This window comes from Vreelandella gomseomensis (assembly GCF_031451645.1).
Lineage (GTDB): Bacteria > Pseudomonadota > Gammaproteobacteria > Pseudomonadales > Halomonadaceae > Vreelandella > Vreelandella gomseomensis.
Genome location: NZ_JARWAI010000013.1, coordinates 1 through 115,343, shown reverse-complemented (window position 1 = coordinate 115,343; position 115,343 = coordinate 1). Strand labels below are relative to the sequence as shown.

The following is a 115,343-nucleotide window of genomic DNA, read 5'->3' as shown; positions in this document are numbered from 1 at the left end:
CTCGACCAGGCGCATATCGCCGCTGGCCAGGGTGCTGATCGGCGCGCACTGGGTATAGCAGGTCACGCCGGGCAGGACGGCCAGGCGCTGCCAGAGCGCATACTGCAGCGTGCGGTTTTCGACAAAGACGCCGAAGTCGTCCATGTCGCTGTCGGCGGCAGAAAACAGCGAGTGGCCGGTGCCATCTTGATTGGCCACATCGATGTGGCGGAAAGGGCAGCTGCGTTCCTCGGGCAGCTGCGTGCCGCTGGCATTGATAAAGGCCAGCGAACGCGCGTTGAGCGATGAAATGCGCAGGTCGTAGTCACCCTCGGGCGGGGCGGGCGCATCGCCTTGCTCGATCAGCCCGACTGACTTGCCGGCGTTGCCCAGGCGGGCCGCCAGTGCCGCGCCGACCATGCCGCCGCCGACAATAATGACATCATGCTGCTGCGACTGTTGATGAGACCCTTGCATAGCACGCTCCTTGGATGAAATGCCCGACACACAGTAGGCGTCGTCGTTGTCATACAGTATCGTCGACAGAGTGCAGGATTGCCTAGAGGTGAACATTTGACGCAGGCCGTGGAAATGACTCAAAGCGTCGCCCAAGCGGGCGCTGAGCTGGCGGACTTCATTGCCCGCCACCCCAAGCTGTGGATACTCACCGGTGCGGGCGTGAGTACCGACAGCGGCATCCCCGACTATCGCGATGCGCAAGGCCAGTGGAAACGCTCGCCGCCGGTTCAGCACGGTGACTTCATGGGCTCGCATGCGGTGCGCCAGCGCTACTGGGCGCGCGCCCTGGTGGGCTTCAAGGCACTGCGCGAAGCGCAGGTCAGCGGGGCGCATCGGGCGCTGGCGGCGCTCGAGCACATGGGCTTTGTGGAGCTGTTGGTCACCCAGAACGTGGACCGCCTGCATCAGCGGGCGGGGTCCAAAAAGGTTATCGACCTGCACGGCCGGGCCGATACGGTTAGCTGTATGACCTGCGGCTACCATATGATGCGCCACGCCATGCACAGCGAAATGGCACACCTCAACCCGCGTTTTGCCGCGCTTGATGCGGGCCATGCCCCGGATGGCGACGCCGATCTGGAAACCGACTTCTCCGGGTTTACGGTGTTCGACTGCCCCCGCTGCGGCGGCATCCTCAAGCCGGACGTGGTGTATTACGGCGACGTGGTCCCGCCGGCAAGACGGCTCGCTGCCCAGACAGGCTTGCAAAGCGCGCAGGCGGTGCTGGCCGTGGGGACGTCACTGATGGTCTATTCCGGCTACCGCTTCTGCCGCGAGGCCCATGCCATGGGGCTGCCGGTGGCCTCACTGTCGTTGGGCGTCACCCGCGCCGATGCGCTGTTGACCCGCCAGTGGCGTGCGCCGCTAACGCCGGTGCTGGAGCAGGCGGTACGTTGCCTTCAAGACCACTAGCGGGCCTTCGATACCCACGGATTATCCTTCAGCCAAAGCCGCCAGGGGGCGTCGCGGTGCTCCGGCTTGGCATAATCAATCCCCACCCGTGGGCCCGTGGCAATCGGCCCGGTGGTAAGCCCTTCATCCGTTGCGGAGTGGCTTATCCACAGCCGGTTGCCCTGAGTCATGTCATGCCCGTATAGCGCTTTGTCGATGCCCAGGGCGCGGGTAAGCTTGCCCGGGCCGTTGCTTAGCTGTTTACCCGTTGCCTGGCGGGTGGCGCGCATTGCCGCTTCGTTGATCGTCGGCTCCACGGCGCGAATCAATACCGCGCAGGGCGAATCCTCCGGTTCGGTGACCACGTTCAACAGCCAGTGCATGCCATACACCAGGTACACGTAGGCGTGGCCTGGCGGCCCGAACATGGCTTCGGTGCGTGGCGAGCGGCGCCGGTGGGCGTGGCAGGCGGAATCCTCGGCGCCGCAGTAGGCCTCGGTTTCCACGATCCGCGCGGCGATCCGCTCGCCGTTATGCTCGCGCACCAGCCAGCAGCCCAGCATGTCGTGGGCGACTTCAAGGGTGTCGCGGTTATAAAACGCCCGCGCAAGCGGGGCGGGGTAATGGTCTGAGACAATCGGCATGATGAAGAGGCTTCGCTTCGGCGTTTACTTGAGTAAAATGCTAGGGTATTAGCCAACGAAAGCCAATAGACGCGGAGTCAATCGTGCTGTCATTTGAACATCGCTATGCCACCTTGCCTGAACCGCTGTCGGTGGAATGCGCGGCCACTCCCGTGGCGACCCCTGAACTGGTCGCGTTCAATGCGCCCCTGGCCGCCGAGCTGGGCGCTGACGAAATACCCGATGAGGCGACCCTGGCCGCGTGGTTCAGCGGCAATCAGACGATGCCCAGCGCCAAGCCACGCGCGCTTGGCTACGCGGGCCACCAGTTCGGCAACTTCGTGCCGCAGCTGGGTGACGGCCGTGCGCTGCTGCTCGGTGAAGTCGTCGACCAGCACGGCAAGCGCCGCGACGTGCAGCTGAAAGGCAGCGGGCGCACGCCGTTTTCCCGTGGCGGCGATGGCCGTTCACCGCTGGGGCCGGTGTTGCGCGAATACCTGGTCAGCGAATTCATGGCCGCCATGGGCATCCCCACCACGCGTGCGCTGGCCGCGGTGACCAGCGGCGAGCGGGTGGTGCGCCAACTGCCCGAGCCGGGCGCGGTCTTTACCCGTGTCGCCAGCAGCCACATCCGGGTAGGCACCTTCCAGTTTGCCGCCGTGCGCCGGGATGAAGCGGCGCTCAAGGCGCTGGCGGATCATGCGATCGAGCGCCACTACCCCGAGGCAGCCAATGCACAAGACCCTTACCTGGCGCTGCTGGAGGCCGTCGTCGCCCGCCAGGCCGAGCTGGTGGCGCGCTGGATGAGTATCGGCTTCATTCATGGCGTGATGAACACCGATAACTGCAGCATTGCCGGGGAAACCATCGATTACGGCCCCTGCGCCTTCATGGAGCAGTTTGACCCGCAAAAGGCGTATAGCTCGGTTGACCAGGGCAAGCGCTACGCCTTTGCCAGTCAGCCGGGGATTGCCCAGTGGAATCTGGCCCGCTTTGCCGAGACCCTGCTGCCGCTGCTGAACGAGCAGGGCGATGCGGGTGTCGCCCAGGCCACCGACGCCATTCGCCGCTTTGATGGCGTGTTCAGCGCCGAACAGCGCCGTCTGCATGCCGATAAGCTGGGCCTTGCGGCGGAAAGCAACGACGCGGATGCGCTGATGGAAGGCCTGGAAAGCCAGATGCACCAGGGCCGGATGGACATGACCGCCACCTTTGATGCGCTTACCCACTACGCCGCCTCGCCAAGTGATGAACGCCGCGACGCGCTGCTGGCGCTGACGACCCAGCCCCAGGCGCTAACCGCGTGGCTGGAGGCGTGGCAGGCAGCGCAGGTGGCCGGGCAGGACGATGAGCGCTTTGCGGCCATGCGCCGTGGCAATCCGGTCATCATCCCCCGCAACCACCGCGTTCAAGAGGCCATCGATGCCGCCTACGACGGCGATTTTGCGCCGTTCTACACGCTGCTGGGCGTGGTCACCCAGCCGTTTGATGACTCAACGGAAGCGCGCCGTCTGGCAGCGCCGGCGATCGATAGTGAGCAGGTGCTGCGGACGTTTTGCGGCACATGAAGGGCTAGGGCTTGTGATAAACTGTGGTTTTTTACAGGTAGAAGGCTAGTCAGTGCGCAAAATCATTCATTGCGACTGTGACTGTTTTTACGCGGCGGTGGAGATGCGCGACAATCCGGCGCTGCGCGATATACCGATTGCCATTGGCGGTAGCGTCGAGCAGCGCGGGGTGGTCGCCACGTGCAATTACCCCGCCCGCGAATTCGGCATTCATTCGGCGATGCCCATGGCCCAGGCGCTCAAGCGCTGCCCGCATTTGACCATCATTCGCGGCGACATGGCCAAATACAAGGCCGTCGCCCGGCAGGTATTTGCCATCTACCGCGATGTCACCGAGCTTATCGAGCCGCTGTCGCTGGATGAGGCGTTTCTGGATGTCTCCGAGGTCACCCTGCACCACGGCAGCGCTACGCTCATGGCGGAAGCCATCCGCGAGCGGGTCAGCCGCGAAGTGGGGATTACCGTCTCGGCCGGTGTGGCGCCCAACAAGTTTCTGGCCAAGATTGCCAGCGACTGGAAAAAGCCCGACGGCCTGTGCGTGATCACCCCGGATGAGGTGGATGGCTTCGTACAGCAGCTGCCGGTGAAGAAAATTCACGGTGTCGGCCCGCGTACGGCGGAAAAGCTGGCCGGGCTCGATATCCACACCTGCACCGATTTGCGCGCCCGCAGGCTTACAGATCTGGTCGAACACTTTGGCCGTTTCGGGCGGCGGCTGCATGAACTGAGCTGGGGGCGCGATGAGCGCCCGGTGAAAACCCACCGCGAGCGCAAATCGATCAGCACCGAGCAAACCTACGCCCAGGATTTACCCAGCCTCGACGCCTGCCGCCGCGAGCTGCCTACGCTGCTTGAGGATCTGGAACGTCGCTACGCCCGGCTTGACCCGCCGCTGGCGGTGCGCGGGCTGATCGTGAAGGTCAAGTTCAACGACTTTACCCAGACCACCGTGGAACACGCCGACCCCGCGCCGGATCTCGTCCAGTTCGAAACCCTGCTTAACGTCGGCTGGGCCCGGGGCGAGCGGCCGGTGCGTCTGCTGGGAGTGGGTTACCGGCTGGCCGAGAATACGCAAGCGCAACAGCTGGCGCTGTTTTAATTCGCTCCTGACCCCGCAGGGAAGATTGACGCTGGTCAGGGGGCGAGTTAAAACAGGTGTATGATAGATAGCCCGTTAACCGCTTGATCAAGAATCTGACCACGAGCCTCGCCATGCCTGCCGATACCGCGCCACGCCCCCGCTTAGTGTTTGCCCATGCCAACGGCTTTCCCGGGTTGAGCTATCGCAGCCTGCTGGCGCCGCTGGCCGAGCACTTTGATCCGCATCCCATCGAGCGCCTGGGCCACCATCCGGATTACCCGGTCAATCACAATTGGGCCAATCTGGTCGACGAGCTGCTGACCCGCCTGCCCGAGAGTGACACGCCGCTGCTTGGCGTCGGCCATTCGCTGGGTGGCACGCTCATGGCCATGGCCGCTGACAAGCAGCCCGAGCGCTTCAGCGGTGTGATCATGCTGGACCCGCCGCTGATGCTAGGCACCGATGCCTGGGCGATGAAGGCCGCCAAGCGCTTTGGCTTCATCGACCGCATTACCCCGGCCGGCAAGACCCTGGGGCGACGGGCGGTCTGGCCGAGCCGGGAGGCCATGGCGAATTCTTTGAGGCGCCGGGGGCTGTTCCGGCGCTTTACCCCGGAAGCGCTCAACGACTACATTGAAGCAGGTACCCAGGTATTGGCGGACGGCAGCGCCGAGCTCACGTTCGATCCGCGTATCGAGGTGGAGATATTCCGCCATTTGCCGGATCACCTGACGCGCCTGCCGCGTCGGCTGAGCGTGCCGCTGGAGGTCGTGGCAGGTGAGGAGTCGCACCTGTTGACCTCGTCGCGCATCAAGCGCTTGAAACGCTATGGGATCGCCGTCAGCGGCGTGCCGGGCACGCACATGTTTCCCATGGAGCACCCCGACGACACCCGTGGCGCTATACTGGCGGCCTGGCAGCGAATGGCGTCACGCCACCGTTCTTCACACACGGCGTAAGGAGGCGTTATGTATCTTTCCGTACAGCTGAGCTATTACCCGCTGGCCGATGACTTCAAGCCGGCGGTCAAAGAAGTGGTCAAGCGCCTTGAGGCATCCGGCCTTGAAGTGCATCCCAACCGCATGAGCACCCAGGTGTTTGGCGAGTTTGATGCGGTCATGGCGGCGCTTGGCGAGGTGATGAAGTGGTCGTTCGAAACCCACGGCAAAGCGGTCTTCACGGTTAACTTTCTCGAAGGTGATCGTCGGCCGCGTTAATGCTTTCTTGCACTCGACCGCCATGTACCTGCCATTCTTTGGCGGTCGTTAATTAGACGTTAGTATAAGGTTTAATGGTGCGCTAGAACGTCATCCCAGGCGATACAGGGTGGGCAGTGTGTCGTTGTCTGGTCCGTTCGCGTCGCTATGGGACATAAATAGTTCCCAAATGGCTGTAGTTTAACCCCTATACCAATCAAAAATAGGGGTTGAAATAATGTTCCATCCTGCTGATTTAAATAATAAATTCCCTCATGTGGGTAAGCAGCTTTCGATAGCATTGGGGGCGCTGCTCGTCAGTGGCTATGCGCATTCCCAGTCGGTCAGTATGGACTTCTCCAACGAGTATAATGCCTCCTCCATTCATGCTCAGGGCGACGCCTATTTCATTGATAAGCTTGCCGAATTAACCGATGGCGATATTGATATCACGCTGCATACGGGTGGCTCGCTGGGCTTTAATTCCGGCGATCATTTTTATGGCGTAGCCGATGGTGCCGTCGAGATAGCGGATACGCTCTCGGGCACCATGAGCGGTATCGATTCGCTGTTCCTACTCTCTTCGCTCCCCTTTATTGTCGACGACGTTGCCGATGCTCGGCGGCTTTATGACATCGCAAAACCCTATTACGAAGAAGTGTTCGCCGATAATAACCAGGTGCTGCTGTATGCCTCGCCCTGGCCGCCGAGCGGCATCTGGTCTGAAGACGAGATCGCAAGCCAGGACGATCTCGAGAACCTGAAGATTCGCACTTTTGACCGTAACGGTACCGAGACATTTAGAAATGTAGGCGCCTCGCCGGTCAGCCTGTCCTGGGCCGATGTTGTCCCTCAGCTGGCCACCGGCGGTATCGAGGCGGTGTTGACATCCGCCGAAGCGGGAGCCAACGCCAGCTTCTGGGAGCACCAGAATTACTTTGCCGGGGTTCAGTACGCCATTCCCCTTAACATGGTGCACATGAATCGCGATGCGTTCGAATCGCTGACCGACGCGCAACAGCAGGCGGTCATGGACGCGGCCAGCCAGACCGACCAGCATAACTGGGCAGCGGTGGAAACGCGTACCGAAGAGAACTACCAGACGCTGGGTGAGCACGACGTGACGATCAGCGATCCCGTTCCAGACGAGCTGCTGACGCCGCTCAAGGACGCCGCCAATGGCGTGGTCGAGAACTGGCTTGCGAAGACCGGCGATGCCGGTGAGTCGATCCTGAGCGAGTTCCGAGGCACTGAATGAGGGCGCTCAACATCATCGAGCGTATCTCTCAACTGCTCAATCGGGTCGGTGCTGTCATTGCCGTGCTGCTCGTTATTTATATGCTCGGCCACATCCTGTTAGAGATTGCGCTGCGGCTGTTTGGCCACTCGACGTTTATCCTCGATGAGTATATCGGCTATGCCGTGGCCACGATGTCGTTTCTGGGCCTGCCCTATGTGCTAGAGAAGGGCGGGCTGATCCGTGTCTCGCTGCTGCTGGAGCGCTTGCCGGAACCCCGGCGCTGGCCGCTGGAACTATTCAGCAGCCTGGTCACGGCAGGCTGCTTTGTGTGGCTATCGACTTTCTGGTTTCAGAACGTTCTGCGTAGCTACAGCCGCGGCACCGTCAGCGAAACCATGGCAGAGACGCCTATCTGGCTGCCGGAAAGCGCCATCCTCGTGGGCATGTGGTTAATTTCCATCACGCTGTTAGTCAGAGCCCTGAAAATAATGGTTCTGCGTTCAGGCTACTCGGCTCGCGTCAATTGAAGCAGCGATTAATAGGAAAGGCGTTATGGATATTTTCTGGTCGGCTGTCGGGGTCGGCGTACTGCTGTTGTTCTTTTTATCGATGGGCACCTGGATTTTTGCGTCCATGCTGGCCGTTTCCATTGGCTCGCTTTGGCTCTTTGGCGACTTCGATGCTGATCGTATTGGCCTGATCTTTTCGCGAGTTCTCTACCGTGCCAGCAACAGCTGGGAGTTATCGGCCATCCCGCTGTTTATATTGATGGGCGAGCTGATTTTTCGCTCCAACATCTCCGAGCGGCTTTTCAAAGGGCTGGTGCCGGTCACCCGCCATTTGCCGGGCGGCATTCTCCACACCAACGTGCTTGGCTGTACGCTGTTTGCGGCGGTGAGCGGCTCCAGCGCGGCGACGACCGCAACGATCGGCAAAATCACTACCCAGGAGCTGAAAACGAGGGGATACGATCGCAACCTGTCGATCGGTTCGCTGGCGGGTGCCGGTAGCCTGGGGCTGTTGATTCCGCCTTCGATCGTGATGATCGTCTATGGCGTTCAGGCGGAAGTCTCCATTAGCCAGCTGTTCATGGCGGGGGTCGTGCCGGGCCTGTTGATCGCGCTGCTGTACAGCGTGTATATCGGTGCGAGGTCCTATTTATCGCCGTCGTTGGCACCCAAACAGGCGGCGACTGGTCAGAGCATAGGACAATCCATTTTGCTGCTGCTGCCCGTGCTGGTGCTGATCAGCATCGTGATTGGCTCTATCTATAGCGGTATTGCCACGCCCTCGGAGGCGGCGGCGGTGGGCGTGGCCGCGACGCTGGTGCTGCTCGGTGTCGAGCGCCAGCTTACCATTCGGCTGTTTATCGAGGCGTTCAGAGGCACCTTGATCACCAGTATCATGGTGTGCAGTCTGTTGATTACCGCCACGCTGCTCTCCACGGCGATGGGCTATCTGCATCTGCCCCGGGAGCTTGCGGAGTGGATCGCCGCGCAAAACTTCAGCCCGATGCTGTTGCTGGTGGCGCTGGCGGTTTTCTATGTGGTGCTGGGGCTTTTCCTGGACGGGATTTCGATCACCGTGATGAGCCTGCCGATTACGCTGCCGATCGTGCTGCTGGCAGGGTTCGATCCCATCTGGTTTGGCATCTTCCTGATCATCATGATCGAGCTTGGCCAGATAACGCCGCCGGTGGGCTTCAACCTGTTTGTGCTGCAAAGTCTGACGGGCGAAAGCATCAGCCGGGTGGCCCTGGCCGCGCTACCTTTCTTCCTGCTGATGTGCGTGGCGGCCTTGATCATCAGCGTCTGGCCGGATATTGCCCTATGGCTGCCACGCTTCATGGCGCAGTAAGCCGGTGGTCAGCTGTCCACGCAATCAAAAACGCCGCCCCATTGGGCGGCGTTTTGGTGCTTGCTGACGAACGTGTCGTTATACCAGCGAGTCCAGGCAGGACTCGATGATGTCCAGCCCTTCGTTGAGCACGTTGTCTTCGATGGTGACCGGCATCAGGAAGCGGATGGTGTTGCCGTACATGCCGCAGGATAGCAGGATCAGCCCTTCTTCGCGGGCCTTGCCGCACAGCTTGGCGGCGAGTTCCGGATTGGGCGTATGGTTGTCTTTGTCGGACACCAGCTCGAACGCGGCCATGGCGCCCATGTTGCGGATGTTGTCGATGCAGTCGAACTTGCCCTGCCAGTCCTTGAAGCGCGTCGCCAGCTTCTCGCCCAGCGCCTGGCTCTTCTCCAGAATGTTCTCTTCTTCGAACACTTCCATGACCGCCAGCGCCGCGGCACAGGCCGTCGGGCTGCCGGTGTAGGTGCCACCCAGCGAGTTGGGGCCGGAGGCGTCCATCACCTTGTCGGTACCCACGATGGCGGAAATCGGCATGCCGTCGCCCATGCTCTTGGCCATGGTCATGATGTCCGGCTCAACGCCGCTGTGCTCGATGGCAAACATCTTGCCGGTACGGCCAAAGCCCGACTGGACTTCGTCGATGATCATCAGAATGCCGTGCTCATCGCAGATGGCGCGGACTTTCTCGAGGAAGCTCTTGGGCGCCGGGTAGAAGCCGCCTTCGCCCAGCACCGGCTCGAGAATGATTGCTGCGGTGTCCTTGGGGTTGGCGTCGGTTTTCAGCGCCATCTTCAGGCCGCGAATGGCTTCGTCTTCGCTGACGCCGTGGTAGGGCACCGGATAGGGCGCGCGGAAGACCGTGCCCGGCATCGGACCGAAGTCGGTCTGATAGGGCGCAACCTTGCCGTTCATCGCCATGGTGTAGAAGGTACGGCCGTGGTAGCCGCCGTCAAAGCAGATGACGTTGGAGCGACCGGTGGCCGCACGGGCGACCTTGACCGCGTTTTCCAGCGCTTCGGCGCCAGAGTTGGCCAGCATGACCTTGGCGTGGCCGCGTACCGGGACGATATGGCTGAGTTTCTCGGCGACTTTGACGTAGCCTTCATAGGGCATCACCGTCTGGCAGGTGTGCATGACCTTGTCGAGCTGGGCTTTCACCGCCGCGACCACTTTCGGGTGGCGGTGGCCGACGTTCAGTACGCCGATGCCGCCGGCAAAATCGATAAAGCGGTTGCCGTCGGCGTCCCACACTTCGGCATTTTCAGCGCGCGCGGCAAAGGCGGTGGCGGGGCTGGCGGCACCGGCGGCGACGTATTTGTGTTTCAGCTCATTTAGCTCGGCATTGCTCATGACTCAACTCCTGAGTTGATGGGGCGGTATGCGTCAGCATAGTGCGCAATAAACAGACTTACATGGGTGAAGCGACCACCACGCGATTGCGACCCGACTGTTTAGCTTGATACATGGCCTTGTCAGCGTGATCAAGCAATCGGGTGGTCGACGTTTCAACGTAACTTGCCACGCCTGCGGAAAGCGTAACCGTCAAGGCCTGCTCGGTAAACGTTGTCTGACCGACAATGCGACGAATGCGTTCCATGGCGAGCCTGGCGTGCTCGGCGTTTACCTCGGGCATGACCACCAGAAATTCTTCACCGCCCAGGCGAATCTGCACGTCGGTCTCGCGCAACGCCTGGTTCACCGTCGCGGTCACTTCTTCAAGAATCTTATCACCTACGCTGTGACCATGCGTGTCATTGATGGCCTTGAAGTTGTCCAGGTCGAACATGGCGACGCTCAACGGGTTGCCGTAGCGTGAACTGCGGCGCAGTTCCTGCTCCAGGCATTGCAGGCCGGCCCGACGGTTCAGCAGGCCGGTGAGCTCGTCATGGTGGGCAATATGGTCAAGGCGTTCGTTGGCCTGCTTGAGGCGCTCTTCCAGCTGTTTTCGCTGGGTAATATCGACGATGAAGGTGACCTTGCGTGGCTGGCCGTCGTCGCCTTCAATGCGTGCGGCTTCGGCAATGATGGTGCGCACTTCACCGTTCTTGCAGCGGACTTCCCACTCCTGGCGCAGCTCCTGATTATCTTCCCCTTCGATAAAAAGGTCGTGCAGATCCGACATGGTAGGGCGGTAGGCCTGGGGCACCACGATCGTGAAATGCTTGCCCAGCAGTTCCTCTTCACGATAGCCGTAAAACTCGCAATAGGACGGGTTGACCAGTTCGAAATGACCCTTTGGGTCGGTGATACAGATACCCAGCGGCGCGGTGTTGATCACGTTCTCTGTATTGCGCTGGGTGCGTTGAAATCGCTGGTAAAGGTCGTGCGTTGTCGCATTATCCATAGGGTTCCTGACGGCTTGAGGGCCACGCTTCAGCGCGCAAGGCAGCGAGTGATTGAGTCAGGTCGTCAGCCAGGGCGTTGACGGCAGGCCGTGCGTAGTAGAATCCCTGTTGGCAATGGATGCCTTCCCGAGCCAGCCACAAGGCTTCGGCGTGGGTCTCGACGCCTTCGGCAATCAGCTTGATGTCCAGTTCGGCAGCCAGCTGGATGATCGAACGCAGCAGCGCCTGGCGACGGGGATGGTGGTCGCAGTCGATGATCAGCTCACGGTCGATCTTGATTTTATCTGGAGCCAGGTCGGTAAGCAGGTCCAGGTTGGCGTATCCATTGCCGAAGTCGTCCAGTGCCGTCTTGAAGCCCATGGAGCGGTAGGCGTCAATGATGTTGAAAAGATGCTGACGGTCGCGGACGCGCTCGGTCTCGGTGATCTCGAAAATCAACTGGTCGGTAGGCCAGCCGACCCGACGGGAGACGTCCAGCGTAGCCTGGATGCACGCCTCGGGCTCGTACACGGCATTGGGCAGGAAATTGATCGACAGTGCCGTCTGCATGCCCACTGCACTGGCCATCTCGATCGCCTTGACCCGGCAGGCCTGGTCGAAGCGGTACATGAGCTCGTCGGTCACCTGAGAAATCACGCTCCAAGCGGATTCACCCTGAGGGCCTCGAACCAGCGCTTCATAAGCGTAGACCTTGGCGAGCGAAACATCCACGATGGGCTGGAATGCCATCGTGAAGTCGAAAGGCAGTTCGCCCTCGCAGCGTTTGCAGCTCCCGTTGACTCGAGCACACTGACTCATCTTGACTCCTGATGCTTTGCGCTCGCCAGCGGCGAGACCAGCATGATGTTATTAAGCGTGGGGCTCATTGAATCGCCCTACGATAAGTCTAGTCATAATTACTCTTCTTGTACATGTCTTGTATAGAGTGTTTGCTTGCGGCGTTTGTCGCCTGAAAGCGCCCCGCTGGGCGCTCGCACGGCTTGCCATGCGCAACGCGACGGCGCACTGGGCGGCTAGATAATCCCGGCATCGCGCAACGCCTGGCGTTGTGCGGCGGTGAGGCCGATGTCGGTGAGCACGGCGTCGGTATGCTCGCCAAGGGTGGGTGGTGCCGTGGAGGCGCTTATCGATTCGCCGTTCATGCGGATGGGGTTGGCCACCAGGTCGACATGGCCCGCCTGCGCATGGGGTAGCGTCTGCTTGAGCCCGCGCGCCTTGACGTGGGGGTCGTCGAACACCCGATCCAGCGTATTGATCGGGCCGTAGGGCACGCCAACGGCTTCAAAGGCGGCCAGCCACTCGTCAGTACCGCGTTGGGCAAGGGCGGCTTCGAGCACCGGCACCAGCTGGTCGCGGTACTGAACGCGCACGCCGTTGGTGGCAAAGCGCGGATCATCGGCCAGTGCGGGTAGCGAAAGCACCTGGCAGAAGCGCCTGAACTGGTCGTCGTTGCCCACCGCCACGATCATATGGCCATCCCGGGTGGCAAACGCCTGGTAAGGCACGATATTGGGATGGGCGTTGCCCAGGCGCTGCGGCACCTTGCCCGAGGTCAGGTAGTTCAGCGCCTGGTTGGCAAGCACCCCCACCTGCACGTCCATCAGCGCCATGTCGATATGGCAGCCGGTGCCGGTGTCGCGGCGCTGGTAGAGCGCGGCGAGCACCGCGTTGGCCGCATACAGGCCGGTAAAAATATCGGTAAACGCCACGCCGCTCTTCACCGGCCCGCCGCCGGGCTCATCGTCGGGCTTGCCGGTCAGGCTCATGATCCCGCCCATGGCCTGGATCATGAAGTCATAGCCGGCACGATGGGCGTAGGGGCTTTCCTGACCAAAGCCGGTGATCGAGCAGTAAATCAGCCGGGGGTTCAACGCTTTCAGGCTTGGGTAATCCAGCCCGTAGCGCTTCAAGCCGCCAACCTTGAAGTTTTCGATCAGCACATCGGATGCTTCGACGAGCTGCTTGATCACCGCCTGACCTTCGGGGGTGGCCATATCGACGGTCACCGAGCGCTTGCCACGGTTGGCGCACAGATAATAAGCCGACTCGGCGCTGCCCGAGAGCCAGGGCGGCCCCCAGTGGCGCGTGTCGTCGCCGCGTTGTGGGCGCTCGATCTTGATCACGTCGGCGCCCATGTCGGCGAGCATTTGCCCGCACCACGGGCCTGCCAGCACCCGGGAAATATCGAGTACTTTAATGCCTGCCAGCGGTTTGGGAGATACGCTCATGAACGTCCTTAGAAAAACGCCTGGATACCGGTCTGGGCACGGCCCAGAATCAGCGCGTGCACGTCGTGGGTGCCTTCGTAGGTGTTGACCGATTCCAGGTTCACCATGTGACGAATGACGCCATACTCGTCAGAAACGCCGTTACCACCATGCATGTCGCGGGACTGACGGGCGATATCCAGCGCCTTGCCGCAGTTGTTGCGCTTGATCAGCGAGACCATTTCCGGCGACCAGTTGCCGCTATCCATCAGCCGGCCGACCTGCAGCGCGGCTTGGAGGCCCAGAGTAATCTCGGTCTGCATGTCGGCGAGCTTTTTCTGGATCAGTTGGTTGGCGGCCAGCGGGCGGCCGAACTGCTTACGGTCCAGGGTGTACTGGCGAGCGGCGTGCCAGCAGAACTCTGAGGTGCCCATCACGCCCCAGGCGATGCCGTAGCGGGCCTTGTTCAAACAGCCAAACGGGCCTTTCAGGCCACTAACATTGGGCAGCAGGTTGTCGTCGGGGACGAAGGCATTCTCCAGCACGATCTCGCCGGTGATCGAGGCGCGCAGGGAAACCTTGCCCTCGATCTTGGGCGTGGAGAAACCCTCGGTGCCGCGCTCGACGATAAAGCCCTTGATCTGGTTGTCGTGGGCCGCCGACTTGGCCCAGACCACGGCGATATCGGCAATCGGGCTGTTGGTGATCCACATCTTGGCGCCGGTCAGGCGGTAGCCGCCGTCGACTTTCTCCGCCCGGGTGATCATCGAGCCGGGGTCCGAACCATGATCCGGCTCGGTCAACCCGAAACAGCCGACCATCTTGCCGCTGGCCAGCTTGGGCAGGAATTTGTGCTTCTGTGCTTCGGAGCCGTAGGCCTCGATGGGGTACATAACCAGCGATGACTGCACGCTCATGGCGGAGCGGTAGCCGGAGTCAACGCGCTCCACCTCGCGGGCAATCAGGCCGTAGGCGACATGATTGACGCCCGCGCCGCCGTACTCGGGGGAAACGGTGGCGCCGAGCAGGCCAAGTTCGCCCATTTCGGTCATGATCTCGCGGTCGAAGCGCTCTTCACGGAAGGCGCTGAGCACGCGGGGTTGCAGATTTTCCTGGCAGTAGTCGTGGGCGGCGTCGCGGATCTGGCGCTCTTCGTCGCTGAGTTGATACTCCAGTAACAGCGGGTCGTCCCAGTTGAAGTGTGTCATGGCTGAACTCCTTGGTGCCGTCCCGCAGACGCCTGCAAGCGACCACGGCAGTAATATGGCGGTCAATGGTATGTTCATGCCAATGTATCGCCGTTTTTTAAAAATATCTACATTTTTTTAAAACGCAGAATTTAATCGATGCTGCGGGCCTGTAATACACGGGTGATGATCGGCACCGGCGTCATCAAATGGTCGCGCATCAGGGCGGAGGCTCGCGCGGCGTCGCGGGCCAGGATAACCTCGACCAGGCCGGCGTGCTCCTGGCGCTTCTGCTCGAGCGCCTGGACGGACATGACGGTCTCCTGAAGCCACAGATGACGGTAGCGCTCCACCTGATTGAACAGGGTGTCGCGCATCTGCAGTAAATGCGGCGAGTTGCAGCCGCTGGCGATGGCGGTATGGAACGCCTTGTGGCGCTGGTCCCAGCCATCGAGCACGTCATCCGGTGAGCTGATATCGGTGACCTTGGCCAGCCGGTGGGCGGCGGCCACCACCGAGGCTTCCCAGTCGTCGTTGCCGCGTTCGATGGCCAGACGCAGGATGAGCCCTTCGAGCTGGGCGCGGGCATCGTAGATGTCGTTGAGTTCAGCGAGCGACATGGCGGCGACGCGGTAGCCGCGCTGGCTGATGGCGACCACCAGATGGTCGGCCACCAGCTGCGACAATGCCTCGCGCAGCGGGCCGGTGCTCACGCCGTAGTAATCTTTCAGGCGGCTCATCAGCAGCTTTTGTCCCGGCGCGTAGCGGCCGCGGATAATATCGTGCTTGAGTTCACGGTAGGCGCGAATGGCGAGATTCTGACGCGGCGCGTCTGGCTCCATGGCGGGGCGGCTCCTGGGTAGCGGCTGACGGATAAATGATGCCCAAAGAATAACGGCTAATATGGGAAAATGTTATCAATTTGGCGTAGAGGACGAGATTGATGTGGGATTTTATCATTATTGGCGGCGGCATCCTTGGCATGTCCACGGCGATGCAACTGCAGCAGGCCTATCCCGACAAACGCCTGTTGGTGCTCGAAAAGGAACAGGGCCCCGCGCAGCACCAGACGGGGCATAACAGCGGCGTGATCCATGCCGGGGTGTATTACACCCCGGGCAGCCTGAAAGCCAGGTTCTGCCTGGAAGGCAACCGCGCCACCCGCGCATTCTGTGACGAGCACGGCATTGCCTACAACATCTGCGGCAAGCTGCTGGTCGCCACCAACGAGGTCGAAAAGCAGCGCATGGAAGCGCTATGGGAGCGCACCGCCGCCAACGGCCTCCAACGCGAATGGCTGGAAGTCGGTGCGCTGCGCGAGCGCGAGCCCAATATTACGGGCGTAGCGGGGATTTTCGTGCCCTCGAGCGGCATTGTCGATTACGCCGAGGTGACCCGCGCAATGGCGGCCACCTTCGAGCGCCTGGGGGGCAGCATCCGCTACGGCGCCGAGGTCACCGCGCTCGAAGAGCGCCGCCAGGAGGTGGTCGTGAGCACCGCTGATGAACGCCTGACGAGCCGCTATCTGGTGTCGTGCTCGGGGCTGATGGCGGATCGGGTGATTCGCATGCTGGGGCAAACACCTGACTTCACTATCTGTCCGTTTCGCGGCGAGTATTACCGGCTGCCCGAGCAGCATAACCAGATCGTGAACCACCTGATCTATCCGATTCCCGACCCGGCCATGCCGTTTCTTGGCGTGCACCTGACCCGCATGATCGATGGCAGCGTGACCGTGGGACCCAACGCGGTGCTGGCGTTAAAGCGCGAAGGCTATCGCAAGCAGGATGTATCGCTTGGCGATATGGGTCGAATGTTGACACATCCAGGCATTCTCAAGGTGCTGGGCCGCCACCTGCGGCCGGGGCTTGTCGAGATGAAGAACTCGCTGTACAAGCGCGGCTACCTGGAGCTGGTGCGCAAGTACTGCCCGAGCCTCACCGCCGATGACCTGCTGCCCTATACGGCGGGGGTGAGGGCGCAGGCGGTATCCAACGACGGCAAGCTGGTGGACGACTTTCTGTTCGTGAATACTCGCCGCACGCTGAACGTGGGCAACGCGCCCTCTCCGGCGGCCACCTCGGCGCTGCCGATTGGCGCGCATATTGTCCAACAGGTGGCCGACCAGCTTATCGAATGACCTTCAGGCGCCTTAACCGAACAGCAGACGCAGCAGGATGGCGGCGATCATGGCAAGCGTCAGGTACTTGATCCACATCGCGCCGCGGGGGCTCATGTTGACCTTTACCGCCAGCCAGGCGCCGGTCATGCTGCCCAGCGCGAGCAGTAGCCCGTAATGCCAGCGAACCTGGTCAAACCACATGAACAGCGCCAGGGCGGGCAGGCTGTAAACCAGGATGATCAGCACCTTGAACACGTTGACCTGGGCCAGGTCGATTTTCAGCAGGCGGTACAGCACGATGATGAACAGCACGCCCACGCCGACCTGAATAAAGCCGCCGTAAATGCCGATCACGAACATGGCAAGGTAAATGACCGGAGTCAGCCGGTCGGCGGTGAGCGGGCGGGTATCCAGCTTGGGCTGGGGCAGCAGCATCAACACCGCCGAACCCGCCATCACAGCGATCAGAATCGCTTCGAACAGCGCATCGCTGACCTGCAGGGCCAGCCAGGCGCCCACCAGCGAGCCGACCACCGCAGGCACCGAGAGCCGCAGGCTCAGGCCCAGGTGCGAGGCCCCCGCCCGGCGAAAATTGCCGATCGCCGAGACGCTCTGCAGCACGATGGCCACGCGGTTGGTGCCGTTGGCCTCCTGGGTGGGCAGGCCGAGAAACATCAGCAGCGGCAGGGCGAGCATCGAGCCGCCCGCCGACAGCACGTTGATAAACCCGGCGATGGTGCCGATGCCCACCAGCGCGGCGGCCTCCCAGATCATCATGGCAGGCCCCCTTTGGGATAGCGGTCTCCATGCTGCATCGTCATCTCCTTGTGGACATGTTAGTGCTTGATCATATAAGTAACGCACGAAAAACGCACCATGACGCGCGGTCAGCCTCATCGGTGGACTGAAGAAAACTGAGCGTCAACGTCATGTTATTGGCATCCCACAGCAAAGGCATGCTAATTTCAGTGTACTGCCTCCAGCGCAACAGACGCTGGAGGCATCTCCTTATCGTCACTCATACCTATAAGTCCAAACGGACGGAGGACATGCTTATGCGAACGCTACCTAAAGCCGCTGCGGCTTCACTCTTGGCCATTGCGCTGCCTGCCAGCGCCCAGCAGCTGTCGATCGCCACCGGCGGTACCGGGGGGGTTTACTACCCCATCGGCGGCGGTTTTGCCGAGATGATCAACGAACACATCGAAGGCGCCAAGGCCACCGCCGAAGTCACCGGTGCTTCGGTCGAGAACATGGGGCTGATCATGCGCGGCGACGTCGACATGGCCCTGGCGCTGGCCGACACGGTCTACCAGGCCTATACCGGAACCGACGACTTTGAAGGCCGCCAGATCGAGAATACCCGTGCCCTTGCGTCGGTTTACCCCAATGCCGTGCAGCTGGTCACGCTGGCCGATTCCGACGTTGAGTCGCTTTCCGACCTGGAAGGCAAGCGGGTTTCCGTGGGGGCGCCGGGCAGCGGTACCGAGCTGAACGTTCGCGCACTGCTGGAAGCCAACGGCATGAGCTATGACGATTTCACGCCCCAGCGGCTGAATTTCAACGAAACCGCCGACGCCATTCGTGACGGCGATATCGATGCCGGTTTCTGGAGCGTCGGGCCGCCCACGAGTTCCATCATGAACCTGGCGACCACACGCGACATCCGCGTTATCGGCCTGTCCGATGAGGAAGTCGCCAACGCGCGTGACGAAGTGGAGGTCTTCGCGCCCTATCAGCTCCAGGAAGGTCTCTACGAAGGCATGGACGAAGCGGTGCAAACCATCGGGATTCCCAACGTGCTGGTGGTCAACTCGGACATGGACGAAGAACTGGCCTATCAGCTGACTCAGTTGCTGTTCGAGAACACCGACGAGCTGATCGCGGTACACCCGGCGGCCAACGATACCACCGTGGAATTCACCATGGCGTCCACTCCGGTGCCGCTGCACCCGGGCGCCATTCGCTACTTCGAAGAAGTGGACGCTGACATTCCTGATCGTCTACGTCCCTGATCCTCACGCAGGCCGTCACCATGGATTATCCACGACGCCTGCCTCGCATCATGACCAGGTGGTTGGCCCCAGCCTTGGCGCTGGGGCTAATCGGCTCACCATTAGCCGGAGCGGAGTCGTACTCCTCTCCGGCTAATGCGTCTGCATTCCTGGTGGTGATCGACGAGCAGGGCGAAACACTCTTTCAAGCGGCCATGCCTGAGGGCGCCCGCTGGTGCCTGCAATGGCATCACTCGGTGGAAAAATTTGCGGTGCTGGACTGCTACCGCAATCACGCGGGGGTGATGGAGCTTGAGCGTAGTCACCAACCCGATTTTGCGGCCGGGCTTGGGCATATTCACGGCCGAGGTGTACAGGTGTCCGACGGTCAGGGAGGCTACTGGATCGAGGACATCGACGAAGCCGTGCCCGGCAATCAGTACGTGTTGCGTGTCGGCGCGCCCGCCGTGGATCATCGTCTGGTGTGGCAGCGCGAGGGGGAGGCGCATAGCGTCAGCCTGAGTCAGCGCGCCGCCGGCGAGCGGGTAACGCTACGCCTGACCCAGGACGCGCCGCCATCCGGCGCCACTAGCCAGTAAGCCAAAAGTGTCTGACGAGGACTTCATGAGCGAATCCAATCAACCCTCGGTGGTCATGCCCGGCGGCAACGTGGTTCAGCCGCGTGCCGTGCTGTGGTGCATTACCATCGTGGCGATGGGGCTTTCCCTGTTTCAGCTTTACTCGGCGGGTATCCAGCCGCTGGGGCTTTTCTATCAGCGCAGTATCCACCTGGCGCTGGTGATGATGCTGGCCTTCCTGATGTTTCCGGTGTTCGGCGGTGCCCGTCCCAGGGGGATGTTGGGCTGGGCAATTGATGCGGTGTTTTTCAGCGGTGCGGTGATCACCGGCGGCTATCTGGTGCTGTTTCTCGACGAGATCATCAACCGGGCAGGCTTCTGGTCACAAACCGATATTCTGGTAGCTTGCATTGCCACCTTCACGGTGCTGGAAGCCAGTCGCAGGGCGGTGGGCTTCAGTATGACGGTGATTGGCCTGGTCGCGATTGCCTATGCCATGGCCGGCCCGCGCGGTGACCTGACCTGGCTGGGGGAGTGGCTGCCGGGGATTCTTGAGCACCGTGGCTACAGCCTCGACCGCATCGCCGGGCAGCTGTATCTCGGCCAGGAAGGCATTTTCGGGCTGCCCTTGGGCGTCGCCGCCACCTATATCTTTATCTTTGTACTGTTTGGCGCCTTTCTGGAAAGCACCGGTGCCGGCCGGTTCTTTATCGACATGGCCTACGCGGCGACCGGCCGCCAGCGCGGGGGGCCCGCCAAGGCGGCGGTGCTGGCATCTGCGGGCATGGGGTCGATTTCCGGCAGTGCGATTGCCAACGTGGTCACCACGGGGGCGTTCACCATTCCGCTGATGAAGCGCCTGGGCTACAAGCCCAAGCAAGCGGGCGGGATCGAGGCGGCGGCTTCCACCGGCGGGCAGATTACCCCGCCGCTGATGGGGGCCGGTGCCTTCCTGATCGCCGAATACACCAACACGCCGTACCTGGATATCGTCAAGGTCAGCATTCTGCCGGCGGTGATGTACTTTGCGACGGTGTACCTGTTCGTGCATATCATCGCGCTCAAGCAGGGCATGCAGGGCATGTCCCGCAGCGAGCTGCCGCAGATGCGCCAGGTGATGAAGGACGGCTGGCACTTCCTGCTGCCGCTGGCCGTTCTGGTGTGGCTGCTGGCCATGAGTATGTCACCCATGCGCGTCGGCTTTTACGCCGTGGTGACCATGGTGGCGGTGGCCGTGCTGCGCTATGTGATCTGGTTCTTCTTTGTGGCGCCCCGCCAGGGCGAGCCGGTATCCGCCTACCGCATCAAGGAAACCGCTTTCGCCGGGCTCAGGAAGCTGGTGGAGGGGCTTGAGCTGGGCGCGCGCAATGCCGTGGCCGTGTCCATGGCCTGCGCCGTGGCGGGCATTATCGTCGGGGTCGTCGGGCTGACCGGCCTGGGACTCAAGTTCTCGTCGATGATGATGGCGTTCTCAGGCGGCAACATCGTGCTCGCGCTGGTCATGGTGCTGTTGGCGAGCCTGGTGCTGGGCATGGGCCTGCCGGTTACGGCGAGCTATATCGTGCTCATTGTGCTGGTCGGCCCGGCACTGACCACGGAGTTCGGCATTCCGCTGCTGGTCGCCCACCTGGTCGTGTTCTGGTATTCCCAGGATTCCAACGTCACGCCGCCTGTGGCCCTGGCGGGGTTTGCCGGGGCGGCCATTGCCGGCAGCAAGCCCATGGAAACCAGCTTCCAGGCCTGGAAGTTCGCCAAGGGGCTGTACCTGATTCCGCTGTTCATGGTCTTCAACCCGGAGATCATCGTCGGTGGGCCGGTGCCGCTGGTGATCTGGAACGCGGTGATTGCCCTGCTGGCGCTGTGTGCCTTTGCCGCCGCCCTGGAAGGCTATCTGTTCACCCGCATGGGGTGGCCGTCGCGCATGGCCATCAGCGTGGCGATCATTGGCGTGTTCTACCCGAACCTGATGGCGGAAGTCGCCGGGGTGGTCGTCATGAGTACGGCGATTGCCGCCAACTGGCTGGCCAACCGGCGGCAATCTGCCGTCGCCGCCTGACAATATCGGCGCATAAAAAAGGGCCTGGCAACTTGCCAGGCCCTTTTGTTATCGCCGTTCAGCGCGTTAGAAGATGGACTCTGCGGTGCCCGAGCCCTGGGAGCCGCTGGCTTCTTCCAACTCACGGCTGATCTGGCGGGCCTGGTAATCGGGCAGGTGATCCTTATGGAACAGCTCGGTGATACCCCCGGACTGGTCGTCGCGCAGGCGGCGGCCGCTATCAGGATCGATACGTGCCGTCACCACGTCGTCAGGACGCTCGGGCATCGCTGATGGGGTGCCCTCCAGCGCATTCCCCATGAAGTCGATCCAAATCGGCAGTGCCGCGTTGGATCCGTACTCGGCGATGGTTTCGTTACTGTCCTTGCCGACCCAGACGGTGGTCACCAGGCGGTCGTTGAAGCCGGCAAACCAGGCGTCGCGCTGGCTGTTGGTGGTGCCGGTCTTGCCGACGATGTCATCGCGTTCCAGGCTCAGCGCGGCACGGCCGGTACCGTTTTCAATCACGTCGCGCATCATGTCGCGCAGAATATACAAGGCGGCTTCGTCGGCCACGCGGGGCGCGACGGGGTACTCGTTGCCGTCGATTTCCACCGTCTCCTGGTCGTCATCGCATTCGCGGCAGGCCACCCGGGGGCTGGCTTCGTCGAGGATTTCCTCGCCGTTTTCACCTTCACGGGTGACGCGCTCGATAAACCACGGCGATACCTGAAAGCCGCCGTTGGCAAGCACCGAATAGGCGTTGGTCATTTCCATTGGCGTCAGCGTGGCGCTGCCTAACGCCAGCGACAGGCCGTGTGGCAGACGTCCTTCGGCGAAGCCGAAGCCTTTCAGATAGTCAAGGGTGTAGTCCAGCCCCAGGCTTTGCAGTACGCGGATGGTCACCAGGTTGCGCGAGCGGGCCAGCGCCGGCCGTAGCCGCATCGGACCATTGAAATCAAGGCTCGAGTTGACCGGGCGCCACAGGGTGTCGCTGCCGTCATCCATGACCACGGGGGCGTCATTGACCACGCTGGCCGCGTTCAGGTCGCCATCTTCCAGCGCGGCCAGGTAGATGAACGGCTTGAAGATGGAGCCTGCCTGACGCTGAGCCTGAACGGCGCGGTTGAACTTGCTGGCGTTGAAATCAAAGCCGCCCTGAAGCGCCAGGATAGCGCCGGTGCGCGGATTCTGGGCCACTAGCGAGCCCTGAGCTTGCGGTAACTGCGACAGGCGTAACTGGCCTTCCTCGTCTTCTACGACACGCACCAGGTCACCCCGGGTGGCGATGTCGCTCGCCGTGTTGGGTTGTGCTCCCCGGCTGCGCGGCGAGCGGTAAGGGCGCGCCCAGCTTAGCCCTTCCCAGGGAATACGGCGTAGCTCGCCCTCATGCAGAACCGCCATTTCCTGGCCGCTGCTCTCGACCACGATGGCCGGCTCGAGCAGGCCGTAGCGTGGTGTGCGCTCCAGTACCTGCAACCAGTTGCTGACGTCGCCCTCGATGCCGTCGATTTTGGTCTGGCTGCGTTCAGCCGCCTGGCGGGCGGTTTCGCGAATTTCCGGCGACTCGGCAAGTTCTTCCTCGAGCCCCTGCGTGGCGGTTTCTTCCTGGGCTTCGACGAGGCTTGCAGCAATGTCGCGCTCTTCCGGACCTCGCCAGCCGTGACGCCGGTCATAGGCAATCAGGCCGTCGGCCAGAGCGCGGCGAGCGGTGGGCTGCAGGTCACTGTCGATGGTGGTGTAAATGCGGTATCCGCCGGTGTAGGCCTTGTCACCAAAGCGGTCGATGGCGTACTGGCGCGCCATTTCCGCCACATAGGAGGCGTCGACTTCGGGCTCGGTGGAGTGACGGCGCGCGGTTACCGGGGCCTGGACGGCCTCGCGGTAGGTGGCTTCGTCGATATGCCCCAGCTCGCGCATGCGGAACAGGATCCAGTTGCGGCGAATCAGCGAACGTTCCGAGTTGGCCAGCGGGTTGAAGGCCGAAGGCGCTTTGGGTAGACCGGCGATCATGGCGGTTTCCGCCAGCGTCAACTCATCAAGCGGTCTGTCGTAGTAGGTGTCGGCGGCAGCGGCGATGCCATACGCTCGGTTACCTAAAAATATTTTATTTACATAAAGTTCGAAAATTTCTTGTTTATTTAACAATTGCTCCATCTGCAAGGCGAGCAGAATTTCGCGGATCTTGCGGGTAAATGTCTGATCCAGCGTGAGCAGGTAATTTCGCGCGACCTGCATGGTAATGGTGGAGCCGCCGGACTGGATCGCTCCGCCGCTTTGCATCAGCTCCAGGGACGCGCGGGCCAGCGAGCTCGGCGCGACGCCATGGTGATCGAAAAAGCTCGCGTCTTCGGCAGCGGTCAGCGCGTCGATCATCTTCTCGGGAATCGCGTCGAAGTCAACTTCGATGCGCCGTTCTTCGCCGAATTCACCGATCATACGTCCGTCGCGGGTCATGATGCGCAGCGGGGAATGCAGTTCGAAGTTCTGCAGCTGGCGCACGTCGGGAAGACCCGGGGCGAAATAGATGGCGGCGCCGACGACCGCGAGGGTAACGGCACCGGCAAGCGAAACCACGATGCCTAACAGCGACACAATAAAGGTGCGGAGGAACGTCATGAATGGAAAGTACCCATGGGATGAATAAAAAAAGAGACGGTATCTAAACGACCGTATCACGCAGCTGGCTGCCATTATAGGAAGCCGAAGCGGCCGCCACCAGTGCTGATATGCCCGGAAGGCGATGTGAGTGTGACTTGGTGGAAAATCATGTAACCTCAGGCAACGCGATAGGCAGGCGATACCGGACCCACAATGCGCTTACTCAAACCCCGTAACGGGTTGATCGGGGTCGATATTACCTCGGCGACCGTCAAGCTGCTCGAACTCAGATATGCTCACCAGAATTTCCAGGTGGAAAGCTACGCTGTGCGCCCGTTACGAGAAGGCGCCGTGGTGGAGCGACGCATTCGCGACATTGATGACGTGGCCAATGTGCTGAGCCGTGCGGTAGAGCACGCGAGCCCTTCAACGCGCAAGGCGGCGGTGGCGGTGCCGGCGAGCGCGGCGATCACCAAGACGTTGAGCTTTCCGCGCTCGCTCAGTGAAGAAGATATCGAAGCCCGCATCGTCGCCGAATCAGACCGGCATATTCCCTTCCCGTTCAATGAAGTGGCGTTCGACTTCGAATGCCTGGGGCCATCGCCGTTTGACGATGATCACCAGCGGGTAGTGCTGGTGGCCTGCCGCCAGCAGGACGTGACTCAACTGACCGACACCCTTGAACGCGCCGGCCTTGAACCCGCGGCCGTCGAGGTAGAGACCTTTGCCATGGAGCGTGCCTTCGAGGTGTTACGCCGCCAACTGCACGTCTCGGACGATCCAGAGGCCTGCGTCGGCCTGGTGGATATCGGCGCCAACATGAACGCTTTTCACGTCGTGCGCGGTGGGCACATCGTCTACAGCCGTGACACCGTATTTGGCGGTCGTCAGCTTACCGACGCGATTCGCGACCGCTACCAGTTGAGTATGGAAGAGGCCGGGTTTGCCAAGAAACGCGGCGGCCTGCCCGATGACTATCATGACAGCGTGCTGAACCCGTTTCTGGAAACCGTGGTTCAGCAGGTGGGGCGTTCGCTGCAGCTTTACTACACGGCGGGGCGCCAGCACGAGGTCAAGCATATTGTCCTGGCGGGCGGGTCGAGCGTGATTCCCGGGCTTGCCGAGCGTATTGCCGAGGACAGCGGCATGACGGTGACCATTGCCAACCCCTTCCAGGCGATGGGGGTCAACAAACGCCTCAACGTCGAAGCGCTGACCAATGACGCCCCGGCCATGCTGACCGCCGGGGGCCTGGCCATGAGGATCGGCCAATGAGCATCACCATCAATCTGCTGCCATGGCGGGAGGAGCAGCGCGAGCGCCGCACGCGGCGTTTTTATTACGCGGTGGCGGCGATGCTGCTGCTGGGGGCCGCGCTGGGGTGGGGCATTGCCGAATTCTACGCGGCCCAGGTGGCGGCCCAGCAGCAGCGCAATGCGTTTATCGAGGAGCAGGCTCGCGAATTGAGTCAGGATATCGGCGACTTGGAGCGCTACCAAGCCGATGCCCTGCGGCTGGGCGAACAGCTGGTGCTGTTTCAGACGCTGCAGACCCAGCGGGCCAGCACCGTGGCGCTGTTCAATGCCCTGGCGGGCAGCGTTGTCGACGGCGTGGTCTATCAGCAGGTATCGCGCAGCGGTGCTCGGGTCAGCGTCGAAGGCGTAGCGGCCAGCGAACGCCAGGTTTCCGATCAGCTACGCCGGATCGCTGATAGCCCTGCGCTGGGCGTACCGTCGCTGTCGGAAGTTGAAAGCGACGCTGAGGGGAGCGGCCGGCGCTTTCGCTTCGACGTTGAACAATCGTCGCTCGCGACCTCTGCCGGGGAGCAGCCATGATGTGGAGTCGGGCGCGCTGGACACACGAATGGCAGCAGCTGCGCAGCGTCGACTTGCGCGATCTGGACGTCAAGGAAGCCGGCGGCTGGCCGCTGCTGCTCAAGTGGCTGTGCGGCGTGCTGGCCTTGCTGGTGGCGCTGCTGCTCATGGAGTGGTGGGTAATCGGCGAGCGACGCGCGGCGCTGGACAGCGCCCAGCAGCAGGAATCGCGGCTGCTCAGCGATTACCGGCGCCAGGCGGGGGAGGCGGCTCAGCTGCCCAAGATACGCGAGCAGATCGCGACGCTTCAGGATCAGATGACGCGCCTGCGGGCTATACTGCCAACGGATGCGGAAATCCCGTCGCTGCTCGACAGCATCAGCGATGCCGCCGTGGATAATCGACTGACCATCGAAACCGTGCGTTTGCGCCCCACGGTCTCCCGAACGCACTATGTGGAACAGCCGCTGGACATTCAGGTGCGCGGCGACTTCCACCAGATTGCCCGCTTTGCCGCCGATATAGCGTCGCTGTCACGGCTGGTGACGCAGCACGACTTTACCCTGGCCCCGGCGGACAGCAGCGGCGATACCCTGCGACTGTCGCTGCTGGCGCGTACCTACCGCGAACGGGAGGACACACCATGAGGCGGCAAGGGTGTCGAGGGATGGGATGGGTCGTGGCGTTTGGCCTGCTAGCGGGCTGCGCCGACCCGTCGCTTTCGCAGCTGGAAACCACCCTCGCCGAGATTCGGCAGATGCCCAGCAACGAGCCGGGAATAGTGGTTCCCTACGTGCCGCTTTATCCCACGCAGCGCTATCGACATAGCGAGGCGCGCAGCCCGTTCAGCCCGCCTGAATCGGTTCAGAGCGGCGTGTCCGGCCTGCTGGCGGGCAGCGAGAACGCGCCGGATCAACAGCGCCCCGCCGAGCCGCTGGAGCAATTTTCGCTCCAGGAACTGCAACTGGTCGGCACGCTGCGCATGGGCGGGCGCCAGCTGGCCATGATCGCCACGCCAGAGGGCGAGGTAGTCACTGTTAGGGAAGGCAATTATGTGGGCGGCGACTACGGGCGGATCACCGCTATCTCCGAGCAGCGGGTAGATATTCGCGAGCGTATCTACACCCAGCAAAGCGGCTGGCAGGCACGACCGGCCTCGCTCACCATTGACGATGAGCGCTAAACAATGAGGGGCGCGCGGCTTACGCTGCGACCCAAGGCAAGTGGATGGAGACCCATGGCAAACACTCTGATACGTCATGTTCGGCAAGGTATGCTGTTGGCATTGGTGCTGCTCCCCGGCTGGGCGATGGCATCGGTACTCACCGCTCTGGACGTGGGCGAGACCCCTCGCGGTGACGTGACGCTGAACCTGCGCTTCAGCGGTGAGGTGCCTGAGCTCAACGGCTATCCATTAACGAACCCGCCGCGTCTGGCGCTGGACTTGTCCGCGACCGAAAACGGCCTGGACGAACGACGCATGCGCATCGACGAAGGCGGCATTCAAGGTATCACGGCGCTGGAGGGCAGCGGCCGCACGCGCCTGGTGCTCGACCTGGATGGGCCCCGCCGCTTTCGTTCGGCAGTGTCCGGGGATCGCCTCACTGTGACACTGCTTGACGACAATGAGCAGCGCTCGACAGGGTCGTCTCTCGAAACGGCGCAAGGCCCTCAGGTGCAGGATATCGACTTCCGGCGCGGAGAAGACGGCGCCGGGCGCCTGATGGTGACCTTCGACCGTGACAGCGTGAGCCCCAGGGTGCGCGAAGGTGGCAGCGACAAGGTGATCGTCGAGCTGGGTGACGTCAACGTGCCCGACGCGCTCAACCAGGTCTATGACGTCACCGACTTCGCCACGCCTATTTCCCGCATTACCCCGCGTCGCGGGCAGCGCGGCAGCGAACTGGTGCTTTCCACCGATGGCCCCTACGCCATGGTGTCGTCGCAGTCGGGGGATCAACTGACGGTGGAGGTGCAGCCAGTCAGCGACGCGCCCCAGGAAGCCCGGGCCGAGCGCGGCGAGGACTACACCGGTGAACGTCTGAGCCTTAACTTCCAGGATATCGAAGTGCGCACTGTACTGGCCACGCTTGCCGATTTTACCGGCCTGAACCTGGTGGCCAGCGACAGCGTCAGCGGCCGCGTGACGCTGAACCTCAATGACGTGCCCTGGGATCAGGCGCTGGATCTGATTCTGCAGAGCCAGGGGCTCGCCAGCCGGGAAAAGGGCAACGTCATTGTCGTGGCCCCGGCGGATGAGCTCGCCGAGATGGAGCGCCAGCAGCTTGAGGCCCGCAACCAGCAGGAAACCCTGGCACCCTTGATTACCGAGTTTATCGAAGTGAAGTACGCGCGCGCCGAAGACCTGGCCCAGCTGCTGCGCGGTGCCGATGGCTTTGGGCTGCTCACCGAACGTGGTCGGGTCAGCGTTGACCAGCGCACCAACACGCTGCTGATCCAGGATACGCCCGATCAGGTACGCGATATTACCCGCACCCTGGATCGTCTGGATGTCGCCGTGCGCCAGGTCCAGATCGAGGCGCGTATCGTGATTGCCCGCGATACGGCTTCCCGTGAGCTGGGGATCGACTGGGGGGCATCCAGCACCCGAGGCTTTCAGGACAGCGGTGACGGCACTTTCGAAAGCCGCGATATCAACCCTGGCGGTCTGAACCGGGCGCGGGGCGGGCTCTCGGTCGACCTGGGCGATACCTCTGACGCCGGCACCGGGTTCAGCTTCGGCTATCTGGCCGGCGACGTGTTGCTCGACCTTGAGCTGCGGGCGCTGGAGAGCGAGGGCAAGAGCCAGACGATCTCCCAGCCCAAGATCATCACCGCCAACCAGCGCACCGCCACCATCAGCCAGGGCGAGGAGCGTGCCTTTCAGAGCGTCGATGGTAACGATAATCCGGATACCGAGTTTAAGGAGGCGTTGTTATCACTTGAGGTGACCCCGCAGATTACCCCGGACAACCGTATTATCATGGACCTGCTGATTCGCAACGACAGCTTCCGTGAGTCTGAATTTGGCGGTGAGCCGCCCATCGATACCAACGAGATCGAGACCCAGGTGCTGGTGGATAACGGCCAAACGGTGGTGCTGGGGGGAATCTTGACCACTGAAGAGTTAAGGCAAGTTTCCAAAACACCGTTGCTTGGCGATATTCCTTTGCTGGGTCGACTGTTTCGCTATACCGAAGAGAGCAATGAAAAGGTAGAGTTGTTAGTCTTTATTACACCCCGACTTCTTGATGATGGCTTAACGGTTCGCTGATGCAGGATTTACCCAACCTTTTTCTGATTGGCCCCATGGGGGCCGGCAAAAGCACGATTGGTCGGCTGCTGGCCGCCGAACTGTCGCGCGAGTTTTTCGATAGCGACCACGCCATCCAAGCCCGTTGCGGGGCCGATATCCCGTGGATCTTTGATGTGGAAGGCGAGCATGGCTTTCGCCAGCGCGAAGTCCACATGATTGACGAGCTGACCCAGCGTCCATCGGTGGTGGTGGCGACCGGCGGCGGCGCGGTGTTGCGCGAGGAAAATCGCCGAGCGCTGCGCGAGCGCGGCACGGTGGTGTACCTGCTGACCACGGTGGACCAGCAGCTCAGGCGCACGGCCAAGGATCGCAACCGGCCCTTGCTTCAGTGCGACAATCGCGAACAGGTGCTCAACGACATGTTCGCCCAGCGCGACCCGCTGTATCGCGCCACGTCCGATATCACCGTGCGTACCGACCGGCGTAGCCCGCGCGCGGTGGTCAACGAGATTCTGCGTCGCGTGCGGCGCATCGTCGACCCGCTTGAACCCGCACAATCGTCCAACAAGGTATCCCCATGACCGCAGTCGATGGCGTACAGCGTACGCTTACCGTGTCGCTCGGCGAGCGCAGCTATCCGATTCATGTTGGTACCGGGCTGATAGGCAAGCCCGAACTGCTGACGCCCTATCTGGCGGGGCAGCAGGTCATGGTGGTGACCAACACCGCGATTGCCCCGCTGTACCTTGATAAGCTCTGCGCCAGCCTGCCGGATCATTTGGAGGTGCGTACGGTGGTGCTGCCCGATGGCGAGCAGTACAAATCCATGGAGCAGGTAGGTCGCATCTGGGATGCGCTGCTGGAAGCCGGGTTCAATCGCCGCTGTACGCTGGTGGCGCTGGGCGGCGGCGTAATCGGTGACATGGTGGGCTATGCCGCCGCTGCCTATCAGCGCGGCGTGGCGTTTATCCAGGTGCCGACCACGTTGCTGTCCCAGGTGGATTCCTCGGTGGGGGGCAAGACCGGCGTCAATCATCCGCTGGGCAAAAACATGATCGGCGCATTCTGGCAGCCCAAGGCCGTGCTGGTGGATATCGATACGCTCACCACGCTGCCCGCGCGGGAACTCTCCGCAGGCCTGGCGGAAGTCATCAAGTACGGCCTGATCCGCGATGCCGACTTTCTGGACTGGCTGGAAAATAACATGACGGCGCTGCGCCGCGTGGAGCCCGCAGTCATCGCCGAGGCGATTGCCCAGAGCTGCCAGATAAAGGCCGACGTGGTGGCCGAGGACGAGACCGAGCAGGGCGTGCGCGCGCTACTCAACCTGGGGCACACCTTTGGTCACGCTATCGAGGCGCACCAGGGCTATGGCAACTGGCTGCACGGCGAAGCCGTGGGGGCGGGGATGGCCATGGCCGCGACGCTTTCCCATACGCTGGGCTGGATTTCATCGGCGCAGCGTGAGCGCAGCCTGGCGGTGATCAAGAGCGCTGACTTACCCGTCCACGCCCCCCAGGGCATGTCGAGCGACGACTTTCTCGCTCGTATGCGGCTGGACAAGAAAAATATCGACACCCGCCTGCGCCTGGTGCTGCTGGAAGCACTGGGCCGCGCCTGCGTCAGCGATGCGGTACCTGTTGATCAATTGAAGCGCCTGCTCGACCACTACCCACGACGCTAGCCTTTACCGACGGTCATTCAATAAAAACACCCCGCTCCAGGCAGCGGGGTGTTTTTGTTGGATGGCTGCTTGGGCGGTTTTGCTTTAGCTAATCCGTATGCCTCATGCAGCATCGGCATGGCTAAAAACTGCCTTTTTAGACTAAAGTCTAGTGGCGGAATTGCTTCGTTAAAATAGCGTTTTTCGGCTTCGCAAGTGGTTGAAGGGTATCGTTTTTTTAGTTGACTGGTTGTGCAACTACAGGATTTGGCAAGGGTTTTGAGCGTTCGCTGAACGCGGAAGGATTGCGCAAGACGGCTGCAAATCGCTATGCTGATCGGCCATTTTAAAGACGGTAGCGAAGGCAAGCGCCTCCCTTTAGCGGGCAGGCCATCACCACCAAAAAATCAATAACCCGCCTTTGTATCACACCCCCGCTACCAAAAAAACACGCTGACTAGAGGCACGCCCATGAACCAAGGTCTTCACCAGCCCGGCGAGTTTCGCGACAACTGCGGCTTCGGCCTGATTGCCCATATGGAGGGGCAGGCCAGCCACGATCTGTTGAAAACCGCGATCGAGTCACTCACCTGCATGACTCACCGGGGCGGCATTGCCGCCGACGGTAAAACCGGCGACGGCTGTGGGCTGCTGCTTAAGATGCCTGTGCATTTCATGCAGGCCATCGCCCAGGAGGCGCTGGGCGTCGAACTCGGCGAACGGTTCGCCGTAGGCACTGTTTTCCTGCCCAATGATGACGCCCGCGAAGCGCATGCCCGCGACACCCTGACCGGCGAGCTGGAAGCGCGCGGACTCGACGTGCTCGGCTGGCGCGCGGTGCCGACCGACTCAAGCGTGTGTGGGCCGATGTCGCTGGATTGCCTGCCGCGTATCCGTCAGGTGTTCGTGCAGCCGGGCAGCGGCGAGCATTTCGACGTTGACCTGTTCATGGCGCGCCGTCGTGCCGAGCAGGCGCTGCGCGACGACGAGGACTTCTATGTCGCGTCGCTGTCGTCCGAGGTGGTGTCGTACAAAGGGCTGGTGATGCCCGAAGACCTGCCGGCTTTCTACAAAGACCTCAACGACCCGCGCCTGGAAACGGCGATCTGCGTGTTCCACCAGCGCTTCTCGACCAACACCGCACCGCGCTGGCCGCTGGCCCAGCCGTTCCGCCTGCTGGCCCACAACGGTGAAATCAACACCATCGAGGCCAACCGCGGCTGGGCGAACTCGCGCAAGGCCAACTTCGTCAGCGAACGCCTGCCGGATATCGCTGAGCTGGACGAAATCGTCAATACCACCGGTTCCGATTCCTCGAGCATGGATAACATGCTCGAAGTGCTGCTCACCGGCGGCATGGAGCTGCATCGCGCGGTGCGCATGATGGTGCCGCCGGCCTGGCAGAACGTCGAAACCATGGACGCCGAGCTGCGTGGCTTCTACGAATACAACTCCATGCACATGGAGCCCTGGGACGGTCCGGCGGGCGTGGTGATGACCGACGGCCGCCAGGCGGTATGCATGCTTGACCGCAACGGCCTGCGCCCGGCGCGCTGGGTGATTACCAAGAACGGTTACATCACCCTGGCCTCGGAAATCGGCACCTACGGTTACCAGCCGGAAGACGTGGTGGCCAAAGGCCGCGTGGGCCCCGGCCAGATGCTGGCGGTGGATACCCAGACCGGCGAAGTACTGCATACCCAGGACATCGACAACCGTCTGAAGTCGGCGTATCCCTACAAGCGCTGGCTGAAGCAGGAAGCCAACTACCTCGAGTCGGCGCTCACCGAGCTGGCGCGCTTCCAGAACATGGGCACCGACGCGCTGAACGTGCAGCAGAAGATGTTTCAGGTCAGCTTCGAAGAACGCGACCAGGTGCTGCGCCCGCTGGCCGAGAGTGGTCAAGAGGCCGTCGGCTCCATGGGCGACGATACGCCGATGGCGGTGCTGTCCAGCCGTCCGCGTCTGCTCACCGACTATTTCCGCCAGAAGTTTGCCCAGGTGACCAACCCGGCGATCGACCCGCTGCGCGAAGCTATCGTGATGTCGCTGGAAACCTGCTGCGGCGCCGAGCTCAACGTCTTCAAGGCAACGCCCGAGCACGCCCATCGCTTGATTCTGACCACGCCGGTTTTGTCGCCGCGCAAGTTTACCGCGCTGGTCAGCCAGGACGACCCGGCGTTTGCCAGCCACACTCTGTCGCTTGGCTATGATCCCGAACAGCAGTCGCTCAAGCAGGCGCTGGCAGCGCTGTGCCAGGAAGCGGAAGCGCAGGTGCAGGCCGGCAAGGTCGTGCTGGTGCTCTCCGATGCCGACTTGCCCAAGGGACTGCTGCCGATTCAGGCCGCCCTGGCGGTGGGCGCGGTGCATACCCATCTGGGCCGTCTGGCCCTGCGCCCCAACGCCAACATTGTGGTGGAGACCGGCTACGCGCGGGATGCCCATCAGATGGCGGTGCTGTTCGGCGTCGGCGCCACGGCGGTTTACCCCTGGCTTGCCTATCAGGTGATGGCGGATATGCACCGCACCGGCGAACTGACCGGCAACCCGGCAGACGCGCGGGAAAACTACCGTAAAGGCCTGCAGAAGGGGCTATTCAAAATCCTCTCCAAGATGGGCATCTCGACACTGGCGTCTTACCGCGGTTCGATGTTGTTTGAAGCTGTCGGCCTCGACGACGACATCATGCAGATGTGCTTCCCGGGCATGGCGTCGCGCATCCAGGGCACTGGCTTTGCCGAGCTGCAAATGCAACAGGCATTGCTGGCTAAAGACGCCTGGATCCCGCGCAAGGGCATTCTGCAGGGCGGCATGTTCAAGTACGTGCACGGCCACGAATACCACGCCTATAACCCGGACGTGGTCATGACGCTGCAGGCCGCCGTTCAGGAAGGCAGCTACCCCAAGTGGAAGAAGTTCGCCCAGTTGGTCAATGAGCGGCCGGTGGCGACCATCCGCGATCTGCTCAAGCTCAAGCCGTCGGAAACGCCGGTAGCCCTGGACGACGTCGAGCCTGTCGAAGACCTGCTGCCGCGTTTCGATAGCGCGGGCATGTCGCTGGGCGCGCTTTCGCCGGAAGCCCACGAGGCGCTGGCCCAGGCCATGAACGAGGCCGGCGGTCGCTCCAACTCGGGTGAAGGCGGCGAAGATCCGGCGCGCTACGGCACGATTCGCAGCTCCAAGATCAAGCAGATCGCGTCGGGCCGCTTTGGCGTCACTCCGCACTATCTGGTCAACGCCGAAGTGCTGCAGATCAAGGTGGCCCAGGGCGCCAAGCCCGGCGAGGGCGGCCAGCTGCCCGGCGGCAAGGTCAACCAGCTGATTGCCCGGCTGCGTTATTCGGTGCCCGGCGTCACGCTGATTTCGCCGCCGCCGCACCACGATATCTACTCGATCGAAGACCTGGCGCAGCTGATCTTTGACCTCAAGCAGGTCAACCCGGATGCTCAGGTTTCGGTCAAGCTGGTGTCCGAGCCGGGCATCGGCACCATCGCTACGGGTGTGGCCAAGGCCTATGCCGATCTAATCACCGTCTCCGGCTACGACGGCGGTACGGCGGCGAGCCCGCTGACCTCGATCAAGCACGCAGGTAGCCCCTGGGAGCTGGGCCTGCCGGAGGTGCACCAGGCGCTGCGCATCAACGGCCTGCGCGACAAGATTCGCCTGCAGACCGACGGCGGCCTGAAAACCGGGCTCGACGTGGTCAAGGCGGCGATCCTGGGCGCCGAGAGCTTCGGCTTCGGTACCGCGCCGATGGTCGCGCTGGGCTGCAAGTACCTGCGTATCTGTCACCTGAACAACTGTGCCACCGGTGTCGCTACCCAGGATGACTTCCTGCGCGGCGAGCACTTCCGTGGCACCGTGGACATGGTCAAGCACTACTTCCGCTTTATTGCCGAGGAAGTCCGCGAACTGATGGCCATGCTGGGGGTGTGCAAGCTCACCGACCTGATCGGCCGCACCGACCTGCTGGAAGTGCTGGAAGGCACCACCGCGTCCCAGCGCAAGCTGGATTTGACGCCGCTGCTGACCAATGACTTCGTGCCCGCCGACGCGCCGCAGTTCTGCGAGGTGAGTCGCAACGTGCCCCATGATCCAGGCGCCAAGAACCAGGAGGTGCTGGCGGCCCTCAGGGACGCCATCGACAGCCAATCCGGCGGCGAATTCGACTTTTCGATTACCAACTGCGACCGCAGCGTGGGCGCATTGACGTCCGGTGCGATTGCCAAGCGCTACGGTGAAAAAGGTCTGGAAGCGGCGCCGGTGACCGCACGCTTTACCGGGGTAGCCGGTCAGAGCTTCGGGGTATGGAACGCCTGTGGCCTGAATCTGTACCTGGAAGGCGATGCCAACGACTACGTCGGTAAAGGCATGAACGGCGGCAGTATCGTGATTGTGCCGCCCAGGGTGAGCGAGTTCGAAAGCCACAAGACGGCGATCATCGGCAATACCTGCCTTTACGGGGCGACCGGCGGCACCCTGTTTGCCGCAGGCACGGCGGGCGAGCGCTTCGCGGTGCGCAACTCCGGCGCCACGGCGGTCATCGAAGGCGCCGGCGATCACTGCTGCGAGTACATGACTGGTGGCATGGTCTGCGTGCTCGGCGAAACGGGCGTCAACTTCGGCGCGGGCATGACCGGCGGTTTTGCCTATGTGCTGGATGAAGAGCGCACCTTCGTGGACAAGTACAACCACGAGCTGGTCGAGATTCACCGTGTTAACACCGAAGCGATGGAGGCGTATCGTCGCCATCTGCGTGAAATGATTGAGGCCTACGTGGCAGCGACAGGATCGGCACGTGGGGCGGCTATTTTGGAAGACTTCAGCGATTACGCGCGCCACTTCTGGCTGGTAAAGCCCAAGGCGGCGAGCCTCGGCAGCCTACTGGACCAGTCGCGGCGTCATCCGGAATAACCGTTTAGCCCCTATCGCTGACAGGAGAGACATCATGGCCAACCGTTTGAACAACGACTTTCAGTTTGTCGACGTGGGTCGCCAGGACCCCCAGAAGAAACCCGCGCGCACGCGGGCCAAGGAATTTGCCGAGATCTACGAGCCGTACAAACCCACAGATGCGGCCAGTCAGGCACACCGCTGCCTGCACTGCGGCAACCCGTACTGCGAGTGGAAGTGTCCGGTGCACAACTATATTCCCAACTGGCTGCAGTTGGTGGTGGAAGGCAACATCATCGAAGCCGCCGAGCTGTCGCACAAGACCAACTCGCTGCCCGAGGTGTGTGGCCGCGTGTGCCCGCAGGATCGCCTGTGTGAAGGCGACTGCACGCTCAACGACGGCTTCGGCGCGGTGACCATCGGGTCGATCGAGAAGTACATCACCGACACCGCCTTTGCCATGGGCTGGCGCCCGGACATGTCTAACGTGACCTGGACCGACAAGAAAGTCGCCATTGTCGGCGCGGGGCCGGCGGGACTGGGCTGCGCCGATATCCTGGCGCGCAACGGCGTCAAGCCGGTGGTGTTCGACAAGTACCCCGAAATCGGCGGCCTGCTGACGTTCGGCATTCCCGAGTTCAAGCTGGAAAAGAACGTCATGGAACGCCGGCGTGCAGTCTTTGAAGAAATGGGCGTCGAGTTCCGGCTGAATACCGAGATCGGTACCGACGTTGAGTTTGAAACGCTGCTCCAGGATTACGACGCAGTGTTTCTGGGCATGGGTACCTATAAGTACATGGAAGGTGGCTTCCCAGGCGAAGACCTGCCGGGTGTTTATAAAGCGCTCGACTTCCTGATTGCCAACGTCAATCGCTGCCTGGGCTTTGAAAAAGACCCCAATGACTACATTTCCATGGAAGGCAAGCGCGTGGTGGTACTGGGCGGCGGTGATACCGCCATGGACTGTAACCGGACCTCGATTCGTCAAGGTGCGGCGAGCGTAACCTGCGCCTATCGCCGTGATGAAGAGAACATGCCGGGGTCGCGTAAAGAGGTGGCCAATGCCCGGGAAGAAGGGGTCGAATTCCTGTTCAACCGCCAGCCGGTGGCCGTGGTCGGTGAAGACAAGGTCGAAGGCGTGAAGGTGGTGCGCACGCGTCTGGGCGAGCCGGATGAAAACGGCCGGCAGCGTCCCGAAGTGGTGCCGGGTTCGGAAGAGATCGTCCCCGCCGACGCCGTGGTCGTTGCCTTCGGTTTCCAGGCCAGCCCCGCGCCGTGGTTCGACCCGGCCAACATCCAGATCGACGAGCGCGACCGGGTCAAAGCCCCGGAACACGGCCAGTACGCCTTCCAGACCAGCAACGAGAAAATCTTTGCCGGCGGCGATATGGTGCGTGGCTCCGACCTGGTGGTCACCGCCATCTACGAAGGCCGCCAGGCTGCCGAAGGCATGCTGGATTACCTGGGCGTGTAACGCGCGCCTGACGCATAGAGCAGCGCCAGGGATAGGTCGTAGCGAGGGTCTTTCGCCAGGGATGGCGAAAGTAGCGCCCAGGGATGAGTTCACAGCGCCCTCGCGGAGACCTATCGCTGGGGCGTTGGCACAAGTGTTATTCAATCTGAGTAGGTTTTGGATGCTCAGTTCAAATTGAGCCTTTAGGCGTACTCTGCTATCCTGTCGTCCCATCCTGGTGTGGCTTTCTGCCGTGCCTTCTGATCACGTTTCGACAGGTTTTTCATGACACGATATATCTTCGTGACCGGCGGCGTTGTGTCCTCTCTCGGCAAGGGCATCGCGTCGGCCTCGCTGGCGGCGATCCTCGAGGCGCGCGGCCTTAAGGTCACCATGCTCAAGCTCGACCCGTACATCAACGTGGATCCGGGCACCATGAGTCCCTTCCAGCATGGCGAGGTGTTTGTCACCGAGGATGGTGCCGAAACCGATCTGGACCTTGGTCACTACGAACGCTTCATTCGCACCAAGATGACCCAGGGCAACAACTTCACCACCGGCCGTGTCTACGAGCACGTGCTGCGCCGCGAGCGGCGTGGTGACTACCTGGGCGGCACCGTGCAGGTCATTCCGCATATCACCGACGAGATCAAGCAGCGTGTCTATGCCGGTGGCGAAGGTTTCGACGTGGCGCTGGTGGAAATCGGCGGTACGGTCGGTGACATCGAGTCGCTGCCGTTCCTGGAGTCAATCCGCCAGATCCGCAGCGAGCTGGGCGCCAGCCGGGCGATCTACATGCACCTGACGCTGGTGCCATACATCAAGACGGCGGGCGAAACCAAGACCAAGCCCACCCAGCACAGCGTCAAGGAGCTACGCTCCATCGGTATCCAGCCGGATATCCTGATCTGTCGCAGCGAAGTCGAGCTGGAAGAAAGCGAGCGGCGCAAGATCGCGCTGTTCACCAACGTGGAAGAGCGCGCGGTGGTGCCCCTGCAGGACGCCGACACCATTTATCGCATCCCGCTGATGCTCCACGAGCACGGCCTGGACGATATCGTGTGCGACAAGCTGCGCCTGGAAGCCCCTGAAGCCGATCTGTCCGAGTGGGTGAAAGTGCTGGATGCCAAGCTCAATCCGCTCAAATCGGTGAGCATTGCCATGGTCGGCAAGTACATGGAGCTCCTCGATGCCTACAAGTCGCTCAACGAAGCGCTGATCCACGCCGGTATCCAGGGGCGTATCAAGGTCAATATCGACTTCGTCGACTCTGAAGATATCGAGCGCCATGGCACCGAGCGGCTGGCCGGTAAAGACGCCATTCTGGTGCCAGGCGGCTTTGGCGAGCGCGGCGTGGAAGGCAAGATCATGACGGCCCAGTTCGCCCGTGAAAACAAGGTGCCGTATCTGGGGATCTGCCTGGGTATGCAGGTCGCGGTCATCGAGTTCGCGCGGCATGTGGCGGGCTGGGCAGACGCCAACTCCACCGAGTTTACCCACAATACCCAGCATCCCGTTGTTGGCCTGATTACCGAGTGGCTCAACGCCGAAGGCAAGATCGAGCTGCGCGACGCCGCGTCCGACCTGGGCGGTACCATGCGTCTGGGCGGCCAGGTCTGCCACCTGAGGCCGGGCAGCCGGGCCCGCGAGGCCTATGGCGCTGATGAGATCGTCGAACGTCATCGTCACCGCTTCGAGGTCAACAACCAGTTCGTCGACGACCTGGAAAAGGCCGGGCTGGTGATCTCGGGTAAGAGCGTCGACCAGTCGCTGGTCGAAATGGTCGAGCTTGCTGACCATCCCTGGTACGTCGCCTGCCAGTTCCACCCGGAATTCACCTCGACGCCGCGGGATGGCCATCCGCTCTTTTCAGGCTTTATCAATGCCGCCGTCGAGCACAAAGCCGCAAGGGTACGTGCCCACGCGGCGCCTCAGGAATAACAGGGGGAAGCATGGCTTCTCAAGAGACATTCCAAGAGCACCATATCAACGTTGCCGGCCTAACTGCCGGCAATTCTTTGCCACTGATGCTGCTGGGGGGCATGAACGTCCTGGAGTCGGCTGAGCTGGCAGATGAAGTGGCCGAGACCTACGTCAAGGTGACGCAAAAGCTCGGCATGCCCTACGTCTACAAGGCGAGTTTCGACAAGGCGAACCGCAGCTCGATCCATTCCTACCGCGGACCGGGACTTGAAAAGGGTCTGCAGATCCTGGCCGATATCAAGGCCCGCCATGGCGTCCCCATCATCACCGACGTTCATGAGCCCTGGCAGGCAGCGCCGGCAGCGGAAGTCGCCGATATTATCCAGCTGCCGGCGTTTCTTGCACGCCAGACCGATCTGGTGGTGGCCATGGCCAAGACCGGCGCGGCGATCAATATCAAGAAGCCGCAGTTTCTGGCTCCCCATGAAATGCGTCATATCCTCACCAAGTTCCGGGAAGCCGGTAACGACCGCCTGATGCTTTGCGAGCGGGGCACCAGTTTTGGCTATAACAACCTGATTGTGGATATGCTGGGCCTGGGCGACATGAAGCAGACCGGGGCGCCGGTGTTTTTCGACGTGACCCATGCACTGCAGCGCCCGGGTGGGCGTGCCGATAGCGCCGATGGGCGCCGTGCCCAGGTGGCGGAATTGGCTCGCGCCGGCGTCGCGGTAGGTCTGGCGGGGCTGTTCCTGGAAGCGCACCCCGACCCCGATAATGCCAAGTGCGATGGCCCCTGCGCCTTGCCGCTGGATCAGTTGGAGCCGTTTTTGACCCAGCTCGCGCAGCTGGACGCACTGGTGAAAGGCTTTGCGCCGCTGGCGATTCGCTGATGGCGCCGCTAAACGTGATACGTTAAACCTCCATTAGACCGACAACCAAGGACACTGTCATGACCAAAATTGTTGATATCCGTGCGTTGGAAGTACTCGACTCACGGGGCAACCCGACGGTACAGGCGACTGTTCGTCTCGCCAGCGGTGCGGTGGGCGATGCCTGCGCCCCCAGCGGTGCCTCGACCGGCTCGCGGGAAGCGCTTGAGCTGCGTGATGGCGACAAGGCCCGCTACCTCGGCAAGGGCGTGCTCAAGGCAGTGGACGCGGTCAATGGCAGAATCCGTGAGGCCCTGATGGGGATGGATGCTCGCGACCAGCGCGGGCTAGACGACGCCATGCTTGCCCTGGACGGCACGGATAACAAGGCCAACCTGGGCGCCAATGCGATTCTTGCCGTGTCGCTGGCGGCCGCCAAAGCCGCCGCCAATGCCAAGGGCGTGCCGCTTTATGCCCACATCGCCGAGCTGTACGGCCAGCCGGGCCAGTACCGCATGCCGGTGCCGATGATGAATATCCTCAACGGCGGCGAGCACGCGGATAACAACGTCGATATCCAGGAATTCATGGTCCAGCCGGTCGGTGCGGCCAGCTTCCGCGAAGGCCTGCGCATGGGCGCCGAGATTTTTCACGCGCTGAAAAAGGTGCTTTCGGCCAAAGGGCTGTCCACCTCGGTAGGCGACGAAGGCGGTTTCGCCCCTAACCTGGCGTCCAACGCTGACGCGCTGGCGGTGATCAAGCAGGCGGTTGCCGATGCGGGCTACTCGCTGGGCAGCGATGTGACGCTGGCGCTGGATTGTGCCTCTTCTGAATTCTACAAGGACGGCCAGTACAACCTTGCCGGTGAAGGCAAGCGCTATGACGCAGAAGGGTTTGCCGACTATCTGGCAGGCCTGTGCGCGGACTACCCGATCGTGTCCATTGAAGACGGCATGGACGAATCTGACTGGGACGGCTGGAAAGCCTTGACCGACAAGCTGGGCGATAAGATTCAGCTGGTTGGCGATGATTTGTTCGTGACCAACACCCGGATTCTCAAGCGCGGTATCGACGAGCAGATCGGCAACTCGATCCTGATCAAGTTCAACCAGATTGGTTCGCTGTCGGAAACGCTGGATGCCATCAAGATGGCCCAGGACGCGGGCTTTACCGCCGTGATTTCCCACCGCTCGGGTGAGACCGAAGATACCACCATCGCCGATTTGGCCGTGGGCACCTGTGCCGGCCAGATCAAGACGGGGTCGCTATGCCGCTCTGACCGGGTGGCCAAGTACAACCGCCTGCTGGTGATCGAGGATGAACTGGGCGACGTCGATTACCCGGGAATCAAGGCGATTAAAGGCCAATAAGGCTAGAAGTGGCAGTGGCTTTGTAAGAGATGTCTCAAAATTTTGTAAGAGATCTCTTACAAATGCCGTCGAAATTCGCTCGAATCGGGTAAGAAAAACAGAAATTTTCCACTAACTATAGTTTAAGCTTTTGTTTATTAAAGCTTTTTTAAAAGGGGTGGGCCGGCCGGGTCTGCCCCTTGTCGTTTTAGACCGCCTTGTGATGCTTTGGCGTTCTGCCACAATGCTCGCGAAGGACAAGGGGAGGCAAGGACGCTCTCAGGCAGGATGCAACAACGGGATGCAGGTGGTGCGCCGGGTGACACAGCGATGTGAGCCCTGGCAAGGACGACACCAGAGGAAGTTGACACAGGGAGTGGTCAGAGGAAGTGCTTGGAGCGGGCGGCCTACGGGCCGCCTTTTTTTATGCACGAGTGGCTGAGCGCTCAGCCATTCGCGCATAAAAAACCAGCGCTATCGCTGGTTTCTCATCGCATGCTGCAAGGGCGGCCTGACTCAACAGCGCCGCGCGTTGCTCAGCGTTCGAGTTTTTCAAGCTTGCCGCTCTTGCCGTCCCATTCCTCGGCATCGGGCAGCGGGTCCTTCTTCTCGGCAATGTTGGGCCACACCTCGGAAAGCTCGGCGTTGATCTCGATAAACTGTTCCTGCCCGTCGGGCAGTTCATCTTCGGAGAAAATCGCCTCGGCGGGGCACTCCGGCTCACACAGCGCGCAATCGATACACTCGTCCGGGTGAATCACCAGAAAGTTCGGGCCTTCGTAGAAACAGTCGACTGGGCAGACCTCGACACAGTCAGTGTATTTGCATTGGATGCAGTTCTCGGTAACGACAAACGTCATCTTGCTATCCCTCTTGCGGGACCAAGGGGGCGCCCTTGGTCGTGGTCAATCGTGAATGGTTATAAATCAACCATTTTTTATAAGTTAAAAAGTATGGGCGACATTCTAGAGGTGCCCTAACCTGGCGGCAAGCACCGCAGCGCGGTTCTGTTGCGCCGGATTAGAGCAGTTCGCGCCATTGATATAACAGCGCCAATGCCTCGCGCGGTGACAGGTCGTCGATATCGGCCTGCTCCAGCGCCTCGATCACCGGGTGCGGGGCGCTGGCGAACAGATCGTTTTGCTGAGGGGCGGCGTGTTGCGACAGCGGTGCATGGCGCTGCTCTTCAACATCGCGCTGCTCAAGGGTCACGAGTTTCTCCCGCGCACGCTGTATCACCTGGTTGGGCACCCCCGCCAGCTGGGCAACCTGCAGCCCGTAGCTCTGGCTGGCCGGCCCGGCCTCGATGCGGTGCATGAAGACGATGCTGTCGCCGTGCTCGGTGGCGGTCAGATGGATGTTGGCCACGCCGTCGGCCTGATCGGGAAGCCCGGTCATCTCGAAGTAATGGGTAGCAAACAACGTTAGCGCTCGGGTATTGGCCAGATGCTCGGCGCTTGCCCAGGCCAGCGACAGGCCGTCGAAGGTGCTGGTGCCACGGCCGATTTCATCCATCAGTACCAGACTGTGCTCGGTGGCGTTATGCAGGATGTTGGCGGTTTCGGTCATTTCGACCATGAACGTCGAGCGCCCGCCCGCCAGGTCATCCGACGAGCCGATGCGGGTGAAGATACGGTCGACCGGGCCTATCTCGGCGGCATCCGCCGGGACAAAGCTGCCGCTATGGGCCAGCAGCGCAATCAGCGCGGTCTGGCGCATGTAGGTCGACTTACCGCCCATGTTGGGGCCGGTGATGATCAGCATGTGCTGCTCGGGCGTCAGCGTGACATCGTTGGGCACGAAGGGGTGGTCGCTGACCTGCTCGACCACCGGGTGGCGACCGGCGTGGATGGTCAGACCCGTGGACGCCCCCAGGGTCGGGCGAACCCAGTTAAGCGCCTCGGCGCGTTCGCTGAAGGCGCACAGTACGTCCAGCTCGGCCAGCGCCTGGGATGTCCGCTGCAGCGCGTTGAGCGATTCGTTGAGTTCGTTGAGCAGCTGGTCGTAGAGCCACTTTTCCCGGGATAGCGCCCGGGATTTCGCCGACAGCGCCTTGTCCTCGAATTCTTTCAGCTCGGGGATGATAAACCGCTCGGCATTTTTCAGCGTCTGGCGGCGAATATAGTCGGCCGGGGCCTGCTGGGCCTGGGCCCGGGGCAGCTCGATGAAGTAGCCGTGTACGCGGTTGTAGCCGACCTTGAGGTTGGCAAGGCCGGTGCGTTCGCGCTCGCGGGTTTCAAGCTGCACCAGGTAGTCGCCGGCGTTTTCCGCCAGGCCGCGATGCTCGTCCAGCTCCGCGTCGTACCCCGGGGCAATCACCCCGCCGTCGCGGATCACCACCGGCGGGTTGGCGACCAGCGCCCGCTGTAGCGTATCGGCCATTTCAGGGTAGGGCCGTATATGCGGGCGGAGGCTATCCAGCAGGCTGCCGTCCTCGACCTCGCCGAGCTGCTGTTCAAGGGTGGGCAGCGTCATCAGGGCGTCGCGCAGGCGTGCCAGGTCACGGGGGCGGGCGCTGTACAGCGCGACGCGCGCCAGAATCCGCTCGACGTCGCCCACGTCGCTCAGGGTGTCGCGCATCGCGAGATAGCGCGCGTCCAGACCAAGCAGCGCGACCCCCGCCTGGCGCCCCTGGATAACCTCGCGCTGGCGTAGCGGGCGGTTCAGCCAGCGTTTGAGCAGGCGCGAGCCCATGGCCGTGGTGCAGGTGTCCAGCACGCTGGCCAGGGTGTTGTCGGTGGTGCCGCCGAGGTTGATGTCGATTTCCAGGTTGCGTCGGCTGGCGGCATCGATGACCACGGCATCGTCGCGGTTCTCGACGCTGATCGCCGTGACGTGGGGCAGACGGGAGCGCTGGGTGTCGCGCGCATAGTCGATCAGCACCCCGGCGGCGATCAGCGCGGTGGTCAGGTGCGCGCAGCCGAAGCCCCGCAGATCCTGCACCTCGAACTGATCGCACAGGCTGCGGGTCGCGCTCTGCAGGTCGAACAGCCATTCGCCCTGGCGGCGCAGGCCGGGTGCCTGCGACCAGGCCTCGGGCAGGGTGAGGCTCTCGGGCACCAGCAGCTCCGCCGGGGAAAGCCGCGTGAGCTCGGCGAGCATCTCGGCCTCGCTGTTCACCTCCAGCAGGCTGAAGCGGCCGCTGGAAAGTTCCAGCCAGGCCAGTCCGAAGCCGTCCTTGCCAGGGGCCAGGGCCACCAGGACGTTATCGCGCCGCGCATCAAGCAGCGCTTCATCGTGCAGCGTACCGGGCGTGACGATACGTACGACCTGACGGTCGACTGGGCCCTTGCTGGTGGCCGGGTCGCCAATCTGTTCGCAGATAGCGACGGATTCACCGGCGGCCACCAGGCGGGCCAGATACCCCTCGGCGCTATGATAGGGGACGCCCGCCATGGGGATCGGCTTGCCGCCCGACTGCCCGCGCTGGGTCAGGGTGATGTCGAGCAGCGCCGCGGCGCGCTTGGCGTCGTCAAAAAAGAGCTCGTAGAAGTCCCCCATCCGGTAAAACAGCAGTACCTCGGGGTGCTCGCGTTTGATCTTCAGGTATTGCGCGATCATTGGCGTGTGCGCGGGGCTGGCCTGTGACATGGGCGTCCTAATTGAGCGTGGCGCAAGCGTTGGCTTGCTAGCGGTTCTTTGAGCAACGGAAACGCAGTATTCTACGCTGAATTGACGACGCACATGAAGGAGCGACCATGTCACCTAGTGTCTCGAGTTTGCTGAATCTGGATCTGTCGTTGCTGGCTCAGCGCCTGGGGCGGCTTTGCCAGCAAGCCGGGGTGGAAGTCACTGCCGCCGAATCATGCACGGGCGGGGGCATTGCCAGTGCCATCACCTCGGTGGCAGGCAGCTCGGCGTACTTCACCACCGGCTATGTGACCTACGCCAATGCGGCCAAGACGCGCCTTCTGGGGGTGCCCGAGACCACGCTTGAGGCCCATGGCGCGGTGAGCGACGCGGTGGTCAAGGCCATGGTGGCGGGGGCCTGTCGTGAAAGCGGTGCGAGGCTTGGCGTGGCGGTCAGCGGCGTGGCAGGTCCCGAAGGTGGCAGCCAGGACAAGCCCGTGGGCACCGTCTGGCTGGCCTGGGGCGATGCGCAGCAGCAGCACGCCGAGCGCTTTCAGTTCCCCGGCGACCGCCAGGCAGTGCGCGAGCAGGCGGTGCGTCAGGCGCTGGCAGGCCTGGTGGTGCGCCTGATGGAGCAGACCGAAGATCCGGGCAAGAAATAATCGTGCGAAACACTCGCTGAGGATTTGTTTAACGACTAATCTTTGGCATACTACTGGCTAATTATACAGCTTATGATGAGGATGATCTGAATGGCTCAGGACGACAACCGTACCAAGGCGCTTAACGCGGCACTTACCCAGATTGACCGCCAGTTTGGCAAAGGCACGGTCATGCGCTTGGGCGATGCGCCGCGCGTCGTCATGCCGTCGGTGTCCACCGGTTCGCTGGGGCTGGATATCGCCCTGGGAATCGGCGGCCTGCCGTACGGCCGCGTGGCTGAAATCTTCGGCCCTGAGTCCTCGGGCAAGACGACCCTGACGCTGTCGGTAATTGCCCAGGCGCAGAAGCAGGGCAAAGTGTGTGCCTTTGTGGATGCCGAGCATGCCCTCGACCCGAGCTACGCCGAAAAGCTGGGCGTCAACCTGGACGACCTGCTGGTATCGCAGCCGGATACCGGCGAACAAGCGCTGGAAATCACCGATATGCTGGTGCGTTCGGGCGGCGTTGACGTCATCATCATCGACTCGGTGGCGGCCCTGACGCCCCGTGCGGAGATTGAAGGCGAAATGGGCGACGCCCACGTGGGTCTCCAGGCGCGCCTGATGTCGCAAGCGCTGCGCAAGATCAGCGGTAATATCAAGAACGCCAACTGCCTGGTGGTGTTCATCAACCAGATCCGCATGAAGATCGGCGTGATGTTCGGCAGCCCCGAAACCACCACGGGCGGTAACGCCCTGAAGTTCTACTCAAGCGTACGCCTGGATATCCGCCGTACCGGCTCGGTGAAGGTGGGAGATGAAGTCACCGGTAACGAAACCCGCGTCAAGGTGGTCAAGAACAAGGTGGCGCCACCGTTCCGCCAGGCCGAGTTCCAGATCCTCTACGGCAAGGGTATCTACCATGCCGGGGAAGTCGTTGACCTGGGCGTGCAGCAGAACCTGGTCGACAAGGCGGGCGCCTGGTACAGCTACAAGGGCAAGAAGATTGGTCAGGGCAAGGCAAACGCCGCCCAGTATCTGGAAGAGCACCCGGAGACCATGGAAGAGATCGAAAGCCAGATCCGTGCCCAGCTGCTTGCCCAGCCCGAACCCAAAAAGGACAAGGAAGACGCCGCCACGGCGGATGCGGTTAGCGACACCGATGCCGAAGACGGCCTGCTCTAAGCCGCTGGCGGCATCATGTTGTCATCGTCTCAAGACGCCACCCCCCGGGAGGTGGCCATTCAACTGCTGGCCCGGCGCGAATATTCCCGCGCTGAGCTGGTGCGCAAGCTCGAACAGAAGGCCTTCGCCGCCGACGACATCGACGCCTGTCTGGACGCGCTGGTCGAGCAGGGCCTGCAGTCAGACGTGCGCTTTGCCGAAACGTTTATCCGCTCGCGTATCAACCGGGGGCAGGGCGTTATTCGCATCCAGGGCGAACTACGCCAGCGCGGCGTTGATCGCGAGATCGCCACCGAAGCCTTTGCCGTCGTTGAAGAACGCGAGGGTGTAGACTGGTTCGAACTTGCTCGAGAGACCCTGGCGCGACGTTTCGCGTCGCCCGGTGACACCCCCAAAGAGCGCGCCAAGCGCGAACGGTTTCTGGCGACCCGGGGGTTTAATTTCGACCAGATTCGGTACGCCCTGGACGCCCTCTAGCCTGTCTTTTCGGGCAATAATCCCCTCCTGATGACCCCTTTGCCACTAACTGCGGCTTTAGTCGTTTGACAACTGCGCTATAATAGCGGCTTTGCGACCCCAGCGGGTAGCGGCGACAGCGCCCTGGGGCATCACGCTTTCTTGTTACGGATACCCTATGAAGAGCGCAGAGATCAGACAGGCATTTTTATCCTTCTTTGAAGAGAATGGCCACACCATCGTGCCCACCAGTTCGCTGGTGCCGGGCAATGACCCCACGCTGCTGTTCACCAACGCGGGCATGGTGCCGTTCAAGGACGTCTTTCTGGGTCGCGACCCGCGCCCCTACGTGCGCGCAACCTCGGCGCAGCGCTGTGTGCGGGCGGGTGGCAAGCATAACGACCTGGATAACGTCGGCTATACCGCGCGCCACCACACGTTCTTCGAAATGCTGGGTAACTTCAGCTTCGGCGATTACTTCAAGCGTGATGCCATTTACTTCGCCTGGACTTTCCTGACCGAGACGCTCGGGCTGCCCAAAGACAAACTGTGGGTCACGGTGCATATCAGCGACGACGAAGCCGAGCGTATCTGGAAAGACGACATCGGCATCGACCCCGAGCGTTTCTCCAAGCTCGATGAGGATAACTTCTGGCAGATGGGCGACACCGGCCCCTGCGGCCCCAGCTCCGAGATCTTCTTCGATCACGGGCCTGAGGTGTGGGGTGGCCCGCCGGGAAGCCCGGAAGAAGACGGCGACCGCTACATCGAAATCTGGAACCTGGTCTTCATGCAGTTCGACCGTGATGCGGCGGGTACGCTCAATCCGTTGCCCAAGCCGTCTATCGATACCGGCATGGGGCTCGAGCGGGTCTCCGCCGTCATGCAGGGTGTGCACTCCAACTACGAGATCGACCTGTTCCAGAACCTGCTTCAGGCCGCTGCCCGAGCTACCGGGCACGGCGATACCGAAACGCCGTCGCTACGCGTGATTGCCGACCATATCCGCTCCTGCGCGTTTCTAATCGTTGATGGCGTGCTGCCGTCCAACGAAGGCCGTGGCTATGTGCTGCGCCGGATCATTCGCCGGGCGATTCGCCACGGCCACAAGCTGGGCGCCAACGAGCCGTTCTTCCACAAGCTGGTCGACGCCCTGGATGAAGAGATGGGCGATGCCTACCCCGAACTGCGCGACGCCAACAGCCAGATCGCGCGGATACTGCTAAAAGAAGAAGAGCAGTTTGCGCGGACGCTGGATCACGGCATGGGCCTTCTCAATGCGGCGCTGGATGAGCTGCAGGGCGACGTGCTGCCCGGTGAAACCGTGTTCAAGCTCTATGACACCTACGGCTTCCCCTACGACTTGACCGCCGATGTGTGCCGCGAGCGCGAGGTCACGCTGGATGAAGAGGGCTTCCATCGTGAACTGGAAGCCCAGCGCGAGCGTGCCCGGGCGGCAAGCCAGTTTGGCGCCGACTACAGTGCCTCGATCGAGCTCGAGGGCGAAACCACCTTTACCGGCTACGAGCGCCTGGAAGATCAGGCGAGCGTCACCGCGCTGGTCGATGCCCAAGGCAACGAACTTGCCGCGCTGGAAGCCGGGCAAAAGGGCATCGTGGTGCTTGATCGCACCCCGTTCTACGGTGAGTCCGGCGGCCAGGTCGGCGATACCGGTTACCTGCATGTCGATGGTGGTCGCTTTCAGGTGACGGATACCCAGAAGCAGAGCGGTCATCATCTTCACCAGGGCATCATGGTCGAAGGAACCTTGAACGTCGGCGACAGCGTGCGCGGCGAAGTAGATGCTGGCTTGCGTACCGCGACCCTGCGCAACCACTCGGCCACGCACCTGCTGCATCAGGCGCTGCGTATGGTACTGGGCGACCACGTCCAGCAGAAAGGTTCGCTGGTGAATGCCGAACGCCTGCGGTTTGATTTCAGCCACTTCGAGCCGATGACCGATGCGCAGCTGGCCGAGGTCGAGCGCCTGGTAAACGAGCAGATTCTGGCCAACGCGCCGACCAAGATTGAGCAGATGAGCCTCGATCAGGCCAAGGCCAAGGGCGCCGCCGCGCTGTTTGAAGCCAAATACGCCGATAATGTCCGCGTCCTGACCATCGGCGCCGACGACTTTTCGATCGAGCTGTGCGGCGGTACCCACGTGGCGCGCAGCGGCGATATCGGCTGCTGCCACCTGGTCAGCGAAGTCGGTATTGCCTCGGGCGTGCGCCGCATCGAAGCCATTACCGGCGACAATGCCCTGGCCTATTTCCGCGAGCAGGAAGCCCGCCTCCAGCGGCTGGGCGAGCGCCTGAAGACCAAGCCCGAGCAGGTCGAGTCGCGGGTGGAGTCGCTGGTCGAGCGCAATCGCAGCCTGGAAAAGGAGCTCGAGCAGGTCAAGGCCAAGCTGGCCAGCGCCGCCGGTAGCGACATGCTCAGCCAGGTTCAGGACGTCAACGGCGTGAATCTGCTGGCCACCCAGTTGGACGGCGTCTCTGGCAAGGAGCTGCGCGGCATTCTCGACCAGCTCAAGAACAAGCTGGGCTCGGGCGTTATCATCCTTGGCGTTGCCGATGAGGCGGCGGGCAAGGTCAGCCTGATCGCCGGGGTCACCAAGGATCTTACCGAACGAGTGAAAGCCGGCGAGCTGGTCAATCACGTGGCCTCGCAGGTCGGCGGTAAAGGCGGTGGCCGAGCGGATATGGCTCAGGCGGGGGGCAGTCGACCCGATGCCCTTCCCGGTGCGTTGAACAGCGTACCGGCATGGTTGGAAGACACGCTTAGCTAAACAGCGAGGCCGGTGGCATTATCTGCTATCGGCCTTTTGCTTGTGGGGAGGGCGAAACGTCATCTTTCGCCTCCCCCGGTATCTTCCATTCCCTACACTTTCACTCTCTATATTTCCAACACATAGATTTCGAAAACACAGATCTCAAAAACATAGATTTCCAACACATACATTGTCAAAACACAGGAAAACGGCATATGGCACTATACGTACAGAAGTTCGGCGGCACCTCGGTGGGCTCTGTCGACCGTATCAAGGCCGTGGCGGAAAAGGTCAAAGGGTTCCGCGACCAGGGGCACCAGGTCGTGGTGGTGGTCTCCGCGATGAGCGGCGAGACCAACCGGCTGACCGAGATGGCCAACGCGCTGAACGACGATCCCGCGCCCCGGGAAATGGACATGCTGCTGTCTACCGGTGAGCAGGTCACGATCTCGCTGCTGGCGATGGCGCTGCAGCAGGCCGGCGTCGCCGCTACCTCCCATACCGGCGCGCAGGTCGGTATCCATACCGACAGTGCCTATACGAAGGCACGTATCCAGCGTATCGAGACCGATGACCTGAAAGCCGACCTGGACGCGGGTCAGGTGGTCGTCGTCGCCGGTTTCCAGGGCGTGGACGAAGACGGCAACATTACCACCCTCGGGCGAGGCGGCTCGGACACCACCGGGGTGGCCCTGGCGGCGGCGCTAGGCGCCGATGAGTGCCAGATCTATACCGACGTCGATGGTGTCTACACCACCGACCCGCGCGTCTGCTCCAAGGCGCAGCGGCTGGAAAACATTACCGTTGAAGAAATGCTCGAGCTGGCAAGCCTGGGCTCGAAAGTGCTGCAGATTCGCGCGGTCGAATTTGCCGGCAAGTACAACGTTCCCCTGCGGGTGCTGTCCAGCTTTGAAGACGGCCCCGGTACCCTGATTGTTGCTGAAGCAGACCAAGACGAGGACTCCATGGAAGAACCGCTGATTTCCGGTATCGCCTTCACGAAAAACGAAGCCAAGCTGACCCTGCTCAATACCCCCGACGTGCCGGGTGTGGCGTCACGTATTCTGGGCCCGATCGCCGACGCCAACATCGAAGTCGACATGATCGTTCAGAACGTGGCACCGGCGGGTGACTACACCGACTTTACCTTTACCGTCGCCAAGGGCGATTACAAGGCCACCAAGAAGCTGCTCGAAGAGACCGTGATCCCGGGGCTCGGCGGCGGCGAGTTGCGTGGCGATGATAATATCGCCAAGGTGTCGCTGGTAGGTGTTGGCATGCGCTCCCACGCTGGGGTGGCTTCCAAGATGTTCCGCGTCCTGGCCGACGAGAACGTCAATATCCGGATGGTGTCCACCTCGGAAATCAAGATTTCGGTGGTCATCGACGAGAAACACATGGAGCTTGCCGTCAATGCCCTGCACAAGGCATTTGGCCTGGATAAATCAGATATCGAATCTGAATAACATTAACGCCTGATACCTTCTACGCTGAAGGGTACTTGCTGCCGTGTGGTGGTGAGCTTTCTTTCAACGGGAGGTTAAGGTGTCATGGAGCCGTTGCCATTGGTGGTCGGGGGTACCATGCCGCATAATGGCATGGTGCCGCTGCTGGCGGACACATCCCGTTGTATAAAAACGTCTGAGAAGGAGATCAGCCATGCTCATCCTAACCCGCCGTGTCGGCGAAACCCTGATGATAGGGGACGAAATCACCGTCACAGTACTAGGTGTGAAAGGTAACCAAGTACGTATTGGCGTTAATGCGCCAAAAGACGTGGCGGTTCACCGTGAAGAAATCTACCAGCGTATTCAGCGCGAACGTAGCGGTGAAAATGAAGCGGAATGAGCGCTGGTCAGCGGCGCACTAGTATCGCGTCATGCGCGTAAGGTAAGGTCGGCGCGAAAAAAATTCCGGACGGGGCTGGACAACTTTCCCTCAAATCGGTAATATTCGCGCCGTGCCGTTAAGGAGAGGTGGCCGAGTGGCTGAAGGCGCTCCCCTGCTAAGGGAGTATAGGGTTTATAGCCCTATCGAGGGTTCGAATCCCTCTCTCTCCGCCAACCGCACATTAAGGTCTGCGCCCGTAGCTCAGCTGGATAGAGTATCTGACTACGAATCAGAGGGTCGGAGGTTCGAATCCTCCCGGGCGCGCCACCTTTTTAGATGATGTTTTGCCCGCATTGTTAAATCGATAACGTGGAAAATCATCCACGCGCCCGTAGCTCAGCTGGATAGAGTATCTGACTACGAATCAGAGGGTCGGAGGTTCGAATCCTCCCGGGCGCGCCAGATTCCAAACCCGTCCTTCTATGAGGACGGGTTTTCTGTTTTCTAGCCAGGCTCAGGTGGCTCGCGCCGGAGTCTTGCGATCGTGTGTAGCGCCCCGCTTAACGGTAGGGCGCTTTTTTTATGCCGGTTCGGCGGTTCTGAGGGGCACGACCAGGCTTTCAAGCAAGGTGTCCAGGGCGGTAATCCGCTTGACGCGCTGAAAGTGGTGGTCGGCCTCCGCATTCCCCTGACGCATCTGCGCAAGCCACTGCTTGACCAGCGAGACCACAACCCGGTCGGGAAGCTGCTGGCGCTGGCGGTGGGCGTACTCCTTGAGCACCCCGGCGCGCATTGGCCAGGTAGTGTCGGCCAGGCGTTCGCCGGTGCTCTGCCAGTGGCGTATTCTGGGCGCCAGCCAGGGGTCGGCCAGGGCGCTGCGTCCCAGCATGACATCGCGACAGCCTGATAGCGTGCGCGCCTTCCAGTAATCCTCCAGCGTCCAGATATCACCGTTTGCCACCACCGGCAGCGATACGCAATGGCGAATCTTGGCAATCCACTCCCAGTGGGCGGGTGGGCGATAGCCTTCGTCGCGGGTGCGGCCGTGAACCACCAGCCGCGCCGCGCCGCCGGCTTCGGTGGCCTGGGCGCAGGCAACGGCCAGGCGGCGGTCAGAAAACCCCAAGCGGATTTTTGCCGTCACGGGAATGTCACCGTCGAGGGCGTCAGCAACCGCTTTCACGGCCTGGTAAACGCGCTCGGGCTGGCGCAGTAGCGACGCGCCGCCGTCGTGGCGGTTGACGAGCTTCGCCGGGCAGCCGAAATTGAGGTCGATGCTGCGTGCACCCAGCGACAGCGCCTGGCGAGCGTTGGCGGCGAGAGCCGCCGGATCGGCGCCCAGCAGCTGTAGGTGGACGGGAATGCCGCTGGGGGTGGCAACCGGAGACTGGGCGAGTTCAGGGCAGTGCTTGTAGAACACGCGCGGTGGCAGACGCGCGTCGACCACGCGGACGAACTCGGTCACCGTCCAGTCAAACCCGGGGGTGACCGTCAGTAGCTCGCGGGTGACGGCATCGATCACCCCCTCCATGGGGGCTAGTCCGATTTCGCCTTTATGTAGTAAATTAACAACCATGACTTAAACCATCGCGCCATTGCATTCTTCATAGGGTGTGGCAGGTTAGTGTATTCCCCGCACTGCGCCAAGCGTCAATGAGCAGTCGCGTTGATGGTCTTATCGGCTATAAGGAAGGAGAGGCCTTATGCAGGATCCTGAACTATTACAAGAAGGCCTTGGCCTGATGGCACTTGGCATGGGGTTTGTGTTTGTTTTTCTTGGGGTTTTAGTGTTTTCGATGACGCTCATGTCGGGCGTCATCAGGCGTTTTCAGCCCGTTCCCGCACCGGCTGCGCCGCGGGCCAGGACCCAGCCGGCTGCCTCGCCAGCCTCGCAGGATGATGAAACCCTCGCAGTGATCAGTGCTGCCGTGCACCGTTATCGCCATAAAACACGTCGTTAACTTTCCTGGTTTGCCGGGGTGATTCGCGCAAACCGGGTATAATTTTGTTATTTTTACTACAAATAAACATTCCTTGACTACGAGCCAAGCCATGAACGAAACAAAACGCCCACTAGGCATTACTGATGTCGTCCTGCGCGATGCCCACCAATCGCTGTTTGCTACCCGGTTGCGGCTGGCGGACATGCTGCCCATTGCGGAAAAGCTGGATCAGGTCGGTTATTGGTCACTGGAAACCTGGGGGGGCGCCACCTTCGACGCCTGCATTCGCTATCTGGGTGAAGACCCCTGGGAGCGTATTCGCGCTCTGAAAGACGCCATGCCCAACACCCCTCAGGCGATGCTGCTGCGCGGTCAGAACCTGCTGGGCTATCGTCACTATGCCGACGACGTGGTGGACAAGTTTGTCGAGCGCGCCAAGACCAATGGCGTCGACGTGTTCCGGGTGTTCGATGCGATGAACGACCCGCGCAACCTGGAGCGTGCCATCAAGGCGGTACGTCAGGTCGGCGGCCATGCCCAGGGCACCATTTCCTATACCGTGAGCCCGGTTCATACCCTGGATAGCTGGGTTGACCTCGCCAAGACCATTGCGTCCATGGGCGCGGACTCGCTGGCTATCAAGGATATGGCGGGCCTGCTTACGCCCTACACGGCGTATGAGCTGGTATCGCGCCTCAAGAAAGAGCTGTCGATCCCCGTGCACCTGCATTGCCATGCCACCACCGGGCTCTCTACCTCGACGATTCTCAAGGCGGTCGAAGCCGGCATCGATAACGTCGATACCGCGATTTCGTCGATGTCGATGACCTACGGCCACAGCCCCACCGAGTCGGTGGTGGCGATGCTCAAGGATACCGATCGCGATACCGGGCTGGATCTCGAGCTGCTGGAAGACATTGCCAGCTACTTCCGCGGCGTACGCAAGAAGTACGCCGCCTTTGAAGGCTCGCTGCGCGGCATCGACTCGCGCATCCTGATCGCCCAGGTGCCCGGCGGCATGCTGACCAACATGGAAGGCCAGCTCAAGGAGCAGGGCGCCGGCGACAAGCTGGACGATGTCTTGACCGAGATTCCCCGCGTGCGCGAAGACCTGGGCTTTATCCCGCTGGTCACGCCGACCTCGCAGATTGTCGGTACCCAGGCCGTCATGAACGTGATGATGGGCGAGCGCTACAAGTCGATTTCCAAGGAAGTTCAGGCGCTGCTCAAGGGCGAATACGGCGCCGCGCCAGCACCGTTCAACAGCGAGCTGCAGCAGCGCGTGCTGGACGGTGGTGAGCCCATCACCTGCCGTCCGGCGGACAACCTCTCACCGGAAATGGATAAGCTCGCAAGCGAGCTGAAAGACCACGCCAAGGCCGACGGTATTCGCCTGGCCGACGGCGAGCAGCAGGTCGACGACGTGCTGACCTACGCGCTGTTTCCGCAGATTGGCCTCAAATTTCTCAAGAACCGCGACAATCCGGACGCCTTTGAGCCCGAACCCCAGGCGGCCGAGGCGCAAAGCGCCAGCGGACCCGCCAAGGCGGAAGGTGCGGCGCCAGTGGCGAGCAGCAGCGGTCCGGAAACCTACACCGTCAAGCTCAACGGCAAGGCGTTTGTCGTCGAAGTCGCCGAAGGCGGCGACATAAGCGACGTCAAGGAGCAGGCTACCGCCGGCGCCGCCCCCGAGGCGCCCGCGCCGAGTGGCGAGGCGATCACCGCTCCCCTGGCGGGCAACATCTTCAAGGTCAATGTGCGCAAGGGCGACACCGTCGCCGAGGGCGACGTGGTGATCATTCTCGAGGCCATGAAAATGGAAACCGAGGTGCGCGCCAGCAGCGCCGGGACCGTGTCGGCCGTGAGCGTCAGTGAAGGCGACAGCGTTGCCGTCGGCGATACGCTGATCGAACTCTGAGGATTCCGACATGGATAAACTCGTAACCTTATGGGAAGGCTCCGGGCTTTATAACCTTGAGCTTGGCCAAGTCGTAATGCTCGCGGTGGGGCTGTTGCTGCTGTACCTCGCCATCTACAAGAAGTTTGAGCCGTTGCTGCTGGTGCCGATCGGCTTTGGCGGCATTCTCGCCAACATTCCCGAGGCGGGATTGGCGCTCTCGGCCCTTGAGCAGGCGGTCGAGGTCGGTCGTCCTGCGCTGCTGGAGCAGTTGGCCTCGGCACTGGGTGGCAGTCTGGATAGCCAGGCGAGCGTCGACAGCTGGCGCGCGTCGCTTGAGCAGATGATGGCGGGTGACGCCACGGCCCAACAGATAGCCGGCGCGAAGGCCATCGCCAGCGGTGCCGGCTATGGCGACGGCATGCTGTACGTGTTCTACACTGTGGCTATTACCTCGGGGATTGCCCCCTTGATCATCTTCATGGGCGTCGGCGCGATGACCGACTTCGGCCCGCTGCTGGCCAACCCGCGCACGCTGTTTCTGGGTGCCGCCGCACAGTTCGGCATCTTTGCCACGCTGTTTGGCGCCGTGCTGTTGTCGTCGATGGGGTGGATGGATTTCTCGCTCAACCAGGCCGCCGCCATCGGTATTATCGGCGGCGCGGATGGTCCGACCTCGATCTACGTATCGAGCATGCTGGCGCCCGAACTGCTGGGGGCGATTGCCGTGGCCGCTTACGCCTACATGGCGCTGGTGCCGTTGATTCAGCCCCCGATCATGCGTCTGCTGACCACCAAGAAAGAGCGCGAGATCACCATGACGCAGCTGCGCCCGGTGTCGAAGCTCGAGAAGATCGTCTTTCCGGTACTACTGCTGATCCTGGTGGCGCTGTTCCTGCCCGACGCCTCGCCGCTGCTGGGGATGTTCTGCTTTGGCAACCTGATGCGCGAATGCGGCGTGGTCGAGCGGCTGAGTGACACGGCCCAGAACGCGCTGATTAATATCGTGACGATCTTGCTGGGCCTGGCAGTGGGCTCCAAGCTCATGGCGGAGAGCTTCCTGTCGGTCGAAACGCTGGGCATCATGGCACTGGGGATCGTGGCCTTCGGGATCGGCACCACGGCTGGCGTGTTGATGGCCAAGCTGATGAACGTCGTGAGCAAAATGCCGATCAACCCGCTGATCGGCGCGGCGGGGGTCTCGGCGGTGCCGATGGCAGCGCGAGTCGCCAACAAGGTGGGGCTCGAGTCCAACCCGCATAACTTCCTGCTGATGCACGCCATGGGACCCAACGTGGCGGGGGTCATCGGCTCGGCGGTGGCTGCGGGCGTGATGATCAAGTACTTGGGTTGACCACGCTCCAGGCGAACATGTATCTCTAACCACGCAATCGGCCGCTCCTTCAGGGGCGGCCATTTTTTTGCTTATAGCGAGACCGTCTGCGCGCTGAGGGACTGCTTGAGGCGGCTTTCCAGCGGGCCAAGGTCGAGCGGCCAATCGCTGGGCCAGCCAATCGTCAGCGCCACGCCGTTTCCATCGTACTGAGCATCAATGACCGGGATGGCCTGTTCATCGCACCACGCCCGGGCAATTGCCTCGTCGGCAAAGGTGAAGCGTACCCGGTAGTGATCGCGCTCGATGATTTCGCGGGTGGGCAGCGTAGCCAGGGCGTGATTCACCGCCTGGGCGTAGGCGCGCGCCAGGCCGCCGGTGCCCAGTTTGGTGCCGCCGAAGTAGCGGATGACCACGCAGCCGATATCGCCCAGCTGGCTGCCCTGAAGCGCCTGGTACATGGGTCGGCCGGCGGTACCGCCCGGCTCGCCGTCATCGGAGAAGCCAATCCGCTGCTGCTCGCCGGGAGCGGCGGCTATATAGGCCAGGCAGTGGTGGCTGGCGCTGGGGTGCGCCTGTCTGGCCGCCGTGGCAAGCGCATTGACGGCGTCGAGGTCGGGTGTATGGGCGATCCAGGCAATAAAGCGGCTTTTCTCGACGTCGATCTCGTCGATGTGCCAGCGGCCCGGGGGCAAGTGGGGTATGCGGTAGCGCATGAACATCCAGGCGGTTTAATGTGTCACGGAATGATGCTCAATTCCCATGAACATGCCAAGTACCTGAATATCACGATTGTGCAAAAACACCTCGGAGTGCCGGCCATCATCCAGCCATAGGCGAACGCCCGTTCGGCTGATCGACAACTGCTTGAGGGCAAGTGTCTGGTGGTTGATCTCGGCGATGACGGTTTCGTCCTGGTTGTCGTGCTGGTAGCGCCGAATCACGATGACGTCACCATCGAACAGGTTGCAGTTGGCCATTCGATTACCCCGCACTTTCAGGGTGTAGGTATTGCGACGCGTCATCCGGGCGGCCGGCGACGGGATCGTGTAGGGGCTTGGCATGGGGCGAATCGGCGGCAATGAGGTATTCATCGACATGTTCATCGGCTTTCTCCAAATCAGCGCCCTATCCCTAGGCAGGCAAACGGTAGACATGTTGATCAGTGCGGCAGTACATGTCTTTTCATACAGTGTTTATCCAGTATAAACCTGTTTTTGCATACAGTGCCAGGGAAAATTTATCCAGGGGTTCACCCCCCTCTGCCTCGACTGGCGAGAGGGGGGATTTACGTGTAGAGTTCGCTAACGTTCGAGCAAGATAAATCTGTCTGGAGTCGCCGTGGCCCTATGTCTGGAAGCCCGTCAGTTGGGCTGCGAGCGTGATGACCGCTGGCTCTTCGAGGGGCTGGATATCGACGTCAAAGGCGGTGACATCTGGCGCGTGGACGGCCCCAACGGCAGCGGCAAGACCACCCTGTTGAAAATCCTTGCCGGCCAGCTGGCGGATTATTCAGGCACGCTGCGCTGGCAAGGCAACCCCCTTCACCGCGCCCGCGCGCACTTCGCGGCCAATCTGCTGTATCTGGGTCACGCCCCAGGCGTCAGCGCGGGTCTCACGCCGCTTGAGAATCTGGCCTGGTATCAGGCGTTACACGGCGAACGCGGCAGCGAAGCACAGCGTGAAGCGGCCCTCTCGACGATGGGGCTCGAGGGGCTGGAAGATGTCCCCGCCGGGCGACTGTCGGCGGGGCAGCAGCGTCGGGTCGCGCTGGCAAGGCTGAGCCTGACGCCAAGGGCTCTGTGGATACTGGATGAGCCGTTTACGGCTATTGATCACGCTGGCGTCGCGGCGCTGGAAACGCAGATAGCGGCTCATGCGCAGGCCGGTGGCGCCGTTGTGATGACCACCCACCACACACTTAATATCGCGCACCCGCTATGTCATATTGCGCTGGGGTAAAGGAGCCAGGGTTGCCGCTTTCAGAAACCACACGGCGCGTCGCGGTCATCAGCGAGCCGGCTGACAAACAGCACCTCGGCATTGCGCTGGGCGCTACCCTGATGCGTGATCTTAACCGTATGCGGCGGCGCCCCGGCGATGTGCTCAATCCGCTGGTGTTTTATGCCCTGGCGGTGAGTCTGTTTCCGATGGGTATCTCTCCCGAGGCATCGCTACTGGCGGTGATGGCGCCCGGCCTGCTTTGGGTCACGGCGCTGCTCGCCGCGCTTTTGTCGCTGGATGGCCTGTTTCGCAGCGATTTCGACGATGGCAGTCTGGAGCAGATGATGCTCTGCCCGCATCCGCTCACGTCGCTAGCCGTCGCCAAAGTGGCGGCGCACTGGCTGTTGACCGGCTTGCCGATGGCGCTGATGGCCCCCGTGCTTGGCATTTTGCTGGCGCTGCCGATGAACAGTATCGGTGTACTGATGGCGTCGTTGGTGTTGGGCAGCGCCAGCCTGAGCCTGATCGGCGGGATCGGCGCGGCCCTGACCGTCGGTTTGCCGCGTGGCAGCGTGTTACTCTCGCTGTTGGTGCTGCCGCTTTACATTCCGGTGCTGATTTTTGGCAGTGGGGCGGTGCAGGCCGCCATCATGGGCGACGCCGTGCTGCCCCACCTGGCCTTGCTGGGGGCCTTGCTGGCAGCAGCGCTGATATTTTCTCCCTGGGCCATCGCGGCGTCGCTTCGTATCAGTATCAACGGATAGGGATGGGCACTGTATGTGGGGCTTGATACACAAGCTGGGTTCGCCCAAATGGTTTTATCAACTGAGCGCACGGCTGCAGCCCTGGTGCTGGGGGGCGGCGATACTGCTGCTGGTGACCGGCAGCGTGTGGGGCCTTTTCTTCGCGCCTGCCGACTACCAACAGGGCAACAGCTTCCGCATCATCTATGTCCATGTGCCGGCCGCCTTCCTGGCGCAGTCGGTGTTCGTGACCATGGCGGTGGCCGGCCTGGTCTATATGGTCTGGAAAATCAAGGTCGCCGACATGGCGGCGGCGGCCATGGCGCCTCTGGGTGCCGCCATGACCTTTGTAGCGCTGTTTTCCGGCGCGGTCTGGGGAGTGCCTACCTGGGGCACCTGGTGGATGTGGGACGCTCGGTTGACCTCCATGCTGATTCTGCTGTTTCTGTATATCGGGGTGATCGCGCTGCGCGGTGCCTTTGGTCGTCGGGATAGCGGTGCCCGGGCAGCATCGGTACTGGCGATGGTCGGGGTGATCAATATTCCCATCATCAAGTACTCCGTGGACTGGTGGTACACCCTGCACCAGCCGGCGTCGTTTACGCTGACCGCCAGGCCCTCGATGCCGCTTGAAATGTGGCTGCCGTTGCTCATCATGGTGCTGGGCTTTTACTGCTTTTTCATTGCCCTTACGCTAATGCGAACGCGCAGCGAAATACTTCGCCGTGAAGCCAAGGCAAGGTGGGTTCAGGCGCTGATCGAGGAGGCCCGCTAATGACGATGGCGTCACTGGTTGAATGGGCCGCCATGGGCGGCCATGGTCGCTTCGTGTGGTCGGCCTGGGGCGTCACCGCCGTGTTCATGGTGGGGCTTGCGCTGCACGCCCGGCTTGAGCGGCGGCAATTGCTGCGCCAGCTGAAGCGTCAGGCACGCCGTCAAACGCCGTCCCCACCCAGAGGGCCGTCCCATGACCCCGACGCGTAAGCGCAAGCTGCTGGTCATCGTTACCCTGGTCAGCCTGGCTGCCGTGGCCGTAGGGCTTTCGCTGTATGCGCTGCGCGCCAACATCAATCTGTTTTTCAGCCCTGTGCAGATTGCCCAGGGTGAAGCGCCGCTCGAGCGCTCTATTCGCGCGGGCGGCATGGTGAAAGTGGGCTCCGTATCCCGAGATGCCGAGAGCCTGAACGTGGCGTTTACCGTCACCGACTATGTGGATGACCTGCCGGTTGACTATCAGGGTATCCTGCCTGACCTGTTCCGCGAAGGTCAGGGCGTGGTGGTGGTGGGTGAGCTGCAGGACGACGGTCGTTTCCGCGCCGATGACGTGCTGGCCCGCCACGATGAAAACTACATGCCCCCCGAAGTGGCGCAGGCCCTGGAAGACGCCGGCTACTCCCCCGCCGATTTTCAGGCCAAGGCCGCCGAAGTAGGCCGCCAGCAGGAGGACGACACGTGATCCCCGCACGGCTTGCCCGTTTCAGCCCGGCGCCGGAGCGTCCATGCTGATCCGTCTGATCCCTGAAATAGGCCACTTTGCCCTGATCATTGCGCTGCTGATGGCCGTGGTTCAGGCCGTGCTGCCGCTTGCCGGTGCCGCGACGCGTCGGCCGCTATGGATGGCCTACGGCCAGCCGATGGCGACCGGCCAGTTCGTGTTCGTGCTGCTGGCCTACGGGTGTTTGACGGCAAGCTACCTGCTGGACGACTACAGCGTGGTCAACGTCGCCAGCAACGCCAATTCGCTGCTGCCCTGGTACTACAAGCTGAGCGCCGTATGGGGCAATCACGAAGGCTCGGTGCTGCTGTGGAGTCTGATGCTGGCGGGCTGGGGGTGCGTCGCCGCCTGGCGGTCGCAGCGCCTGCCCCGGGATATGCTCGCCCGGGTGCTGGGGGTGCTGGGGCTGATCAGCAGCGGCTTTTTGCTATTCGTACTGCTGACCTCCAATCCCTTTGAGCGGCAGCTCTTGACGACGCCCGCAGACGGCGCCGACCTCAATCCGTTACTTCAGGATATCGGGCTGATCGTTCACCCGCCGATGCTCTACATGGGCTACGTGGGGTTTTCCGTGGTCTTCGCGTTTGCCATCGCCGCCCTGCTTGGCGGGCGGCTGGACGCTGCCTGGACCCGCTGGGCGCGGCCCTGGACCAACATTGCCTGGGCGTTTCTGACGGTCGGCATTGCCCTGGGCAGCTGGTGGGCCTACTACGAGCTGGGCTGGGGTGGCTGGTGGTTCTGGGACCCGGTGGAAAACGCCTCGCTGCTGCCCTGGCTGACCGGAACGGCCCTGGTACATTCGCTGGCGGTCACCGAAAAGCGCGGCTCCTTCAAGAGCTGGACCGTGCTGCTGGCCATTGCCACCTTCTCGCTGTCGTTGATGGGCACCTTTCTGGTGCGCTCCGGCGTGCTGACCTCGGTGCACGCCTTCGCCAACGACCCTTCCCGGGGGCTGTTCATTCTGGTGCTGCTGGCGATTACCGTCACGCTGTCACTGCTGGTGTTCGCGCTGCGCGCGCCTCGGGTCAGCCATGCCGTGGGGTTCAACTGGCTGTCCAGGGATGCCCTGCTGCTGATCAATAACGGGTTGCTGGTGACCGCGACGATGACGGTGCTGCTGGGCACCCTGTACCCGTTGATCCTGGATTCGCTGGGGCTGGGTAAAATCAGCGTCGGGCCGCCTTACTTCAATGCCTTGTTTGTACCGCTCACGGTCATTACTTGCCTGTTCATGGGGCTTGGGCCCATGGCGCGCTGGAAGTCGACCTCGCCAGGCGAGCTCGTGCGCCGGCTATGGTGGGCCGGGCTCGCCGCGCTCGTTTTAGGCGCGCTGATTCCGCTGGTGTATCGCGGCGAGTGGAACCTATGGGTGACGCTGGGCCTGACGATGGCGCTATGGATCGTGCTGTCGCTGGGCCGTGACCTGGTCGGCAGGCTGCGCCAGGGCCGCTCGGCGCGGCAGGCGCTGCGCCGTCTTTCGCTGTCATACTGGGGCATGGTGCTCGGCCATCTGGGTGTGGCGGTGACCATCATCGGCGCCACTGTGGTGTCCCATTATGCGGTGGAAGAGAGCGTGCGCATGGCGCCGGACACAAGCGTTTCCGTCGCGGGTTATCAGTTCACCATGACCGGGATAAGCGAACGGCGTGGCCCTAATTACCTGGCCGATACCGCCGTGATCGAAGTGCAGCGTGGCGACAGCCGCCGCCGGTTCGTGATGCAGCCCGAGAAGCGTCTCTATCTGGCGACCGGCATGCCCATGACCCAGGTGGCGCTTAGCCCTGGCCTGTTCCGCGATCTCTACGTGGCCATGGGAGAAGACCTGGGCGACGGCAGCTGGGCAATGCGTATCCAGTACAAGCCGTTTGTGCGCTGGCTGTGGCTGGGGGGATTGCTGATGGCGCTGGGCGGCGTGCTGGCGGTGGCGGATAAGCGCTATCGCCGCGCACGCCCGGCTCGGCTTGCGCAGGAGGGACGGGGATGAAGCGACGTTTACTTTTATTGCTGATGCCGGTGATGTTTCTGGGGCTGGCGCTGTTTTTCTACGTGCGCCTGTCCGAAGACCCCTCAGCGCGCGATTCGGCGCTGATGGCGCGTGATTTCCCCGCCTTCGAGGCCACCACGCTGCGCGACCCCGAGCGGCGCGTCGACCCGTCGCTGTTCGAAGGCGAGCTGACGCTGGTCAACGTCTGGGGCGAGTGGTGCCCGGCCTGTCGCCAGGAAATGCCTCAGCTACTCGATCTCGCCGAGCGCAATATTCGCCTGGTGGGCGTCAACTACCGCGATACCCGCGAGGCGGGGCTTGCGTTTCTCGACGAGTTTGGTGATCCCTTCGCGGTCAATATCTTTGATCCGGATGGCGAGCTGGGCTTTGAGCTGGGCGTCATTGGCGCGCCGGAGACGTTTCTGGTCGATGCCCAGGGCGTTATCCGCTACCACCACAAGGGCTATGTGTCGCCCGAGGATGTCCACGACCGTCTATTGCCGGAGGTGGAAAAATGGCGCTAGGTCGCTTGATAGTCCTGACGGTATTGCTCTGCCTTTCGCTGCCTGCCTTGGCCGGTGGCATCGAGCTGCGCGACTTCGACGATCCGCTGACGGAGGAACGCTATCGCGACCTGACCGCTTCCATGCGCTGCCCGCTATGCGAGAACCAGGCGATCAACGACTCCGATGCGCCCATTTCGGCGGATATGCGCGAACGGGTTTACCGGTTGCTGCAGGAGGGGAAGTCCGACACCGAAATCATTCACCACATGGTGCAGCGATTCGGCGACTACATTCTTTATAACCCCCGTCTGGAGCAGCGCACCTACCTGCTCTGGGGGCTGCCGGTCGGCCTGCTGGTGCTGACCGGCGTGGTGGTGGCGCTGATCGTGCGGGCTCGTCGCCATGCCTCGGCGAAGGCCCTGACAGCAGATGAGCAGGCGCGCCTCGATGCCTTGAAGGCGCGTAAGGAGTCATCGTGACGCTGCTGTGGATAGCGCTCGCCGGTGTATTGCTGCCTGCGCTGTGGCTGCTGGTGCTGCCGATGCGCAAGGCGCGTCGCTGGCATGACGCCCAGTCGACGTTTGAACAACACGACACCGCCGTCGAGCAAAACGTGGCCATCTTCCAGCGGCGGCTCGCCGCGCTGGATGCCGCCCACCAAGCGGGCAAGGTGGATCAACGCCAGTACGATGAAGAGAAACTGGCGCTGGAGCGCAGCTTGCTCGACGATACCGCCACCCTCAAACGCAGGCCGCTCAAGTCGCCCGCGTCGGGGCGCTGGGCGGTTCCGCTGGTCATGCTCGCGCTGGTCGTTGGCAGCGTGGTGTGGTACCAGCAGCAAGGGGCGGAAGACGACCTTGTTCTGTGGGCCATCGGTCAGGATGTGCGCGAGGATCCCGAGGGCTCCCAGGCACGCTACCTTGAAAGGCTGGAGGCCCAGATAAGCGAGCAGCCGGAAAACCCCCATCTGTGGAGCACGCTGTTCTCGCTGTATCGGGAAACCGGCCAGATGGACAACGCCGTCACCGCGCTTGAACGATTGATTGCCCTGGAAGGCCGCTTGCCGTCATTGCTCGCCCAGCTCGCGCAGCTGCGCTTTTTCATGGCCAAGCGCACGCTTACCGACGAGGTCCAGGCGCTGATTGACGAGGTGCGCGAGGCCGACCCGCGTCAGCCCACGGCGCTGAGTATTCTCGGCATCCACGCGTTCGATCAGGGCGATTACGCTACCGCCATCGACCGCTGGCGGCGGGCCGTGGCCAACGTGGAAGACCCGGCGATTGCCGCGTCGCTGCGCCAGGGTATTCGGGTGGCCCAGGGCCGTATGGGCGACGAGACGCCAGCGTCTGCAGGCCCGGGCGTGCGGGTCAGCGTATCGCTGGATCCCGCCCTGGCCGATCAGGTTGACGGTGATGATAAACTCTTTGTTCTGGCGCGCGACGTAGAGGGCGAACGACCGCCGTTGGCGGTGGTTCAGGGTCTGGTGTCCGAACTGCCGATGACCGTGGTGCTCGACGACCGCGCCGCCATGACCGCCGACGCGCAGATTTCCCAGGCGCGGGAAGTCCGCCTGATGGTGCGTGTGTCGCCCAGCGGCCAGGCGACGCCCCAGGCGGGGGATTTATGGGGGGATGTAGATCGGGTCGAGGTAGGCCCGCTCGACGGGCAAGCGGCTACCAGGGTGATCATTGATCGTGTTTTTGAATAATCTCAGCGTGTACGCGCCATGCGTTTAACCTCGATACGCCTCGTCGGCTTCAAGTCGTTCGTCGATCCGGTCACCGTGCCGTTCGACGGCAATATGACCGCGATTGTCGGGCCCAACGGCTGCGGCAAGTCGAATATCATCGACGCCGTGCGCTGGGTGATGGGCGAGTCCTCGGCCAAGACCCTGCGCGGCGAATCCATGGCCGACGTTATCTTTAACGGCTCCACGGGGCGCAAGCCGGTAGGCCAGGCGTCCATTGAGCTCAAGTTCGATAACCACGACGGCACCATGGGCGGCGTCTACGCCCAATACAACGAAATTGCGGTGAAACGCCTGGTGACCCGCGATGGTCAGTCCAGCTACTTTTTCAACGGCCAGAAATGCCGCCGCCGGGATATCGCCGACCTGTTCATGGGCACCGGTCTGGGCCCGCGTTCCTACGCGATTATCGGCCAGGGCATGATCTCGCGGCTGATCGAAGCCCGACCGGATGACCTGCGCGCCACCCTCGAAGAAGCGGCCGGCATTTCCAAGTACAAGGAGCGTCGCCGCGAAACCGAAAATCGCATGCGCCGCACCCAGGAAAACCTCGAGCGGCTTGACGATATTCGCGAAGAGCTCGACAAGCAGCTGGAGCGCCTGAAGCGCCAGGCCGAGGCCGCCAAACGCTATCAGGCGCTAAAGCAGCAGGAATTTCAGCTCAAGGGCGAGCTGGCGCTGCTGAGGGGTCGTGCGTTGCGGGCCGAGCAGGCCCAGCAGGAAAGCCGCGTGCGCGAGCTGGAGACCGCCGTCGAAAAGGACGTATTCGGTGTTCGCCAGTGCGAGACGCGCCTGGAGCAGGCCCGCGAGCAGCACGACGAACTCTCCGAAGTGCTCGAACGCCACCAGCAGCAGTTTTTTGAAACCACAACGCGGATTGCGCGCCTGGAGCAAGATCAGGCCCATCGGCGCAGCCGCGAAAGCCAGCTGGCCAGCGATATCGCCAGCGCCCATCGCGATCTCGACGAACAGCGCCGGGTCAGTGAAGGCGATCAGGCACGGCTGGCGGCGATCGACGAGCGGCTCGAGGAACTGCTACCCGAACATGAAGCGCTCGACGAGCAGTTGGAGACCCTCGAGCAAGCCCTGGCCGACGCCAGCCCCTCACTCGAGGCAGCCGAGCAGCAGTGGGCCGATGCCGATGCCCGCTGGCGCGATGCCAGCCGCGAAGCCGAACGCCGTCAGGATCAGCTGCGTGACCTGGAACAGCGCATTGCCCGCCTGCAGGCCGAGCGCCAGCGCCGTCACCAGCAGCGCGGTGAGCTGGCCGATGTCACCGCGCTGCGCGCCGAGCATGCCGAATGCCAGGCGCAGCGCGAAGACGCCGAACAGCGTGCCGAGGCCTTCGAGACCGAGCGCGATCAATGGCAGCAGCGCTACAGCGAGGCCAAAGCCGCTTACCAGCAGGCCACCCAGGCGCGCGACCAGCAGCGCGCCGACCTGAGTCAGCGCCAGGGCGAGCTGGCCTCGCTGCAGGCGCTGATCGACGCCGCCCTTGCCGATCATGATCCTCACGTGAGCGACGCGCTGGCCGCTCAGGGCCTTGACGAGGCGCCGCGCCTGGGTGAAGCGATCGAGGTGGCCCCAGGCTGGGAACGCGTCATCTCCTGGCTGCTGGCGCCCTGGCTCAATGCCCGCCTGGTGGAGCTGGATCAGCTCAACGCACTGCCCGAGGTGCTGGCCACCGACTGGTGCCTGATAGATCGCGCCGCGCCTGCGCCGCACGGTGGGCAGCGGCTGGATGCCCTGGTCAGTGGCGCGGGCGCGCTGGGTGAGTGGTTAGCAAGTATTCACTATGCAGAAGACAGCGCCGAGGCCGATGCGCTCGCAGCATCACTGGCGCCGGGGGAAAGCGTTGTTACCCGTGACGGCGTGTGGCGCGGGCGGGGCTGGCTCCATCAACAGGCCAACGGTGAAGGCGTCGATGCGCTGCTGGTCACGCGCCGCCGCCACGCTGAGCTGGCGGCGCGCCGTGAACAGGACGAAGACGCGCTGGCGACTGTCGAAGCCCAGTGCGAGGCCGCCAGTGACACCATCGAAGCGCTGGAACATCGCCGCGAACAGCAGGCCGAGGACGAGCGGGCGCACGCCGCCACGCTCCAGCAGCTGGCCATCAAGGAACACAGCCTTGCCCAGCGACTGGAGCATCTGGAAAGCCGCGCCGGCGAGCTGGACGACGAACTGCGCCAGCTGCAGGAAGACGAAGCAGAGTTAGCGCTTACTCTCGACGAACAGCGTGCCCGCTGGCACGAGGCCATGGAACAGCTGGATGCCGCCGCCGAGGCCCGCGACACCAGCGCCGAACAGCGCGATAGCCAGCGCGAACGGCGTCAGCAGTTGAACCAGCAGCACGCACCGCTGAAGGCCCGCCAGCAGGCGCTGGCGCTCGAGCGTGAACGCTTGAATGCAGAGGGCAGCAGCCTGCGTTCGCAGCAGGCCCGCAGCAGCGAAAGCGAAGCGCGGCTCGTCGAGCGGATCGAGGAGCTTGAAGCCTCCCGGGAAACGCTGCTGGAACCCGATGAGCTGGCCGCCGAAGAGCTCGAGGAGCTCCTCCATCAGCGCGAACAGCAGGAGCAGCGCCTCAATGACACCCGGCAGCAAGCGCAAACGCTGGCGGATCAGTTGCGTAACGACGAGCTGGCCCGCCAGCAGCACGAGCGCAATCTGGAGCAGAGTCGCGAGCAGCTGCAGCAACGCCGCATGGACGCCCAGGCCCTGGCACTCAAGGCCGCCACCCAGGACGAGCAGCTCGCTGAGCTCGGCCACGACGTCGAGGCCTTGACGGAACAGCTTGCCGATGACGCCAGTGAAACCGCCTGGCAGGAGCGCCTGGAAAGTACCACCGACAAGATTCGCCGGCTTGGGGCGATCAACCTGGCAGCGATCGAAGAATACGACCAGCAGGCCGAACGCCGTGACTACCTGGAAGCCCAGCACGCCGAACTCAGCGAAGCGCTGGAAACCCTGGAGCGCGCCATCAAGCGCATCGACCAGGAAACCCGCGTGCGTTTCAGAGACACTTTCGATCAGGTCAATACCGGGCTGCAGACCCTGTTTCCCCGCGTGTTTGGCGGCGGTACGGCCTGGTTGACGCTGACCGGAGATGACCTGCTGGAAACCGGCGTGGCCATCATGGCGCGCCCGCCGGGTAAAAAGAACAGCACGATTCATTTATTGTCCGGGGGGGAAAAGGCACTTACGGCACTGTCGCTGGTGTTCGCCATCTTCCAGTTAAACCCGGCGCCTTTCTGCATGCTGGATGAAGTCGATGCGCCTCTGGATGATGCCAACGTCGGGCGCTATGCCAAGCTGGTAAAAGAGATGTCGGACAACGTTCAGTTCATCTACATCACCCACAATAAAATTGCCATGGAAGCAGCCGAGCGCTTGATGGGCGTCACCATGCAGGAGCCGGGGGTGTCGCGGATGGTCTCGGTGGGTGTCGATGAAGCAGCGGCCCTGGTGGATTAAGCAGCGCAAGCATTAACGTTGTTACCGCACCCACGATTAATAAATGACGGGCAAGCGTTAAAAAAAGTGACTCAAGGCGCTAAACTTATCTATATTAATCGTCAAGCGTGTTTTTAAGCGTTTATCCGCGTTAGCAAGAGGTCGAGAAATCCCCGATTCATTGGGGCGATTTAAGACGCCAAGGGTGGGCTTCAGCAAGCGCTTCAAACGTAAGGGGATGGCGGTCGTGCTGGCGCGTTAAATAATGGGCAGTCAGTAGGGCACTTATCATCCGCGTTAGCGTCCAACCTGCGGCTTAGCGAACGTTAAAAACGGTGTGATAACGTGAAAATTAGCAAAAAGTGGCCCTTTTCGACGCAATCGCGCTATGCTTGGTCAAGTAAAGGATTAATGGTCGTCATATAATTTTCGGGCATCGCGCCTTAGCAACCGTCAAAATGACCCATGGAATGTTCGACATGGAATTAAGAGAGTGGCTAATCATTTTAGGGCTGGCGTTGGTATCCCTCATCGTGATTGATGGGGTGAGACGACTTCAACGACAGCGTCGCGTTCCGCGCCTTGATGAGTCGGTCGGCGACACGCCGGCACCTCGATCCGCCGAGTTCGACGACGAGGCCAAAGAGGCCGAGATAAACTGGGAGCTTCCCAACGGTGGGGCGCGGGTGGTCAAGCCCGCCGACTATAGCGGTCTGGCCCAAAAACCCAAGTTGGAACGCCAGGAGCATCCGGGGCCGTCCGAGATACTTGCCCGGTTCAAACGCAGCAACAGCAAGGCAAGTTCGCCTGCCGCCTCAAACACCCCGCACACCGCCGACGCCGCAACATCGACGCGTGCCCAGCGCCCTGAGGTGAAAATGCCTGAGTCAACGCCAGCGCCCGAAGAACGCCATCGCGAGCCAGCGCCGTCGTCTTCCGCCGAAGACACGACCTCTGCGCACCGCGAGCCTCGCCTGAGCGCCACGGACGAGCGCGAGTTTCAGCGCCCAACGGAAAGTGAAGACGACACCCCGGTACTGCGCGCCGAGCCGGAAGACGCGGCCTTTGCAAAGCATGCCAATACCGACACTTCGACCAAACGCCGCCAGCTTCGCAGCGATATCGCCGGTGAGCACCCCGACGATGACGACGACGAAGAAAGCTATCGCCTGGTGGACTTCGAAGAAATCGGTCGTTCGCTCAAGCAGCGCATGATCGCCCACCGCAAAGCCCGGGCGCAGAAAAAGGCAGAAAAGGCTCGTCGCGCCGAAGCGCTGGCCAAGCAGAAGGCAGAACGCAAGGCCATCGAAGCGGAGCAGCGCCGCGAGGCCGAGGAAGCCGCCGAGGCGGAAAAGGCCCGCATTGCCCAGGAACAGGCCCAGGCGCGCGAGCAGGCCGCTCAGGCCGCCGAAGAAGAGCGTCGCGCTCAGGCTGCTGACAACGCGCGCTATGCCGCTGAAGAAGACCTGCGGCCGGTAGCGGATGAACACGCAGCATGGCACGAATCAGACGAACCGGAAGGGGTCGTGCGTACCCATCCGGCGCTTGAAAAAGCGCTGCGTCACGATGTTTGTGGTGAGCATGCCAAGGAAACCCTGACCAACGCCGAAGAAGTCGTGGTGATCAGCGTGCTGTCCCGCGACCCGGAAGGCTTCGACGGGGGCAAACTGCTCGAGCTGATGATGGCCTGTGGCCTACGTTACAGCCGCCCCATGGGGGTTTTTCATCGCTTTGAAACCGAAAGCGACGACAGCGAGCTGCAGTTCTCCATGGTCAACGTGGTCAAGCCCGGCACCTTCCCCATCGAGGAAATGGACGAGTTCGTTACGCCCGGCATTACCCTGCTGATGCCCTTGCCCGGCGCGCACGATAGCTCGGCGGCGTTCGAGGCCATGGTGGAAACCGCGATGGTGGTCGTCCGCCACATGGGTGGCGAGCTGAAGGATGAAAACCACAGCGTGATGACCGCCCAGACGATCGAATTCGCTCGCCAGCGCGTGCACGAATTCGAGCGTCGCCACCGGCTGCATCGTCATATGCAAGCCCACTAAACAGCGCTTGCCATCACACACCCGTCCTCTTGCCGAGGGCGGGTGTTTTTTATTGCATAATATCGCTAACGTGTACCCCCGCTATTAGCCTGTCGACGAGAACCTGCTTCAATGAGTCAGCCTGACCCTAACGCGCTGGACGAGATCATCCAGCTTCGCGCCGCGCTGGATGACGCCAATTACCGCTACTACGTGCTTGATGAGCCGACGCTGACCGATGCGGACTACGACCGCAAGCTGCAGCGCTTGAAACAGCTGGAGGCGGAGCATCCCTCCCTGGTCGCGCCGGATTCCCCCACCCAGCGGGTAGGGGCGGCGCCTGCGGCGGGTTTTCCCGAAGTCGCCCACGCCATCCCCATGCTGTCGCTGGACAACGCCTTCAGTCGCGATGATATTCATGCCTTTGCCGAGCGGGTCGCCGAACGTCTTGAATGCCAGGCCGACGACATCGAGTTCAGCTGCGAGCCCAAGCTCGACGGCGCCGCAGTTTCGCTGGTCTACGAGCAGGGTTTGCTGGTCAGCGGGGCAACGCGCGGCGATGGCCGCACCGGCGAAGGCATTACCTCCAACCTGCGTACGCTGCGCTCGGTGCCGCTGAAGCTGATGGGCAACAAGGTGCCCGAGCTGCTGGAAGTACGTGGTGAAGTGATCATGCGCCACGCAGGCTTTGAATCGCTCAACGAGCGCGCCCGTCAAGACGGCCAGAAAGTCTTCGCCAACCCGCGGAACGCAGCGGCCGGCAGCCTGCGCCAGCTCGACCCGCGCATCACCGCCACCCGACCCCTGGAGTTTCACGCCTATCAGGTGGCGCGGCTCGAGCCTGACCAGGGCGATACCCGCCACAGCGCGCTGATGGGGCGGCTGACCGCTCTGGGGTTTCGTACCAGCGCCGAGCTGGCCACCCTGCACGGCCCTGAAGCGGTGGCCGATTACTGCGACCAGCTGGGCGAAAAGCGCGACCGGCTGGGCTATGACATCGACGGCGTGGTGATCAAGGTCAACGACCTGCGCCATCAGCGCGAGCTAGGCTTTGTCGCCCGGGCGCCCCGCTGGGCGGTGGCCTTCAAGTTCCCCGCTCAGGAGGAGATCACCACCCTGAACGAAGTCGAATTTCAGGTCGGTCGTACCGGGGCGATTACCCCGGTTGCCAGGCTCGAACCGGTCACGGTCGCCGGCGTGACGGTCTCCAACGCCACCCTGCACAACGCCGATGAAATCAAGCGCCTGGGCGTGATGATCGGCGACACGGTGGCCATCCGTCGGGCCGGTGACGTGATCCCCCAGGTGGTGCGCGTGGATACCGACAAGCGGCCGGACGATGCCCGGGAGATTACTTTTCCGGATCAGTGCCCTGTGTGTGGCTCGGAGATCGAGCGCCTGGAAGACGAGGCAGTCGCCCGCTGTTCGGGCGGGCTCTACTGCGCGGCTCAACGTAAGGAAGCGCTGAAACATTTCGCCAGCCGCAAGGCGCTGGATATTGACGGCCTGGGCGAAAAGCTCATCGAACAGCTCGTCGACCTGGACTGGGTGCAAACCCCCGCCAACCTTTTCCACCTGGGTGTCGAGCTGCTCAAAAGCCTGCCGCGCATGGGGGAGAAATCCGCCACCAATCTGGTTAACGCCCTGGAAAAAGCCAAGGCCACGACCCTGGCGCGGTTTATCTACGCCCTGGGAATTCGCGAGGTGGGCGAAGCCACGGCGGCGAATCTGGCGAGCCACTTTGGTACCCTGCAGGCGCTGCAGGACGCCGACCAGACGGCACTGGAAGCCGTGAACGATGTGGGCCCCGTGGTGGCTGCCCACGTGCACACCTTCTTCCGCCAGCCGCATAACCTGGAAACCCTCCAGGCGTTGATCGCGGCGGGCGTGACATGGCAGGAAAGCGACGTCGTGCAGGGGCCCACGCCGCTGGACGGCCAGACCTGGGTGCTCACCGGCACGCTTGAGTCGATGACCCGCGACGAAGGCAAGGCCCGCCTGCAGGCCCTGGGCGCGAAAGTGGCGGGCAGCGTATCGAAAAAAACCACCTGCCTGGTGGCGGGGGAAGCCGCCGGCAGCAAACTGACCAAAGCCGAGCAAATGGGCGTCGAGGTTGTCGACGAGGCCACCTTTGTCCAACGCCTGGCCGAATGGGAGCAACGCGAATGAGCCGCTTTATCGAAGTCCCGGCGCGCATGCTGCCGCCGGAAACCCTGGACGCGCTGCTGGAAACCTTTGTCACCCGCCAGGGTTACGACACCACCGACACTACCGGCGAGGGCATGCACGGCTGGGTCGAGACACTTAAAAAGCAGCTCGAGCGCAACGAGCTGATCATTGCCCACGACCTCGAGCTTGAGATGACCGAGGTGATGACCCTTGCCCAGTGGCGGTCGTTTGGCCGGGATATCGCCGACGACGAAGAAGAAGGCGATATCTAGCCGCGGCTCAGGCCCTCTCACCCCGAATGATGGCGCTGATGATGCGCCGCCCGGGGTGCAGGTGGTCGACCAGCGGCGCTTCGAGGGGTAGCGGGTCGCCGCACATCCGTGAGGCGATCACTTCGGCACACAGCGGCGCGCTGGAAAGCCCACGGGAACCGTGGGCGGTGGATATCCACAGCCCCGGGTAGTGCTCGCCCAGCGTATCGGGCACTTTCGAGGCGTCCTTGCTTAACCCCTGATACGCCTCCCGCCAGGCGTCAGCCACTGGCACCGGCCCCGCATAGGGGCTTTTGTCGGGGCTTGCCGCGCGCACCGCCGCGCGACCCGCCAGCGTCTGGGCATTCAGCGCGACCCCCGCCCGTTCAAGGTCGGCCACCCACTCGGGCAGCGCGTGCCTCAGCTCGTCGATATTGCGCTGGTGGTCGTCGGCGGTGACCTGGGTGGTGTCATTGTTGGGCACAAAGCTGGCGCCGAAGGTCAGTACGCCGTCGACAGGCGGGGACACATAGCCGCCAGCGCAAACGACGCGCCCGGGGGCGTCCACGCCCTCCGGCAGCGCTACTTCGCTGACCTGGCCGCGCACCTGCTGCAGCGGGAGCGCTGCGGTCTGGGCAAAGCGGTTGGCAAGCTGGGCGTTGGCGATCACCACCTGGTCGGCGCTGATCACGTCACCGCCTGTCAGATCGAGCTGCCAGCGTTGGCCGTCACGGCGCAGCTGCGTCACCTCTCCCTGGCACACTTCAATATTCGGGTAGTCGACCAACCGTTCGCACAGTGCCTTGGGGCGTACCCAACCAGCCTGGGGATAAACCAGCGCCTGGTCGGCGCTGATCGGCACGCCCGCCTGCTCGCTCAACCCCGCCGTCTGGGCGCTCACTATCGCGTCCGGCAGCGGGTGATTGGCGATAAAACGCTGCTGGCGCCTGGTCTCCTTGTCGGTCAACGCCAGTTGCACCACGCCGCTTGGCTGCCATAGCGGCGTGGGTGTGGATATCTGGCTGAGCCAGCGCTGGCTGTACATCAGCCCGGCTAGATAAAAGCGGCTTTGGTGATTGGTCTCGGCGGCCAGTTTGACGTAGAGCGCGCCCTGGCGATTACCCGAGCCGCCCGCGCCGGGGCCTTCGCGATCGATCAGCCTGACCTGGATGCCGCGCCGGGCCAGAGCTGCCGCGACGCTGGCACCGGCGATGCCTGCGCCAATCACCGCCACCTGGCGCGGATAAGTGGCCGCTGGCGGGGTAAACCAGGGCGTCGCCTGGCGGCGAGGGTCGTCGGGCGGCGTGGCGATATGCCCCGCCAGCATTTCGCGCTTGCGCCCAAAGCCCGGCACCTTTTGCCAGGTAAAGCCGGCGGCTTTCAAACCGCGCTTGACGATGCCTGCGCAGGTGAAGGTGGCAAAGGTCGCGCCGGGGTGTGAGCGGGCGGCCATGGCGTCAAACAGCGCCGGCTGCCACATGTCCGGGTTTTTGGAAGGCGCAAAGCCGTCCAGGAACCAGGCGTCTACCTGGCCGTCGAGCTGACCCAGGCGCTCGGCGGTATCGCCAAAATGCAGATCCAGCGTCACGCGCTCGCTGAGGTGCAGACGGTGGATGCCGCTGACCGGTGCCGGCCACAGAGCGCACAGCACCTGTGCATAAGCGGCCAGGCTCGGCCAGGCGCTCAAGGCACGGGTAAGCGAGGCATGGTCGAGGGGAAGCTTCTCTGTGGATAACAGATGAAGCCTAGCATGGGCCGGTGCATGGTCTTCGAAACATGCCCAGGCACAGAGCATGTTCAGACCGGTGCCGAATCCCGTTTCGCCGATCACGAAAGCGCGCCCCGGCGGCCAGTCGGCGAAGCGGGCGGGCAGGTCGTTAGCGTTGACGAAGACGTGCTCGGTTTCGGCGCGGCCGTCTTCCCGGGAAAAATACACGTCGTCGAAGGCGGCCGAGTGTGGCGCCGCCTCGTGCCAGGTAAGCGACGGTGAGGGCAGCGCCGCCAGCGGCGGCAGAGCAGAATGGCGTTGCGTCACGCGTTGATCCGTGTTGGCGAAAGGTGGTTAAAAATTGACCAATTTGTAAACAGGGGCGTTATCTCTGGCTTAGCGGAATGCGTCCGCCGTGTTTTCACAGAGTTTTCCACAGGCTCTGTGAAAAAGCGGACGAGACCTCCATATTCGTCCCCAAGGGTCAAGGCAAAACTTTCTTGAACGGTTTGACCGCGACCTGGGCGTAGACCCCGGCAATCACGTAGGGGTCGGCATCGGCCCAACTTTGCGCCGCTTCCAGGCTCTCGAACTCGGCAACTACCAGGCTGCCGCTGAAGCCGGCTTCGCCAGGGTCGCTCGCGTCAATGGCGGGATGCGGCCCGGCGAGTACCAGGCGGCCCTCGTCGCGCAGCGCTTCCAGCCGTGCCAGGTGGTCGGGGCGGGCGGCCAGGCGGCGTTCCAGGCTGTTGGCGGTATCTTCGCTGATGATGGCATACAGCATGTGCATAACTCCTTGAATGAAAACGGATCAAAAGACCGGGCTGCCGGGTGGGCTGAATTGACCGCACCGACGTAAGCGCGCACCATAGCGGCTTATCGCGACCTCTTATTCTGACAAACTCGCCACATGGCGTCATTATGCCCCGACTTCCCACGACCTTTGAGACCGACCAGCGTTACCCCGTTGACCTGCACATGCATTCGACGGCGTCCGACGGCGCGCTGACCCCAACCGAGCTTGTGACGCTGTGTGCGGCGCGTGGACTTACCCACATGGCGCTGACCGATCACGATACCATGGATGGCGTGGCCGAAGCGGGGCAGGCGGCGGCATCGGTAGGCGTGTGCCTGCTGCCGGGCTGTGAGTTATCCACCCGCTGGCAGGGCATCAATATACACATGGTGGCGCTGATGCCCGGCGGTCTTAAAGGGACGCTGGTGGAAGGTCTGGATCACCAGCGGGAAGCGCGCATCAAGCGGGCCGAGGTCATCGCCGAGCGGCTCGAAAAAGCCGGCCTTTCCAATGCGCTGGCCAAGGCTCGGGAGCAGGCGGGGAGTGATCGGCCGCTGGGGCGGCCCGACTTTGCCCGCGCGCTGGTGGCCGAGGGCATGGTGGGCGACTGGGCGACGGCGTTCAAACGCTATCTGGGCAGCGGCAAGAAAGGCGATGTAAAGGCCCACTGGCCGGAGATCAGCGATGCGGTCGGTTGGGTGGTGGCGTCGGGCGGCGTGGCCGTACTCGCTCATCCGCTGCGCCACGGCCTTACCCGGCGCAAGCGCGGCCTGTTGATGGATACCTTTCAGGCCGCCGGCGGCCAGGCGGTTGAACTGGTCAGCGGACAGCAAAACCCGGACAGCACGCGCGACCTGGCTCGCCAGCTGGTAGAGCGGGACCTGTACGCGTCGATGGGCAGCGACTTTCACTTTCCCGGCAGCCACGCCGCCCCCGGCAGCATGAGCTTGATACCCCGCACCGCGGCGCCCCCCATCTGGCAACATCCCCGATTGCGCCACCTTGAAGACGCGCCGGCTGGGCCTCTGGCCGCCGAGTAAGCTATGGTAGACACACGAGATCATTCAAGCGCGCAGGAGACCGCCATGAGCCAGTATTTCCAGATACACCCCGAGAACCCCCAGAAACGCTTGATCGACCAGGCCATCGAGATCATTCGCAAGGGCGGCGTGGTGGCCTACCCCACGGATTCCGGCTACGCGCTGGGTTGCCACCTGGGCGAGAAGAAGGCCATCGAGAAAATCAAATGGCTGCGCTCGCTGGACGACAAGCACAACTTCACCCTGGTGTGTTCGGACCTGTCCGAGATCGGCACCTACGCCAAGGTGGATAACGACGTGTTTCGGCTGCTTAAAGCGCATACGCCGGGCGCCTACACGTTTATTTTAGATGCAAGCACCGAGGTGCCACGTCTGTTGTTGCATCCCAAGCGTCGCTCCATTGGCGTACGCGTACCGGATCACCGCATTACCCACGCGCTGCTGGCGGCGCTGGGTGAGCCGTTGATGAGCGTCACCCTGATTCCCGTCGGCGAGGACCTGCCAATGAGCGACGCCGAGGATATCCGCGAGCGCTTTGGGGCACACCTGGACCTGATCATTGACGGCGGCGCCTGCCACCTGGATCCCACCAGCGTGATCGACCTGCGCGAGCTGCCGCCCAAAATCGTCCGCGAAGGACGAGGGGATATCTCGCCCTTTACCGAGTGAACGCACAATAACCAAGATTTCAGCGGCAGTTTCACTATCTGACGCCCCCAAGCGCTCCGCTGGGGGCGTTTTATTTGCGCGTAAACGCCACTAGTGCGACTTCTAAATTATTTGAATGATCAATAAAAATAAAATACGGTAGTTAAGCGATTAATTGATAACAAAGGGCAATCCATGGGGGCAGGATGCTCGCTGCTTTTGGATTGCCAGCGAAAGGAGATTGATAATGACATTATCGCGCTACCGTAATGCGGCCACCTTTGCTGCTCTGGCCGGCCTGGCAAGTATGCCCGTAATGGCAGGGCAGGCCGTAGCCAACGACGATTCGGGCTGCGCCCAGGCTGAGTACGCCATGGGGCTGCGCTACCAACAGCAATCCGCAGAAGCGATCGCGTTGCAGCGTCAAGGGTTTGAGCTTGCCACCTATCGCCTTGAAGAACAGATCGAGGCCCACGGCGACGATGCCGACCTGGCAATCATCACCGACCTTGACGAGACCGTGCTGGATAACAGCGCCTTGCTGGTGCGCGATATGCAGGCGTGCCATGACTTCACCACCTGGGATACCTGGAAGCACTGGGAGCGCGAGGGAGAGCCGCGTTTGATCCCAGGGTCGAAAGACTTCCTGGAATTCGCTGATGAGCACGACGTGGCGATCTACTACGTTTCTGATCGCTACCAGGAAAACAAAGCCGATACACTGGCCACGCTCGAAACGTTGGGACTTCCCCAGGTCTCTGAAGACAGCGTGAAACTGTTGGGGCCACCCAAGTCGGAGCGTCGCGCCGAGGTTGAGGACGGGCACACGGTGGTGATGCAACTCGGCGATACGCTGCATGACTTTGCCGGTGAGTTTGCCGAGGCGAACCTTGAGGAGCAGCGTACGCTGGTCAACGAAAATGCCGACCGCTTCGGCAATGACTGGATTGTTTTCCCCAACGCCACTTATGGGGATTGGAGCGAGGCCGAGCTGAACGCTTGGGACGCCCCGCACGAAGTGGAGTGATGGATTAAATAATCACGCCACTTGATAAGCAAGAAGCGGTGCGCGCCTCAGGTTTCACCATCCTGGGGCGCGTTTTTGTCTGTGTCGTCGCCGTTGTCGTCTTGCTTGTCTTTCTCTTTCTTGCGCGGGTCTTCACTGTGTTCATCCAGCCAGGTGCCGCAACGCAGGCAGTAGTAGGCGCGTTTTTCGTGGCGCTCGTGGCCGCAGCCTGGGCAGGCTTCTTCAGAGTAGCGATCCTCGCGGATCGAGCGGATGACCTGGGCGGAGAACACCCCGGTGGGTACGGCGATGATCGAGTAGCCCAGCAGCATCAGCACCACCGTAATGGATTTGCCGAGGGACGTGGCTGGGACGATATCGCCATAGCCCACCGTGGTCATGCTGACGATCGCCCAGTAGATCGACATGGGAATGCTGGTAAACCCTGCCTCGGGGGATTCGATGACGTACATGAGCGCGGCAAACAGCGTCACCACCATGAAGATGCTGAAGAAGAACAGCAGGATCTGGCGCAGGCTGCGCTTGAGCGCATCGATCAGCAGCCGCGCCTCCCCGACGAACTCCATCAGCCTCAGGATGCGAAAAATCCGCAGCACCCGCAGGATGCGTACGATCACCAGGCCGTGGGCGCCAGGAATGAGCAACACCAGCCAGGTGGGCAGAATGGCGATCAGATCGACAATGCCGTAAAAGCTTTTCAGGTAGAGCGTGGGGCGCTCAAGGCAGTAAAGGCGCAGCACCAGCTCGATGCTGAACAGGATGGTGAATATCCACTCCAGGACATAAAAAAGCATGCCGTAGCGCTCGGCATAGGCCTCAACGCTATCCAGTAATATGACCCCGACGCTGAGCAGGATCGCCAGAATCAAGCCAATGTCAAAAGCCTTGGCTCCCGGCGTATCGGACTCGAAAATGATGTGGAAAAGCTGCGCTCGAAGTCCCTCTGCGCCAGGTTTTAATGAAAGATTCATCAGGCCGTCCTGAAAAAGGCTGTGAGCCCTAGCGTAGCGCGGTTTGATACGCCATGCGATGGGCGAGTGCCAGCGCGGCTTGTGCATAAGCCACGCTTGGCTGGCCGGTGCTGCCCAGCGCATCGCGCATGACGATCGCGTCATCCCGGGCCTGGTCGGTGAGGGCCGGATCGGCGGCCAGCGCGGCCAATGCTTCCCGTGCCGTCTCTAGATGTTCAGCGCGGTGGCTATCGTGGTAGGCGTCGAGCGCCAGGGTTGCCCGGTGCATCCACAGTGCGGGGGAATCGGCGTCGGGAAGCGACCATTGCTGTGCCGCCAGGGCATTGCCACGGGCGGCTTTGCTGGTGTCCGACGGGCGCAGGGGCACGCGCTCGGCGAGCGCCTGGGCAAGCGACCAGAGCGCTTCGGGCGCGCCGTGCTTAAGCTCGAGTTCCGCCTCGCAGATGGTCGCCTGGTGTCCGCCGCTGTGAATCTTGCCTTCATCCAGTGCCAGTTCGATATGGCTGTCCTGCCACATTACCTGCCAGCTCCAGCGCTCAAAGTCGGTACTCAACTGAGGCTGCAGCCCAGGAATTACCTCGCCAAGGGCGCCCTGAAACGGCGGCAGCTCGCCAAGTCCTTGGGTATCCAGGTGGCGTGTCGCCAGCGGCCATTCCCACTCCTTGCGTTGCGAAAACCCACCGCCGCCGTGGCCGGCTGTCTTGACGGTCTGCAGCACCTGGTCGTCCACCTGACGCAGACGCACCGCGATGCGCGCCTGGGCAAGTGCGCCTTCAGGGGTGTCGTAATAGGTGTTGGTCAGGGTTTGCCGTTGTGGCGTCAGCGCCTGCAGCAGCGGGTATTGGCGAAGTGCTACCGGGCCCTCGGGAGCCAGGGCAAGCTTCAGCTCGATTTCGGTCGGTGATGATGTTTTCATGACAATAGCTACCTCGTTACTATGACAGTTTGGTTAATTTTTAATGACAATATGAACTTTTCATGACGGCGGCAGGCGCACTCACTATACTGTGGCCGCCATTTCCAGGCTTCCCGAAAACAGGCATTAAAGGCTTTATGGTTACTTCCAATCCCTTTTCCGCGATGTTTGGCCGCTCGCCATTCCAGCCGCTGCTCGCACACATCGTCAAGGCGAACGAATGTGCCGACCAACTGCTGCCCTTCTTTGAAGCAACCTTGACCGGCGATTGGGACAGCGCGGCGCAACTGCGCGAAAACGTGACGCGTCTGGAGCACGACGCCGACGTTCTCAAGACCGAGCTGCGTCTGAACCTGCCCAATACCATGTTCCTGCCCGTTTCGCGTTCCGATCTGCTCGACCTGATCAGCGTACAGGACAAGATCGCCAACAAGGCGCGCGACATTACCGGCATCATGCTGGGCCGTAAAATGACCGTGCCCGCTGAGCTTGCCGACCCGATGCGCGACTACATCCGCACCAGCGTGGCATGTGTGGCCCAGGCCCGCCAGGCGCTGGAGGAGCTCAAGGATCTGCTGGAGTCGGGGTTCGGGCGCAACGTCTCGGATGTGATGCAGAACATGATTCGCGAACTGCATACCCTTGAGCACCAGGCCGACAGCCAGCAGGTCGCGATCCGCCGCCAGCTGTTCAGCCTGGAAAGCGAGTTGCCACCGGTGGATGTGGTCTTCCTTTACCAGATCATCGACTGGGTCGGCGAACTTTCCGACCGCGCAGAGCGGGTCGGTAGCCGCCTGCAGATCATGACCGCCAACTAATACCCGATCCCCACACAAGGGAAGCGTTATGCAGATCATTGCTCAGTACGGTGATATTTTTATCATCCTGGCCTGTCTTTTCGGCTTTTTCATGGCCTGGGGCGTGGGGGCCAACGATGTCGCCAACGCCATGGGGACGTCGGTGGGCTCAAAAGCCATCACCATCAAGCAGGCTATCCTCATCGCCGTGGTGTTCGAATTTCTAGGCGCCTGGCTTGCCGGTGGCGAAGTCACCAATACCATCCGCAAAGGCATTATCGACCCCGAGCTGCTGCAGGAGGAACCACAACTGCTGGTGTACGGCATGTTGTCGGCGCTGCTGGCAGCGGCCACCTGGCTGTTGGTTGCCTCGATGAAGGGGTGGCCGGTTTCGACCACTCACTCGATTGTGGGCGCGATTGTCGGCTTTGCGGTGGCAGGCCTGGGGGCCGAGGCCGTCGATTGGGGAGCGGTTGGCAACATCGCCGCGAGCTGGCTGGTGTCGCCGCTATTGGCCGGTACGGCGGGTTTTGTGCTGTTCAAGTCGGTGCATCATCTGGTCTTTGAAGACCGCGACCCGTTGGCCGCCGCCAAACGCTACCTGCCCGCGTACGTTTTCCTGGTCGGCTTTGTCGTGGCCATGGTCACCATGACCAAGGGCCTGAAACACGTTGGCCTGAATCTTTCATTTGGCCAGAGCCTGGTGATCTCGCTGATCCTGGGCGGGTTACTCGCCGGTGTCGGTGTCTTGATGGAACGCCGTGTGAAGTACGTAGAAAGCAGCGATGATCACTTTGGCTATGCCAACGTGGAGCGCGCTTTTGGTGTGTTGATGATCTTTACCGCCTGCGCCATGGCCTTTGCGCACGGCTCTAACGACGTGGCCAACGCGGTGGGGCCGCTGGCGGCGGTGATCAGCGTGGTGCAGACCGGTGGTGAGATTGGCGGCTCGGCGCTGGTTCCCTGGTGGGTACTGGTGCTAGGCGGTGGCGGTATCGTGGTCGGCTTGATCACCTACGGTCATAAAGTGATTGCCACCGTGGGTACAGGCATCACCGAACTGACGCCCAGCCGTGGCTTTGCGGCCACCTTGGCTGCTGCGACTACCGTCGTGCTGGCATCGGGCACGGGGCTGCCGATTTCGACCACGCACACCCTGGTGGGCGCTGTGCTCGGGGTTGGCCTGGCGCGGGGAATGACCGCGCTCAACCTGCGGGTGATTGGCACCATCGCCATGTCGTGGCTGATCACGCTGCCGGCGGGTGCGGGGCTGGCGATTCTGTTCTTCTTCATGTTCAAGGGCATGTTCGGCTAGGCGCAAACCATCCCTGCCGCGTCAGCCGATACGAGACCGGCTGACGCAGTGGCGGCACTTTCTGGCTAAATGTGTCTTTTCACAGGCAGATCTGGCTCAGAAGGTGCCGCCTTTTTTTGCGCTCTGGTAAAGTAGTTCCTGATGAACTCATTCACCTGCTGCCGGAGAGCGGCCCTTGGATACACGCTTCCCCTTTGTTGACTGGTTTCGTAACGCGTCCCCCTATATCAATGCGCACCGGGGCCGAACCTTTGTCATCCTGATCGAAGGTGAGGCAATGGCCTCGGGCCGAGGGGAGCAGCTGATCCAGGACCTGGCGCTGCTGCACACGCTGGGCGTGCGCCTGGTAGTGGTCTTCGGCATTCGTCCCCAGGTGCACGAGGCGCTGAGCGCGGCGGGGGTCGAGCCCACTCGCCTCAACGGCCGCTGGGTGGCCGACCGTGCGGTCATGGCGCACGTCGAGCAGGTGGCCGCCCACTTGCGGTTGTGGTTGGAGGCCCGGCTGTCGCTGGGCTTGCCCAGTACGCCGCTGCACGGCGTGGAGCTCAGCGTGATTTCCGGCAACCTGGTGACCGCCAAACCGTTGGGCGTGCGTGAGGGGGTCGACTTCGACCACAGCGGCGAAGTGCGCCGGGTGCGTGCGGATGCCATTCAAGGCCTGCTGGACAAGGGGTCGCTGGTGTTGCTGCCCCCGCTGGGCTTTTCCAGCACTGGCGAGGTGTTCGACCTGGATGCCTCCGACGTGGCCCAGCATGCCGCGGTGGCGCTCAAGGCCGACAAGCTGATTTTGCTGGGCGAGTCCGAAGGTCTGGAAGACGAGCAGGGCGCGCTGCTGCGCCAGCTGTCGCCCGCCGACGCCGAACCCCGCCTGCAGCACGCCGAGCCCGGCAGCGAGCTGGCGCGACATCTCAATGCCGCCTGTACCGCCGCGCGGGAAGGCGTGGCCCGCACCCATCTGTTGTCCTGGCATAACCACGACGCCCTGCTAGGCGAGCTGTTTACCCGCGACGGTGTGGGTACCATGATTACCCAGCACCGCTATGAACAGCTGCGCCCGGCCACGCTCAACGATGTGGCGGGCCTGTTGGAGCTGCTGGAGCCGCTGGAAAACAGAGGCATGCTGGTGGCGCGCTCCCGCGAGCGGCTGGAGCACGAGATCGACGATTACATGGTCATCGAGCGCGACGGCATGGTGATCGGTTGCGCGGCCCTGCATGTCTTCCCGGATGCGGGTGTTGCCGAGCTGGCCTGCGTGGCCGTGCATACCAATTACCGCGGTGGCGAACGCGGTGAGCGTCTGGTCGAGGCGCTGGAGCGCCGTGCCCGCCAGCGCGCGGTGCAGGAGATGTTTGTGCTGACCACCCACACGGCGCACTGGTTTGTGGAGCGGGGCTTCCGCGCCGCCAGCCTGGAAGAGCTGCCGCCGCTGAAGCGCGAAACCTACAACCACGCGCGCAAATCCAAGGTGCTGGTTAAAACGCTGGTGGGTTAGGTGTTGAGGATCACACCGCCGTTCAGGTGCATCGTTTGCCCCGTCATGTAGGACGATTCCTCGCTGGCGAGGTACACGTAGGCGGGCCCCATTTCGCTGGGCTGGCCCGCGCGTTTCATCGGCACCTGACCGCCAAACGAGGCGACTTTTTCGTCGTCGAAGCTGGCGGGAATCAGCGGCGTCCATACCGGCCCAGGGGCAACGGCGTTGACCCGAATGCCGCGGTCCATCAGCGACATGGCGAGCGAGCGCACCAGGCCCTGAATCGCCCCCTTGGTGGCGGTGTAGTCGATCAGCGTGTCGTTGCCCTTGAAGGCGTTGATCGACGAGGTGGCGATAATCGTATCGCCCTCGCTCAGGTGGGGTAGCGCGGCCTTGGTCATATAAAAGTGGCTAAACAGGTTAGTTTGAAAGGTACGCTGCAACTGGTCGTCGGGGATGTCGGTAATGTCGCGCCAGTCGTACTGCTCAGCCGCGTTATTGACGACGATATTGAGTTTGCCGAACTCCTTCAGTGCGCGCTTCACAATCTCACGGCAGAAGCTGGGAGCTCCTACGTCGCCTTTCACAACCAGGCAGCGACGGCCTTCAGCCTCAACCAGTCGTTGGGTTTCTTTGGCATCTTGTGTTTCCTTCAAATGCACGATCACGCTGTCAGCGCCTTCACGTGCATAGTGCACTGCCACTGCACGGCCAATACCGCTGTCGCCGCCGGTAATAATCGCCACTTTATCCAGCAGCTTGTCGGCTCCTTTATAGCTTTCACGAATAAACTCGGGTTCCGGGTGCATGTCGTGTTCGTCGCCCGGCTGTTTGGCTTGATGTTGAGGGGGTTGTTGCTGATCGCTCATGTGCGGTCACTCCTTTGTTGGCACAAAAATCAAAAAAGTAAGATGCAGCAGGTGCCAGCCTCCTTGGGCACCCGTTTCAATGTAGACCCAGGTTGCCAACATGGGCAAACCCGACCATTCAGGTATTAAGTGGAAGCTGAAAAACGATGTGATAGTGGCCGTCAAGGCGACCACCACGACGAAGCCAACCCGATGTCCGACACGCATCGCGTGAACCCAGAATCCGATGATTCGCCCCAGAAACCGGACAAGGGCAAGAAATCAGCGACGTTGACCCCGTCAACCAAGCATTAGCGGCGCTACTTACTGCAGCGCCGTTTTACTCCCACACTTAGCTGGCCTGCCAACGTTTTGGCATCTTATGGCAGTTGCGGGTAATACGTTGGCATAACCGTTCGAGTAACACCTGCTCGGTGCCAGGCTTGGCGTCTGCCTGTAGCGGCTCTGCCACATCAGGCAGACAGGTGAGCAACGCCTCGGCGAGCTCCACGCCCTGCCGGATGAAATAAGCAGGCTTGAATCCCAGTGCCTTCGCCAATGATGCCAAATGCGCTTGCTCAATACTGCCGGGATGGTCGGTACCGCCTACCTGAAACGCAAAACGTCTGGATAGGCCGCTGTAAATTGTCGTCGACATGAGATCATAAAACGGAGCCAACTGAACGCCCTGGGGCGTTTGCAGTAATGAAAGGTTTTTGGCGTGGCTATCGTTGTTGCCGATAAGAAGGTTGTAAAAAAACCATCGAATGAATCGCTGCAAGTCTTTGGCCGGGGCGCCAGTACGCTGCAGCAATTGGCGGCACTGGACCAAGCTGGGGCCGCCATCGTTTTCGTACTTGAGTGTAGAGGTCGTACCTGCCAACTGGCAGAAGTCCAACTGATGGTAGCGCTTTAAATTACCGTGCTCATCGGGGACGCGGTCGTAACGCTTGATCAAGCACGCGCGTGTCTCAGGCTGAAAAGACGTTTCAGCCACATTCAATGACAACGCGGCGGCCAGCTGCATACACAGCGTTTCATTAAGCGCAGAACACCAAACGCCTTTTAAGCCTCTTATGTCGGGTTTTAGCAGATGGCTGGAAGGGGCTGAGCCTTCAGGAATGGCGGGTCGACCATCGTTGCCTATCATCAGTAGAAGTTTATTTTGAGCGCCCGCCAACGATATGCGAGCGTTGTGCACAAGCTGGCCGGATAGCGCTCCCTGCGTGTCGTCATCGAGAAACGTCTTGATAGCCTGCCAGGTCGTTTCTCGATAGCGGGCGGGCTGCGGGGTTTCTCCCTGGGGAAGCAGCAGGTAGCCGCTGGCCGTATCGCCGCCAACGGATTTCAAAAGCCCAAATATCGTGGTGGTATGGTGGCTTAGCTCGATGTAGCGACGCAGCTCGCCCTCTGGCAGCAGATTTTCAAAGTAAGCCAGTACGTCGTCATTCTGATGAGTCTGTTGCGTTATCGGCAAGTGAGGAGAAAGGCTGGAAACGTCAGCTTGCTCTAACCACTCTTTGCGATAAGTGAAACTCAGCGGTTGGGTGTCGTAAAGCCGCCCTACATGCTGCTCACCCCAATAAAGATCCAGTGCTTCATTATGAGTGCCCATTAGATTGACCCTTACGCTGAATGATTACCTCAAGCCCCATCAGGTCGAGTGTATCAAGCACTTTCTGGAGCTGTAGCGTGGGTTTGCCGCGTTCCAGGTCGACAATGAAGCGATTTCCCGTGCCCGCAAGCCCCGCAATATCGCTCTGAAGCAGCGATTGGTCTTGGCGTACCTGCTTGATCAGCTTTCCAAGCTCTGCGCTTGTACGAATACGCGTTGTCTTGTCGTCAAACGATGTCATCGCCCATGGCCTATAAAATTACCGTACGGTAATGATAGACAAAATAATGCTTGATTGCCTTTTATTTTTACCGATCGGTAACTTTTGGCCAGTAGATGTCGTTAATAATAGAAATATTACCGATCGGGAATTTTAAGTATTTTTGTAGCGCCGTTTTACTTCCACGCTCAGCTTGCCTTCGCCTAGCTGTAGCTTGAGCTTCTGCCCGGGCGTCGTTTCTTCCGCGCTGCGCACGATCTGCCCCTGCTCGTCCTGGGCGATGGCGTAGCCACGCCCCAATACCGCGAGCGGGCTGATGGCATTCAACTCTCGGGCGGCGCTGGTTAACCGCGCCTGTCGGCTTTCCAGCTGGCGCTGCATGGCCGCGCTCAAGCGGCGCTGAAGCTGACTGACCCGCTCGCTTTCCACGCGGTGTAAGCGTGCCATATCCTGGCTGGCCAGGCGCCTGCTCAATTGCGATACCTGCGCTTTCTGCTGGGTGAGCGTTTGCTGCATGGCGCGGCTCAAGCGCTGGTGGAGCGAGGTTAAATGCTGGCGCTGACGATTGAGCTGCTCGCCGGGATGGCGTAGTTTGGCGCGCAAGGTGTCCAGCCGCTGGCTGTCCCGCTCCAGGCGTGCCTGCATGGCCCGCATCAGGCGGTTTTCATGGTGGTCAAGCTGGCGCTTGAGGGTGTGCTGGTCCGGCACCAGGCGCTCGGCCGCAGCGGAAGGCGTGGGCGCACGCATGTCGGCGGCAAAATCCGCCAGGGTGATATCCACCTCGTGGCCCACCGCCGACATCACCGGCAGCCGGGAGTGAAAAATCGCCCGCGCCAGGTGCTCGTTGTTGAACGCCCACAGGTCTTCCAGGCTGCCGCCGCCACGGGTAATGAGCACCACATCCCGTTCCGGGTCTAGCTTCGCTTGGCGGTTTAATAGCCCTAGGGCCGAAATCATCGCTGGGGCGGCTTCGGCGCCCTGCACCGGTACCGGAATCAGTGTCACGTCCGCCAATGGCCAGCGGGCTTCAAGCACCGCCAGCACATCGCGAATAGCGGCCCCGGTGGCAGAGCTCAAAATCAGCAGCTTGCGGGGCGGGAAGGGCAGCGGCCGGGCGTTGGCAAACACGCCTTCGCCCTCCAGTTGCGCTTTCAAACGCTCAAACGCCGCCAGCAGTTCCCCCAAGCCCGCCGCCTGAACGGCCTCGGCAATCAGTTGGTAATCGCCGCGGGGCTCGAACAGCGACACCCGCCCACGTAGTTTGACCTGGTCACCGTCGCGCATCGGCGCCGAGACAAACCGCGCCCGCTGACGAAACAGCGCGCAGCGAATCTGCGCCCGGTCGTCCTTCAAGGTGAAGTAAACATGCCCGGACGCGGGGCGCGAGACGTTGGAAAGCTCGCCATCTACCCACACCTCGCCCACGTCGCGCTCGAGGGTCTGCTTGGCGCGCTGGTTGAGCTGGCTGACGGAAAGCGCTTGAGGCGTGGAAGAGGACATGACGTTAAGCGCGCTCGGTGAGGAAGTGTTTCAGCGCCGCCGGGTCGGGGACGCCCTGGATGGTTTCGCCGTCGATGATCAGTGTCGGTACCGACTGAATGCGTGCTTCTTCCATCGCGTGGCGCAGCGCCGCCTGGTGCTGCTCGCGGTAGCGGCCCTCGGCAAGCGCATCGAGCACCGACTGGCGCTCCAGACCGACGGAGTCGGCAATGTCGGCCAGCACGTCTGGGTCGCCAATATCGCGTTCCTGCTGGAAGAACGCTTTCAGCGTGGCCATCGAATAAGCGTGGCCGACGCCGTGCTCTTCGGCCATGGCGAAGACTTCAAAGGCCTTGTCGGTGCGCGGCTGCGGCGAGATATTGGGCAGCTTGATGGGTACGCCGAGCTGTTCCGCCATGGGGTAGACCGACTCGCGCCACACCCTGGGCAGGTACGGGTCTTCGACCTTCAAGGTGGGCACCGGCGCCGGGCGCAGCTCGAACGGGCGCCATTGGATGTCGACGTCCAGGCCTTCGGTGGCCTCGGCAAGCACCTCTTCGGCCAGCAGGCAGAAGGGGCAAACGTAATCGCTGTAAACAATGATTTTCTGGGTCAACACGCACCCCTTGGGTCGGTAAATGAGTCGGCTATCAGGCTACCATCAATCGTCATTATCCATTGGTATAAGCGTAATGACGTCTCTGCATTGCTGGAGCAGCCCTCTACCCGTTATAATGGGGGATTAACTTTTCACGCCCCGTCTTCCACTTCAAATTGGGTGTTGCCGCTATGCTACGTATGGCTCAAGAAGCACTTACGTTCGACGACGTACTCCTCCTGCCCGGTTATTCGGACGTTCTCCCCAAGAATGTTAACCTTAAAACCCGCCTGACCCGCAATCTCTCGCTTAATATCCCGCTTGTCTCCGCCGCGATGGATACGGTGACCGAAGCGCGACTGGCGATTGCCATGGCGCAGGAAGGTGGCATTGGTATCATTCACAAAAGCATGACCATGTCGCAGCAGGCCGCTGAAGTGCGCAAGGTGAAGAAGCACGAAAGCGTGATCGTTAAAGACCCGATTACCGTCAGCCCCAAAGCCAAGCTCGAAGACCTGCTCGCCATGGCGCGCGAGTACGGGTTCTCCGGTTTTCCGGTGGTAGAAGGCGAAACCCTGGTGGGTATTGTGACCGAGCGCGACATGCGCTTCCAGCCCAACCATGGCGACAGCGTGGCTGACATCATGACCCCCCGCGATCGGTTGGTCACCGTGCCGGAAGGCACCCAGCTTGAAGAAAGCAAAGCCAAGATGCGCGAACACCGCATCGAAAAAATGCTGATCGTTGACGACGCCTTCCACCTGCGCGGCCTGGTGACCTTCCAGGACATCGAAAAAGCCCGCACCTACCCGATGGCCGCCAAGGACAGCGATGGCCGTCTGCTGGTAGGCGCTGCCGTGGGTACCGGCCCGGAAACCCCGGACCGCATCGCGGCGCTGGCCGAAGCCGGTGTCGACGTGATTGTGGTGGATACCGCCCACGGCCACTCCGAAGGCGTGATTGACCGCGTTCGCTGGATCAAGGAACACTTCCCGGCCATTCAGGTGATTGGCGGCAACATCGCCACCGCCGCTGCCGCCAAGGCACTGGCCGAAGCGGGCGCCGATGCGGTGAAAGTCGGCATCGGCCCCGGTTCTATCTGCACCACGCGGATCGTCACAGGCGTGGGTGTCCCGCAAATCACCGCCGTCTCCAACGTGGCTGAAGCGCTCAAAGAGTACGATATTCCGTTGATCGCCGACGGCGGCATCCGTTTCTCCGGCGACCTTTCAAAAGCCATTGCCGCTGGCGCAAGCGCGGTGATGGTGGGTGGCCTGCTGGCCGGTACCGAAGAAGCCCCGGGCGAAGTGGAGCTTTACCAGGGCCGCACCTACAAGGCCTACCGCGGCATGGGCTCCATGGGCGCCATGTCCGAGAATCAGGGCAGTGCCGACCGCTACTTCCAGGATAAAGCCGAAGGCGCCGAAAAGCTGGTACCGGAAGGCATCGAAGGCCGCGTACCTTACAAAGGCGTGATGGGCGCCATCGTCCACCAGCTGATGGGCGGCCTGCGTGCCTCCATGGGTTACACCGGCTGCAGCACGATCCAAGAGATGCGCACCAAGCCGGAATTCGTGAAAATCACCGGTGCTGGCTTTAACGAATCCCACGTACACAACGTGCAGATCACCAAAGAAGCTCCCAACTACCGGGTGAGCTAACCAGCGCTTTAGTTCAATAGCGGCGGGCATGGCTCGCCGCTTGCTTTTTGGCCTTACCGTGGCCCCGCCCCGCTTAACGAGATACCGCCATGAGTGACATTCACGCCCACAAGATCCTGATTCTCGACTTCGGCTCCCAGTACACCCAGTTGATCGCCCGCCGGGTCCGCGAAATCGGTGTGTATTCCGAAGTTCGCGCCTTCGATATCACCGAAGAAGAGATCCGCGAGTACAACCCCAACGGCATTATCATGGCTGGTGGGCCTGAATCCGTCACCGAGCTGGATTCCCCGCGTGCGCCGCAGTGCGTGTTTGACATGGGCCTGCCGGTGTTTGGCATCTGCTACGGCATGCAGACCATGGCGGAGCAGCTGGGCGGCAAGGTAGAAGGCTCCAACCAGCGCGAATTCGGCTACGCTCAGATCCGTCTGGACGAAGAAACCGCGCTGTTCAACGACATCAAGGACCACGTCGACCACGAGACCGGCAAAGCGCTGCTGGACGTCTGGATGAGCCACGGCGATAAAGTCGCCCAGGCGCCGGACACCTTCACCGTGACCGCCTCCACGCCTAGCTGCCCGATTGCCGCCATGGCCTGGGAAGAGAAGCAGTTCTACGGCGTGCAGTTCCACCCGGAAGTGACCCACACGCTGCAGGGCCAGCGCATTCTCGAGCACTTCGTGCTGGGTATCTGTAAAGCCGAGAAGCTGTGGACGCCCGCGCAAATCATTGAAGACCAGGTACAGCGCGTTCGCGAACAGGTCGGCGACCGCCACGTACTGCTCGGCCTTTCCGGCGGCGTGGATTCCTCAGTAGTAGCGGCACTGCTGCACAAGGCGATTGGCACCCAGCTAACCTGCGTCTTCGTGGACAACGGCCTGCTGCGCAAGGCGGAAGGCGACCAGGTCATGGAAACCTTCGCCAAGCACATGGGCGTGAAGGTCATCCGCGTGGACGCCGAAGACCTGTTCCTCGACAAGCTGAAGGGCGAACAGGACCCGGAAGTGAAGCGCAAGATCATCGGCAACACCTTCATCGACGTGTTCGACGATGAAGCCAGCAAAATCGAGGATGTGGACTTCCTCGCCCAGGGCACCATCTACCCGGACGTGATCGAATCCGCCGCCTCCAAGACCGGCAAGGCCCACGTGATCAAATCCCACCACAACGTGGGTGGCCTGCCGGAAACCATGAAGCTCAAGCTGGTCGAACCGCTGCGCGAACTGTTCAAGGACGAAGTGCGCAAACTCGGCCTGGAACTCGGCCTGCCCTACGACATGGTCTACCGCCACCCCTTCCCGGGGCCGGGTCTGGGCGTGCGTATCCTCGGCGAAGTCAAAAAAGAATACGCCGACATCCTCCGCGAAGCCGACGCCATCTTCATCGAAGAGCTGCGCAATTCCGGCTGGTACGAAAAAACCAGCCAGGCGTTCGCCGTGTTCCTGCCGGTGAAATCAGTAGGCGTCGTCGGCGACGGCCGCCGCTACGAATGGGTCATCGCGCTACGCGCGGTCGAGACCATCGACTTCATGACCGCCCGCTGGGCGCACCTGCCCTATGAGCTGCTGGAGAAGGTTTCCAACCGGATTATCAATGAGCTGGAAGGGGTATCGCGGGTGACTTATGATGTGAGCAGTAAGCCGCCTGCTACTATTGAGTGGGAGTGATTGGGGGATATGCAGCATCTAGAATAAAACTCTTTGCAGCCCACTTAATTGTGGGCTCTTTATTTTATATTTTGTCTGTTTTTAACTTTTGAATAATCAGACATGATTTGGATGGAATGCCAGCATTGGTATTGCTGTATATAGTTGGCTAGCTTAGAAAATCAGTAAGCGATCCACTAACCCCGTCTGTGCAGGCTTCGCTTAGACCGGTAAGGTCTCTTTCCACTGCCAGGGCAGCAGCGTAAGGAGCTCATTATCGTCGAGGGCGGGCAGTGTCGCAAAGACGTACTGCAAGTAGTCGTAAGGCGAGAGGCCATTGGCTTTGGCGGTTTCGATCAGGCTGTAGATCGCCGCGCTGGCGTGAGCACCGCTCGGGGTGTGGCTGAACAGCCAGTTTTTACGCCCCACCACGAACGGGCGGATAGCGTTCTCTGCCGGATTGTTGTCGAGCGGTATCAGGCCATCGTCCAGGAACCGGGTCAGGCGAGGCCACTGGTTATCTAGATAGTGCAGGGCTTTCCCCAGCGCACTTTTGGGCAACACCTGGGCCAGTGATTTGTCGAGCCAGGTGCGAAGTTGATCGATTAACGGGCGGCTCTTCTGGTCACGCAGCGCATGGCGCGCGTCGGGCTCAAGGGCCTTCGCCTGTTTTTCCACGCCGTACAGCTTACGGATCTGGTTGAGCGCCCAGTCCGCCTTGCCGGTTTTGCCTTTGGGCTGCACTTTCTGGGCCTCAACGAACTTGCGCCGGGCATGCGCCCAACAGCCCGCCTGGGTGATCCCATTACGACGCACGACCTCGGCGTAGCCTTCATAGCCATCGGTGACCAAGCGACCCGCATAGTCGCCCAGCAGGCGAACAGGTACCCGCCCGGCACGGCTAGCGTCATAATCGAACAAGACGACCTGTTGGCCCGGCGGCCCACCGCGCTGTACCCACATGTAGGACGTGGCACTCGCGTGACGATCCGCTTCTTGATTCACCTGGAGCGTCGTCTCGTCCATGTGGATCAGCGGGGCGTTTAAGAGGTGTTGGCGCAAAGTGTCGATCAACGGGGTGATCCGTTCTCCCGCCTGCACCATCCAACGCGCTAAGGTGTTGCGGGGGATCTCGGCGCCATGGCGAGCAAAGAGCTGGCTTTGCCGGTACAGCGGCAAGGCGTCCTGGTACTTGGCGGTGGCCACATAGGCCAGCAGCGTGGCGCTGGCATTGCTTTTAGGCAGGAGCTTGGCGGGGGCAGCGGCGACCTTGACGCCCTCTTCGCAGGTTCGGCACGCGTATTTGTGTCGCACATGACGGATCACCTCGACCCGGGCGGGCACCACGTGCAGTTCCTCGCTCACTTCTTCGCCGATGACCGTGAGCGCGGTGCCATCGTCCCGGCAGTGGCGAGCCTCTTCAGGGAGGTCATGCACCACCTCAACCCGTGGGAGTTCAGGGGGCAATGCCACTCGGCCCCCCCGTTTACGACGTTTCGGTGGCGCAGCGGGTTCAGCTTCATCAACGGCATCGTTGTCGGCTGTGTCGGTACCGCCGTCTTCCTCGTCAACCGCCACTTCGGCTTCGTTGATCAACAAGTCCTTCTGATCTACCTGATACTTCTCGGTGGAAGGGCCGAACTGACGCTCCAGGGCCAACCGGAACTGTTCATACAGCGATTGTTTGGTGGCTGCCCACTGGGCTTCCTTTTTCTCCATCAGGTGGTGACGCTGCGCGATCTCTTCCTGCTGCGCCTGTACTTGGCGTTGCAGTTGAGAGACAGCCTTTGAGGAAGAAGCAGCGTTTTTCATGCCGCCTATTTTACCAAAACCGCCGGTAAAATAGGAGCAAAAAAGCTAACCAACCTGCTGAAAATCCAACGCTTTGTGGGGTTGCATGGCCTTCAGGTTAACGCCATCCAGCAGCCAGTTCAGTTCCTGACCGGTCAGCGTCACCGTGTCGCCTTCCAGGTGCGTTGGCCATTTAAATCGTTCGCGCTCCAGGCGCTTATACCACACCACAAAGCCGTTACGTTCCCAGAACAGCAGCTTGACCTTATCGCGTTGGCGGTTACCGAACACAAACAGCGCCTGATCGAATGGGTTCAAGTCCATGGCCTCCTGGACCAGCAAGGCCAACCCATCGATTTGCTTACGCATATCCACGGGTTCGCGGCATAAGTACACTTTAAGATCGGCACTTGGGCGAATCATGTCACCACCTCCACAAAGCGCGCAGGACGGCAGCGTGGCGGCACCGGCAGCCCTTGTACGCCTAATCGTATCTCCCACGCTAACAGGTCGGTGAGGGATACCCCCTGTGAGGCGGCGTAATCACTTAACGGCATGTTCAACGCCGAGGCACAGTAAAGATGGCCAAGCCAAAAGGCGCGAGTGGGATTGAGTTCACCGGTCATGATAATCTCCAAAACCAACGAGAGATCACTAGTGTGAATAGGCGTGATTAGCTTGGGTAGATGGGTTTTGTGGATCGCTTACTTATATCTTGTGAATGTATTACGGGGAGATGAGCATGGTAATCTGTCTCGTAACGATCGGCAGAGGTCTCCATGGTCAATAACCATCACGATACCGGCTATAAAGAGCTGTTCAGCTATCCTGAGTTTGTTCAGCAACTTATCGAAGGCTTTGCGCCTGCTGAGATTGCCCGGTTAATGGACTTCTCCACTCTGAAAAGCCATAGCGGCAGCTACATTACGCCGCTGTTCGAAGAGAAAATTGAGGACGTGGTGTGGTCAGTCAACGTTAACTGGCAGGGAATGGCCCAAGAGGTGTACCTGTACATCTTGTTGGAGTTTCAGTCCTCGGTGGATCGCACCATGCCGGTTCGGCTGATGCACTACGCCGCTTGCTTCTACAGTGAGTTGCTCAAGCAGAAGGTCATCACACCCGGCCAGGGTTTACCGCCGGTGTTTCCGGTAGTGCTTTATAACGGCTCAGAGCGCTGGTCGGCATCGTTAGATCTCTATGACATGATCATGCCGGAACCACCGGGTCTCCTGCAGGTCTATCAGCCCCGGATGCGTTATTACCTAGTCGATGAAGGGCGCTATACTGATGAACAGTTAGGCTTGGTACAGTCGCCGCTAAGCGGGGTGTTCAGTATCGAGAAGGCCTCCACGAATCGCCAGGGGCTGCAGCAAGCCGTGGATCGGATCGTGGCGATTATTCAGGCCGATCCTCACAAAGAGCGTATCGACAAGATTATTACCCGCTGGCTTAAACGCCACTTGCAGCGGCTCGGGGCTGAGGTCGACCTCAATCAGCTCAACAGTTTGGTGGAGGATAAAGACATGTTGGCAGAAAATTTGGAAAATTGGGCGCAGCAAGAACGTCAGGAAGGCGAGAAGCTGGGCATTGAGAAAGGTGAAAAGCTGGGTATTGAGAAAGGCGAGAAGCTGGGTATTGAGAAAACAGCCCGTAATCTGCTCAAGCTGGGAGTGCTTAGTGACGAGCAGATTGCTGAAGCGACAGGCTTGGCGTTAGATGAAGTGGCTAAGCTACGCGATGAAGGTAAGCGCTGATCTGCTTTTATTTCCGTTTCCCCTCTCTGTCAGCGTAGTTGTCCAATCAGCAATTTCGCTGTTTAGCCTTAAGAGAGGGCGCTTTGGACAACCGTATGCCACGCTATTCACAGGAACGGAAAGCCACCGTTCTGAAGAAGCTGAACTGGTCTAATTGGAGCGGACACCCCGATAAGCCTCATAATGGAGGCAATGGAGGTGTTCATGACAAAGAAGACTCGACGTCGGTTTTCCGATGAGTTCAAGACGGATGCGGTGAGCCTGGTGATTGACCAGGGGTATTCCGTATCGGAGGCCGCCCGGCGCTTGGGCGTAGAGCGCAGCGTACTGGATCGCTGGTGCCGTCAGCACCGTCAGCAGGTCTCTGGCAGCTCGGGTCGGCGTGAAGACGATCGCGATGCCGAGATCAAGAAGCTCCGTGAAGAAGTCCGCAAGCTTCAGATTGAAAAGGATATTTTAAAAAAGCGGCGGCCTTCTTCGCCAAAGAGTCGAGCTGAGATATCAGTTCATCGAGTCGGAGAAGGCCATCTATCCCGTGGCCGTGTTGTGTCGGGTCATGCAGGTCAGCCGGAGTGGTTTCTATGACTGGCGACGACGTGGCCTTGATGACCAGCGTCGGGTCCTGCTACACGAGGTCAGAGAGATTCATCGCCGGAAGCGTGGCAGCTATGGTAGCCGCCGCATGGCCAGAGAACTGCGACGTCGCGGATACGATGTTGGCCGTTACCAGGCTCGAAGCCTGATGCGAGAAGCCGGCGTAGAGGCACGTCAGCGGCGCCGCTGGCGTCATACGACCGACAGTGAGCACAGCCTGCCGGTAGCCCCCAACCTGCTGAACCGTCAGTTCATGGTGGCGGAACCGAATCGGGTCTGGGTGGCCGATATCACGGCTATCTGGACACTGGAGGGCTGGCTCTATCTGGCGGCGGTGCTTGACCTGCACGACCGGCAGTTGGTGGGCTGGGCGATGGCTGACCATATGCGCACGCAGTTGATCCTGGACGCCTTGGAGATGGCGGTAGGCCGCCGGCAACCCGAGAGAGGCCTGCTCCATCACAGCGATCGCGGCAGCCAATACGCGTCGCATGAGTACCGGGGCACGCTGGCCCGGCATGGGTTCCAGGCCTCGATGAGCCGCAAAGGGAATTGCTGGGACAATGCGGTCATGGAACGCTTCTTCGGCTCACTGAAAAGCGAGTGGCTGGCCGACCAGCGGTATGCAAGTCACCAGGCGGCACGGCGGGATGTGATCGAGTATATCGAGATGGAGTACAACAGCTGCCGACTCCACTCGACCTTGGCCTATCAGACGCCAAGGGAAATCGAACTGGCAGTTGCGGCTTGAAACTGTGTCCGCTCTGACTTGACCAGAACAAGCTACTGCCTCCGCATAACCGCACCTTGGTCTCTGTCGCGGCTGAGGAAGGCATCGCCAATGAAAGTTGTCCGCTCCCTTCTTTAAGGACTTATAGCACTGGCTTCGACAACATCTCCAACCGGAAAACTATGCTGACAGAGGGGGCTATTGGGATGAACAGTCTAGAGGCCTTCGAAGTCCGCATGATCGACTAGTGTCCATCGTTGATGGGTAAGATTAAATAGCTCAAAGCGTACGACCCAACATCTCAATGAGCTTCCTGATTCTCTCTTCGTTGCGTCGGTAGTGGGTCCATTTGCCTACTCGGGTAGCGATGACCAAATCTGCTCGCTCCAGAACGCCCATGAATGAAGACACCGTTGACTGTGCAAGCCCGGTCTTCTCGGTGATTTGGCTGACGCATACGCCGACCTCGTCAGGATCCGCGATGCCACGCTCGACGGGGAAATTTTTCCGTGGCTCATGAAGCCACTGCAGAATCTGGAGGCGAACTGGGTTCGACAGTGCCTTGAATACGTCCAATGCATCGTCGGCAGTTTCCGTGAGCGAGGTTCCGTCTACTTGGGGGTTTTTGGTCATTTCGTGTTTACGTCTCTTCGACACATAACGACCTATCGTAACATGTCGATCCTGAAAAGGCGTTCTCCTGTAGGCATTTTTAATCACGCTCGCTCAGTTACAAGCTCAAATGACAGCACTTTGGTAGTGTGAATTTAATTTTTGTTTATGTGCTGTAAGTAGCCGTGTTGGGGATGCGGTATCAAGCTCTGATGAGAACTTGATACCGCTGTTGTTCCATGTTTTTTACAACTCCGTTGATGAAGCTGTCCGACGGCTAGCCACGCTTGACGGCATTAGAACCAGTAGCGCAGCTGTTGCTAGCCCCGCCCCAACCCAAAGCGGAGATGCGAACCCAAGGCCTGCCGCGATCGCGAGGCCGCCGAGCCATGTGCCGAATGCATTGCCGATGTTGAGCGCGGCTATGTTCGCTCCGGATGCGACAGTCGGAGCGTCGCCTGCGAAATGCATGATCCGTAGTTGCAGACCGGGTGCCGTAGCGAAGCCTACAGCCCCTAAAAGGAACATCGCTACGAGAGCGGCCAACGTATTTGTTACCAAGAGCGCGAAGCTGCTTAGCACAGCTATGAGTACAACAAGAATCATCTGGAGGGACCGATCCAAAGCTCGGTCTGCAAGGCGCCCGCCAAGGAGATTGCCGATAAATGTTCCGACGCCGAACAACAACAAGAGCCACGGAACTGCCTTTGCTTCAAACCCGCTGACTTCAGTAAGAGTGAACGCAATATAGGTATACGCCCCAACAAGCCCCCCAAATGTCAGAATGCTAACCATTGCAGAGAGGAGTACCTGTGGACGGTGTAGCACACCGATTTCAGAACGGAGGCTAACTGCTTCCGGTGCTGGTGATCTCTGTACCAATAGCTGAATACCAAAGAAGGTAATTACACCGATGGCGGTGATAACCCAGAAAGTGGCGCGCCAACCAAATTGTTGGCCGATGAAGGTGCCAAAAGGGATACCTACAACATTAGCGACCGTGAGACCTGCGAACATGAGCGAAATCGCTCCCGCCTTTTTATTGTCAGGTACCATGTTTGATGCCACGACGGCTCCCACACCGAAGAAGGCTCCGTGGCATAAGGCGGCTACGATCCGGCCTGTCAGCATGACTGCATAAGTCGGTGCCATTGCAGAGATTAAATTCCCCACAATGAAGAGGACGACGAGTCCGAGAAGGACTCGTTTGCGTTCCACGCGTGAGACTGCTGCCGTAAGGCCAATAGCGCCTACGGCTACGCTCAGTGCATAGCCTGAAACGAGATACCCTGCGACGCTCTCGCTGACGGAGAAGTCCGCTGTGATCTCGGGTAACAGGCCGACTATCCCGAACTCCGTGAGCCCGATCCCGAATCCTCCTAAAGCCAAAGCGATCAGGCCCTTTGGCATAGCCTTCTTTTGCTGCGTCATCAGATTCTCCTGTTATCCACATTTATAATCATACCTTCATATCGAAGTATTTAGATATGTATGTTGGTTTGTCAAATTTTTCCTGTTTTTTTGCCTCTGGAGTTCGATGATCATCAGGCCGTGCTGCCGGATTAGTGAGCTGCTTGGTTCAGTGCCATTGTGGGGTTGCCATCGTCCTTGGGGCGCGGGATTTCATCACAACTCATTGTTCTGGTTGCCTTTAGTGCTCAGTCCACGGCACCGTATAGCGCGATTGGGATATGTTCAGCCTGGGGCTGATGCCGAGCAGTAGCGGAAGGTTAATCAGCGCGATACTCAGCAGCATGATGGCAAAGGTGATCCAGGATTTGAGGAGCGGCCAATCAGTGTGCAGGGATGGAAAGCGGCGTAATCAACATGGGTGTCACAACCGATGTCATCCAACTGAATGACCCTACTGGCCGTGAGCAGTTTGATTGGCAGCTATTAAAGAAGGACGAGATTGTTGCCGTGCTGCCCGCAAGCTATCCACTCAGCAAACAAGCCAGCGTGACGGTGTCGGAGTTGGCGGAGCACCCGCTTGTTATGTCTTTAGGCGGTTGTGAGGCGCTGATCCAGCAAATACTTACCCACTCGTTGGAGGAAGTCGATACCTTCCAGGTGGATTTCTGGGTACGCGATACGCGAACGTTATTGCAGATGGTTGCCGGGGATGTCGGTGTGAGCCTGGCTTGGCGTTAAGCAATAAACCAACGGCTAACGTGGTGACGCTGCCGCTATCACCAAGGCGCGATCGGAACCTGATTGCCTTTTGGCCTAAACGGCAGCCGCTGAATCAGGTTGGCCAGCAATTACTGAGTGAGTGCAAAGCTTAACAGGCCCTTCATTATATCTTGTGAATGTATTACGGGGAGATGAGCATGGTAATCTGACTCGTAACGATTGGCAGAGGCCTCCACGAATCGCCAGGGGCTGCAGCAAGCCGTGGATCGGATCGTGGCGATTATTCAGGCCGATCCTCACAAAGAGCGTATCGACAAGATTATTACCCGCTGGCTTAAACGCCACTTGCAGCGGCTCGGGGCTGAGGTCGACCTCAATCAGCTCAACAGTTTGGTGGAGGATAAAGACATGTTGGCAGAAAATTTGGAAAACTGGGCTCAGCAAGAACGTCAGGAAGGCGAGAAGCTGGGCATGGAGAAAGGCGAGAAGCTGGGTATTGAGAAAACAGCCCGTAATCTGCTCAAGCTGGGAGTGCTTAGTGACGAGCAGATTGCTGAAGCGACTGGTCTGGCGCTAGATAAAGTGGCGAAGCTGCGCATTGAGGGTAAGGGCTGATCCTTGCTTTCATTTCCGTATTTCCACTTCACACATACAGAAAGGGCAGTCCACAAGTGACTGCCCTTTCTGTATGTGGCTGCTGAGGATGGCAGGCATTTCCCATGCCATGAAAGAACCTGATGCAGTGGTTTTAGGTTCAGTAATGAATAGCCGTTTGACGTGAATCAGTAGTGTGCGCTTAGCAAACTAGCTAGTGTGGCCCCAACCTGATTGCCTTCTGGCCTAAGCGGCAGCCGCTGAATCTCGTGGGTAAGCAACTCTTGAGGGCTATAGCCAATAGGCTCACTTATAGTGATCAAAAAGTATTTTAGGTAAACCCCGTAATCACTAGACGGCGTTTTTGAAATCCGTATTATGTTCACTATGAGTGAGCAAAAGTCATCAAAATTAAACCAATTGCTAGCCAGCCTGGGAGACGCTGATTTAGTCTCCAGCCGCTGGTTGCAGGCGCATGGCTATTCGAGAAGCCTTGTGGCGCGTTATGTCGCCAGCGGTTGGCTGGTGTCTCCGGCGCGTGGCGTCTATCTGAGAAAGGGAGGGCGGCTGCAGTGGCAGGGCGTACTACGGAGCTTGCAAGAGCGGGAGGGCTTGGCGTTATACGTCGGCGGGCGCTTCGCGTTGGCAATGCAAGGGCATGAACACTACCTGCGGCTCGGCGAAGCTGCCACGGTAACGATTTACGGGTCTGCACGACCGCCTGGTTGGCTTAGCCAGTTGGCTATGCCTGATCGATTTGAGTTCTGCGGCAAGCCTCCCTTTGCCTGGCCGGTGCCTGATTTCACTGCGGATACGCAGAAGGATCAGCTACTTGAGCAGGGCCTTAAGCGGCAAGAGGTGCTTTCTGGTGCGGGCAGCATCGTTTGTTCTACACCAGAGCGCGCGATATTGGAGCTTTGCGATGGTCCCGCCGGCGCGGCGCTGGTCTACGAAGCTGATGCGCTTATGCAGAGTTTGGCAACACTGAGCCCAAGGCGCGTGACGGCGCTGCTGCGCCATTGCAGCAGCATCAAGGCCAAGCGACTGTTTCTCGCCTTGGCGGATCGGTACCAACACGCATGGCTAAAACGAATCTCATTAGATGGGGTGGATCTCGGCAACGGTAAACGCGTTCTGGTGCCCGGTGGTCGTTTACACCCGACTTATCAGCTCACGTTACCGAGGGACTTGGATGAGCAATTGGGATAAACGCTACACCGACCGCGTACAGCTGCTGGTAGATATTCTCCCGATGTTGTCACTGGAGCCACGTTTTGCATTGAAGGGCGGAACGGCGATCAATCTGTTCGAGCACGACCTTCCTCGACTATCAGTGGATATCGATCTTACATGGCTGCCGACCCAAGGTTTCGCTGAAGATGCCGCCGCGATTGATAATGCGCTGAACATGCTGGCTGATGCATTACGGACTCAATCAAAAACAATGCGTGTGCAGCCGTCGGCCAGTCAAGGCAGTCAAGGTGTCACGCGGTTGATTGTCAGTCGCGGCAGGGCACTTGTGCAGATTGAAACCACGCCAGTCATGCGGGGCACTGTGCATCCAGTACGTGAGATGGATGTTCGGCCGGTGGTGGAGGACGCGTTTGGGTTCGCTTCCGCTCAGGTGCTGAGTTTTGCCGATTTGTATGCAGGAAAACTGGCAGCAGCATTATCGCGTCAGCACCCACGCGACTTGTTCGATGTAGGACTATTACTGGATGACAAGCGAGCTGATAGGACGCTTTGGTACACTTTCCTGGTCTATTTGACCTGTAGTCCAAAACCCGCCTGGGAAATTCTTGAGCCGCAGATGCCTAAGGATTTTGAAGATATTTTTCAGGCACATTTTAAGGGCATGACGGCGGAGCCCGTCACCGCGCATGAGCTACTGAAATATCGGGAACGGCTATTGGTACGTCTTTCTGAGTGGATAGACGAGCCTTCGCGAGAATTTCTGCTCTCAGTCGAAGATGAGCAGCCGGACTTCGGTCTGATTGGTCTGCCCCAGGCTCGTGACCTGCCCGGCGTTAAACGCAAGTTGCAGAATTTGAGTCGTCGTTCCGAGGATAAACGCCGGGCAGACAGGCTTCAATCAGAACAAGCGTTGACGCGGCTTTGGCTTAAGTAATTACATTGAAAGCTTTCATTTTAATAGCCTCAGTACTGAGTTCTCAGTCGCTGATCCACCTCACTTAGAGGTCAGCGTCAAAAGCATTACCCGCTGGTTTAAACGCCACTTGCAGCGACTCGGGGCTGAGATCGACCTCAATCAGCTCAACAGTTTGGTGGAGGATAAAGACATGCTGGCAGAAAATTTGGAAAACTGGGCTCAGCAAGAACGTCAGGAAGGCGAAAGGCTGGGCATCGAGAAAACAGCCCGTAATCTGCTCAAGCTGGGGGTGCTCAGCGATGAGCAGATCGCTGAAGCGACTGGTCTGGCGCTAGATGAAGTGGCGAAGCTGCGCGAGGAAGGCAAGCGCTGATCTGCTTTTATTTCCGTATTTCCTATTCACGCATAGAACGAAAGGGCTGTCCAAGTGACGGCCCTTTCTATTCGAAGAATCTATCTCACAGGCCTATGAGCCGAATAAAAACCTTAATCGGCTCATAAAATGATCTGAATAGTGGAGTTAATCGGCACATGCATGTTTTAAAACAACGCAACTGGTCGCTTTTTTAACCGAGCAATTGCGCGCGCGCAGACTCAAAGCCTTCACGTAACGGGCTATGTCCGGCCCCCAGGCCTTCAACGCAATAGCTGTTCAAAAACTGCCGACCGGCAAAGAGCTTCCGGTCAGTCTCGGTCAGCTTGGCTTCCTCGCAGAGCCCCTTCCACTCACTGGCAATCGTTGCGAGCTGTTGCTCAATGATGATCTTGGCTTCTGTGTCATTGAGCAAGAAATCAGGCGCGGCCGCGAGACAGCTATGCAGCGTGCTCATACGGTTTTCACCCTTGATCAGCATCGCCTGTGTCGCCTCGTTGCCGGTTCTTCCTTGGGGGCAAATGTCATAGGCTGGGGTCAAAGTGAGCATCTCGCCGTCCCAGAAAGCAGCATGATTGCGGGCATGGTCGTCCGTGTTGCCGCATAGGATATTGAAAATGATCCGTCCGTAGAGCTCTCGCAGCGTTTCCTGTGGGTCGCTGAAGCGGTGACGGATAATCTCGGCAAGATCTTCATAAGACGCATAGCGTGCCATCATTTCGTCAAGGCCGAGCATCGTCAGAGCCGAGACCATCGCTTTACGCTGCCAGCCAGCCTCTGATTTGAGGCGGTCAAAGCGTTCGATGAGCAGCACGTCCTTGCCAGCCGCTGAGATCATCGAGACAGGGGCAACATTGAGCTTACATAAAGCCGCGAGCTTCATGGCGATAAATTCCGCTTTCACGACGCTGTAAATGTCCGTGCTCGACGAGAACTTGGCGATTGTTTTGTGATCGCCGTTATCGATCAGGGCTTTCGGGCGCGCGCCGCCGATCGACGTGCCGTGGTTCAACGCCTGATCTAGCGCTGGCGTCAGCAGGGCGCCTTGCTCGACCCGCTCGGCCGCTTCAAGCAATTCCTCATAGGGTGCTTCTGCCTTGAGGCGGGGAACGTATTCTGTGGCGGAATGCTGAAAATCGAGGGCACCGATTCGGTCCGATCCCGACTCAAGTAAGTAGGTCAGTTCGTCGATGTCGCTGGTTTCGGTCTCGGCGGCCTTGGCACCCATCAGACGGTTGATGATAACCCTGCGGCCCCAAGCGTCGGGCGAGCCGTCACGAAGGCAACTGGCCATTGCCAAGCCAGCGGCCGGTTCGATCAGGCCGCGGCGGAGTGGAAGCTCTGGGTTATAGATGGGTATCGCGTCATCACGCTCCAGATAGCTAGCGCCATAGTTGAAAGCGTAGGTGCCCCTTTGCTTTGTGATGCGGCCAGCCACGACGGGTTGTGTTTCTCCCGGCAGCCAAATCCAGCCATAGGCTTCTTTGTGGTCAGTAAGCTTAGAAGTCATCATCGACCTCCTGCTTACTAGGGCGAACGCTCTTAGGCAGCAGTGTTAGTTTTTCTTCGAGGTGGGCGCTGTGCACTGCAAGCGTCCGCTCGTCAGCATCGAACAAACGGACACCGACGAGGGCGGCAACCTCGAAGACGGTGCCGATCTCAGAACCAGCTTCGCCGTTTTCGATATTGCGGAGGGTCTTGCGGGTGATGCCTGCGCGTTCCGCCAGTTCGGTAGCCGTCAGTTTGCGCTCCAAACGGCCAGCCTTGATCAACTTGCCAAAGATTGAGAGCGCCTGCTTCGTAACGCGAGAGTAGCTGCGTGCCCGTTTCATCGCTATTCCGTTTATTTGAGTACTTAAAGACCCATGAGATAGCCCATGGATCTTTAAGTGCTCATTATGGACCTGTGTGAGCAAGATGCCAAGATCATGGGTAACTTATGACGCGTAGGGCCTGAAGGTGACGCTGGAGCAAGAGACTGTTTAGTTCAGCCAGGCGCAGATGTATAAATTTTTCGGACACGAGCGTTCGATTATTACAAAGCACATTCGCAACGTTTTTAAAGAGGGAGAGTTGGAGCGAAATTCAGCATGCGCAAAATTTGCACATGCTGCCGAAGGTGGAAAAACTTATCAAAAAGAAGGCTGATGGCCGGGCTATTGCGACTGAGGGGATTTCTTTACCGGTCCTGGCTCTGATGCTGGCTCTGGCTCGATCACGATTTCATGCGCAAGCCGCTCTTCTTCCAGCGCTGCCAGGGCAATCTGGTAGCAATCTTCGATATGACGGTTGCCCATCACCTTCATGGCGGTGAAGCTGATGCTGCCTGCCACGGCGCTACCGATTAGCGGGACGAACTTCGTCACGCCTTTCGCGGCGACCTTGATGCCCATCTTGTTGAGCACCGTCACGATGAGTTTTTTGGTGATGTATTTCCCGGCCAGCTTGCTGCCGGTGTTGGAGATGGCGGTCATCACAAAGAGCTTGGATTCGGTATCCAGGCTTTCGATTTGTTCAGGCGATAAACCGAATTTTTCATTAATTCGGGGGATCAACCGCATCAAGATGGCCACGTCTGAGCCAAGGTCCACCCCGGGGATGGGAATGATCGCCGCCCCGGCAGAAAGGCCTGAACTCCTTGTGACCATCGACTGGCACGACTGCTTGATGGCGTCGAGGTCTTCACGTGACTCGATCATGATGCGGCCCTCTCTTGATAGACGATGGTTGGCTTCTCAGGCGCCTTCAATCCCATCCACGATAAACACTCGATAGTCGGCCCCCTGGAAACGGTGCTGGCGGGCTTCCTGGTAGGCGGGGCTTTCATACCAGGCGCGGGCGGCGGCCATATCGGGGAAGCGTAAAATCACCGCGCCTTCCATGGCGCTACCTTCGAGCACTTTAAAATCGCCGTAGAACGCGAGCGGTTCCGGGTCGTGGCCTTCCCGGGCGGCTTTGGCCTTTTCGCTGTAGCGCTCCATTTCGTCAGTGTCGTGGGTGTGTTCTTTGATCATCACCACATAGGCTGGCATAGGACTTTCCTTCGGTATTTGGCATGGGAGTGCCAGAGCGGCTTGGGTGATGGCTCTGGCTACGTATAGGCCTGTTGATAATACCGTTTATCGGCAGGGTCAAGGTGATTACGCTGTCGTTTGGCGCCACAGGTTTTTCAACGGACCGCCGACCGGGTCGCTTTCGGGCATCGCCGTGCTCGCCACGCGCGCTTGCGCCGCTTCCAGCTGTGCCGGGTCGCCGCGCTCTATGGCCGGGTTTTGCCCCGGCGGGTAGGCGCCCACCATGCAAAAGTCATCATCCGCCTCGAGGCTGGCATGCCCGACACCTGCGGGCAGCACCAGTACATCGCCCGCACAAAGCATCAGTTCGCGGCCGTTGGGGCCGCCCAGCCGGGCACGGGCCTGCCCGCGAAAAATGCCCAGGACCTCGTGAGCGGTCGAGTGGAAGTGGTCAAAGTCATACAGGTGGTAGCGCCATGCCGGCGGCCAGCCGTGGCGCTTGAACATGGCTTCGAAGGTGGCGGCACACGCCTCTGGGTCACGAGTGTCGATAACGTCCCGGTAGATCAACACTGGCAGTGGGGAGTTGGGGTAGCCGGTCGCGTCATCGCTGTCCAGATGGAGCGTTTCGGGTTGCTCGATACTCATCATGGCCTCCTGTGTCGTGATGGGTGTCTCACAGCGTAGACGTGAGTGGCGCGATGGGTCAGCCCATTGTCACCGCTCAGTCGCCCGTTACCTCGCGGATGTCGTCGAGGAGCTCGTCAAAGTAGGGGTTCCAGGTCAAACGGGCGTGGTACTTTTCCGGGTCCTGCTGGCCCCAGGCGCTGAACCACAGGGCGTCCGGGTCGTCGGGTGGGGTGAGGTCTTCCTGCCCGTTTTCCAGCATGGTGTAGCTGCCCGCTTCACCGTAATAGGGGTTCTCGGGTGCAAACAGCACATTCATGTGGGAAAAGTTGCTGATTCGTCGTTCGGGCAGGTAGCTGGTGAGTGCCGTGATGCGAGGGTCGTCGAGGTGTGGCGGTGTGTCGCCGTACCAAACGAAGCGCGATTTCGGGTTGGGAAAGCGGGTTTGAAAGGCATCGAGCGTGGCGGCGGGGTCGAGAACGCTGTCGTGCTGGCTCATGGTCATCAGCACGGGTTTATCGAAGTGCTCGGCTTCGAGGTTTTTTTGCACGGCGCTGACCGAGCGATAATACAGCGCGGCGCCGCGGGACGGCAGCGACTGGTACGTGGCGATATTGTCCTCGTCGTCGATGTCTAGCCAGTCCCAGAAATAAGAAATGGCCGGGGCAAGAAAGAGGTATTGGCTGTCCGGGTAGAAGCCGGGGGAGAACAGCAGCAACCCCTCGACGCGATCGTCCTTTAACGCCTGGGCGGTCACCAGGTTGCCTCCGGTCGAAAACCCGCCCAGCCAGAGCTCATCGACTTCATTCGCAAGCAGCTGGGTGTGATGGGCGACGGCATCTTCCCAATCCTCATGGGCCGGCAGCATCAGGTCGGCGGGGCGGCTGCCATGGCCCGGCAACAGAATCGAACGAACCAGCCAGCCGTCTTCCGCCATGGCGTTGGCCATATCCGTGAAATACCACGGGCTTGAGCCCAGCCCGTGCACGAATAGAATGCCGCGTTTTTCCGGCGTATCCGGGCGACGTTCAAACGGGGCATTGAGCGCTATCTCGCGGTGGCGGTCGTCGCCGATGAAGGCGCGATTGTCGGCAATCCACGCGTGGGTGTCGCGCACGTACTCATCGAAGCTTGGCTGATCATGGCGCGGCAGGCTGCCCGAGGGCTGAAAACGCGGGGAATCCGGCGGCATAGCGCAGGAGGACAGCAATACGAGGGCGACAAGTAGAAAGCTTATACGAAGAAACATGAAACGCTCCATCCATCATTATGGGCCGTTACCAGGGCGCCCATTTGAACCTACTTGGTTTCCTGAGTGGGTATGGCCCATCAGGTGGTGTGTTCATACACCGCCTAGACGTTGCTCACCGCTTTTGGGAGCCTCTGGTCGTTCGGGTTGTCATTGACAAGTACAACCACAGGCGCTGCATTTACTGGTTGAAGTCGGGCATGAAGCAAGTTTAATTGGACGCCGTCGCCAACGTTTGGATGTGAGGATTAGCCAGTCGGTTAGCATCGTTTGGCGTTAACGACGCTTCACGTTAGCGCCGTTAATTTGTTGACATCGAATGTTAAAAAAACTAGGCCTTTGATCAGCAGCCTTTCATGTAAGCATAATAAAGCGAGATAGTCTTTATTTCCCGCGTGTTTTGAGAGAAAGGAAACCGCTAACAATGGTAGCTCTCCAGGATGGGCGCTTGCGCCTGGATCGCCAACGCTTGAAAGAGCACCGCAGGCGGCTTGGCCTGAGCCAGGAAGCGCTGGCTGAATATTGCTTCGACCAGCGTCTGTGCGTCTCTATCGCCTCCATCAAACGGGCTGAGAGTGGGCGTAAGGTGCTTTACCGTACTGCTCGTCACTTGGCCGAGATCTATGGGGTCGAGGTAGAGGCACTGTCGGTAGAGGATGACGAGGCTTTCGCCGTGTCCACCGCCGACATCGAGGAGATGGAGAACGCTCGGGTGTTGATCCAACTGCATGCCTTGGCGGCCGATCAGTCGGCTCTGGCAAGTTGGGTCGAGCATTTCGGCGGTAGCCTTGAGGAAGGAGGTAAGGCGCTTTTCGGACTGCACCGGGCTTACCGTAGCGATGCGCAGCGTGGCCTGTTATGCGCCGCCACTTTGGTAGAGCAGGGCTTGGCCCAGGCTGTTTACCTCAGGGCTGACCACTGGCCGAATGATACGGCTCTCGCCATGGCGGAGGAGTGCAGCGGCGTGTGGGTCGACCGTGGGGTGGCGGTGCAATTGGCCGAGCGTTTTGTTTTCGACGACGAAGGGGGCGATTGGTTGCGTTATCGTCATCCCAGGGACGAGGCGCATGACATTCGCTTCGAGTTGGTGGGGCGGCGTGTGCAACTGGGCCAGTTGGAAGCCATTCTGGAGAGTACTCGAGACTACCAAGCTGGCCATTTGATCTATATTCGCGGCGTGGCCGGTATTGGCAAGACGCGTCTCAGTGCTGAGTTTGCCGAAATGGCGGCGACTTATGCCGATCATCACCAGGCCGAGGTATTGGACTTTGGCACCCGCGCTGATGAGGGGCCGTTGATGCAATTGGCACGTTCGTTGCTTCAGACGTCCGATGCGGAGATAAATGAAGCACATCTGCTTGCTCGCCTCTCGGCACTCCGCCTATCCCTGGATCATGCCATGCTGTTGCGTCCATTGCTGGGATTGGCGCAACCGGAAGATGCACAGCGTTTTTACGCCGCCATGACCCCGGAGACTCGACGCCAGCGTTTGGTTCTGGCACTGCGAGACATTCTTCTTGCTCGGTCTATCCACCGCCCGCAATTGCTGGTAGTTGAAGATCTACATTGGGCTGATGAGGCGCTGCTAGGAACTCTCACCGGGCTGCTGCAGGAGACGCTTGAAGCGCCCGTGATCTGGTTGTTTACTTCACGTCTTGAGCAGGATCCGCTGGAGACCCGGCTAAGGCCACAGTTGCCTGAATCGCCGCTGACACTGATCGAGCTTCCGCCGCTGCGCGCCCACGAGGCCGAGGCTCTGGTCGCCAGTGTGGGTAAGGTTCACGCTGAGCATATCTCCCGCTTAGTGACTCAAGCTCAGGGTAATCCGCTATTTCTGACCCAGATGTTGTTGTTTCATCCTCACAGCAGTATGCCAGCCAGCCTTGCCAATCTGGTGCAAACCAAGCTGGATCAACTCACTGATCTGGATCGTCGGGCAATATGTATCGCTGCCGTCATGGGGCAGAGATTCTCCCTGACGCTGCTGCAGGAAATGTTGGGACAGCCCGACTATCAACCCGAACTCCCCCAGCGCTTTAGCTTAGTACGCCCTCTAGATGAAGAGAGCTACCGCTTCGTGCACGATCTGATTCTGCAGGGCATCTATGAAGGGATACCCAAGATACAGCGCGACCGTCTGCATCTTCGCCTGGCCGGGTTGTATAACGAAGCGGAACCGGGGCTGTGTGCGCGGCATCTTCACCGTGCGCGATCTCTGGAGGCGCCGGATGCTTTCCTGAAAGCGGCTTCGGAAGAAATAGCCCGCTATCGGTATGAGGAAGCTCTGGCGCTGCTGAGGCAGTGTCACGCCATCGATTATGCGCCGAAGGATGAGTACCGATTAATGCTACTGCAAGGTCAGGTAGCGATGGCGACTGGGCGTATTCAAGCGGCTCGGGAGCACTTTGAGGCCGCGCGTACATTCGCTCAGGATGAGTCTCAGCGCATTGCTGCAGACCTTTGGTTGGCTCGGGTGCTGAATATGCTCGACGCTTTGGAGGCGGAAGAGATGATTCTGGATGGCCTGCTTCCGCTGGCCGAGGCGCTTGATGATCCCTTGCCCCTTGCAGAAGCGCTCTACCTAAAGGGCAACCTCTATTTTCCCCGTGGCGATTTTGCCACCAGCCGCGCCTATCATACCCGAGCCCTGGAGCAGGCCCGTCATGGTGGTGACGTACGCACCGAGATTCAAGCGCTTAGCGGCCTGGGCGATGCTCACTATGCCGAGGGGCAGATGCGCAGCACCTATGAGCTTTTCGATCACTGCGTGGCGCTCTGCCGAAGGCATGGCCATGCAGAGCTGGAGGCCTCAAATCTATTTATGTTGGGTACGGCCCGGCTCTATGCCAACGAAACCGGGGAGGCTTTAAGGGACTGTTTTGAAGCTGCCGAGCTGGGCAAGCGAGTTGGTAATCGGCGTGCCGAGGTGGTGGCACGGATGACGGCGGCTTGGATTCTGATTTCCCAGGGTGCTCTCCATGAGGCCGACGAGCAGCTCTCTCAGGCGCTGGCGGTGGCTCTGGAGCTGGGGTCAGGGCGCTTCGAGGCTTTTCTTTTGGAAAGTCGCGCTCGGGTCCAGCTAATTACCGGCCGTCGAGCGGAAGCTCAAGCCAGCATCGAGCGTGCCTGGCAATTGGTGGAGCAACATAAGCTGAAGCCATTTATCGGGCCCTGGGTGTTAGGCACTCGAGCACTGCTTGAAGACGATCCCGAGGTTCGCTTGGCGACGCTGCAGCAAGGCGAAGCGCTGTTGAATACGGGCTGTGTAGGACACAATGGTTACCGTTTCCTGGTCGCGGCAGCGGAGGTCTGTCTGCTTGACGACCGCCCGGCGACGGCTCGCCATTATGCGCGCCGCTTGACCCAACTGATGGCAGCGGAACCTTGCGCCTGGGGCGAGCATCACCGGGAGCTGATTGAAGCTCACGCTGATTGGCTGGAGTTGGAGCTGGAGAAGGGCAAAGAGAGCGAAAAGGCGGTCGCTCTGGACACATTACGTGCTTGCTGGCGTCGGGGCGAAGCCGCTGGCCTGCTGATGACAATGCCCTCCCTGGCGGCCAGTCGGCACTAGCCCCGTGTTCTATCGTACGCTTGGCTCAGTACCCTTCATCATCAGTACCCTTCATCATCAGTACCCTTCATCATCAGTACCCTTCATCAATAGAGTGGCGAGATGCTCTGACTGTTCCAGACACTGTTCCTGTAGACCTGCGCCGCGAGTCCAGCCGCCGACAAACAGCAGTGGGCATACGTCCAGGTGGCCCTCGCAGCGTCTCTGGGCGATCGTTTGATTATAGCGCTCTATTTCCGTTTGGGCCTCCAGGCAGTTGGCATCGAGTACATTGTGCTTGAACAGCGTCCAGGCCTTGGTCTCAAGGGCGCTGTCCAATGGTGGCAGTCGATTTCGATAGCCTGCTTCCCTGGGTGCGGCGGCGGCTAGTGCTGCGGGTTCGTTGAGGGGGGAGGGGCGCCTGTCGAGCATCTCGCAACGGGGAATCCGGTTGAGATCATCCACCAGGGAAACGAAGAACTGCGGTAGGCCTGCCTGATTGTAGGCTGGGTTTTCTGCATCGTTCTGGTGGCGATTGGCGACATAGTCGATCCGGTACGGGAAGAAGGTGTCTTCGGGATTACGCACCTCAATGTTGTAGGTGCGCCACAGGTTGCGATTTGGTGGCATGTGGACGGCAGCAGTATGGCAGACGCTATAGCTGCGGGTGTAGCGCACCTTGCCAAGGATATGCTGGAGGCCTCGCTGGGTGTCAGAAAGGCCGTCACCAAATGTCAGCATTGGCAAGGCATCTTCGGCATGGGTAGCCATGATTAGAAGGTCGGCTTCCCAGTGGCGTGCTTCGGAAGCGGCACGCTCGCTTAACCTGACACCTTGTGGTGAGAGGCTTGCCTCCACGTCAATGCCGCGCAGAATCTTAACGCTGGGGCCCTGAGTCTCGGGGTTAGTGATATGAGCGGCCAATGCTTCAAGCCAGTGCTGAGAACCGTGCTCGAAGTAGCGGCGATCAGGGGGCGAGCCTCCTTCCTGAATGCGGTAATACTCGAAAGGCGCTTGGAGCGGCATACCGCCTGGACCACGATCGTCGGCAAAGTACATGGCGGATATGCGTGGATAATAGATAACGCGACGTATACGTTCCAGCCGGGCCGACAATGCCGGATCCTGCCAGTCAATGATGATACCCAAATGATCCGCCGTGGCAGCCAGCATATCGCGAGGCTTGGCAACGCAGCTGTCGAAGAAGTCGTCCACCGTGTAGCGAGGCGTAATGCGCCCGCTCTCAACCAGGTCGATGGCGCTCTGATGTACTACGTCGATCAGCGGTGCCAGCTTGCCACCCTCGGCTTTACTCAGCTCATGGGCGGGGTCGCTGACGCCGCAGGCCAAGTCGCGGTCATCGGTGAGAGCAATCGTTCCGTCACGGTTGAAATAGCTCTCGGTATTTTCAAGCGGCTTCATACGCGCTAACTCGCCGATCTCGCTTAGCACGGCGTGAAGGCGATGGTAGGTAGCCAAGTTGACATCATTGACGCCAAGGTCTGCCCAGCGCTGATAAGGCGAATCGGGCTTTCCCGGTTGTTTTCGATTGCCCAGATCGACCCACACCGTTTCAGCGTTGCCGCCTAGAGTGGTCTTGCGCTCGAATAAGGTGACGTCTATCTGCTGGGCCTCCTTGCTGCCGAGCTTCTGCAGGTAATAGGCAAGTGACAGGCCGGAGACGCCGCCGCCAATGATGGCGACCCGAAGCGGTGTAGTGTCCATGGTAATGCTCCTTGTGCAGTCGTTTGCTCTAGGGTCTTTCGAGCGCACGTCGCTGCCAAGGGGTGACGAGAAGCTGATACTGAAGTGATCCCCTGAGCTATGTGTGGTTGTTCCAGCGAGTTTGGGTGATGCCGAGCTGATGCGGTGATGACGCGCTATCCAAGCTGAAATGCGTAGGGCAAGTAAGCCACGGTCGATTGATGACCGTTGAGACCACCATATCTACACGAGGTATCTAACAATGAACGCTTCTCAAGCCATTGATAAAAAAATGATTGCCCACGATTTTCGTGTTGCTATGCACGACAAGCTCGAACCTGGACATATTGATGACGTCGAACATGCATTGATGACGGCCACGAAGTCCTATCCGGCTACCGGCAGCGTGGCCAGCATGATTTTCTATCTCAAGTTTCAGGTTAATATCACCGATGGAAAGTCTTTCAACGGCGATGCTGGCGGCATCTCTTCGGCGGGCGGCGGTGCCCTCATGGGGGATGTTTATACGGATGATCTTGATCGGCTCTATCGTGATACGGTGAGTTTCGAGTTTCAGGGTACGCCCGTTTATCTGAGCATCCTGTTCTTCGATAGCCACAGCAAACTGCTGGGCCACTTCCAGTCGGGTGCCGTATCCACCGTTACTGGCACCGGCGGTGGCAAAGGTAGTTGGGACTGAGTCGTACTTTGGGTTCCGAGCCCTGGGGTGCCTTCGGTACTCTGGGGTAATGCAATACGCCCCTGCCAACGTGGTGCGTCTGGAATGTTCTCCGGTAAGTGAGCGGGGCTTTTTGAGCCTTTGCGGGTTAGAGAACCCTTATTTTATCCACCATACTTGTCTGGAGGAGGCTCGTCGCTTTTTAATCCGCCCACTGCCAGTGGTCTGCATAACCGCCAAGCGGCAGGCAAAGGGCCCCTTGGCGTGTCCGAACAGAGCTAACGCTTAGTGCGTGTGACGATGATTAGCTGTGTCGCCGCACCTACAGCGGCGATAACCCCCGCGCCAATGGCCAATGTCGAAACAGGAAAGCTGAAGGCCAGCAAAACGCCCCCGAACGCAGCGCCTATCGCACTGCCCAAATAGAGCACTGATTCATTGAGTGCGACGGCCAGGTTACCGTCGCCGTGGGCTTGGCGCGTACGAACGAGTTCGTTGTTTTGTGGCACTTGCAGCGCCCAGCCCACCGCCCCCCAAAGCGCAATAGGCAGTAACGTCAGAAGTGGGTGAACCGACGCCGTGAAAGGCAGAGCAATGAGCGCCAAAAAGAGCAGCGACATAATCGCCAGGGTAATCACAGGGCCGATAAACCTGTCCACCAGAGGCCCAATCAGAAAACTACCCACGACGCCGCCAATCCCCCACACCCATAAATAGCCGGTAATCGACTGAACAGCGCCTGATTCGGTGGCCGCCATAAACGGGGCAATAAAGGTATACATTCCCAAACTGGCAATGGCGCCCAATAAGGAAACCGCCAGTATGGCCATGGCATGAGGGCTTCGTAAAATAGCGAGTTTGCGAACAAGTGAAAGCGTTGGTGCGGATGGAAGCGCAGGTAGCTTTACCTGTAGCCCCGCGTAGGCGATTAACCCAAGTGCTGAAATAAGCCACATCGCTGACGCCCAGCCAAAACGCTCCGCCAGTAACAGGCTAATAGGCACCCCCAGTACCGTGCCGCTCGCCATACCACCCATAATGATGGCAATCGCTTTACCGCGGTGAGCCTCAGCCGTTATAGCGGCTGAGGCGGCAATGCCCATGGCAAGGTAAACCCCTGCGCCAACGCCAGCGACCGCCCGCCATATCGTGAGTGATAAGAAACTGGTGGCCAGGGCGCTGGCGATATTTGCCACAATAAAAACGGCTAGCGCCAGTAGTAAGCCCAAGCGCTGGTGCTTGCCAGGCAGTAGCGCAACGACCACAGGCGAGCCTAGGCCGTAGGCTAGGGTGAATGCGGTGACTAACTGCGCCGCCGTGGCCGCAGAGACACTAAAGGCGTCTTCGATGAGGGGAATTAGCCCCGCAGTCACATAAGAGGCCATCCCAAGTGCAAACGCACCCAGTGCCACGAGGTATACTGATAGACGAGATTGGTCAGCCATAACACACTCCAGGCATAAGCATTAGGAAAGAATCCGCCAGCGCTGTTTTGCCAGCGAAGGGCTATTCTGGAGAGGCTTTTTAGGGGGTACAATTTAACCGTTTATGCTATTACTAAAAGTGATGAGTTATTTAAAGGTAACAGGATGACTGCTCCCCGGACGCTGGCTCGAAAGCGGGAAGACTTGGCAGAGTTTCTACGCATGCACCGAGAGAAAATCGCACCAGAAGATATGGGGCTTCCTCGTGGCCGCCGAAGGCGTACGCCGGGGTTAAGGCGTGAAGAAGTCGCCGCTTTAGCGGGCGTGGGGCTGACTTGGTATACCTGGTTGGAGCAGGGGCGTGTAGTGGTTCAATAATTCCGGACACCAACGTAGGTGGTAAGATCGCCACCATAAACGAGGTGTCTGATGACCAGAAAACGACGTTCCTTT

At 60.8% G+C, this 115,343-nt stretch carries 100 protein-coding genes, 3 tRNA genes and 1 pseudogene (1 of these 104 running past the window's edge); 67 read left to right on the top strand and 37 right to left on the bottom strand.

The genetic code is table 11. The annotated features are described in order from the left end of the window. A protein-coding gene (locus QC815_RS15775) for a UbiH/UbiF/VisC/COQ6 family ubiquinone biosynthesis hydroxylase (protein WP_310540851.1) crosses the window boundary here: on the bottom strand, positions 1-456 show its beginning. 735 nt of this gene lie to the left of the window's left edge; only the first 456 of its 1,191 coding nucleotides appear in the window; the start codon lies at positions 454-456; its stop codon lies off the left edge, out of view. A gap of 114 nt (positions 457-570) precedes the next feature. Here QC815_RS15775 and QC815_RS15770 point away from each other — a divergent pair, with 114 nt between their 5' ends. Continuing rightward, on the top strand, positions 571-1,410 hold the full coding sequence (locus tag QC815_RS15770; RefSeq protein WP_310540849.1) for an NAD-dependent protein deacetylase: 840 nt from the start codon (positions 571-573) through the stop codon (positions 1,408-1,410). Here the strand turns inward: QC815_RS15770 and QC815_RS15765 are convergent. Next, a complete protein-coding gene (locus QC815_RS15765) occupies positions 1,407-2,033 on the bottom strand; it encodes a DNA-3-methyladenine glycosylase (RefSeq protein WP_310540847.1) in 627 nt (208 codons plus the stop codon). The two genes, QC815_RS15770 and QC815_RS15765, sit on opposite strands and share 4 nt — an antisense overlap. An 83-nt stretch (positions 2,034-2,116) precedes the next feature. Between QC815_RS15765 and QC815_RS15760 the strand changes: the two genes are divergently transcribed. The 7 genes from QC815_RS15760 to QC815_RS15730 all read left to right on the top strand — a co-directional run bounded on the left by QC815_RS15760 (position 2,117) and on the right by QC815_RS15730 (position 8,954). Further along, the gene (locus tag QC815_RS15760; RefSeq protein ID WP_310540845.1) at positions 2,117-3,580 is read left to right on the top strand and encodes a protein adenylyltransferase SelO; all 1,464 of its coding nucleotides are present in this window, start codon (positions 2,117-2,119) and stop codon (positions 3,578-3,580) included. Between the two features lie 52 nt (positions 3,581-3,632). Beyond that, positions 3,633-4,679 carry a DNA polymerase IV gene (gene dinB, locus QC815_RS15755; protein ID WP_310540843.1) on the top strand — a complete coding sequence of 349 codons (1,047 nt, stop codon included), beginning with the start codon at positions 3,633-3,635 and terminating at the stop codon, positions 4,677-4,679. Positions 4,680-4,792: 113 nt separating this feature from the next. Further along, the gene (locus QC815_RS15750) at positions 4,793-5,620 is read left to right on the top strand and encodes an alpha/beta fold hydrolase (RefSeq protein WP_310540841.1); all 828 of its coding nucleotides are present in this window, start codon (positions 4,793-4,795) and stop codon (positions 5,618-5,620) included. A gap of 9 nt (positions 5,621-5,629) precedes the next feature. Continuing rightward, the gene (locus tag QC815_RS15745) at positions 5,630-5,878 is read left to right on the top strand and encodes a YkoF family thiamine/hydroxymethylpyrimidine-binding protein (protein WP_230447053.1); all 249 of its coding nucleotides are present in this window, start codon (positions 5,630-5,632) and stop codon (positions 5,876-5,878) included. Positions 5,879-6,095: 217 nt separating this feature from the next. After that, positions 6,096-7,115 carry a TRAP transporter substrate-binding protein gene (locus QC815_RS15740; protein WP_230447052.1) on the top strand — a complete coding sequence of 340 codons (1,020 nt, stop codon included), beginning with the start codon at positions 6,096-6,098 and terminating at the stop codon, positions 7,113-7,115. Beyond that, on the top strand, positions 7,112-7,624 hold the full coding sequence (locus QC815_RS15735) for a TRAP transporter small permease (RefSeq protein ID WP_230447051.1): 513 nt from the start codon (positions 7,112-7,114) through the stop codon (positions 7,622-7,624). The genes QC815_RS15740 and QC815_RS15735 overlap by 4 nt, the downstream gene beginning before the upstream one ends. A gap of 25 nt (positions 7,625-7,649) precedes the next feature. Next, on the top strand, positions 7,650-8,954 hold the full coding sequence (locus QC815_RS15730; protein ID WP_310540835.1) for a TRAP transporter large permease: 1,305 nt from the start codon (positions 7,650-7,652) through the stop codon (positions 8,952-8,954). A 78-nt stretch (positions 8,955-9,032) separates the two neighbouring features. Here QC815_RS15730 and gabT read toward each other — a convergent pair whose 3' ends face one another. From gabT to csiR, 6 genes are all read right to left on the bottom strand, one after another. Beyond that, positions 9,033-10,307: a 4-aminobutyrate--2-oxoglutarate transaminase gene (gabT, locus tag QC815_RS15725; RefSeq protein WP_230447049.1), complete on the bottom strand. Its 1,275-nt coding sequence runs from the start codon at positions 10,305-10,307 to the stop codon at positions 9,033-9,035. Positions 10,308-10,365: 58 nt separating this feature from the next. Further along, positions 10,366-11,301 (bottom strand): sensor domain-containing diguanylate cyclase, encoded by a 936-nt coding sequence (locus tag QC815_RS15720; protein WP_230447048.1) that lies wholly within the window; start codon positions 11,299-11,301, stop codon positions 10,366-10,368. Then, entirely contained in the window at positions 11,294-12,100 is an 807-nt protein-coding gene (locus QC815_RS15715; protein WP_230447047.1) for an EAL domain-containing protein, read from the bottom strand. Before QC815_RS15715 ends, QC815_RS15720 begins: the two co-directional genes overlap by 8 nt. A gap of 215 nt (positions 12,101-12,315) precedes the next feature. Then, positions 12,316-13,530: a CaiB/BaiF CoA transferase family protein gene (locus QC815_RS15710; protein WP_230447046.1), complete on the bottom strand. Its 1,215-nt coding sequence runs from the start codon at positions 13,528-13,530 to the stop codon at positions 12,316-12,318. A gap of 8 nt (positions 13,531-13,538) precedes the next feature. Next, positions 13,539-14,717 carry an acyl-CoA dehydrogenase gene (locus QC815_RS15705; RefSeq protein ID WP_230447045.1) on the bottom strand — a complete coding sequence of 393 codons (1,179 nt, stop codon included), beginning with the start codon at positions 14,715-14,717 and terminating at the stop codon, positions 13,539-13,541. Between the two features lie 131 nt (positions 14,718-14,848). Continuing rightward, entirely contained in the window at positions 14,849-15,538 is a 690-nt protein-coding gene (gene csiR, locus QC815_RS15700) for a DNA-binding transcriptional regulator CsiR (RefSeq protein WP_310540831.1), read from the bottom strand. Positions 15,539-15,639: 101 nt separating this feature from the next. On the opposite strand from csiR, the gene lhgO reads away from it, so the two are divergent. Further along, on the top strand, positions 15,640-16,836 hold the full coding sequence (gene lhgO, locus QC815_RS15695; protein WP_310540829.1) for an L-2-hydroxyglutarate oxidase: 1,197 nt from the start codon (positions 15,640-15,642) through the stop codon (positions 16,834-16,836). Between the two features lie 12 nt (positions 16,837-16,848). Here lhgO and QC815_RS15690 read toward each other — a convergent pair whose 3' ends face one another. Then, the gene (locus QC815_RS15690; RefSeq protein WP_230447042.1) at positions 16,849-17,595 is read right to left on the bottom strand and encodes a sulfite exporter TauE/SafE family protein; all 747 of its coding nucleotides are present in this window, start codon (positions 17,593-17,595) and stop codon (positions 16,849-16,851) included. Positions 17,596-17,873: 278 nt separating this feature from the next. Here QC815_RS15690 and QC815_RS15685 point away from each other — a divergent pair, with 278 nt between their 5' ends. From QC815_RS15685 to QC815_RS15675, 3 genes are read left to right on the top strand one after another with little or no spacing between them, the layout of a single operon-like run. Beyond that, positions 17,874-18,833 carry a TAXI family TRAP transporter solute-binding subunit gene (locus tag QC815_RS15685; protein WP_230447041.1) on the top strand — a complete coding sequence of 320 codons (960 nt, stop codon included), beginning with the start codon at positions 17,874-17,876 and terminating at the stop codon, positions 18,831-18,833. Positions 18,834-18,883: 50 nt separating this feature from the next. Further along, positions 18,884-19,411 carry a DUF1850 domain-containing protein gene (locus QC815_RS15680; protein WP_230447278.1) on the top strand — a complete coding sequence of 176 codons (528 nt, stop codon included), beginning with the start codon at positions 18,884-18,886 and terminating at the stop codon, positions 19,409-19,411. 25 nt (positions 19,412-19,436) lie between these two features. Next, the gene (locus QC815_RS15675; protein ID WP_310540827.1) at positions 19,437-21,446 is read left to right on the top strand and encodes a TRAP transporter permease; all 2,010 of its coding nucleotides are present in this window, start codon (positions 19,437-19,439) and stop codon (positions 21,444-21,446) included. Between the two features lie 66 nt (positions 21,447-21,512). Here QC815_RS15675 and QC815_RS15670 read toward each other — a convergent pair whose 3' ends face one another. Continuing rightward, positions 21,513-24,044: a penicillin-binding protein 1A gene (locus QC815_RS15670; RefSeq protein ID WP_230447039.1), complete on the bottom strand. Its 2,532-nt coding sequence runs from the start codon at positions 24,042-24,044 to the stop codon at positions 21,513-21,515. Positions 24,045-24,239: 195 nt separating this feature from the next. On the opposite strand from QC815_RS15670, the gene pilM reads away from it, so the two are divergent. The 12 genes from pilM to eno all read left to right on the top strand — a co-directional run bounded on the left by pilM (position 24,240) and on the right by eno (position 41,270). Further along, a complete protein-coding gene (gene pilM, locus QC815_RS15665) occupies positions 24,240-25,301 on the top strand; it encodes a type IV pilus assembly protein PilM (protein ID WP_230447038.1) in 1,062 nt (353 codons plus the stop codon). Next, positions 25,298-25,861, top strand: a complete 564-nt coding sequence (locus QC815_RS15660; protein ID WP_310540824.1) for a PilN domain-containing protein — start codon at positions 25,298-25,300, stop codon at positions 25,859-25,861. The genes pilM and QC815_RS15660 overlap by 4 nt, the downstream gene beginning before the upstream one ends. Next, positions 25,858-26,487: a type IV pilus inner membrane component PilO gene (locus QC815_RS15655; protein ID WP_230447036.1), complete on the top strand. Its 630-nt coding sequence runs from the start codon at positions 25,858-25,860 to the stop codon at positions 26,485-26,487. Before QC815_RS15660 ends, QC815_RS15655 begins: the two co-directional genes overlap by 4 nt. Before the next feature lie 20 nt (positions 26,488-26,507). Then, entirely contained in the window at positions 26,508-27,023 is a 516-nt protein-coding gene (locus QC815_RS15650; RefSeq protein ID WP_310540821.1) for a pilus assembly protein PilP, read from the top strand. Positions 27,024-27,077: 54 nt separating this feature from the next. Further along, on the top strand, positions 27,078-29,114 hold the full coding sequence (locus QC815_RS15645) for a type IV pilus secretin PilQ (protein WP_310540819.1): 2,037 nt from the start codon (positions 27,078-27,080) through the stop codon (positions 29,112-29,114). Further along, positions 29,114-29,677, top strand: coding sequence for a shikimate kinase AroK (gene aroK / locus QC815_RS15640; RefSeq protein WP_230447033.1), 564 nt, complete (start codon positions 29,114-29,116; stop codon positions 29,675-29,677). The genes QC815_RS15645 and aroK overlap by 1 nt, the downstream gene beginning before the upstream one ends. Beyond that, positions 29,674-30,780, top strand: a complete 1,107-nt coding sequence (gene aroB / locus QC815_RS15635; RefSeq protein WP_310540816.1) for a 3-dehydroquinate synthase — start codon at positions 29,674-29,676, stop codon at positions 30,778-30,780. Before aroK ends, aroB begins: the two co-directional genes overlap by 4 nt. Before the next feature lie 450 nt (positions 30,781-31,230). Further along, positions 31,231-35,673, top strand: coding sequence for a glutamate synthase large subunit (gene gltB / locus QC815_RS15630; RefSeq protein ID WP_310540814.1), 4,443 nt, complete (start codon positions 31,231-31,233; stop codon positions 35,671-35,673). Positions 35,674-35,707: 34 nt separating this feature from the next. Beyond that, the gene (locus QC815_RS15625; RefSeq protein WP_310540812.1) at positions 35,708-37,126 is read left to right on the top strand and encodes an FAD-dependent oxidoreductase; all 1,419 of its coding nucleotides are present in this window, start codon (positions 35,708-35,710) and stop codon (positions 37,124-37,126) included. Positions 37,127-37,390: 264 nt separating this feature from the next. Next, positions 37,391-39,046, top strand: a complete 1,656-nt coding sequence (locus tag QC815_RS15620) for a CTP synthase (protein ID WP_230447028.1) — start codon at positions 37,391-37,393, stop codon at positions 39,044-39,046. A gap of 11 nt (positions 39,047-39,057) precedes the next feature. Further along, the gene (gene kdsA / locus QC815_RS15615; protein WP_310540810.1) at positions 39,058-39,921 is read left to right on the top strand and encodes a 3-deoxy-8-phosphooctulonate synthase; all 864 of its coding nucleotides are present in this window, start codon (positions 39,058-39,060) and stop codon (positions 39,919-39,921) included. Positions 39,922-39,980: 59 nt separating this feature from the next. Next, the gene (eno, locus tag QC815_RS15610) at positions 39,981-41,270 is read left to right on the top strand and encodes a phosphopyruvate hydratase (protein WP_310540808.1); all 1,290 of its coding nucleotides are present in this window, start codon (positions 39,981-39,983) and stop codon (positions 41,268-41,270) included. A gap of 515 nt (positions 41,271-41,785) precedes the next feature. On the opposite strand, the gene fdxA is transcribed toward eno, so the two are convergent. After that, positions 41,786-42,109: a ferredoxin FdxA gene (fdxA, locus tag QC815_RS15605; protein ID WP_230447025.1), complete on the bottom strand. Its 324-nt coding sequence runs from the start codon at positions 42,107-42,109 to the stop codon at positions 41,786-41,788. A gap of 160 nt (positions 42,110-42,269) precedes the next feature. Beyond that, positions 42,270-44,840 (bottom strand): DNA mismatch repair protein MutS, encoded by a 2,571-nt coding sequence (gene mutS / locus QC815_RS15600; RefSeq protein ID WP_230447024.1) that lies wholly within the window; start codon positions 44,838-44,840, stop codon positions 42,270-42,272. A gap of 107 nt (positions 44,841-44,947) precedes the next feature. Here mutS and QC815_RS15595 point away from each other — a divergent pair, with 107 nt between their 5' ends. From QC815_RS15595 to QC815_RS15555, 9 genes are all read left to right on the top strand, one after another. Next, positions 44,948-45,481, top strand: coding sequence for a CinA family protein (locus QC815_RS15595; protein WP_230447023.1), 534 nt, complete (start codon positions 44,948-44,950; stop codon positions 45,479-45,481). A gap of 90 nt (positions 45,482-45,571) precedes the next feature. Beyond that, positions 45,572-46,645, top strand: coding sequence for a recombinase RecA (recA, locus tag QC815_RS15590; protein ID WP_230447022.1), 1,074 nt, complete (start codon positions 45,572-45,574; stop codon positions 46,643-46,645). 15 nt (positions 46,646-46,660) lie between these two features. Then, positions 46,661-47,122 carry a regulatory protein RecX gene (locus QC815_RS15585; protein ID WP_230447021.1) on the top strand — a complete coding sequence of 154 codons (462 nt, stop codon included), beginning with the start codon at positions 46,661-46,663 and terminating at the stop codon, positions 47,120-47,122. 157 nt (positions 47,123-47,279) lie between these two features. Continuing rightward, a complete protein-coding gene (gene alaS / locus QC815_RS15580; RefSeq protein ID WP_230447020.1) occupies positions 47,280-49,889 on the top strand; it encodes an alanine--tRNA ligase in 2,610 nt (869 codons plus the stop codon). Between the two features lie 197 nt (positions 49,890-50,086). Continuing rightward, positions 50,087-51,337, top strand: coding sequence for an aspartate kinase (locus QC815_RS15575; protein ID WP_230447019.1), 1,251 nt, complete (start codon positions 50,087-50,089; stop codon positions 51,335-51,337). A 193-nt stretch (positions 51,338-51,530) separates the two neighbouring features. Beyond that, on the top strand, positions 51,531-51,719 hold the full coding sequence (gene csrA, locus QC815_RS15570; RefSeq protein ID WP_027337962.1) for a carbon storage regulator CsrA: 189 nt from the start codon (positions 51,531-51,533) through the stop codon (positions 51,717-51,719). Between the two features lie 122 nt (positions 51,720-51,841). Next, positions 51,842-51,934 (top strand) — tRNA-Ser (locus tag QC815_RS15565). A 17-nt stretch (positions 51,935-51,951) separates the two neighbouring features. Continuing rightward, a tRNA-Arg gene (locus QC815_RS15560) sits at positions 51,952-52,028 on the top strand. 58 nt (positions 52,029-52,086) lie between these two features. Then, positions 52,087-52,163, top strand: a tRNA-Arg gene (locus tag QC815_RS15555). Positions 52,164-52,281: 118 nt separating this feature from the next. Here the strand turns inward: QC815_RS15555 and QC815_RS15550 are convergent. Further along, a complete protein-coding gene (locus QC815_RS15550) occupies positions 52,282-53,232 on the bottom strand; it encodes a tRNA dihydrouridine synthase (RefSeq protein WP_310540871.1) in 951 nt (316 codons plus the stop codon). 172 nt (positions 53,233-53,404) lie between these two features. On the opposite strand from QC815_RS15550, the gene QC815_RS15545 reads away from it, so the two are divergent. From QC815_RS15545 to QC815_RS15535, 3 genes are all read left to right on the top strand, one after another. Further along, positions 53,405-53,662 (top strand): OadG family protein, encoded by a 258-nt coding sequence (locus tag QC815_RS15545; protein ID WP_230447018.1) that lies wholly within the window; start codon positions 53,405-53,407, stop codon positions 53,660-53,662. 91 nt (positions 53,663-53,753) lie between these two features. After that, a complete protein-coding gene (gene oadA, locus QC815_RS15540; RefSeq protein ID WP_310540803.1) occupies positions 53,754-55,562 on the top strand; it encodes a sodium-extruding oxaloacetate decarboxylase subunit alpha in 1,809 nt (602 codons plus the stop codon). Positions 55,563-55,572: 10 nt separating this feature from the next. Then, positions 55,573-56,895 (top strand): sodium ion-translocating decarboxylase subunit beta, encoded by a 1,323-nt coding sequence (locus QC815_RS15535; protein ID WP_310540801.1) that lies wholly within the window; start codon positions 55,573-55,575, stop codon positions 56,893-56,895. A 71-nt stretch (positions 56,896-56,966) separates the two neighbouring features. On the opposite strand, the gene QC815_RS15530 is transcribed toward QC815_RS15535, so the two are convergent. Together QC815_RS15530 and QC815_RS15525 are read right to left on the bottom strand one after the other, a co-directional pair. Further along, positions 56,967-57,590: an IMPACT family protein gene (locus QC815_RS15530; RefSeq protein WP_230447015.1), complete on the bottom strand. Its 624-nt coding sequence runs from the start codon at positions 57,588-57,590 to the stop codon at positions 56,967-56,969. A 15-nt stretch (positions 57,591-57,605) separates the two neighbouring features. Then, the gene (locus QC815_RS15525; protein WP_230447014.1) at positions 57,606-57,968 is read right to left on the bottom strand and encodes a LexA family protein; all 363 of its coding nucleotides are present in this window, start codon (positions 57,966-57,968) and stop codon (positions 57,606-57,608) included. A gap of 247 nt (positions 57,969-58,215) precedes the next feature. On the opposite strand from QC815_RS15525, the gene ccmA reads away from it, so the two are divergent. From ccmA to QC815_RS15460, 13 genes are all read left to right on the top strand, one after another. Beyond that, complete coding sequence (gene ccmA, locus QC815_RS15520; RefSeq protein WP_230447013.1) at positions 58,216-58,836, top strand: cytochrome c biogenesis heme-transporting ATPase CcmA; 621 nt, start codon at positions 58,216-58,218, stop codon at positions 58,834-58,836. A gap of 11 nt (positions 58,837-58,847) precedes the next feature. Continuing rightward, positions 58,848-59,582 (top strand): heme exporter protein CcmB, encoded by a 735-nt coding sequence (ccmB, locus tag QC815_RS15515; RefSeq protein ID WP_422828728.1) that lies wholly within the window; start codon positions 58,848-58,850, stop codon positions 59,580-59,582. Positions 59,583-59,595: 13 nt separating this feature from the next. Beyond that, positions 59,596-60,336, top strand: a complete 741-nt coding sequence (locus tag QC815_RS15510) for a heme ABC transporter permease (RefSeq protein ID WP_230447012.1) — start codon at positions 59,596-59,598, stop codon at positions 60,334-60,336. Then, positions 60,336-60,545 carry a heme exporter protein CcmD gene (ccmD, locus tag QC815_RS15505; protein WP_230447011.1) on the top strand — a complete coding sequence of 70 codons (210 nt, stop codon included), beginning with the start codon at positions 60,336-60,338 and terminating at the stop codon, positions 60,543-60,545. Before QC815_RS15510 ends, ccmD begins: the two co-directional genes overlap by 1 nt. Beyond that, positions 60,529-61,017, top strand: a complete 489-nt coding sequence (gene ccmE / locus QC815_RS15500; RefSeq protein WP_230447010.1) for a cytochrome c maturation protein CcmE — start codon at positions 60,529-60,531, stop codon at positions 61,015-61,017. Before ccmD ends, ccmE begins: the two co-directional genes overlap by 17 nt. A gap of 43 nt (positions 61,018-61,060) precedes the next feature. Continuing rightward, positions 61,061-63,040 carry a heme lyase CcmF/NrfE family subunit gene (locus QC815_RS15495; protein WP_230447009.1) on the top strand — a complete coding sequence of 660 codons (1,980 nt, stop codon included), beginning with the start codon at positions 61,061-61,063 and terminating at the stop codon, positions 63,038-63,040. Then, a complete protein-coding gene (locus QC815_RS15490) occupies positions 63,037-63,564 on the top strand; it encodes a DsbE family thiol:disulfide interchange protein (protein ID WP_230447008.1) in 528 nt (175 codons plus the stop codon). Before QC815_RS15495 ends, QC815_RS15490 begins: the two co-directional genes overlap by 4 nt. Next, positions 63,555-64,025, top strand: a complete 471-nt coding sequence (locus tag QC815_RS15485; protein ID WP_230447007.1) for a cytochrome c-type biogenesis protein — start codon at positions 63,555-63,557, stop codon at positions 64,023-64,025. The genes QC815_RS15490 and QC815_RS15485 overlap by 10 nt, the downstream gene beginning before the upstream one ends. Further along, positions 64,022-65,254, top strand: coding sequence for a c-type cytochrome biogenesis protein CcmI (gene ccmI / locus QC815_RS15480; protein WP_230447006.1), 1,233 nt, complete (start codon positions 64,022-64,024; stop codon positions 65,252-65,254). Before QC815_RS15485 ends, ccmI begins: the two co-directional genes overlap by 4 nt. Before the next feature lie 18 nt (positions 65,255-65,272). Continuing rightward, complete coding sequence (gene smc / locus QC815_RS15475; RefSeq protein ID WP_310540795.1) at positions 65,273-68,764, top strand: chromosome segregation protein SMC; 3,492 nt, start codon at positions 65,273-65,275, stop codon at positions 68,762-68,764. A 458-nt stretch (positions 68,765-69,222) separates the two neighbouring features. Then, entirely contained in the window at positions 69,223-70,794 is a 1,572-nt protein-coding gene (locus QC815_RS15470) for a cell division protein ZipA (RefSeq protein ID WP_230447004.1), read from the top strand. 111 nt (positions 70,795-70,905) lie between these two features. Continuing rightward, the gene (gene ligA, locus QC815_RS15465) at positions 70,906-72,942 is read left to right on the top strand and encodes an NAD-dependent DNA ligase LigA (RefSeq protein ID WP_310540792.1); all 2,037 of its coding nucleotides are present in this window, start codon (positions 70,906-70,908) and stop codon (positions 72,940-72,942) included. Next, positions 72,939-73,214, top strand: a complete 276-nt coding sequence (locus QC815_RS15460) for a YheU family protein (RefSeq protein ID WP_230447002.1) — start codon at positions 72,939-72,941, stop codon at positions 73,212-73,214. Before ligA ends, QC815_RS15460 begins: the two co-directional genes overlap by 4 nt. Before the next feature lie 7 nt (positions 73,215-73,221). Here QC815_RS15460 and mnmC read toward each other — a convergent pair whose 3' ends face one another. Further along, entirely contained in the window at positions 73,222-75,228 is a 2,007-nt protein-coding gene (gene mnmC, locus QC815_RS15455) for a bifunctional tRNA (5-methylaminomethyl-2-thiouridine)(34)-methyltransferase MnmC2/FAD-dependent 5-carboxymethylaminomethyl-2-thiouridine(34) oxidoreductase MnmC1 (RefSeq protein WP_230447001.1), read from the bottom strand. A 157-nt stretch (positions 75,229-75,385) separates the two neighbouring features. Next, the gene (locus QC815_RS15450; RefSeq protein WP_230447000.1) at positions 75,386-75,685 is read right to left on the bottom strand and encodes a YciI family protein; all 300 of its coding nucleotides are present in this window, start codon (positions 75,683-75,685) and stop codon (positions 75,386-75,388) included. A gap of 137 nt (positions 75,686-75,822) precedes the next feature. On the opposite strand from QC815_RS15450, the gene QC815_RS15445 reads away from it, so the two are divergent. The 3 genes from QC815_RS15445 to QC815_RS15435 all read left to right on the top strand — a co-directional run bounded on the left by QC815_RS15445 (position 75,823) and on the right by QC815_RS15435 (position 78,412). Further along, a complete protein-coding gene (locus tag QC815_RS15445; protein WP_230446999.1) occupies positions 75,823-76,737 on the top strand; it encodes a PHP domain-containing protein in 915 nt (304 codons plus the stop codon). Positions 76,738-76,782: 45 nt separating this feature from the next. Next, entirely contained in the window at positions 76,783-77,406 is a 624-nt protein-coding gene (locus QC815_RS15440; RefSeq protein ID WP_230446998.1) for an L-threonylcarbamoyladenylate synthase, read from the top strand. A 226-nt stretch (positions 77,407-77,632) separates the two neighbouring features. After that, complete coding sequence (locus QC815_RS15435) at positions 77,633-78,412, top strand: 5'-nucleotidase, lipoprotein e(P4) family (protein WP_310540787.1); 780 nt, start codon at positions 77,633-77,635, stop codon at positions 78,410-78,412. A gap of 47 nt (positions 78,413-78,459) precedes the next feature. Here the strand turns inward: QC815_RS15435 and QC815_RS15430 are convergent, their stop codons facing one another. Both QC815_RS15430 and QC815_RS15425 read right to left on the bottom strand, forming a co-directional pair. Beyond that, positions 78,460-79,383: an ion transporter gene (locus QC815_RS15430; RefSeq protein ID WP_310540785.1), complete on the bottom strand. Its 924-nt coding sequence runs from the start codon at positions 79,381-79,383 to the stop codon at positions 78,460-78,462. A gap of 28 nt (positions 79,384-79,411) precedes the next feature. Further along, positions 79,412-80,299 (bottom strand): CYTH domain-containing protein, encoded by an 888-nt coding sequence (locus tag QC815_RS15425; protein ID WP_310540783.1) that lies wholly within the window; start codon positions 80,297-80,299, stop codon positions 79,412-79,414. Between the two features lie 137 nt (positions 80,300-80,436). Between QC815_RS15425 and QC815_RS15420 the strand changes: the two genes are divergently transcribed. From QC815_RS15420 to argA, 3 genes are all read left to right on the top strand, one after another. Then, positions 80,437-81,117, top strand: coding sequence for a TIGR00153 family protein (locus QC815_RS15420; RefSeq protein ID WP_230446994.1), 681 nt, complete (start codon positions 80,437-80,439; stop codon positions 81,115-81,117). A gap of 28 nt (positions 81,118-81,145) precedes the next feature. Further along, positions 81,146-82,411: an inorganic phosphate transporter gene (locus tag QC815_RS15415; RefSeq protein WP_230446993.1), complete on the top strand. Its 1,266-nt coding sequence runs from the start codon at positions 81,146-81,148 to the stop codon at positions 82,409-82,411. Positions 82,412-82,586: 175 nt separating this feature from the next. After that, entirely contained in the window at positions 82,587-83,903 is a 1,317-nt protein-coding gene (gene argA / locus QC815_RS15410; RefSeq protein WP_310540781.1) for an amino-acid N-acetyltransferase, read from the top strand. Here argA and QC815_RS15405 read toward each other — a convergent pair. From QC815_RS15405 to QC815_RS15385, 5 genes are all read right to left on the bottom strand, one after another. Next, positions 83,900-84,754, bottom strand: a complete 855-nt coding sequence (locus tag QC815_RS15405; protein WP_230446991.1) for an SDR family oxidoreductase — start codon at positions 84,752-84,754, stop codon at positions 83,900-83,902. The two genes, argA and QC815_RS15405, sit on opposite strands and share 4 nt — an antisense overlap. Before the next feature lie 331 nt (positions 84,755-85,085). Continuing rightward, positions 85,086-86,348, bottom strand: coding sequence for a type II toxin-antitoxin system HipA family toxin (locus QC815_RS15400; RefSeq protein WP_310540777.1), 1,263 nt, complete (start codon positions 86,346-86,348; stop codon positions 85,086-85,088). Further along, a complete protein-coding gene (locus tag QC815_RS15395; RefSeq protein ID WP_310540775.1) occupies positions 86,335-86,589 on the bottom strand; it encodes a helix-turn-helix domain-containing protein in 255 nt (84 codons plus the stop codon). The genes QC815_RS15400 and QC815_RS15395 overlap by 14 nt, the downstream gene beginning before the upstream one ends. Positions 86,590-86,721: 132 nt before the next feature. After that, positions 86,722-88,068, bottom strand: coding sequence for an exodeoxyribonuclease VII large subunit (gene xseA / locus QC815_RS15390; RefSeq protein ID WP_310540773.1), 1,347 nt, complete (start codon positions 88,066-88,068; stop codon positions 86,722-86,724). Positions 88,069-88,072: 4 nt separating this feature from the next. Further along, positions 88,073-88,666 carry a DsbA family oxidoreductase gene (locus tag QC815_RS15385; protein ID WP_310540771.1) on the bottom strand — a complete coding sequence of 198 codons (594 nt, stop codon included), beginning with the start codon at positions 88,664-88,666 and terminating at the stop codon, positions 88,073-88,075. 170 nt (positions 88,667-88,836) lie between these two features. Here QC815_RS15385 and guaB point away from each other — a divergent pair, with 170 nt between their 5' ends. Together guaB and guaA are read left to right on the top strand one after the other, a co-directional pair. Further along, positions 88,837-90,306 (top strand): IMP dehydrogenase, encoded by a 1,470-nt coding sequence (gene guaB / locus QC815_RS15380; protein ID WP_092829731.1) that lies wholly within the window; start codon positions 88,837-88,839, stop codon positions 90,304-90,306. Positions 90,307-90,395: 89 nt separating this feature from the next. After that, on the top strand, positions 90,396-91,973 hold the full coding sequence (guaA, locus tag QC815_RS15375; RefSeq protein WP_310540768.1) for a glutamine-hydrolyzing GMP synthase: 1,578 nt from the start codon (positions 90,396-90,398) through the stop codon (positions 91,971-91,973). A gap of 201 nt (positions 91,974-92,174) precedes the next feature. On the opposite strand, the gene tnpC is transcribed toward guaA, so the two are convergent. The 3 genes from tnpC to QC815_RS15360 are packed head-to-tail and all read right to left on the bottom strand — an operon-like array spanning position 92,175 to position 94,369. Continuing rightward, positions 92,175-93,764, bottom strand: a complete 1,590-nt coding sequence (gene tnpC / locus QC815_RS15370) for an IS66 family transposase (protein ID WP_310540766.1) — start codon at positions 93,762-93,764, stop codon at positions 92,175-92,177. Positions 93,765-93,809: 45 nt separating this feature from the next. Next, complete coding sequence (gene tnpB, locus QC815_RS15365; protein WP_310540765.1) at positions 93,810-94,166, bottom strand: IS66 family insertion sequence element accessory protein TnpB; 357 nt, start codon at positions 94,164-94,166, stop codon at positions 93,810-93,812. Beyond that, positions 94,163-94,369, bottom strand: a complete 207-nt coding sequence (locus tag QC815_RS15360; protein WP_310540763.1) for a hypothetical protein — start codon at positions 94,367-94,369, stop codon at positions 94,163-94,165. The genes tnpB and QC815_RS15360 overlap by 4 nt, the downstream gene beginning before the upstream one ends. Positions 94,370-94,522: 153 nt before the next feature. On the opposite strand from QC815_RS15360, the gene QC815_RS15355 reads away from it, so the two are divergent. Further along, complete coding sequence (locus tag QC815_RS15355) at positions 94,523-95,497, top strand: Rpn family recombination-promoting nuclease/putative transposase (protein WP_310540761.1); 975 nt, start codon at positions 94,523-94,525, stop codon at positions 95,495-95,497. A 204-nt stretch (positions 95,498-95,701) separates the two neighbouring features. Further along, positions 95,702-96,842 (top strand): IS3 family transposase gene (locus QC815_RS15350; protein ID WP_310540759.1). Its coding sequence is split into 2 segments (ribosomal slippage): positions 95,702-95,964 and positions 95,963-96,842, totalling 1,143 coding nucleotides; the frame shifts between segments, so codons are not numbered across the junction. Between the two features lie 258 nt (positions 96,843-97,100). Here QC815_RS15350 and QC815_RS15345 read toward each other — a convergent pair. Further along, on the bottom strand, positions 97,101-97,454 hold the full coding sequence (locus QC815_RS15345) for an ArsR/SmtB family transcription factor (protein WP_310540758.1): 354 nt from the start codon (positions 97,452-97,454) through the stop codon (positions 97,101-97,103). Between the two features lie 225 nt (positions 97,455-97,679). Then, the gene (locus QC815_RS15340) at positions 97,680-98,864 is read right to left on the bottom strand and encodes an MFS transporter (protein ID WP_310540756.1); all 1,185 of its coding nucleotides are present in this window, start codon (positions 98,862-98,864) and stop codon (positions 97,680-97,682) included. Positions 98,865-99,239: 375 nt separating this feature from the next. Between QC815_RS15340 and QC815_RS15335 the strand changes: the two genes are divergently transcribed. From QC815_RS15335 to QC815_RS15315, 5 genes are all read left to right on the top strand, one after another. After that, entirely contained in the window at positions 99,240-99,584 is a 345-nt protein-coding gene (locus QC815_RS15335; protein WP_310540754.1) for a LysR family transcriptional regulator substrate-binding protein, read from the top strand. Between the two features lie 255 nt (positions 99,585-99,839). Next, positions 99,840-100,181 carry an RpnC/YadD family protein gene (locus QC815_RS15330; protein WP_310540752.1) on the top strand — a complete coding sequence of 114 codons (342 nt, stop codon included), beginning with the start codon at positions 99,840-99,842 and terminating at the stop codon, positions 100,179-100,181. A gap of 366 nt (positions 100,182-100,547) precedes the next feature. Continuing rightward, positions 100,548-101,369 carry a type IV toxin-antitoxin system AbiEi family antitoxin domain-containing protein gene (locus QC815_RS15325; RefSeq protein WP_230446981.1) on the top strand — a complete coding sequence of 274 codons (822 nt, stop codon included), beginning with the start codon at positions 100,548-100,550 and terminating at the stop codon, positions 101,367-101,369. After that, positions 101,353-102,288 (top strand): nucleotidyl transferase AbiEii/AbiGii toxin family protein, encoded by a 936-nt coding sequence (locus QC815_RS15320; RefSeq protein WP_310540750.1) that lies wholly within the window; start codon positions 101,353-101,355, stop codon positions 102,286-102,288. The genes QC815_RS15325 and QC815_RS15320 overlap by 17 nt, the downstream gene beginning before the upstream one ends. A 172-nt stretch (positions 102,289-102,460) precedes the next feature. Further along, positions 102,461-102,643: a hypothetical protein gene (locus tag QC815_RS15315; protein ID WP_230446979.1), complete on the top strand. Its 183-nt coding sequence runs from the start codon at positions 102,461-102,463 to the stop codon at positions 102,641-102,643. A 193-nt stretch (positions 102,644-102,836) separates the two neighbouring features. Here QC815_RS15315 and QC815_RS15310 read toward each other — a convergent pair whose 3' ends face one another. From QC815_RS15310 to QC815_RS15285, 6 genes are all read right to left on the bottom strand, one after another. After that, complete coding sequence (locus tag QC815_RS15310) at positions 102,837-104,156, bottom strand: type II toxin-antitoxin system HipA family toxin (RefSeq protein WP_310540748.1); 1,320 nt, start codon at positions 104,154-104,156, stop codon at positions 102,837-102,839. Further along, a complete protein-coding gene (locus tag QC815_RS15305; protein ID WP_310540746.1) occupies positions 104,143-104,475 on the bottom strand; it encodes a helix-turn-helix transcriptional regulator in 333 nt (110 codons plus the stop codon). The genes QC815_RS15310 and QC815_RS15305 overlap by 14 nt, the downstream gene beginning before the upstream one ends. Before the next feature lie 324 nt (positions 104,476-104,799). Continuing rightward, positions 104,800-105,342, bottom strand: coding sequence for a hypothetical protein (locus tag QC815_RS15300; protein ID WP_310540744.1), 543 nt, complete (start codon positions 105,340-105,342; stop codon positions 104,800-104,802). Positions 105,343-105,378: 36 nt separating this feature from the next. After that, positions 105,379-105,675 (bottom strand): DUF1330 domain-containing protein, encoded by a 297-nt coding sequence (locus tag QC815_RS15295; protein WP_230446975.1) that lies wholly within the window; start codon positions 105,673-105,675, stop codon positions 105,379-105,381. 108 nt (positions 105,676-105,783) lie between these two features. After that, complete coding sequence (locus tag QC815_RS15290) at positions 105,784-106,305, bottom strand: cupin (protein ID WP_310540742.1); 522 nt, start codon at positions 106,303-106,305, stop codon at positions 105,784-105,786. Positions 106,306-106,381: 76 nt separating this feature from the next. Further along, entirely contained in the window at positions 106,382-107,533 is a 1,152-nt protein-coding gene (locus QC815_RS15285) for an alpha/beta hydrolase (RefSeq protein ID WP_310540741.1), read from the bottom strand. A 424-nt stretch (positions 107,534-107,957) separates the two neighbouring features. Here QC815_RS15285 and QC815_RS15280 point away from each other — a divergent pair, with 424 nt between their 5' ends. Then, positions 107,958-111,104, top strand: a complete 3,147-nt coding sequence (locus QC815_RS15280; RefSeq protein WP_310540739.1) for an ATP-binding protein — start codon at positions 107,958-107,960, stop codon at positions 111,102-111,104. A gap of 57 nt (positions 111,105-111,161) precedes the next feature. Here the strand turns inward: QC815_RS15280 and QC815_RS15275 are convergent, their stop codons facing one another. Then, on the bottom strand, positions 111,162-112,808 hold the full coding sequence (locus tag QC815_RS15275; protein WP_310540737.1) for an FAD-dependent oxidoreductase: 1,647 nt from the start codon (positions 112,806-112,808) through the stop codon (positions 111,162-111,164). 241 nt (positions 112,809-113,049) lie between these two features. Here QC815_RS15275 and QC815_RS15270 point away from each other — a divergent pair, with 241 nt between their 5' ends. Next, positions 113,050-113,487: a VapA/VapB family virulence-associated protein gene (locus QC815_RS15270; RefSeq protein ID WP_230446970.1), complete on the top strand. Its 438-nt coding sequence runs from the start codon at positions 113,050-113,052 to the stop codon at positions 113,485-113,487. A 257-nt stretch (positions 113,488-113,744) separates the two neighbouring features. On the opposite strand, the gene QC815_RS15265 is transcribed toward QC815_RS15270, so the two are convergent. Continuing rightward, positions 113,745-114,911 (bottom strand): MFS transporter, encoded by a 1,167-nt coding sequence (locus QC815_RS15265; RefSeq protein WP_230446969.1) that lies wholly within the window; start codon positions 114,909-114,911, stop codon positions 113,745-113,747. 144 nt (positions 114,912-115,055) lie between these two features. Between QC815_RS15265 and QC815_RS15260 the strand changes: the two are divergent. Beyond that, positions 115,056-115,253: pseudogene (locus tag QC815_RS15260) on the top strand (helix-turn-helix domain-containing protein); the annotation flags it as partial. Positions 115,254-115,343: the final 90 nt, after the last annotated feature.

Bases quoted from the DNA above. Each gene is read 5' to 3' on its own strand.
- QC815_RS15485 (WP_230447007.1), top strand. From the start codon at position 63,555: ATGGCGCTAGGTCGCTTGATAGTCCTGACGGTATTGCTCTGCCTTTCG.
- QC815_RS15595 (WP_230447023.1), top strand. From the start codon at position 44,948: ATGTCACCTAGTGTCTCGAGTTTGCTGAATCTGGATCTGTCGTTGCTG.
- oadA (WP_310540803.1), top strand. From the start codon at position 53,754: ATGAACGAAACAAAACGCCCACTAGGCATTACTGATGTCGTCCTGCGC.
- QC815_RS15685 (WP_230447041.1), top strand. From the start codon at position 17,874: ATGCGAACGCTACCTAAAGCCGCTGCGGCTTCACTCTTGGCCATTGCG.
- QC815_RS15585 (WP_230447021.1), top strand. From the start codon at position 46,661: ATGTTGTCATCGTCTCAAGACGCCACCCCCCGGGAGGTGGCCATTCAA.
- QC815_RS15360 (WP_310540763.1), bottom strand. From the start codon at position 94,369: ATGACCGGTGAACTCAATCCCACTCGCGCCTTTTGGCTTGGCCATCTT.
- QC815_RS15650 (WP_310540821.1), top strand. From the start codon at position 26,508: ATGGGATGGGTCGTGGCGTTTGGCCTGCTAGCGGGCTGCGCCGACCCG.
- QC815_RS15405 (WP_230446991.1), bottom strand. From the start codon at position 84,754: ATGAGCGATCAGCAACAACCCCCTCAACATCAAGCCAAACAGCCGGGC.
- guaB (WP_092829731.1), top strand. From the start codon at position 88,837: ATGCTACGTATGGCTCAAGAAGCACTTACGTTCGACGACGTACTCCTC.
- QC815_RS15340 (WP_310540756.1), bottom strand. From the start codon at position 98,864: ATGACGCAGCAAAAGAAGGCTATGCCAAAGGGCCTGATCGCTTTGGCT.
- QC815_RS15670 (WP_230447039.1), bottom strand. From the start codon at position 24,044: ATGACGTTCCTCCGCACCTTTATTGTGTCGCTGTTAGGCATCGTGGTT.
- QC815_RS15530 (WP_230447015.1), bottom strand. From the start codon at position 57,590: ATGCGCTACCGCATACCCCACTTGCCCCCGGGCCGCTGGCACATCGAC.
- QC815_RS15305 (WP_310540746.1), bottom strand. From the start codon at position 104,475: ATGAAACGGGCACGCAGCTACTCTCGCGTTACGAAGCAGGCGCTCTCA.
- QC815_RS15765 (WP_310540847.1), bottom strand. From the start codon at position 2,033: ATGCCGATTGTCTCAGACCATTACCCCGCCCCGCTTGCGCGGGCGTTT.
- tnpC (WP_310540766.1), bottom strand. From the start codon at position 93,764: ATGAAAAACGCTGCTTCTTCCTCAAAGGCTGTCTCTCAACTGCAACGC.
- QC815_RS15625 (WP_310540812.1), top strand. From the start codon at position 35,708: ATGGCCAACCGTTTGAACAACGACTTTCAGTTTGTCGACGTGGGTCGC.
- gltB (WP_310540814.1), top strand. From the start codon at position 31,231: ATGAACCAAGGTCTTCACCAGCCCGGCGAGTTTCGCGACAACTGCGGC.
- ccmE (WP_230447010.1), top strand. From the start codon at position 60,529: ATGACCCCGACGCGTAAGCGCAAGCTGCTGGTCATCGTTACCCTGGTC.
- QC815_RS15440 (WP_230446998.1), top strand. From the start codon at position 76,783: ATGAGCCAGTATTTCCAGATACACCCCGAGAACCCCCAGAAACGCTTG.
- QC815_RS15730 (WP_310540835.1), top strand. From the start codon at position 7,650: ATGGATATTTTCTGGTCGGCTGTCGGGGTCGGCGTACTGCTGTTGTTC.
- QC815_RS15620 (WP_230447028.1), top strand. From the start codon at position 37,391: ATGACACGATATATCTTCGTGACCGGCGGCGTTGTGTCCTCTCTCGGC.
- smc (WP_310540795.1), top strand. From the start codon at position 65,273: ATGCGTTTAACCTCGATACGCCTCGTCGGCTTCAAGTCGTTCGTCGAT.
- QC815_RS15535 (WP_310540801.1), top strand. From the start codon at position 55,573: ATGGATAAACTCGTAACCTTATGGGAAGGCTCCGGGCTTTATAACCTT.
- QC815_RS15705 (WP_230447045.1), bottom strand. From the start codon at position 14,717: ATGACACACTTCAACTGGGACGACCCGCTGTTACTGGAGTATCAACTC.
- csrA (WP_027337962.1), top strand. From the start codon at position 51,531: ATGCTCATCCTAACCCGCCGTGTCGGCGAAACCCTGATGATAGGGGAC.
- ccmD (WP_230447011.1), top strand. From the start codon at position 60,336: ATGACGATGGCGTCACTGGTTGAATGGGCCGCCATGGGCGGCCATGGT.
- QC815_RS15280 (WP_310540739.1), top strand. From the start codon at position 107,958: ATGGTAGCTCTCCAGGATGGGCGCTTGCGCCTGGATCGCCAACGCTTG.
- QC815_RS15745 (WP_230447053.1), top strand. From the start codon at position 5,630: ATGTATCTTTCCGTACAGCTGAGCTATTACCCGCTGGCCGATGACTTC.
- QC815_RS15435 (WP_310540787.1), top strand. From the start codon at position 77,633: ATGACATTATCGCGCTACCGTAATGCGGCCACCTTTGCTGCTCTGGCC.
- QC815_RS15320 (WP_310540750.1), top strand. From the start codon at position 101,353: ATGAGCAATTGGGATAAACGCTACACCGACCGCGTACAGCTGCTGGTA.
- QC815_RS15275 (WP_310540737.1), bottom strand. From the start codon at position 112,808: ATGGACACTACACCGCTTCGGGTCGCCATCATTGGCGGCGGCGTCTCC.
- lhgO (WP_310540829.1), top strand. From the start codon at position 15,640: ATGTGGGATTTTATCATTATTGGCGGCGGCATCCTTGGCATGTCCACG.
- QC815_RS15300 (WP_310540744.1), bottom strand. From the start codon at position 105,342: ATGATCGAGTCACGTGAAGACCTCGACGCCATCAAGCAGTCGTGCCAG.
- fdxA (WP_230447025.1), bottom strand. From the start codon at position 42,109: ATGACGTTTGTCGTTACCGAGAACTGCATCCAATGCAAATACACTGAC.
- recA (WP_230447022.1), top strand. From the start codon at position 45,572: ATGGCTCAGGACGACAACCGTACCAAGGCGCTTAACGCGGCACTTACC.
- QC815_RS15680 (WP_230447278.1), top strand. From the start codon at position 18,884: ATGACCAGGTGGTTGGCCCCAGCCTTGGCGCTGGGGCTAATCGGCTCA.
- QC815_RS15430 (WP_310540785.1), bottom strand. From the start codon at position 79,383: ATGAATCTTTCATTAAAACCTGGCGCAGAGGGACTTCGAGCGCAGCTT.
- QC815_RS15425 (WP_310540783.1), bottom strand. From the start codon at position 80,299: ATGAAAACATCATCACCGACCGAAATCGAGCTGAAGCTTGCCCTGGCT.
- QC815_RS15575 (WP_230447019.1), top strand. From the start codon at position 50,087: ATGGCACTATACGTACAGAAGTTCGGCGGCACCTCGGTGGGCTCTGTC.
- aroK (WP_230447033.1), top strand. From the start codon at position 29,114: ATGCAGGATTTACCCAACCTTTTTCTGATTGGCCCCATGGGGGCCGGC.
- QC815_RS15550 (WP_310540871.1), bottom strand. From the start codon at position 53,232: ATGGAGGGGGTGATCGATGCCGTCACCCGCGAGCTACTGACGGTCACC.
- QC815_RS15495 (WP_230447009.1), top strand. From the start codon at position 61,061: ATGCTGATCCGTCTGATCCCTGAAATAGGCCACTTTGCCCTGATCATT.
- alaS (WP_230447020.1), top strand. From the start codon at position 47,280: ATGAAGAGCGCAGAGATCAGACAGGCATTTTTATCCTTCTTTGAAGAG.
- gabT (WP_230447049.1), bottom strand. From the start codon at position 10,307: ATGAGCAATGCCGAGCTAAATGAGCTGAAACACAAATACGTCGCCGCC.
- QC815_RS15545 (WP_230447018.1), top strand. From the start codon at position 53,405: ATGCAGGATCCTGAACTATTACAAGAAGGCCTTGGCCTGATGGCACTT.
- QC815_RS15450 (WP_230447000.1), bottom strand. From the start codon at position 75,685: ATGCTGTATGCCATCATCAGCGAAGATACCGCCAACAGCCTGGAACGC.
- QC815_RS15740 (WP_230447052.1), top strand. From the start codon at position 6,096: ATGTTCCATCCTGCTGATTTAAATAATAAATTCCCTCATGTGGGTAAG.
- QC815_RS15750 (WP_310540841.1), top strand. From the start codon at position 4,793: ATGCCTGCCGATACCGCGCCACGCCCCCGCTTAGTGTTTGCCCATGCC.
- QC815_RS15660 (WP_310540824.1), top strand. From the start codon at position 25,298: ATGAGCATCACCATCAATCTGCTGCCATGGCGGGAGGAGCAGCGCGAG.
- aroB (WP_310540816.1), top strand. From the start codon at position 29,674: ATGACCGCAGTCGATGGCGTACAGCGTACGCTTACCGTGTCGCTCGGC.
- QC815_RS15525 (WP_230447014.1), bottom strand. From the start codon at position 57,968: ATGAATACCTCATTGCCGCCGATTCGCCCCATGCCAAGCCCCTACACG.
- QC815_RS15460 (WP_230447002.1), top strand. From the start codon at position 72,939: ATGAGCCGCTTTATCGAAGTCCCGGCGCGCATGCTGCCGCCGGAAACC.
- QC815_RS15720 (WP_230447048.1), bottom strand. From the start codon at position 11,301: ATGGATAATGCGACAACGCACGACCTTTACCAGCGATTTCAACGCACC.
- QC815_RS15285 (WP_310540741.1), bottom strand. From the start codon at position 107,533: ATGTTTCTTCGTATAAGCTTTCTACTTGTCGCCCTCGTATTGCTGTCC.
- QC815_RS15490 (WP_230447008.1), top strand. From the start codon at position 63,037: ATGAAGCGACGTTTACTTTTATTGCTGATGCCGGTGATGTTTCTGGGG.
- QC815_RS15325 (WP_230446981.1), top strand. From the start codon at position 100,548: ATGAGTGAGCAAAAGTCATCAAAATTAAACCAATTGCTAGCCAGCCTG.
- QC815_RS15510 (WP_230447012.1), top strand. From the start codon at position 59,596: ATGTGGGGCTTGATACACAAGCTGGGTTCGCCCAAATGGTTTTATCAA.
- QC815_RS15655 (WP_230447036.1), top strand. From the start codon at position 25,858: ATGATGTGGAGTCGGGCGCGCTGGACACACGAATGGCAGCAGCTGCGC.
- QC815_RS15400 (WP_310540777.1), bottom strand. From the start codon at position 86,348: ATGGGCACTCATAATGAAGCACTGGATCTTTATTGGGGTGAGCAGCAT.
- pilM (WP_230447038.1), top strand. From the start codon at position 24,240: ATGCGCTTACTCAAACCCCGTAACGGGTTGATCGGGGTCGATATTACC.
- QC815_RS15710 (WP_230447046.1), bottom strand. From the start codon at position 13,530: ATGAGCGTATCTCCCAAACCGCTGGCAGGCATTAAAGTACTCGATATT.
- xseA (WP_310540773.1), bottom strand. From the start codon at position 88,068: ATGTCCTCTTCCACGCCTCAAGCGCTTTCCGTCAGCCAGCTCAACCAG.
- QC815_RS15335 (WP_310540754.1), top strand. From the start codon at position 99,240: ATGGAAAGCGGCGTAATCAACATGGGTGTCACAACCGATGTCATCCAA.
- QC815_RS15265 (WP_230446969.1), bottom strand. From the start codon at position 114,911: ATGGCTGACCAATCTCGTCTATCAGTATACCTCGTGGCACTGGGTGCG.
- QC815_RS15355 (WP_310540761.1), top strand. From the start codon at position 94,523: ATGGTCAATAACCATCACGATACCGGCTATAAAGAGCTGTTCAGCTAT.
- QC815_RS15770 (WP_310540849.1), top strand. From the start codon at position 571: ATGACTCAAAGCGTCGCCCAAGCGGGCGCTGAGCTGGCGGACTTCATT.
- QC815_RS15395 (WP_310540775.1), bottom strand. From the start codon at position 86,589: ATGACATCGTTTGACGACAAGACAACGCGTATTCGTACAAGCGCAGAG.
- QC815_RS15645 (WP_310540819.1), top strand. From the start codon at position 27,078: ATGGCAAACACTCTGATACGTCATGTTCGGCAAGGTATGCTGTTGGCA.
- QC815_RS15675 (WP_310540827.1), top strand. From the start codon at position 19,437: ATGAGCGAATCCAATCAACCCTCGGTGGTCATGCCCGGCGGCAACGTG.
- QC815_RS15295 (WP_230446975.1), bottom strand. From the start codon at position 105,675: ATGCCAGCCTATGTGGTGATGATCAAAGAACACACCCACGACACTGAC.
- QC815_RS15310 (WP_310540748.1), bottom strand. From the start codon at position 104,156: ATGATGACTTCTAAGCTTACTGACCACAAAGAAGCCTATGGCTGGATT.
- QC815_RS15420 (WP_230446994.1), top strand. From the start codon at position 80,437: ATGGTTACTTCCAATCCCTTTTCCGCGATGTTTGGCCGCTCGCCATTC.
- tnpB (WP_310540765.1), bottom strand. From the start codon at position 94,166: ATGATTCGCCCAAGTGCCGATCTTAAAGTGTACTTATGCCGCGAACCC.
- eno (WP_310540808.1), top strand. From the start codon at position 39,981: ATGACCAAAATTGTTGATATCCGTGCGTTGGAAGTACTCGACTCACGG.
- QC815_RS15415 (WP_230446993.1), top strand. From the start codon at position 81,146: ATGCAGATCATTGCTCAGTACGGTGATATTTTTATCATCCTGGCCTGT.
- QC815_RS15735 (WP_230447051.1), top strand. From the start codon at position 7,112: ATGAGGGCGCTCAACATCATCGAGCGTATCTCTCAACTGCTCAATCGG.
- mutS (WP_230447024.1), bottom strand. From the start codon at position 44,840: ATGTCACAGGCCAGCCCCGCGCACACGCCAATGATCGCGCAATACCTG.
- QC815_RS15315 (WP_230446979.1), top strand. From the start codon at position 102,461: ATGCTGGCAGAAAATTTGGAAAACTGGGCTCAGCAAGAACGTCAGGAA.
- QC815_RS15715 (WP_230447047.1), bottom strand. From the start codon at position 12,100: ATGAGTCAGTGTGCTCGAGTCAACGGGAGCTGCAAACGCTGCGAGGGC.
- kdsA (WP_310540810.1), top strand. From the start codon at position 39,058: ATGGCTTCTCAAGAGACATTCCAAGAGCACCATATCAACGTTGCCGGC.
- QC815_RS15445 (WP_230446999.1), top strand. From the start codon at position 75,823: ATGCCCCGACTTCCCACGACCTTTGAGACCGACCAGCGTTACCCCGTT.
- QC815_RS15270 (WP_230446970.1), top strand. From the start codon at position 113,050: ATGAACGCTTCTCAAGCCATTGATAAAAAAATGATTGCCCACGATTTT.
- QC815_RS15470 (WP_230447004.1), top strand. From the start codon at position 69,223: ATGGAATTAAGAGAGTGGCTAATCATTTTAGGGCTGGCGTTGGTATCC.
- guaA (WP_310540768.1), top strand. From the start codon at position 90,396: ATGAGTGACATTCACGCCCACAAGATCCTGATTCTCGACTTCGGCTCC.
- csiR (WP_310540831.1), bottom strand. From the start codon at position 15,538: ATGGAGCCAGACGCGCCGCGTCAGAATCTCGCCATTCGCGCCTACCGT.
- ligA (WP_310540792.1), top strand. From the start codon at position 70,906: ATGAGTCAGCCTGACCCTAACGCGCTGGACGAGATCATCCAGCTTCGC.
- QC815_RS15345 (WP_310540758.1), bottom strand. From the start codon at position 97,454: ATGACCAAAAACCCCCAAGTAGACGGAACCTCGCTCACGGAAACTGCC.
- QC815_RS15290 (WP_310540742.1), bottom strand. From the start codon at position 106,305: ATGAGTATCGAGCAACCCGAAACGCTCCATCTGGACAGCGATGACGCG.
- QC815_RS15690 (WP_230447042.1), bottom strand. From the start codon at position 17,595: ATGATGATCTGGGAGGCCGCCGCGCTGGTGGGCATCGGCACCATCGCC.